Origin of the sequence: Crossiella cryophila, assembly GCF_014204915.1 — a bacterium.
Lineage (GTDB): Bacteria > Actinomycetota > Actinomycetes > Mycobacteriales > Pseudonocardiaceae > Crossiella > Crossiella cryophila.
This window is the reverse complement of record NZ_JACHMH010000001.1, coordinates 1363334-1476115: the sequence shown is the minus strand read 5'-3', so window position 1 is coordinate 1476115 and position 112782 is coordinate 1363334. Positions and strand designations below refer to the sequence as shown.

The 112782-nt window shown below is 70.9% G+C and carries 107 protein-coding genes, 5 tRNA genes and 1 other RNA gene (2 of these 113 only partly in view); 49 read left to right on the top strand and 64 right to left on the bottom strand.

All coding sequences use genetic code 11. The features are described from left to right. The 3 genes in view from HNR67_RS06995 to topA are tightly spaced (at most 55 nt apart) and all read right to left on the bottom strand, a layout consistent with a single transcriptional unit that may run on beyond the window. Positions 1–1049, bottom strand: partial view of a bifunctional MFS transporter/dTMP kinase gene (locus tag HNR67_RS06995; protein ID WP_312986650.1) — the 5' portion only. It extends 952 nt beyond the left edge of the window; 1049 of the gene's 2001 nt are visible here — the first part of the coding sequence; it begins with the start codon at positions 1047–1049; the stop codon falls past the left edge of the window. A 52-nt stretch (positions 1050–1101) separates the two neighbouring features. After that, on the bottom strand, positions 1102–1542 hold the full coding sequence (locus HNR67_RS06990) for a hypothetical protein (protein ID WP_185001265.1): 441 nt from the start codon (positions 1540–1542) through the stop codon (positions 1102–1104). A gap of 55 nt (positions 1543–1597) precedes the next feature. After that, entirely contained in the window at positions 1598–4471 is a 2874-nt protein-coding gene (topA, locus tag HNR67_RS06985; protein WP_185001264.1) for a type I DNA topoisomerase, read from the bottom strand. 278 nt (positions 4472–4749) lie between these two features. On the opposite strand from topA, the gene HNR67_RS06980 reads away from it, so the two are divergent. Beyond that, positions 4750–5577, top strand: a complete 828-nt coding sequence (locus HNR67_RS06980; RefSeq protein WP_185001263.1) for a S1 family peptidase — start codon at positions 4750–4752, stop codon at positions 5575–5577. An 81-nt stretch (positions 5578–5658) separates the two neighbouring features. Here HNR67_RS06980 and HNR67_RS06975 read toward each other — a convergent pair whose 3' ends face one another. The 4 genes from HNR67_RS06975 to HNR67_RS06960 form a co-directional block, all read right to left on the bottom strand. Next, complete coding sequence (locus tag HNR67_RS06975; protein ID WP_185001262.1) at positions 5659–6240, bottom strand: hypothetical protein; 582 nt, start codon at positions 6238–6240, stop codon at positions 5659–5661. Positions 6241–6314: 74 nt separating this feature from the next. Continuing rightward, positions 6315–6803, bottom strand: coding sequence for a hypothetical protein (locus HNR67_RS06970; protein ID WP_185001261.1), 489 nt, complete (start codon positions 6801–6803; stop codon positions 6315–6317). Positions 6804–6867: 64 nt separating this feature from the next. Further along, positions 6868–7575 carry a hypothetical protein gene (locus tag HNR67_RS06965; RefSeq protein ID WP_185001260.1) on the bottom strand — a complete coding sequence of 236 codons (708 nt, stop codon included), beginning with the start codon at positions 7573–7575 and terminating at the stop codon, positions 6868–6870. Positions 7576–7703: 128 nt separating this feature from the next. Then, the gene (locus HNR67_RS06960; protein WP_185001259.1) at positions 7704–10028 is read right to left on the bottom strand and encodes a sodium-translocating pyrophosphatase; all 2325 of its coding nucleotides are present in this window, start codon (positions 10026–10028) and stop codon (positions 7704–7706) included. A gap of 271 nt (positions 10029–10299) precedes the next feature. On the opposite strand from HNR67_RS06960, the gene HNR67_RS06955 reads away from it, so the two are divergent. After that, positions 10300–12840, top strand: a complete 2541-nt coding sequence (locus HNR67_RS06955; protein WP_312986647.1) for a DEAD/DEAH box helicase — start codon at positions 10300–10302, stop codon at positions 12838–12840. Here HNR67_RS06955 and HNR67_RS06950 read toward each other — a convergent pair. From HNR67_RS06950 to ssd, 7 genes are all read right to left on the bottom strand, one after another. Next, on the bottom strand, positions 12818–13444 hold the full coding sequence (locus tag HNR67_RS06950; RefSeq protein WP_185001258.1) for a bifunctional DNA primase/polymerase: 627 nt from the start codon (positions 13442–13444) through the stop codon (positions 12818–12820). The two genes, HNR67_RS06955 and HNR67_RS06950, sit on opposite strands and share 23 nt — an antisense overlap. A 224-nt stretch (positions 13445–13668) precedes the next feature. Then, complete coding sequence (locus HNR67_RS06945; RefSeq protein WP_221489795.1) at positions 13669–14967, bottom strand: Rv3654c family TadE-like protein; 1299 nt, start codon at positions 14965–14967, stop codon at positions 13669–13671. Further along, positions 14967–15167, bottom strand: coding sequence for a DUF4244 domain-containing protein (locus tag HNR67_RS06940; RefSeq protein WP_185001257.1), 201 nt, complete (start codon positions 15165–15167; stop codon positions 14967–14969). The genes HNR67_RS06945 and HNR67_RS06940 overlap by 1 nt, the downstream gene beginning before the upstream one ends. A gap of 607 nt (positions 15168–15774) precedes the next feature. Next, positions 15775–16479, bottom strand: coding sequence for a type II secretion system F family protein (locus tag HNR67_RS06935; RefSeq protein WP_185001256.1), 705 nt, complete (start codon positions 16477–16479; stop codon positions 15775–15777). Beyond that, positions 16446–17291: a type II secretion system F family protein gene (locus tag HNR67_RS06930; protein WP_185001255.1), complete on the bottom strand. Its 846-nt coding sequence runs from the start codon at positions 17289–17291 to the stop codon at positions 16446–16448. The genes HNR67_RS06935 and HNR67_RS06930 overlap by 34 nt, the downstream gene beginning before the upstream one ends. Further along, positions 17288–18439, bottom strand: a complete 1152-nt coding sequence (locus HNR67_RS06925; RefSeq protein ID WP_312989533.1) for a TadA family conjugal transfer-associated ATPase — start codon at positions 18437–18439, stop codon at positions 17288–17290. The genes HNR67_RS06930 and HNR67_RS06925 overlap by 4 nt, the downstream gene beginning before the upstream one ends. Before the next feature lies 1 nt (position 18440). Further along, on the bottom strand, positions 18441–19505 hold the full coding sequence (gene ssd, locus HNR67_RS06920; protein WP_185001254.1) for a septum site-determining protein Ssd: 1065 nt from the start codon (positions 19503–19505) through the stop codon (positions 18441–18443). A gap of 1222 nt (positions 19506–20727) precedes the next feature. Here ssd and HNR67_RS06915 point away from each other — a divergent pair. From HNR67_RS06915 to HNR67_RS06875, 9 genes are all read left to right on the top strand, one after another. Next, positions 20728–21579 carry an HAD-IB family hydrolase gene (locus tag HNR67_RS06915; RefSeq protein ID WP_312986641.1) on the top strand — a complete coding sequence of 284 codons (852 nt, stop codon included), beginning with the start codon at positions 20728–20730 and terminating at the stop codon, positions 21577–21579. 481 nt (positions 21580–22060) lie between these two features. Then, positions 22061–23359, top strand: a complete 1299-nt coding sequence (locus tag HNR67_RS06910) for an ABC transporter substrate-binding protein (RefSeq protein WP_185001253.1) — start codon at positions 22061–22063, stop codon at positions 23357–23359. Next, complete coding sequence (locus HNR67_RS06905; protein ID WP_312986639.1) at positions 23356–24240, top strand: carbohydrate ABC transporter permease; 885 nt, start codon at positions 23356–23358, stop codon at positions 24238–24240. Before HNR67_RS06910 ends, HNR67_RS06905 begins: the two co-directional genes overlap by 4 nt. Next, positions 24237–25091, top strand: a complete 855-nt coding sequence (locus tag HNR67_RS06900) for a carbohydrate ABC transporter permease (RefSeq protein ID WP_312986637.1) — start codon at positions 24237–24239, stop codon at positions 25089–25091. The genes HNR67_RS06905 and HNR67_RS06900 overlap by 4 nt, the downstream gene beginning before the upstream one ends. A gap of 167 nt (positions 25092–25258) precedes the next feature. Further along, positions 25259–26983 (top strand): glycoside hydrolase family 3 protein, encoded by a 1725-nt coding sequence (locus HNR67_RS06895; RefSeq protein WP_185010263.1) that lies wholly within the window; start codon positions 25259–25261, stop codon positions 26981–26983. 14 nt (positions 26984–26997) lie between these two features. Beyond that, positions 26998–28266, top strand: a complete 1269-nt coding sequence (locus HNR67_RS06890; protein ID WP_185001252.1) for an exo-beta-N-acetylmuramidase NamZ family protein — start codon at positions 26998–27000, stop codon at positions 28264–28266. A 9-nt stretch (positions 28267–28275) separates the two neighbouring features. After that, positions 28276–30015 carry a serine hydrolase gene (locus tag HNR67_RS06885; protein ID WP_185001251.1) on the top strand — a complete coding sequence of 580 codons (1740 nt, stop codon included), beginning with the start codon at positions 28276–28278 and terminating at the stop codon, positions 30013–30015. A gap of 444 nt (positions 30016–30459) precedes the next feature. Continuing rightward, complete coding sequence (locus HNR67_RS06880) at positions 30460–31395, top strand: MurR/RpiR family transcriptional regulator (RefSeq protein ID WP_185001250.1); 936 nt, start codon at positions 30460–30462, stop codon at positions 31393–31395. Beyond that, on the top strand, positions 31392–32324 hold the full coding sequence (locus tag HNR67_RS06875; protein WP_185001249.1) for an N-acetylmuramic acid 6-phosphate etherase: 933 nt from the start codon (positions 31392–31394) through the stop codon (positions 32322–32324). Before HNR67_RS06880 ends, HNR67_RS06875 begins: the two co-directional genes overlap by 4 nt. Positions 32325–32349: 25 nt before the next feature. On the opposite strand, the gene HNR67_RS06870 is transcribed toward HNR67_RS06875, so the two are convergent. Next, a complete protein-coding gene (locus tag HNR67_RS06870) occupies positions 32350–33105 on the bottom strand; it encodes an oxidoreductase (RefSeq protein ID WP_185001248.1) in 756 nt (251 codons plus the stop codon). Between the two features lie 113 nt (positions 33106–33218). On the opposite strand from HNR67_RS06870, the gene HNR67_RS06865 reads away from it, so the two are divergent. Together HNR67_RS06865 and acs are read left to right on the top strand one after the other, a co-directional pair. After that, entirely contained in the window at positions 33219–33824 is a 606-nt protein-coding gene (locus HNR67_RS06865) for a GNAT family N-acetyltransferase (RefSeq protein ID WP_185010261.1), read from the top strand. Positions 33825–33954: 130 nt separating this feature from the next. Beyond that, a complete protein-coding gene (gene acs, locus HNR67_RS06860) occupies positions 33955–35946 on the top strand; it encodes an acetate--CoA ligase (protein ID WP_185001247.1) in 1992 nt (663 codons plus the stop codon). Between the two features lie 56 nt (positions 35947–36002). On the opposite strand, the gene HNR67_RS06855 is transcribed toward acs, so the two are convergent. Together HNR67_RS06855 and HNR67_RS46125 are read right to left on the bottom strand one after the other, a co-directional pair. Further along, positions 36003–36695, bottom strand: coding sequence for a hypothetical protein (locus HNR67_RS06855; RefSeq protein WP_185001246.1), 693 nt, complete (start codon positions 36693–36695; stop codon positions 36003–36005). A gap of 92 nt (positions 36696–36787) precedes the next feature. After that, the gene (locus tag HNR67_RS46125; protein WP_185001245.1) at positions 36788–37591 is read right to left on the bottom strand and encodes a sulfite exporter TauE/SafE family protein; all 804 of its coding nucleotides are present in this window, start codon (positions 37589–37591) and stop codon (positions 36788–36790) included. A gap of 163 nt (positions 37592–37754) precedes the next feature. Between HNR67_RS46125 and nhaA the strand changes: the two genes are divergently transcribed. Together nhaA and HNR67_RS06840 are read left to right on the top strand one after the other, a co-directional pair. After that, the gene (nhaA, locus tag HNR67_RS06845; RefSeq protein WP_312986632.1) at positions 37755–38963 is read left to right on the top strand and encodes a Na+/H+ antiporter NhaA; all 1209 of its coding nucleotides are present in this window, start codon (positions 37755–37757) and stop codon (positions 38961–38963) included. Between the two features lie 16 nt (positions 38964–38979). Beyond that, positions 38980–39486: a phage holin family protein gene (locus HNR67_RS06840; protein WP_185001243.1), complete on the top strand. Its 507-nt coding sequence runs from the start codon at positions 38980–38982 to the stop codon at positions 39484–39486. Here HNR67_RS06840 and HNR67_RS06835 read toward each other — a convergent pair whose 3' ends face one another. Genes HNR67_RS06835 through nth form a run of 4 tightly spaced genes read right to left on the bottom strand, consistent with a single transcriptional unit; the run spans position 39487 to position 42678 of the window. Continuing rightward, a complete protein-coding gene (locus HNR67_RS06835) occupies positions 39487–40671 on the bottom strand; it encodes a MarP family serine protease (protein WP_185001242.1) in 1185 nt (394 codons plus the stop codon). It abuts the gene before it with no gap. Next, positions 40668–41369, bottom strand: coding sequence for an NUDIX hydrolase (locus tag HNR67_RS06830; RefSeq protein ID WP_185001241.1), 702 nt, complete (start codon positions 41367–41369; stop codon positions 40668–40670). Before HNR67_RS06830 ends, HNR67_RS06835 begins: the two co-directional genes overlap by 4 nt. After that, positions 41366–41983 carry a TlpA disulfide reductase family protein gene (locus HNR67_RS06825; RefSeq protein WP_312986629.1) on the bottom strand — a complete coding sequence of 206 codons (618 nt, stop codon included), beginning with the start codon at positions 41981–41983 and terminating at the stop codon, positions 41366–41368. The genes HNR67_RS06830 and HNR67_RS06825 overlap by 4 nt, the downstream gene beginning before the upstream one ends. A gap of 8 nt (positions 41984–41991) precedes the next feature. Then, positions 41992–42678, bottom strand: coding sequence for an endonuclease III (gene nth / locus HNR67_RS06820; protein ID WP_185010259.1), 687 nt, complete (start codon positions 42676–42678; stop codon positions 41992–41994). A gap of 139 nt (positions 42679–42817) precedes the next feature. Here nth and HNR67_RS06815 point away from each other — a divergent pair, with 139 nt between their 5' ends. From HNR67_RS06815 to HNR67_RS06805, 3 genes are all read left to right on the top strand, one after another. Next, a complete protein-coding gene (locus tag HNR67_RS06815; RefSeq protein ID WP_185010257.1) occupies positions 42818–43072 on the top strand; it encodes a hypothetical protein in 255 nt (84 codons plus the stop codon). 109 nt (positions 43073–43181) lie between these two features. After that, the gene (locus HNR67_RS06810; protein ID WP_185001239.1) at positions 43182–43856 is read left to right on the top strand and encodes a Crp/Fnr family transcriptional regulator; all 675 of its coding nucleotides are present in this window, start codon (positions 43182–43184) and stop codon (positions 43854–43856) included. A 397-nt stretch (positions 43857–44253) separates the two neighbouring features. Continuing rightward, positions 44254–45516 carry an MFS transporter gene (locus HNR67_RS06805; protein ID WP_185001238.1) on the top strand — a complete coding sequence of 421 codons (1263 nt, stop codon included), beginning with the start codon at positions 44254–44256 and terminating at the stop codon, positions 45514–45516. A gap of 56 nt (positions 45517–45572) precedes the next feature. Here HNR67_RS06805 and HNR67_RS06800 read toward each other — a convergent pair whose 3' ends face one another. After that, positions 45573–46247, bottom strand: a complete 675-nt coding sequence (locus tag HNR67_RS06800) for an NPCBM/NEW2 domain-containing protein (protein ID WP_185001237.1) — start codon at positions 46245–46247, stop codon at positions 45573–45575. 80 nt (positions 46248–46327) lie between these two features. Between HNR67_RS06800 and dnaN the strand changes: the two genes are divergently transcribed. Continuing rightward, positions 46328–47431: a DNA polymerase III subunit beta gene (gene dnaN / locus HNR67_RS06795; protein WP_185001236.1), complete on the top strand. Its 1104-nt coding sequence runs from the start codon at positions 46328–46330 to the stop codon at positions 47429–47431. Here the strand turns inward: dnaN and HNR67_RS06790 are convergent. Both HNR67_RS06790 and HNR67_RS06785 read right to left on the bottom strand, forming a co-directional pair. Further along, positions 47428–48207, bottom strand: coding sequence for an MBL fold metallo-hydrolase (locus HNR67_RS06790; protein WP_312986627.1), 780 nt, complete (start codon positions 48205–48207; stop codon positions 47428–47430). The two genes, dnaN and HNR67_RS06790, sit on opposite strands and share 4 nt — an antisense overlap. Continuing rightward, positions 48204–49034, bottom strand: coding sequence for an NUDIX hydrolase (locus tag HNR67_RS06785; RefSeq protein ID WP_185001235.1), 831 nt, complete (start codon positions 49032–49034; stop codon positions 48204–48206). The genes HNR67_RS06790 and HNR67_RS06785 overlap by 4 nt, the downstream gene beginning before the upstream one ends. A gap of 32 nt (positions 49035–49066) precedes the next feature. Between HNR67_RS06785 and HNR67_RS06780 the strand changes: the two genes are divergently transcribed. Genes HNR67_RS06780 through HNR67_RS06770 form a run of 3 tightly spaced genes read left to right on the top strand, consistent with a single transcriptional unit; the run spans position 49067 to position 51688 of the window. Next, complete coding sequence (locus HNR67_RS06780) at positions 49067–49522, top strand: hypothetical protein (RefSeq protein WP_185001234.1); 456 nt, start codon at positions 49067–49069, stop codon at positions 49520–49522. Positions 49523–49542: 20 nt separating this feature from the next. Further along, complete coding sequence (locus HNR67_RS06775) at positions 49543–50439, top strand: Gfo/Idh/MocA family protein (RefSeq protein ID WP_407645114.1); 897 nt, start codon at positions 49543–49545, stop codon at positions 50437–50439. A gap of 28 nt (positions 50440–50467) precedes the next feature. Continuing rightward, entirely contained in the window at positions 50468–51688 is a 1221-nt protein-coding gene (locus tag HNR67_RS06770) for a tetratricopeptide repeat protein (RefSeq protein WP_185001232.1), read from the top strand. 55 nt (positions 51689–51743) lie between these two features. Here HNR67_RS06770 and HNR67_RS06765 read toward each other — a convergent pair whose 3' ends face one another. Then, positions 51744–52202: a RidA family protein gene (locus tag HNR67_RS06765; protein ID WP_185001231.1), complete on the bottom strand. Its 459-nt coding sequence runs from the start codon at positions 52200–52202 to the stop codon at positions 51744–51746. 2 nt (positions 52203–52204) lie between these two features. Beyond that, the gene (locus HNR67_RS06760) at positions 52205–52369 is read right to left on the bottom strand and encodes a DUF4177 domain-containing protein (protein WP_221489793.1); all 165 of its coding nucleotides are present in this window, start codon (positions 52367–52369) and stop codon (positions 52205–52207) included. Positions 52370–52416: 47 nt separating this feature from the next. Here HNR67_RS06760 and HNR67_RS06755 point away from each other — a divergent pair, with 47 nt between their 5' ends. Genes HNR67_RS06755 through HNR67_RS06745 form a run of 3 tightly spaced genes read left to right on the top strand, consistent with a single transcriptional unit; the run spans position 52417 to position 54836 of the window. Continuing rightward, positions 52417–52668, top strand: coding sequence for a hypothetical protein (locus tag HNR67_RS06755; protein ID WP_185001229.1), 252 nt, complete (start codon positions 52417–52419; stop codon positions 52666–52668). A gap of 42 nt (positions 52669–52710) precedes the next feature. Beyond that, positions 52711–53700: an ArsA-related P-loop ATPase gene (locus HNR67_RS06750; RefSeq protein WP_185010253.1), complete on the top strand. Its 990-nt coding sequence runs from the start codon at positions 52711–52713 to the stop codon at positions 53698–53700. Continuing rightward, entirely contained in the window at positions 53697–54836 is a 1140-nt protein-coding gene (locus HNR67_RS06745) for an ArsA family ATPase (protein WP_312986624.1), read from the top strand. The genes HNR67_RS06750 and HNR67_RS06745 overlap by 4 nt, the downstream gene beginning before the upstream one ends. 4 nt (positions 54837–54840) lie before the next feature. Here the strand turns inward: HNR67_RS06745 and HNR67_RS06740 are convergent, their stop codons facing one another. Beyond that, positions 54841–55167 carry a WhiB family transcriptional regulator gene (locus HNR67_RS06740; RefSeq protein WP_185001228.1) on the bottom strand — a complete coding sequence of 109 codons (327 nt, stop codon included), beginning with the start codon at positions 55165–55167 and terminating at the stop codon, positions 54841–54843. A gap of 304 nt (positions 55168–55471) precedes the next feature. Here HNR67_RS06740 and HNR67_RS06735 point away from each other — a divergent pair, with 304 nt between their 5' ends. Continuing rightward, positions 55472–57826 carry a penicillin-binding protein gene (locus HNR67_RS06735; RefSeq protein ID WP_185001227.1) on the top strand — a complete coding sequence of 785 codons (2355 nt, stop codon included), beginning with the start codon at positions 55472–55474 and terminating at the stop codon, positions 57824–57826. Positions 57827–57890: 64 nt separating this feature from the next. On the opposite strand, the gene HNR67_RS06730 is transcribed toward HNR67_RS06735, so the two are convergent. Then, the gene (locus HNR67_RS06730) at positions 57891–58361 is read right to left on the bottom strand and encodes a GatB/YqeY domain-containing protein (RefSeq protein WP_185001226.1); all 471 of its coding nucleotides are present in this window, start codon (positions 58359–58361) and stop codon (positions 57891–57893) included. A gap of 68 nt (positions 58362–58429) precedes the next feature. Between HNR67_RS06730 and HNR67_RS06725 the strand changes: the two genes are divergently transcribed. The 4 genes from HNR67_RS06725 to HNR67_RS06710 all read left to right on the top strand — a co-directional run bounded on the left by HNR67_RS06725 (position 58430) and on the right by HNR67_RS06710 (position 63865). Continuing rightward, positions 58430–59383 carry a metallophosphoesterase gene (locus tag HNR67_RS06725; protein ID WP_185010249.1) on the top strand — a complete coding sequence of 318 codons (954 nt, stop codon included), beginning with the start codon at positions 58430–58432 and terminating at the stop codon, positions 59381–59383. Between the two features lie 22 nt (positions 59384–59405). Then, a tRNA-Pro gene (locus HNR67_RS06720) sits at positions 59406–59479 on the top strand. Between the two features lie 188 nt (positions 59480–59667). Then, a complete protein-coding gene (locus HNR67_RS06715) occupies positions 59668–62019 on the top strand; it encodes a penicillin acylase family protein (protein ID WP_185001225.1) in 2352 nt (783 codons plus the stop codon). 19 nt (positions 62020–62038) lie between these two features. Next, positions 62039–63865, top strand: a complete 1827-nt coding sequence (locus HNR67_RS06710) for a S9 family peptidase (RefSeq protein ID WP_185001224.1) — start codon at positions 62039–62041, stop codon at positions 63863–63865. A gap of 70 nt (positions 63866–63935) precedes the next feature. Here the strand turns inward: HNR67_RS06710 and HNR67_RS06705 are convergent, their stop codons facing one another. The 4 genes from HNR67_RS06705 to HNR67_RS06690 all read right to left on the bottom strand — a co-directional run bounded on the left by HNR67_RS06705 (position 63936) and on the right by HNR67_RS06690 (position 66268). Next, on the bottom strand, positions 63936–64472 hold the full coding sequence (locus HNR67_RS06705; RefSeq protein WP_185001223.1) for a LiaF domain-containing protein: 537 nt from the start codon (positions 64470–64472) through the stop codon (positions 63936–63938). A 25-nt stretch (positions 64473–64497) separates the two neighbouring features. Next, complete coding sequence (locus HNR67_RS06700; RefSeq protein WP_185001222.1) at positions 64498–65103, bottom strand: NADPH-dependent FMN reductase; 606 nt, start codon at positions 65101–65103, stop codon at positions 64498–64500. 73 nt (positions 65104–65176) lie between these two features. Continuing rightward, positions 65177–65764: a DUF1707 SHOCT-like domain-containing protein gene (locus tag HNR67_RS06695; protein WP_185001221.1), complete on the bottom strand. Its 588-nt coding sequence runs from the start codon at positions 65762–65764 to the stop codon at positions 65177–65179. A gap of 45 nt (positions 65765–65809) precedes the next feature. Further along, a complete protein-coding gene (locus tag HNR67_RS06690; RefSeq protein WP_185001220.1) occupies positions 65810–66268 on the bottom strand; it encodes a Fur family transcriptional regulator in 459 nt (152 codons plus the stop codon). A gap of 116 nt (positions 66269–66384) precedes the next feature. Here HNR67_RS06690 and HNR67_RS06685 point away from each other — a divergent pair, with 116 nt between their 5' ends. Further along, positions 66385–67581 (top strand): MFS transporter, encoded by a 1197-nt coding sequence (locus tag HNR67_RS06685; RefSeq protein ID WP_185001219.1) that lies wholly within the window; start codon positions 66385–66387, stop codon positions 67579–67581. Here HNR67_RS06685 and HNR67_RS06680 read toward each other — a convergent pair. Continuing rightward, positions 67578–68126, bottom strand: a complete 549-nt coding sequence (locus HNR67_RS06680) for a TetR/AcrR family transcriptional regulator (protein ID WP_185001218.1) — start codon at positions 68124–68126, stop codon at positions 67578–67580. The genes HNR67_RS06685 and HNR67_RS06680 overlap by 4 nt on opposite strands. Positions 68127–68240: 114 nt before the next feature. On the opposite strand from HNR67_RS06680, the gene HNR67_RS06675 reads away from it, so the two are divergent. Beyond that, positions 68241–69155: an SDR family NAD(P)-dependent oxidoreductase gene (locus tag HNR67_RS06675; protein WP_185001217.1), complete on the top strand. Its 915-nt coding sequence runs from the start codon at positions 68241–68243 to the stop codon at positions 69153–69155. Here HNR67_RS06675 and HNR67_RS06670 read toward each other — a convergent pair. From HNR67_RS06670 to HNR67_RS06660, 3 genes are read right to left on the bottom strand one after another with little or no spacing between them, the layout of a single operon-like run. After that, positions 69145–70608, bottom strand: coding sequence for a gluconokinase (locus tag HNR67_RS06670; RefSeq protein WP_246492471.1), 1464 nt, complete (start codon positions 70606–70608; stop codon positions 69145–69147). The two genes, HNR67_RS06675 and HNR67_RS06670, sit on opposite strands and share 11 nt — an antisense overlap. Positions 70609–70638: 30 nt before the next feature. Further along, positions 70639–71709, bottom strand: coding sequence for an aspartate-semialdehyde dehydrogenase (locus HNR67_RS06665; RefSeq protein WP_185001216.1), 1071 nt, complete (start codon positions 71707–71709; stop codon positions 70639–70641). A 2-nt stretch (positions 71710–71711) separates the two neighbouring features. Next, positions 71712–72977, bottom strand: coding sequence for an aspartate kinase (locus tag HNR67_RS06660; protein WP_185001215.1), 1266 nt, complete (start codon positions 72975–72977; stop codon positions 71712–71714). Positions 72978–73183: 206 nt separating this feature from the next. On the opposite strand from HNR67_RS06660, the gene HNR67_RS06655 reads away from it, so the two are divergent. From HNR67_RS06655 to HNR67_RS06635, 5 genes are all read left to right on the top strand, one after another. Beyond that, a complete protein-coding gene (locus HNR67_RS06655) occupies positions 73184–74368 on the top strand; it encodes a hypothetical protein (RefSeq protein WP_312986618.1) in 1185 nt (394 codons plus the stop codon). Between the two features lie 18 nt (positions 74369–74386). Next, positions 74387–74989: a nitroreductase family protein gene (locus HNR67_RS06650; RefSeq protein ID WP_185001214.1), complete on the top strand. Its 603-nt coding sequence runs from the start codon at positions 74387–74389 to the stop codon at positions 74987–74989. Between the two features lie 41 nt (positions 74990–75030). Further along, positions 75031–75309, top strand: coding sequence for a type II toxin-antitoxin system Phd/YefM family antitoxin (locus HNR67_RS06645; RefSeq protein WP_185001213.1), 279 nt, complete (start codon positions 75031–75033; stop codon positions 75307–75309). Further along, a complete protein-coding gene (locus tag HNR67_RS06640; RefSeq protein WP_185001212.1) occupies positions 75302–75706 on the top strand; it encodes a type II toxin-antitoxin system VapC family toxin in 405 nt (134 codons plus the stop codon). Before HNR67_RS06645 ends, HNR67_RS06640 begins: the two co-directional genes overlap by 8 nt. A gap of 84 nt (positions 75707–75790) precedes the next feature. Further along, positions 75791–77065 (top strand): epoxide hydrolase family protein, encoded by a 1275-nt coding sequence (locus HNR67_RS06635; protein ID WP_185001211.1) that lies wholly within the window; start codon positions 75791–75793, stop codon positions 77063–77065. A 9-nt stretch (positions 77066–77074) separates the two neighbouring features. Here HNR67_RS06635 and HNR67_RS06630 read toward each other — a convergent pair whose 3' ends face one another. Continuing rightward, complete coding sequence (locus tag HNR67_RS06630; RefSeq protein ID WP_185001210.1) at positions 77075–77410, bottom strand: hypothetical protein; 336 nt, start codon at positions 77408–77410, stop codon at positions 77075–77077. 239 nt (positions 77411–77649) lie between these two features. Here HNR67_RS06630 and leuA point away from each other — a divergent pair, with 239 nt between their 5' ends. Next, positions 77650–79443 carry a 2-isopropylmalate synthase gene (gene leuA, locus HNR67_RS06625; protein ID WP_185001209.1) on the top strand — a complete coding sequence of 598 codons (1794 nt, stop codon included), beginning with the start codon at positions 77650–77652 and terminating at the stop codon, positions 79441–79443. A gap of 221 nt (positions 79444–79664) precedes the next feature. After that, positions 79665–80264 (top strand): DedA family protein, encoded by a 600-nt coding sequence (locus HNR67_RS06620; RefSeq protein WP_185001208.1) that lies wholly within the window; start codon positions 79665–79667, stop codon positions 80262–80264. On the opposite strand, the gene HNR67_RS06615 is transcribed toward HNR67_RS06620, so the two are convergent. The 10 genes from HNR67_RS06615 to HNR67_RS06570 all read right to left on the bottom strand — a co-directional run bounded on the left by HNR67_RS06615 (position 80261) and on the right by HNR67_RS06570 (position 89286). Beyond that, positions 80261–81058, bottom strand: a complete 798-nt coding sequence (locus HNR67_RS06615; RefSeq protein WP_185001207.1) for a lysozyme — start codon at positions 81056–81058, stop codon at positions 80261–80263. The genes HNR67_RS06620 and HNR67_RS06615 overlap by 4 nt on opposite strands. Before the next feature lie 61 nt (positions 81059–81119). Next, positions 81120–81770: a class II aldolase/adducin family protein gene (locus tag HNR67_RS06610; protein WP_185001206.1), complete on the bottom strand. Its 651-nt coding sequence runs from the start codon at positions 81768–81770 to the stop codon at positions 81120–81122. Between the two features lie 27 nt (positions 81771–81797). Continuing rightward, positions 81798–82943 (bottom strand): ABC transporter ATP-binding protein, encoded by a 1146-nt coding sequence (locus tag HNR67_RS06605; RefSeq protein WP_185001205.1) that lies wholly within the window; start codon positions 82941–82943, stop codon positions 81798–81800. Beyond that, positions 82940–83920, bottom strand: a complete 981-nt coding sequence (locus HNR67_RS06600) for an ABC transporter ATP-binding protein (RefSeq protein ID WP_185001204.1) — start codon at positions 83918–83920, stop codon at positions 82940–82942. The genes HNR67_RS06605 and HNR67_RS06600 overlap by 4 nt, the downstream gene beginning before the upstream one ends. 6 nt (positions 83921–83926) lie before the next feature. Continuing rightward, entirely contained in the window at positions 83927–84859 is a 933-nt protein-coding gene (locus tag HNR67_RS06595; protein WP_185001203.1) for an ABC transporter permease, read from the bottom strand. 11 nt (positions 84860–84870) lie between these two features. Continuing rightward, positions 84871–85878 (bottom strand): ABC transporter permease, encoded by a 1008-nt coding sequence (locus HNR67_RS06590; protein ID WP_185001202.1) that lies wholly within the window; start codon positions 85876–85878, stop codon positions 84871–84873. 34 nt (positions 85879–85912) lie between these two features. After that, entirely contained in the window at positions 85913–87601 is a 1689-nt protein-coding gene (locus HNR67_RS06585; RefSeq protein WP_185001201.1) for an ABC transporter substrate-binding protein, read from the bottom strand. 146 nt (positions 87602–87747) lie between these two features. After that, positions 87748–88332, bottom strand: coding sequence for a uridine kinase family protein (locus tag HNR67_RS06580; protein WP_185001200.1), 585 nt, complete (start codon positions 88330–88332; stop codon positions 87748–87750). After that, positions 88332–88940, bottom strand: coding sequence for a recombination mediator RecR (gene recR, locus HNR67_RS06575; protein WP_185001199.1), 609 nt, complete (start codon positions 88938–88940; stop codon positions 88332–88334). Before recR ends, HNR67_RS06580 begins: the two co-directional genes overlap by 1 nt. A 16-nt stretch (positions 88941–88956) precedes the next feature. Continuing rightward, on the bottom strand, positions 88957–89286 hold the full coding sequence (locus HNR67_RS06570; protein ID WP_221490490.1) for a YbaB/EbfC family nucleoid-associated protein: 330 nt from the start codon (positions 89284–89286) through the stop codon (positions 88957–88959). Positions 89287–89415: 129 nt separating this feature from the next. Between HNR67_RS06570 and HNR67_RS06565 the strand changes: the two genes are divergently transcribed. Then, complete coding sequence (locus tag HNR67_RS06565; protein WP_185010242.1) at positions 89416–90261, top strand: N-acetylmuramoyl-L-alanine amidase; 846 nt, start codon at positions 89416–89418, stop codon at positions 90259–90261. Here HNR67_RS06565 and HNR67_RS06560 read toward each other — a convergent pair. From HNR67_RS06560 to HNR67_RS06550, 3 genes are all read right to left on the bottom strand, one after another. Continuing rightward, positions 90258–92396 carry a DNA polymerase III subunit gamma and tau gene (locus tag HNR67_RS06560; protein WP_185001197.1) on the bottom strand — a complete coding sequence of 713 codons (2139 nt, stop codon included), beginning with the start codon at positions 92394–92396 and terminating at the stop codon, positions 90258–90260. The two genes, HNR67_RS06565 and HNR67_RS06560, sit on opposite strands and share 4 nt — an antisense overlap. A 47-nt stretch (positions 92397–92443) precedes the next feature. Further along, positions 92444–92538: signal recognition particle sRNA small type (gene ffs, locus HNR67_RS06555), an RNA gene on the bottom strand. A 14-nt stretch (positions 92539–92552) separates the two neighbouring features. Then, complete coding sequence (locus HNR67_RS06550; RefSeq protein WP_185001196.1) at positions 92553–92813, bottom strand: Prokaryotic metallothionein; 261 nt, start codon at positions 92811–92813, stop codon at positions 92553–92555. 75 nt (positions 92814–92888) lie between these two features. On the opposite strand from HNR67_RS06550, the gene HNR67_RS06545 reads away from it, so the two are divergent. Next, positions 92889–93422 (top strand): hypothetical protein, encoded by a 534-nt coding sequence (locus HNR67_RS06545; RefSeq protein WP_185001195.1) that lies wholly within the window; start codon positions 92889–92891, stop codon positions 93420–93422. Here HNR67_RS06545 and HNR67_RS06540 read toward each other — a convergent pair. After that, positions 93394–94035: a cyclodeaminase/cyclohydrolase family protein gene (locus HNR67_RS06540; RefSeq protein ID WP_185001194.1), complete on the bottom strand. Its 642-nt coding sequence runs from the start codon at positions 94033–94035 to the stop codon at positions 93394–93396. The two genes, HNR67_RS06545 and HNR67_RS06540, sit on opposite strands and share 29 nt — an antisense overlap. Before the next feature lie 174 nt (positions 94036–94209). Next, positions 94210–94294 (bottom strand) — tRNA-Ser (locus tag HNR67_RS06535). Positions 94295–94378: 84 nt separating this feature from the next. Here HNR67_RS06535 and HNR67_RS06530 point away from each other — a divergent pair. Continuing rightward, positions 94379–94768, top strand: coding sequence for a nucleotide pyrophosphohydrolase (locus HNR67_RS06530; protein ID WP_312986610.1), 390 nt, complete (start codon positions 94379–94381; stop codon positions 94766–94768). Here the strand turns inward: HNR67_RS06530 and HNR67_RS06525 are convergent. The 6 genes from HNR67_RS06525 to HNR67_RS06500 form a co-directional block, all read right to left on the bottom strand. Continuing rightward, entirely contained in the window at positions 94740–95141 is a 402-nt protein-coding gene (locus tag HNR67_RS06525) for a hypothetical protein (protein WP_185001193.1), read from the bottom strand. The genes HNR67_RS06530 and HNR67_RS06525 overlap by 29 nt on opposite strands. 16 nt (positions 95142–95157) lie before the next feature. Then, a complete protein-coding gene (locus tag HNR67_RS06520) occupies positions 95158–97632 on the bottom strand; it encodes an endonuclease/exonuclease/phosphatase family protein (RefSeq protein WP_185001192.1) in 2475 nt (824 codons plus the stop codon). A 162-nt stretch (positions 97633–97794) separates the two neighbouring features. Continuing rightward, positions 97795–97881 (bottom strand) — tRNA-Ser (locus HNR67_RS06515). Between the two features lie 63 nt (positions 97882–97944). Continuing rightward, positions 97945–98151, bottom strand: a complete 207-nt coding sequence (locus HNR67_RS06510) for a CsbD family protein (protein ID WP_185001191.1) — start codon at positions 98149–98151, stop codon at positions 97945–97947. Between the two features lie 101 nt (positions 98152–98252). After that, positions 98253–98693, bottom strand: a complete 441-nt coding sequence (locus HNR67_RS06505; RefSeq protein ID WP_185010238.1) for a nucleoside deaminase — start codon at positions 98691–98693, stop codon at positions 98253–98255. A gap of 32 nt (positions 98694–98725) precedes the next feature. Beyond that, positions 98726–99214, bottom strand: a complete 489-nt coding sequence (locus HNR67_RS06500; protein ID WP_185001190.1) for a tRNA adenosine deaminase-associated protein — start codon at positions 99212–99214, stop codon at positions 98726–98728. 112 nt (positions 99215–99326) lie between these two features. Here HNR67_RS06500 and HNR67_RS06495 point away from each other — a divergent pair, with 112 nt between their 5' ends. The 6 genes from HNR67_RS06495 to HNR67_RS06470 all read left to right on the top strand — a co-directional run bounded on the left by HNR67_RS06495 (position 99327) and on the right by HNR67_RS06470 (position 106268). Continuing rightward, positions 99327–100547 (top strand): M20 metallopeptidase family protein, encoded by a 1221-nt coding sequence (locus HNR67_RS06495; protein WP_185001189.1) that lies wholly within the window; start codon positions 99327–99329, stop codon positions 100545–100547. Further along, complete coding sequence (locus HNR67_RS06490) at positions 100544–101032, top strand: hypothetical protein (protein WP_185001188.1); 489 nt, start codon at positions 100544–100546, stop codon at positions 101030–101032. Before HNR67_RS06495 ends, HNR67_RS06490 begins: the two co-directional genes overlap by 4 nt. Before the next feature lie 38 nt (positions 101033–101070). Further along, positions 101071–102048, top strand: a complete 978-nt coding sequence (locus HNR67_RS06485; protein WP_185001187.1) for a prephenate dehydrogenase — start codon at positions 101071–101073, stop codon at positions 102046–102048. Next, positions 102045–103166, top strand: coding sequence for a class I SAM-dependent methyltransferase (locus HNR67_RS06480; RefSeq protein WP_185001186.1), 1122 nt, complete (start codon positions 102045–102047; stop codon positions 103164–103166). Before HNR67_RS06485 ends, HNR67_RS06480 begins: the two co-directional genes overlap by 4 nt. Before the next feature lie 27 nt (positions 103167–103193). Then, the gene (locus HNR67_RS06475) at positions 103194–104993 is read left to right on the top strand and encodes a fibronectin type III domain-containing protein (protein WP_185001185.1); all 1800 of its coding nucleotides are present in this window, start codon (positions 103194–103196) and stop codon (positions 104991–104993) included. A 66-nt stretch (positions 104994–105059) separates the two neighbouring features. Next, complete coding sequence (locus tag HNR67_RS06470) at positions 105060–106268, top strand: thiolase family protein (RefSeq protein WP_185001184.1); 1209 nt, start codon at positions 105060–105062, stop codon at positions 106266–106268. Positions 106269–106275: 7 nt separating this feature from the next. Here HNR67_RS06470 and HNR67_RS06465 read toward each other — a convergent pair whose 3' ends face one another. Beyond that, positions 106276–106887 (bottom strand): putative glycolipid-binding domain-containing protein, encoded by a 612-nt coding sequence (locus HNR67_RS06465; protein WP_185001183.1) that lies wholly within the window; start codon positions 106885–106887, stop codon positions 106276–106278. A gap of 94 nt (positions 106888–106981) precedes the next feature. Here HNR67_RS06465 and HNR67_RS06460 point away from each other — a divergent pair, with 94 nt between their 5' ends. Then, positions 106982–108385 carry a BNR-4 repeat-containing protein gene (locus HNR67_RS06460; protein ID WP_185001182.1) on the top strand — a complete coding sequence of 468 codons (1404 nt, stop codon included), beginning with the start codon at positions 106982–106984 and terminating at the stop codon, positions 108383–108385. Positions 108386–108472: 87 nt separating this feature from the next. Here HNR67_RS06460 and HNR67_RS06455 read toward each other — a convergent pair whose 3' ends face one another. The 5 genes from HNR67_RS06455 to HNR67_RS06435 all read right to left on the bottom strand — a co-directional run. Then, positions 108473–109630, bottom strand: coding sequence for a thioester domain-containing protein (locus HNR67_RS06455; protein ID WP_185001181.1), 1158 nt, complete (start codon positions 109628–109630; stop codon positions 108473–108475). Positions 109631–110108: 478 nt separating this feature from the next. Beyond that, positions 110109–110312, bottom strand: coding sequence for a cold-shock protein (locus tag HNR67_RS06450; protein ID WP_185001180.1), 204 nt, complete (start codon positions 110310–110312; stop codon positions 110109–110111). Between the two features lie 226 nt (positions 110313–110538). Continuing rightward, positions 110539–110614, bottom strand: a tRNA-Arg gene (locus HNR67_RS06445). 38 nt (positions 110615–110652) lie between these two features. Beyond that, positions 110653–110743 (bottom strand) — tRNA-Ser (locus HNR67_RS06440). Between the two features lie 283 nt (positions 110744–111026). Further along, a protein-coding gene (locus tag HNR67_RS06435) for an acetoacetate--CoA ligase (RefSeq protein WP_185001179.1) crosses the window boundary here: on the bottom strand, positions 111027–112782 show its 3' portion. It continues 254 nt past the right edge of the window; only the last 1756 of its 2010 coding nucleotides appear in the window; the start codon falls outside the window, past its right edge; its stop codon occupies positions 111027–111029.

Sequence of the window (112782 nt, the reverse complement as noted above, 5' to 3'; positions counted from 1 at the left end):
ACGCCGATCACGGCGAGCAGCGCCAGCCACAGGTGCGGGGCCATCGCGACCAGCAGCAGCACCGCCCCCGCGCCGACGATGGCCGCGCCGAAGAGCCGGTTGTGCGGGATGCGCTGGGACAGCTTGGGCGCGACGACCATGCCGCTGCCCAGGCCGAGGAAGATCGAGACGAACAGCAGGCCGTAGCTGGCGTCGCCGCCCTTGAGGCTGACCGCGTACAGCTTGGCGCAGGCGATCACCGCGCCACCGGCGGTGAACGCGCCGGCGATGCCGATCACCAGGCCGCGGATCAGCGGAGTGGTGCCGACGAACCGCAGCCCGTCCCTGATCAGCGCGAGCAGGCTGGCACTGCGTACCTGCTCGGCCCTTTCCCCGGCCCGGCCGGAGATCTCCGGGATGCGGGTGGCCAGGGTGATCGAGCTGGTCAGGTAGATCAGCCCGTTGAGCACCAGCGCGAAGTAGACGATCTGGGTCGGGGTCAGCGGCAGGAACAGGGTGGGGCCGAGCACGGTGAGCGCGGTGAACAGCCCGGAGGCGGTCACCACGGAGACCCCGTAGGTCATCACCATGGACAGCTGGTTGGCCGTCTCCACCTGGGCCGGTCTGCGCAGCAGGTTGGGGATGGAGGCGTCCTTGGCAGGCACCCAGAACAGGGTGCACAGCTCCAGCAGGAAGGTGGCCACGAACAGCCACCACAGCGAGCCGGCCAGCGGGATGCTCAGCAGCACCAGGCAGCGCAGCACGTCGCAGACCACCATCAGCCTGCGCCGGTCGAACTTGTCGGCCAGCGCCCCGGCCAGCGGGGCCAGCAGCAGCGCGGGCAGCAGTTTGATCGCGACCACGCCGCCGAAGGCGAAGCTCTGCGCCTGGTAGCCGGTGGTGAGGTTGGTGGCCAGCGCGGTGGTGGCCAGCAGGGCGAGCCAGTCGCCGACGCTGCACAGCGAGTTGACCGCCCAGAGCCTGCGGAACGGGCCGATGGCCAGCACACTGCGCACCCGGTGCACGGTGGAGGCCGACGACTCGGCTGGTTCCTGCCGGATCCTGCTCACCTCGCTCGCGCTGACGTGCACGTCCCCGAACGCGCCCCAGGGTAGCCGGGCGCTAGCCGAGCAGGCCGGAGAACCAGCTGATGAAGCTGGAGAGGAAGGCGAGCACGAGCACCACGGTGAGGATGATCAGCGCCAGGAAGCCGAGGGTGGCCCCGCTGATCCCACCCGCCGGCAGCGCGCGGCGCAGTTCGGGCAGCCGGGGTCGCGGGATGCGGGCCTTGGGCACGAACCGGCGCCGGGGCAGGGGTTCGACCTGCTGGTGGAACGGGGTGGCCTGGGCGTAGCCGGGCAGTGGCTGGTCGGCCTCTGCGCTGAGCGCGGCCTCGATGGCGGCACGTAGCCGGTCCGGGTCGCCGGTGGCGTCCGGGGTGTCGATCCGTCGCGGTGTTTCCTCGCCCGCCGGGTTGCGGGGCGGGAGCAGCGCGTCGGGCATCGGGGCCGGGGGTGACGGCGACTGGGTGCCGTCCCCACCGGAGAGCGCGTCCTTGGCCACGGAAGCCACCTCCCGGAACCAGGTTAACGCCGGTTCCGGGAGGTAGCCGGGTGAATCAGGACTTGCTGGCCGCCTTGGACTTGCTCGCGGCCGGCTTGGCCGCGGTCTTGGTGGCCGTCGTCTTGGTGGTGCTCTTGGCCGCCGTGGTCTTCGCGGTGGCCGTCTTGGTGGTCTTGGCCGCGGTGGTCTTCTTCGCCGCGGTCGTCTTGGCGGCCGCCTTCTTCGGCGCGGCCTTCTTCTTCGGCGCCGGGCCCTTGGCGCGCTTCTCCGCGAGCAGTTCGGCCGCGCGCTCGTCGGTGAGGGTCTCCACGCTGTCGCTCTTGCGCAGCGAGGCGTTGTACTCCCCGTCGGTGACGTACGGACCGAACCGGCCGTCCTTGACCACCATCGGCTTGCCGGAGACCGGGTCGTTGCCCATCTCCTTGAGCGGCGGGGCCGAGGCTGCGGCCTGGCGGCCACGCTTCTTCGGCTCGGCGTAGATCGCCAGCGCCTCTTCCAGGGTCACCGTGAACAGCTGTTCCTCGGTGACCAGGGAGCGGGAGTCGGTGCCCTTCTTCAGGTACGGCCCGTAGCGCCCGTTCTGCGCGGTGATCTCCTCGTTGGAGGCCGGGTCGACGCCGACCACCCTGGGCAGGGACAGCAGCCGCAGCGCGTCCTCCAGGGTGATCGAGGCCAGCTCCATGTCCTTGAACAGCGAGCCGGTGCGCGGCTTGTTCTTGCTGCCCTCGGGCAGGACCTCGGTGACGTAGGCGCCGTAGCGGCCGTCCTTGGCCACGATGTCGTGCCCGGAGACCGGGTCGGTGCCGAGGGTGCGGCCCTCCATCGGGGTGGAGAACAGGGTCTCGGCGATCTCGGCGGACAGCTCGTCCGGCGGCAGTTCGTCTGGCAGGTTGGCCCGCTGCGACTCACCGGTGGCGTTGCCGCTCTCGTCCAGTTCCGGCCGCTCCAGGTAGGGGCCGTAGCGGCCGACCCGGACCACCACGGTGCGCCCGGCCTCGTCGGAGAACAGCGGGATGGAGTTCACCTCGCGGGCGTCGATGTGCTCGACGCTGGAGCCGACCAGCTTCTTCAGCCCGCCTGCCCGGCCGATCGAGCCCTCAGGGCCGATCTCGCCGCCGAAGTAGAACCCGGCCAGCCAGGCGGTGCGCTCCTGGCGGCCGCCGGCGATGCCGTCGAGTTCGTCCTCCAGCGCGGCGGTGAAGTCGTAGTCCACGAGCCGGCCGAAGTGCTGTTCGAGCAGGCCGACCACTGCGAAGGCGACCCAGGAGGGCACCAGCGCGGAGCCCTTCTTCCACACGTAGCCGCGGTTCTGGATGGTGCTGATGGTCGGCGAGTAGGTGGACGGGCGGCCGATGCCCAGCTCCTCCATCGCCTTGATCAGGCTGGCCTCGCTGTAGCGCGGCGGCGGGCTGGTGGTGTGGCCGTCCGGGGACAGCTCGTTGGCCAGGATCGCCTGTCCCTTGGCCAGGTTGGGCAGCCTGCGCTCGGCGTCGTCGCTCTCGCCACCGGCCTCGGAGTCCACCGCTTCGACGTAGGCCTTGAGGAACCCGGCGAAGGTGATGGTGCGGCCGGAGGCGGCGAAGACGCACTCCTCGCCGCTGGTGGCGGTGCCGGTGATGCGCACGCTCAGGGTGGTGCCGCGGGCGTCGGCCATCTGGGAGGCGATGGTGCGCTGCCAGATCAGCTCGTAGAGGCGGAACTCGTCGGACTCGAGTTCGTTGGCGACCTCGCCGGGGGTGCGGAAGGACTCACCGGCCGGCCGGATCGCCTCGTGCGCCTCCTGGGCGTTCTTGACCTTGCGGGTGTACTGGCGCGGGGTCTTGCTGACGTACTCCGCGCCGTAGAGGTGGGTGGCCTGCCTGCGTGCCGCGGTGAGCGCGGTCTCCGACAACGTGGTGGAGTCGGTACGCATGTAGGTGATGTAGCCGTTCTCGTACAACCGCTGCGCAACGCGCATGGTGCGCTCGGCGGAGAAGCGCAGCTTGCGGCCGGCCTCCTGCTGCAGGGTCGAGGTCATGAACGGCGCGTAGGGCTTGCGGGTGTAGGGCTTCTCCTCCACCGAGGTGACCGCGTAGGGCGCGCCCTCCAGCGCGGCGGCCAGTGCGCGGGCCTCGGTCTCGACCAGCACCCGCACGTCGGAGGCCTGCTTGAGCCTGCCGTCCGGGCCGAAGTCGCGGCCGGTGGCCAGGCGGGCGCCGTCCACGGTGTGCAGCCGGGCGCCGAAGGTGCGCGGGTCGGCCTGGGCGCCCGCGTCGAGCACGGCGGCGATGTCCCAGTACCCGGCGGAGCGGAAGCGCATCCGCTCGCGTTCGCGTTGGACCACGATCCGGGTGGCCACCGACTGGACCCGGCCCGCCGAGAGCTTCGGCATGACCTTCTTCCACAGCACGGGGCTGACCTCGTAGCCGTAGAGCCGGTCCAGGATGCGGCGGGTCTCCTGGGCGTCGACCAGGTCCTGGTCCAGGTCGCGCGGGCTGGCCGCGGCGGCCCGGATGGCGGACTCGGTGATCTCGTGGAAGACCATCCGGCGCACCGGGACCTTGGGCTTGAGCGTCTCCAGCAGGTGCCAGGCGATGGCCTCGCCCTCGCGGTCACCGTCTGTGGCCAGGTAAAGCTCGTCGACGCCCTTGAGCGCCTGCTTCAGTTCGTTGACGGTGGTCTTCTTGTCCACCGAGACGACGTAGAGCGGTTCGAAGTCGTTGTCCACGTCCACGCCCAGCCGGGCCCAGGACTCGCTCTTGTACTTCTCCGGCACGTCCGCGGCGTTCTTGGGCAGGTCGCGGATGTGTCCCTTGGAGGACTCCACGACGAAGTTGCGCCCGAGGTACGAGGCGATCTTACGGGCTTTCGCGGGCGACTCGACGATCACCAGTCGTCGGTTAGCTGAGCCACCGCCCGCCCCGTTTTCGCTGCTCTTCGTCCGTGCCACGCGCGCCTGCTTCCTTGTCTGACCGATCTGCCCGTCCACCCGGCCGGGCCCCCCAGCTTGCCGTGATGACCCCCGTGCAATGACCCATCATGACAGCCGCTGTGCGCGGTCACCCACGCCGATGTGGTCACAGGCCCCCGGGGGCACCCGTTTCAACAGCCGGTAAGACCGTTGACTTCCAGTGTTTCGCCGCCGACTTCCGGGGGTGGCGGCCATTCGGCCGACAGGATGTGCTGAACCACCCCAGTCCTCTTCGCCCTGCTCGAAGGAGATCCCGGATGACCAGGCGTTTTGTCGGTTTTGTGGCGGCTGCGGCTGCCGCGATGACGATCACGGGCACGCTCGCGGCTGCCCCGGCGACGGCCGCGCCGAACGCGGTGGACTACACCGCGATCGTGGCGCTGAACAATTGTTCCGGTTCGGTGGTCCGGCCCTCCGGCGCGGCGAACACGGACAAGGCGCTGGTGCTCACCAACGGTCACTGCGTGAAGTTCATGGCCGCGGGCGAGGTGATCCTGAACCAGCCCAGCGCGCGCACCTTCACCCTGCTGAACTCCACCGCGCAGACCCTGGGCACGCTGACCGCGACCAAGCTGGCCTACGCGACCATGACCGACACCGACCTGGCGCTCTACCAGCTGCGGGAGAGCTACGCCGACATCGAGAGCCGGTACCGGACCAAGGCGCTGACCCTCAACTCCGTGCACCCGAAGCAGGGCGCGGACATCCGGGTGGTCTCCGGTTACTGGAAGCGGATCTACTCCTGCAAGGTCGACGCCTTCGTGCACCAGCTCAAGGAGGCGAACTGGACCTGGAAGGACTCGCTTCGCTACACCTCCAGCTGCAACACCATCGGCGGCACCTCGGGCTCGCCGATCATCGACACCGCGGACAACACCGTGGTCGGGGTGAACAACACCGGTAACGAGAACGGCGGCCGGTGCACCCAGAACAACCCGTGTGAGGTGGACCCGGCCGGGAACGTGACGGTGCGCCGCGGCATCAACTACGGGCAGCAGACCTTCCAGGTCAACGCCTGCATGAGCACCGGCAACAACGTGGATCCGAACAAGGCGGGCTGCACGCTGCCCAAGCCGAGGGTCTGAGCCAGGAAAAGTGCCCGAAGGGGCCGTTCCGCACGGTGGGAGTGCCCGGAACGGCCCCTTCGGCTTCGCGCTGACCGGCACTCAGGCGGCCGGCCAGAAGCTCTGCGCGGCCGCCACCGGGGTGGGGCCGACGAGTTCGGCGAGGCGGGCCAGCCGCCGTCGCCCGGTGAAACGCAGTGCGGGACCACCCGCCTTGACGCCGAGCAGGTGCCCGGCCAGGCCCAGCCGGAGCAGGGCCGCGGCCAGCAGCGGGTGGGTTTCCGGCGCGAGCGGGTCGAGGCCGAGCAGGTAGCCGCTGGTCTCCAGCGCGCCCGCGGTCAGCGCCCAGATCCGCAGGGCAGGGCCGTCCAGTTCCAGGTCCTCCGGGACGGCCTTCTCGGTGCCGCGCAGCCAGGCGGTGGCCAGTGGCGCGAGGTCGCAGCGGAAGGCGGTGCGCAGCAGCCTGCGGCCGTCCTCGGTGGGGCTGACCTCGGCCTGCACCCCGCGCTCGGCGCAGGCCAGCGCCACGGCGTGCGCCCGCCACGGTTCGGCCAGTTCGACCGAGACCTTGGCCGCGGTGCCCCGGCCGAAGCCGACCGCCTGACCAGGGCCGCACAACAGCCCGGCCAGGTCGGCAACCCTCGGTTGCCTGGCCTCCGCGGAGTAGAAGGACAGTTGTCCCACGGGTGCAGCGTAGAACACATGTTCGACTCAGGCGACGGCCAGATCCACCCGATGGAGTGAATTTCTGGGGTGCTTCAGTGGTTCTTCCGCCCGACGCTCAGTGCTCTCGCCTGCTCGCCCCCACTGTCCGGATGGAGGCGATCGGCCAGGCAGGTGCGGTGCGCGAGGACCGTGTGGCTGCCAGGGCCGTCGTGGCTGCGCACGTCGAGGACCAGGCCGTCGCCGCCGGCGCTGAGCACGGTGTCCTGGCCGCAGAAGTCACAGGACCTGCGGAAGGTCTCCAGGTCGGCCGGCCGGAGGCTGAGTCGCACCCACGCGGGGTCGGACCATCGCCGGACGGCGTCGACGACCGCGTCGATCTCGGCGCCGACCGGCGGGAACAGCGCGTACACCGCATCGCCGGGGGTCTCCTGGCCGAACTGCGCGAGCATGTCCACCGACGCGCCGACCTGCTCGTGGCCGACGATCTGCACGCCCACACCCCAGGGGGCGTGGCTCAGCACGATGGCCCGGACTCGTTGACCGGGCAGGAAAACCAGACTCTCCGTCTCGAAACGTTCCATGATCGCGCGATCATCGCGAACGAACCCGGAGGCTGTCCAGGCAGTTCCACGCGATCCGGGCGGGTCAGCCGCCGAAGGCGCCCTCGGTGTCCTTGACCATCCGCTGGCACTCGGGGGCCTTGCGGTAGGCCTCCTCCATCCCGGGCGCGGTGCGGACCTCCTCGAACTTGGCCAGAAGCCGGGCCGGGTCGAGTTCCTCGGCGGCGAAGGGCTGCAGCTTCTCCTCGAAGCGGGGGTCCTTGACGTCCAGTCCGGCCACCTCGGGCTGCTTGCGCTTGATCGTCTCGACCGCGGTGCCGAGGTAGCCGATCAGCTCGTTGTGGGTGTCCTGGCGCAGTGCGGCCGGGCGGCCAAGGCTGGTCAGCTCGGTCCTGGCGGTGCCGAGGGCGCCTTCGGTCGCGCCGAGGTAGGCGACGGTGGCGGCCTTGCGGTCCTCCGGCTTGTGGTCGGGGGAGTTGGCCTTGAGCGCGGTGAGCATGGCCCGCATGGAGCCGCCGAGGCCCTTGCAGACCGCGTCGTTCCAGCGCACCGGGTCGGCGTTGGTCCCGCCGGGGGCCGGCTGGCCGCCACTGGGCGCGGGCGGCTGCCCGCCGGGACCGCGGTCCACGCTGCCGCTGGCGCTGGTTTCCGGGGCTGAGGTGGCGCTGGAGCCACTGGACGGCGTGTCGGCACCCTGGGGGGCGGGCGTGTCGCCACCGGAGCCACAGGCGGCCAGGACCAGGGTGAGACCGGCGGCCGCGGCCAGGACGCCGGCGGGGGTACGGCGGGCCATGAAAGCTCTCCTCTTCGCTGGGGGCGCTCGCCGACGCTAGGCGACGCCCCGTGAGAACGAGGTGCGGCCCGTCCCCTGAGCCGGGGACGGGCCGCATCTGTCTAGCTATCCGCCATCAGGTGCTGCCATCAGGCAGCGCCGTTGGCGACCTTCTCGCCCTCGGACGGGCTGTCCTCGGCGATGGCGGTGCCGCGCCGCTTGGACACGATCACCGCGCCGATGATGACCAGCACCGAGAAGATGGCGATGGCCGCCCGGATCGCCGGGGAGGCGTCCGCGCCGACGGACAGGGTGACGATCGCGGGCGCGATGAGCACCGCGACCAGGTTCATCACCTTGATCAGCGGGTTGATCGCCGGGCCAGCGGTGTCCTTGAACGGGTCGCCGACGGTGTCGCCGATGATCGTCGCGGCGTGCGCGTCGGAGCCCTTGCCGCCGTGGTGGCCGTCCTCGACCAGCTTCTTCGCGTTGTCCCACGCGCCACCGGAGTTGGCCAGGAACACCGCCATCAGCGTGCCGGAGGCGATGGCGCCTGCCAGGTAACCGGCCAGCGGGCCCACGCCGAGGCCGAAGCCGACCGCGATCGGGGCCAGCACCGCGAGCAGGCCGGGGGTGGCCAGCTCACGCAGCGAGTCCTTGGTGCAGATGTCCACGACCCGGCCGTATTCCGGCTTGGTGGTGCCGTCCATGATCCCGGGGTTCTCCCGGAACTGGCGGCGCACCTCGAACACGATCGCGCCCGCGGCCCTGGTGACCGCGTTGACGGCCAGGCCGGAGAACATGAACACCACGGCCGCGCCGATGATCAGGCCGACCAGGATGCCGGGGCCGTAGACGACGAAGTCGGCATCGGCGAAGGCCTGGCCCGCGCCGAGCAGCGCCTGCTTGATCGCGTCGGTGTAGGAGCCGAACAACGCGGTCGCGGCCAGTACCGCGGTCGCGATCGCGATGCCCTTGGTGATCGCCTTGGTGGTGTTGCCCACCGCGTCCAGCTCGGTGAGGATCTGCGCGCCCTCGCCGTGCACGTCACCGGACATCTCGGCGATGCCCTGGGCGTTGTCCGAGACCGGGCCGAAGGTGTCCATCGCGACGATGACGCCGACGGTGGTCAGCAGACCGCAACCGGCCAGCGCGATCGCGAACAGCGCGACCGTGATGGAGCCGGAGAGCAGGAACGCGCCGTAGACCGCGCCGCCGATGACGATGGCGGTGTAGACCGCGGACTCGAAACCGACCGAGATACCGGCCAGCACGACGGTGGCCGCGCCGGTGAGCGAGGTCTTGCCGACGTCCTTGACCGGGCGGTAGTCGGTGCCGGTGAAGTAGCCGGTCAGCCACAGGATGATGCCGGCCAGCACGATACCGATGATCACCGCGATGGCCGCGACCATGGCCGGGTTGCCCTCGGTGGCCCCGATCTCCGGGCTGACGCTGGTCAGGCCGGAGAAGGTGTTGGGCAGGAAGGCGAAGGCCGCGATCGTGCACAGCACCGCGGAGATGATCGCGGAGATGTAGAAGGAGCGGTTGATCGCGGTCAGGCCGCTCTCCCCGACCCTGGCCTTGGTGATGTAGACGCCGAGCACCGCGGTGAGCACACCGATGGCAGGCACGATCAGCGGGAACATCAGGCCCTGCGTGCCGAAGGCCGCGGTGCCCAGGATCAGCGCGGCGACCAGGGTCACCGCGTAGGACTCGAACAGGTCGGCGGCCATACCGGCGCAGTCACCGACGTTGTCGCCCACGTTGTCCGCGATGGTCGCGGCGTTGCGCGGGTCGTCCTCGGGGATGTTCTTCTCCACCTTGCCGACCAGGTCGGCGCCGACGTCAGCGGCCTTGGTGAAGATGCCGCCGCCGACTCGCATGAACATCGCGAGCAGCGCGGCGCCGAAGCCGAAGCCCTCCAGCACCTTCGGGGCCTGGCCCGCGTACACCAGCACGACCAGCGCGGCGCCGAACAGGCCGAGGCCGACGGTCATCATGCCGACCACGCCACCGGTGCGGAAGGCGATCCGGGTGGCCTTCTCGCGGCCACCGGTCTCGTTGGCCGCCGCCGCGACCCGCACGTTCGCGCGGGTCGAGAGCCACATGCCGAGATAACCGATCGCCGCGGAGAAAACCGCGCCGACGATGAAGAACAGGGAACGGCCGAGCCGTTCCATCCAGTCCTCCGCGGGCAGTGCGAACAGCAGCAGGAACACCAGGGCGACGAAAATGCCGAGGGTCCGGAACTGCCGGTTCAGGTAGGCCGCTGCTCCTTCCTGCACCGCGGTGGCGATCTCCTGCATCTTCGCGGTGCCCTGGCCTGCGGCCAGCACCTCGCGGAGCAGGATGTACCCAATGACTAGGGCGGCGAGGGCGACTACGGCGACGACCGCGACAATTCCGCGGTCACCCCCGGTGAGCACCAGTTGCTCCGCCGCCCAGTTGCCCTGGGCGAGGCTTTGGGGGGACATCCGTCCTCCTGCTTCTCCGTGGTCCGTGCGCCAGGAGCCGGGCTCTTGCGTCCGCTCTGACGCGTGGTGAGTCACGCGCGCCGCCATCTCGGCGGCGCGACGGAGGCGGAGTCTATTGGCAAGGTCACAGGGCCTTGCGGGGCGTCCCTTGTCAAATACCTAGAGTGACTTCGGGGCAGGTGCGCTAGACCGTTCAAGTGGTCTGAGCTGTGGATCTTGGTCCGTTCGGGCGTGGGCGCGAACCGACGGTGTGCTGTGTCAGGCTGCCGTGGTGGGCGCACGAGCGGAGCGGACGGAGCGGACCGGTCGGCGGCCGGGCCGGGGCGGTGGGCTGCTGGACCGGGTGGTCGCCGGCATCCCGTTGGAGTCCTCCCCGTTGACCCATGTGGCCGAACTACCCGAACGCGTTGCCGCGCATACGGACTGGCCCGCCTGGGCGGCCCCGCCCTTGATCGAGAAGTTGACCGACTCCGGGGTGCCGCGGCCGTGGGCGCACCAGGCGGAGGCGGCCGGGTTGGCGTGGTCGGGTGCGCATGTGGTGATCGCCACCGGCACCGCCTCCGGCAAGTCCCTCGCCTACCAGTTGCCGGTGCTGTCCCGACTGCTCGAAGACCCGAAGGCGACCGCGCTGTACCTGTCCCCGACCAAGGCGCTGGGCGCGGATCAGTTACGTGCGGTGAAGGAGTTGGACCTGCCGGGGGTGCGCCCGGCCGCCTTCGACGGCGACACCCCGCTGGTGGAGCGGGACTGGGTCCGCGCGCACGCCAGGTGGATCTTCACCAACCCGGACATGATCCACCGCGGCATCCTGCCGGGGCACCAGCGCTGGGGCGCGTTCTTCCGCAGGCTGAGTTATGTGGTGATCGACGAATGCCACAGTTATCGCGGCCTGTTCGGCTCGCACGTGGCCCTGCTGCTGCGCAGGTTGCGCCGGATCGCGGCCCGCTACGGCGCGAACCCGACCTTCGTGCTGGCCTCGGCCACGGTGGCCGACCCGGCCGCCTCGGCCACCCGCCTCACCGGCCTGCCCTGCACCGGCGTCACCGAGGACGCCTCCCCGGCGGGCCCGCGCACCATCGCGTTGTGGGAGCCGCCGCTGCTGGATTCCCTCGCCGGGGAGAACGGCGCCCCGGTCCGCCGCTCGGCCGGCGCCGAATCGGCCCGCATCATGGCCGACCTGGTCCTGGCAGGCGCCAGGACACTGGCCTTCGTCCGCTCCCGCCGCGGCGCCGAACTGACCGCGATGGCCGCCCGCCGCCACCTGGCCGACGTGGACCCGGACTCCGCGGCCCGCGTCGCCGCCTACCGCGGCGGCTACCTCCCGGAGGAACGCCGGGCCCTGGAAACCGCGCTGAGCACCGGCGACCTGCTCGCGGTGGCCACCACCAACGCCCTGGAACTCGGCGTGGACATCACCGGCCTGGACGCGGTCCTGATCGCCGGCTATCCCGGCACCCTGGCCTCCTTCTGGCAACAGGCGGGCCGCGCGGGCCGTGACGGTCAGGGCGCCCTGGTCGTCTTCGTCGCCAACGACGACCCGCTGGACACCTACCTGGTGCACCACCCCGAGGCCATGCTGTCCCGCCCGGTCGAGGCCACCGTGCTGGACCCGGCCAACCCGTACGTGCTGGCCCCACAACTGGCCTGCGCCGCCGCCGAACAACCGCTCACCGAGGACTGCCTGCCCGCCTTCGGCGGCGAGGCGGCCCGCCAGGTGATCGACCAGCTCGTCGCCGAGGGACATCTGCGCCGCCGCCCGGCCGGCTGGTACTGGTCGGATGTCCGCCCACCGCACGGCGGAGTGGACATCCGCGGCAGCGGCGGCGACAAGATCTCGGTGGTGGAAGCCGATTCCGGCCGCCTGCTCGGCACCGTCGACCCCGACTCGGCCTGCGCCGTGGTCCACCCCGGCGCCCTGTACCTGCACCAGGGCCAGTCCTACGTGGTGGACGAGCTGGACCTGGACAACCACCTGGCCCTGGTGCACGCCGAGACCCCGGACTGGTCCACGATGGCCAGCACCACGGTCGAGATCAGCGTGCTCCGCACTCTGGCCGAACGCCGTTTCCCAGCAGCGGCAAGCAAACCCGGCACCACCGAGCCCGCCACCGCCCAGCCCAGCGCTGCCCAGCCCGACGCCGCCACGAGTACTACTGCCCCCGGCGCCGGTGGCGCCGCCTCCGGCGCGGCCAGCGTGACCGCCGCGGCGGGCGTGACCGTCTGTCTCGGCGAGGTGGAGGTCACCGCCCAGGTCGTCGGCTACCTGCGTCGCCGACCCTCCGGCGAGGTGATCGACCGGGTGCCCCTCGACCTGCCCGCGCAGTCCCTGCCCACCAGGGCGGTCTGGTACACGATCTCCGCCGAGTTGCTACGGAGCAGCGCACCGGGTGGCGCCGGTCTCGATCCGGCGCGCATCCCCGGTGCGCTGCATGCAGCCGAGCACGCTGCGATCGGCCTGCTACCGCTGTTCGCGACCTGTGACCGTTGGGACATCGGCGGTGTGTCCACCGCACTGCACGCTGACACCGGGGAGGCGACGGTGTTCGTGCACGATGGGCATCCCGGCGGAGCCGGTTTCGCCGATCGCGGCTATGCCGCGGTCGTCCCTTGGTTGGCCGCTACGCGGGAGGCGATCGCCGCCTGCGAGTGCCCGGCTGGTTGCCCATCCTGTGTCCAGTCGCCGAAGTGCGGCAACGGTAACGAACCGCTGGACAAGGCGGGCGCGGTGGCCGTGCTGGACGCCGTACTGGGAGTGCTGCCCCACGACGTCCCCGCTCCGGCCACCCCAATCAGTGGGATCGTTCCGAGCTGACCAGCTCGACGACCCCGGCAAGCATGTCGTCCCGAAGGGCTTCGGTGATGGCGTCCTGCACCACGTGGGACTCGGGCAGGTTCCAGTTGCAGATCTGCGGCTTGACCCGCCAGTGCACCACGCCGTGCTGGAACGGCGAGGGCGGCAGCGGGATCCAGCTGCCCTTGCCGAGCAGCGCGATGTCGGACCGCTCGGCCAGCGCGTCCCGCAGCGGCTCACCCGCGGTGGTCAGGAACAGCCACTTGCCGGTCGGCGTCGCCGCGATCGGCACCGGCCCACCGGCGACCCGCAGTGCGGTGGCCACCCGGCGGCCCAGTTCGGCGTCGATCTCGATGGCGTCCAGCACAACGCCGGTGGCCAGCAGCAGCGAGTAGGGACGCCCGGTCCACCAGGAGGCGACCTGCTCGGCCTGGGTGCCGATCCGCTCCTGCCAGTCACGGTGCACCGGCACCGGGCCCTCGGCCTGCACACCGTCCCGGCCCGCCCACTGCGAGCCCGCCGGATAGGTGCCGGGCAGCACCGGCCAGCCACGGAACGCGAGACCGATGGCCTCCGCCCGCAACTCGATCCGGAATGCCCCGCGCCAACTATCCGACCAGTCCATGTCGCCTCCTACGCAACCAAAGCCTTCACCTACAAGAAACGGCACAGCCCCCAACGGACGTAACCGGTAAGTCGACCACCGGTCGGAACGGCACGGCGAGTAACGCAGACCACAAGCAGGGCGGAACACAGGTTTCACCGTTGACCGCAACCCTCAAACCCGTGTAATGACGCCATTTGCCCGCTCACCGCCGCTCGATGACCGCTCATCGCACCCGGCGCCGCTCAAAGTTCTGCCGGACCGGCCCGCGCCCGCGCGCTCGTCGCGCCGAACACCGCCAACACCCCCGGCAACCCCACCCCCACCCGCACCGTCACCACCCACCCATCCACCAGGCACTCCTCCAACCGCCCACCCATCTCCCCCGCCACCCGCCCCGCCGCCGCACACCCCTGCCCCGCATCCACCAGCCGCCCAGCGGCGGCCAGTGCGGCCAGATCAGCGGCCGCCGCCGCCCGCCGGCCAGCGGCCACGACCGCGCCGAGGTGGGCGACGGCCATCGTGGCGGCGAGCATTCCCGCGATCACCAGCACCGCGAGCCCGGTCGCGAATCCGCGGTCGTCGGCGAGGGTGGGTCGTGGGCGTGGGTCGGTGGTCGCCGCCTGCCGTTCGGGGTTTGACTTGGGCTTGGCGGCGGCGATGAGCGTGGTGTTGGAGGTGGGCGCGGAGGTGGGGGTAGGCGTAGCGGAGGTGAAGTGGCGCGCAGCGGAGTTGGGGAGCGCGGTGGCGGGGAGCGCACCAGTGGTGGCGGATTCGGAAGTAGTGGCGGGCGGAGTTCTCTGCGTGTGAGTGGGCAGGCATCCCTGCGGGTGCGCGCGGGCGTGGGCGCGCGAGCGGGCAGACACGCGCCCTCGCGCGGGTGCGTGCGGGGGCACAGGTGAGTGAGCGGGCGTCGACACCAGCTCTGGCGTCGGTTCGTGCTCAGCCGCTGGCTCGGACGTGCACTCCACGTGCGAATCACCGGTGATGTCTCGCGTACTGGTGCCGGCGCGACGAGTCCGGAGTCCGGCCTGCCGACGCGGACCAGCCTGTCGACGAGCGCGGCCCTGCGCACTGAACCGCCCAGTTCCTTGCGCGCCAGCGGGTTCAGCCTGATGCGACCGCGGCGACGGCATCGGAGTGTCCCGCCCCGACCCGCCCGCGGCGACGGGTAATCGCCCCTGCGGTGCCTCGCCCACAATTGGTTCCGCCTGCTGCTCCAGCAAAGCGAACGCCTTCTCCCGCAACGGAAAAACCCCGCCGAGCGGCCGCGCCACAACCTCCACCCGAACCGCATCCGCCTCAACCCGACTGGACAGCTGCACCGGCCCCGGCACCATCTCCCGCACCACAACCGCGGCGCGATCCGGTTCACCACGAGCGATCAGCCGAGCCGCCTCCCGCGCCGCGTCCACACACCGCAACTGAGTCACCGCCAGCCGGAATCCGGCAAGGGCTAGCGCCAGCACCACGGCGATGGACGCGATGCCGATCGCCGCCTCAACGGTGACCGACCCACGATCGCCCGCCAGAGGTCTTCGCATCACCTCTTCACCTCCAACGAATCCCGGAACATGTCGGCGATCCATTCGGAGAGCCACCCACCAGTGACAAAGGCGAGCAGGACTCCGGCGATCGCGGCACAGGTGCTGATCAAGATCGCGTACTCGACCGTGATGGTTCCGTCGTCGGAGTGCCGGAACCGCGCGAACGCGTTGGGTGGCAGCAGGAACTCGGATCGCATGACTCTCCTTCAGACGGATTTTGTCCACTGTGGACCGGGTGTTGCCACGGGTGCGGCAGGTCCCACTTTGCTCGCTCTCGGACGCTTTGCCGGCCAGCTCAGCGGATCTGTGGATAGCTGGGGGCTATGTGGATAACTCGCGATCACTGGGCGGCTGAGCGGCGGAAATGACTGTGTTGCCTGGAAGAATGGAATTCGGGGGGACCCCCAGTCGCGCGCGCGGGAGTGGGGGAGGGGGTGGCATGGGGTCGGCAAGGCGCGGCGGGGAACTGGCGGGGCGGATGTGCGGGATGGGCGTGCGGTGGGGAGCGGGTCGAGCAGGCAAGGGCAGCACGGGGGTGGGGTGGGTGCAGGGTGGGGAGTCGGTGGGAGCGGGGCGGGGTGCAGGTAGGCGCTGAGCTGGGCATGGGCTGGCAGGTGAGTGTGGGCTGGGTGCCCGCGCGGTGGTGGTGTCGGTGCCGCGGGTGGCCGCGGCGGGTGGGCGGGTGGATTTTTTGGGGTGTGTCTGGGTTTGGGCGCGTTGAGTAAGCGCTCCGTTGAGTGGATGCCGCACTAAGCGATCAGTGAATCCGGTGAGCAACGGGCGGAAGGCCTTGAGGTTGGGCTTTTAGTGGGAGAACAGGGTTTGGGCTAGGCCGATGATGGTGGGGGCTACGCCGAGGCAGATGAAGGCTGGGAGGAAGCACAGGCCCAGTGGGGCGGTGATGAGGACTGTGGCGCGTTGGGCTCGGGCTTCGGCTTGTTGTTCGGTTTCGGTGCGGAGTTGGGTGGCCAGGTCGGTTGCGGTGTCGGCCAGGGCGGCGCCGGAGCGGGCGGTGTGGCGGGCGGCGCGGGCCAGGCGAGTCAGGGCTGGGAGTTGGGTGGCGGGGGTCCAGGCTTCGGTTGGGGTGGCGCCCAGGGTGAGGAGGGCGGCTACGTCGTGCAGGGCGGTGGCTGGGGGGCCGGTCAGTTCGGCTGCGGACAGGCGTAGGGCTTGGGGGATGGGGAGGCCGGCGCGTAGGCAGGCGGCGAGGAGGTCGCAGGCGGTGGCCAGGGCCAGGGGGTCAGGGGGTGGGGGTTGGGGCGTGCGGGACAGGAGGGCGTGGCTTGTTGCGGTGGCTGCTACTGCCAGGGGGAGGCTGATGGCGGGGTGTAGGCCGTTGAGGAGGGTTGCGGCGGCGATGGATATGCCCAGGAGGGTTGGCAGGACTGGGATTGTGCGGGTGGGGCGAGGGTTGGGTGGGAGGTTCAGGCGGGTGCGGTGGTTGGGGCGGGTGGGGTAGGCGAGGAGGGCCAGGGCTAGGAGGAGGGCGGCTGTGGCCTGGGTGGGCATGGTGGGGTCCGGGGTGGGGGTTGGGGCGGGGAGACTTGTTGTCTTGCTTGGGCTTTGGGGTTTGTTGTGTTGGTGGTCAGGTGGGCGCTCCACTCGAGGCCTAGGCAGATGAGCAGGGCGCCCAGGGGGAGCAGGAATTGGCCTGCTGTGGTTGTGGTGAGGACGTGCAGGGGGTGGGCGTTCATGGCTTCGCCCAACAGGATTGGCAGGACTGGCAGGGCGGCCAGGATGGTGGCGGTGGCGCGGGCGCCGGCCAGGCGGGCCTCGACCTGAGTTGCGAAGCGGGTTCGTTCGGCCAGGTCTCGGCGTTCGGCGTCCAGCAGGTCGGCGAGTGGGATGCCGTGGTTGTGGGCGGTGTGCCAGGCGCGGAGCAGGCGGTTGCCGGTGTCGTCCGCGTGGCTGCCGAGGCGGATGGCGGTGGCCAGGGCGGTCACGGTGGGAGCGACGGCGGGGTCGACTTCCTTGGCCACGGCTTCGGCGGCCAGTGCCGGGTGGGTTCCGGTGCGGAGTTGGGTGACCAGCAGGTTGAGGGCGTCGGCGCGGGCGATGTCGGCGTGCCGGGACCTGCGGATGGCGTTGGTGCGGGTGCGCTGTCGGTACAGGGTCCAGGTCAGGGCGGTTGCGGCGAGCAGCCCGCCGAGACCGGCGAGCAGGGCGGCGGCGATCGGTGGGATCAGCAGCAGGACTCGGGTGGGGTGGGTTCGGCGTGGGCGGGGCGGAGGTGGACGGAGTTGGGACAGGCGGTGGTGGCCGGTTCTGGGTGGCCAGAGCAGTAGGGCCAGGGCCAGTGCGAAGGCGGCTGCTGGGGTCATGTGGGTGCGGGTTCCCGGGTGCGGAGCAGGGTGGTGAGGCGGGTTTTGGCGGTGGTCCAGCCGTGGTTTTGTTGCCAGACGGGCACTACGCGGATGTAGTCGTCGGTGCGGTCCAGGACGCCGACGGCGCTGAGGGCGCGGTTGCCGTGCTCGTCCCGGCGTAGGTGCAGGACCACCTGGAGTGCCGCGCTGAGCTGGCTGTGCAGGGCAGGACGGGACAGGCCGCCGAGGGCCGCCAGGGCTTCCAGGCGGGCGGGGACCTCGGTTGGGGAATTGGCGTGCAGAGTGCCCGCGCAGCCTTCGTGGCCGGTGTTCATGGCCGCGAGCAGGTCGGCGATCTCGGCTCCGCGGGCCTCGCCGAGCACCAGGCGATCCGGGCGCATGCGCAGGGCCTGGCGGACCAGCTCGCGCAGGGTGATCTCGCCGGCGCCCTCGATGTTCGGTGGGCGGGCGACCAGGCGGACCACGTGCGGGTGGGCGGGGTGGAGTTCTTCGGCCTCCTCGATGGTGACTATTCGTTCCGCGGGGTCCGCGCAGCCGAGCAGGGCGTTGAGCAGGGTGCTCTTGCCGGAGCCGGTGCCGCCGACGACCAGGAAGCTCAGCCGGGCTTTCATCATGCGACGCAACAGGTTCTCGGTGGACTCGGTGAAGGTGCCCAGGTCGCGCAGGGTGGCTAGGTCGTGGGTGGCGGGTTTCAGTGCGCGCAGTGAGATGCACGTTCCACCCGCCGCGATCGGGGCCAGCACGGCGTGCAGGCGGACGCCACCGGGGAGCCAGCCGTCGACGAAGGGCTGGGCGTCGTCGAGTCGCCGGCCCGCGGCCAGCGCCAGGCGCTGGGCCAGGCGGCGGACGGCCTCCTCGTCGGGGAGGGTGACCGCGGTGCGGGTCAGGCCGTGGCCGCGGTCGACCCACACCCGGCCGGGGCCGGTCACCAGGACATCGGTGACACCGTCCATGCGCAGCAACGGTTCCAGCGGGCCGGCGCCGATGAATTCGCGATCGAGCAGGCGCAGGGTGTCCAGCAGGTCCGCGTTGGTGAGCAGGCCGCCGGTTTCGGCGCGGATGGCATCGGCCAGGTTGGCCGGGGTGGGTCTGCTGCCGAGCTGGGCGAGTCTGCCGCGCACACGGTCGATCAGTCCCTTGTCCACGTCAGCCGCGGCCGTCATCGGCACGGTCGAGCACCCGGCGGGCGGCGCGGGCCAGTGGGCCGCGGGGCCGGTTGGGCAGGCCGCCGGTGTCCAGCGCGGCTTCCAGGCCGCTGAACGGGCGCATGGTGACCAGGGCCGGGATCCGGACGGCGGCTTCGACATCGCGGACGGACAGGCCGGTGGGGGCTGGGCCGCGGACGACCATGGCCAGCGGGGTGCCGCGTTGCTTGGTGCGCTCGGCGATGCGGGCGGCCGCGGTGCAGGCGCGGACCTCGGCCGGGACGACCAGCACGGCCAGGTCGGCGGCGTCCAGCACGGTGCGGGACGGCTGGTCGAAGTGGCGGGGCAGATCGCAGACGACGGTGCCGCCGCCGCGGCGCCCGGCGTCGAGGACCTGGTCCACCGCCTGGGGTTCGAGTTCGGTGGTGTCGTCGTCGCAGGAGAGCACGGTGAGCTGGTTGCGGCCGAAGCTGGGCAGGGCGTTGCGCAGGGTGGCGCTGCCGAGGTTGCCGCGGTTCACCGTGATGCCGGACCAGCGGACGCCTTCGCGTTTCTCGCCGCCGAGGACGAGTTCGAGCCCGCCACCCAGCGGGTCGCAGTCGAGCAGCATGGCCGGGGAGCCGCGGTCGGCTGCGGTGAGGGCCAGGGCGGTGGCGAACACTGACGCGCCCGCGCCGCCGCGCCCGCCGAGCACCGCGATGACCCGGCCGTCTGGTTCGTCCTCGACCTCCTCGGCCTTGGCCAGCGCCGCGGAGAGCCAGGGCTCGGCCTCGGCGAGGCAACTCACCTGTTCGGCGCCGACGGCCAGGGCGCTGGCCCAGATCTCCGGCGGTGGGTCGGTGCGGCAGAGGACGTAGATGCCGTTGCGGCGGGGCATGCCCGCGTTCGCGCACTGGGCGAGGCCGTCGTCATCGAGCACGACCAGCGGGGCACGGGCCCAGCGCTGGCGGGCGGCGGTGAGGTCGGGGACGCACTCGACGTCGCGGCCGGTGGCCGCGGCCACGCGGAGGACCTCGTCGAGCAGGGTGTCCTCGTTGACCATGACTAGTGGGCGGGTCTCGGGCATGCGTCCCCCTGTGGTGGTGCGGTGGTTGCGGGTGTGTGTCCACCGTGGCGGGGTTGGGGGCGTGGGGCCAGGGGGTGGATTGGTTCTGTGGATAAGTGGGGGTGATGTGGATAAGTCGGGATCTTGGAGGGGGTTTTGGGGTGGGGTGCGGGGTGGGTGGGGCAGGCTGGAAATGGGGGATCCCCTCGCGCGCGGGCGGGCAGTAAGAGGGGTGGATGGGCGGCGGGATTCGGGCGGAGGTTGGGGGATGGCGGGCGTTGGGAGGTATGGGGAACAGGAGGAAGAGGGATGAGCGGAAGGGAAAGGGGCGGGGTGGGCGGGAGGCGGAGTTGAGGTGAGGGGAGACGGAGTTGAGGTGAGGGTTGGGCGGGGCTGAGTTGAGGCGGAGGTGGGGCCGGGGGTAGGGCGAGGTTGCGGAGTGGGTGCGCGGGCGCGGGTGGGAGCGCGAGGCGCATTGGTTTGGTGGTTGGCTGCGGTGGGAGGCGGGGGCTGCGGTGCGGTGGCTGGGTGGGCTGGGAGGAGAGAGGCGGTGCGGTGGCTCGGCCGGGCGAGGTCGGGCGGGCGGGCCGGGGCCGGGGCTGGGACAGGCGGCTCTGGGCCGGACCTGAGGCCGGCGGACCTGAGGGGGCCGGGGGTGAGGCGGGCTTGGGTGAGCGGGATGGGGCTGAGGCGGGTGCGGCCGGGCTGGGCGGGCAGGGTCTGGGCAGGTGATGGGGTGGTTGGTTGCTGAGGCGAGGGTGTGCGGAGTGGACGGGCCGGGGCCTCGGTTGGAGGCGCGGCGGAGGTTGGCTGGGGTGGGGCGTTGGCCGGGAGTGGGTGGCGGCGTGGGGCACGGCGGGGTGCGGCCGCGCGCGGGAGCCGGGAGCCGGGAGCCGGGAGCCGGGAGCCGGGAGCCGGGAGCCGGGAGCCGGGAGCCGGGAGCCGGGAGCCGGGAGCCGGGAGCCGGGAGCCGGGAGGAGTGTGCGGTTGGGGCCGGGTTCTGGCAACTTGGGAAGTGACGGGTTGTCACTGTGCGGAACCGGGGTCCGGATATGGGACGACCCCCGCCAGGGGGGAGGGACGGGGGTCGTCAGGAGTTCAGCCCCGGGGGGTCGGACTGAACTCATCCGGCTCAGCCGGACGCTTCTACTGTATCCCCCCGCGGGTGGGTGACGCTTCTCGTCCGTTCGAGCGACACGGCTCGCAACCTCATCGCTATCTGGCCGACACCTATGCTGGTCGGGTGACCGAACCTCGTGGCGATGGCATCAGTGCTGGCAAGCGGGTTGCCGCGTTCTTCGACCTGGACAAGACGGTGATCGCGAAGTCCAGCACGCTCGCGTTCAGCCGGCCGTTCTTCCAGGAGGGGTTGATCAATCGGCGGGCGGTACTCAAGAGTGCCTATGCCCAGTTCGTGTTCATGCTCGCGGGGGCGGACGCGGATCAGATGGATCGGATGCGGTCGCACATCACCGCGCTGTGTACCGGGTGGGATGTCGAGCAGGTTCGCTCGATCGTGGATGAGACCCTGCATGACATCGTTGATCCGCTGGTCTACGCCGAGGCGACCCAGCTGATCGGGGAGCACAAGCAGGAGGGGCACGACGTGGTCGTGGTGTCCGCTTCGGGGGCGGAAATAGTGGCTCCGATCGCGAAAATGGTGGGGGCGACGCACTCGGTCGGCACCCGGATGGTGGTTACCGAGGGTCGCTACTCTGGAGATGTCGATTTCTACTGCTACGGCGAGAACAAGGCCGTCGCGGTGCGCGGGCTGGCCGAGGAGCACGGGTACGACCTGAGTGCCTCGCACGCCTACTCCGACTCCATCACCGATCTTCCGCTGCTGGAGGCCGTCGGCCATCCGACCGTGGTGAACCCGGACCGTGCGCTGCGGAAACTCGCCGCGCAGCGGGGCTGGCCGGTGCTGACCTTCTCCGATCCGGTGTCGTTGCGGGCCCGGATCCCCACCCCGTCGGGGGCGACCGTGGCGGCGGCCGCGGTGGGGCTCGGGGTGGTCGCGGCGGCGGGCGCTGCCTGGTACGGACTGCGGCGGCATCGGCGTGGACGCACCGGTAATAGTGAGTCCGGCGACTGATCCGCCTCGGGGATTGACCGGGAGTGGTTGTGCCGCAACCACGGCGTGTCCGACACCTTCCGTTTATCCCTGCCTCTGAAACGGTGCACCCGTCTGAGCCCTTGCTGTGACCGCCCTCACGGACTACACATGGAGGTGCGGACCTCAACTGGCCAGGGATGATGCGAAGAGAAGCACCATCCACCCCACTGGGCTCCGTGCGTGAACAGCGGGCACCCACGCGCAGCACGCCGCGGGAGGCATGTCGTCTAGGGGCTACGTACCGGGACGCTGGACGTCGAGCTCAGATTTGTACGACACGAGATGCACGCTTGGTAACCTGACTGTTCACGCTGTTGGTGGCGCCCTCGGTGAAAGCCGGTGGGCGCCACCATCGCGTTCGAAGGCAAAACGTGGCGGACACCGCTCGGATGGGCGTAGCCACGACCACCGCGGCTTCTCTAGCGTCCGCCACGACAGGCGGGACGTGGGGGGAGGCGGGATGCGGGCGGTGCGCGGAGTCGGCGGCTTGCTCGCGTTGCTGCTTGTGCTGGGCGCGTGCGCGCCCGGTGTGCCGGAGGCTGCCGCGCCCGGTGACGCCCGCCCGGCCGGGCCGGATCAGTTGCGCGGGGTGGAGCTGGAGTACCTGTACTTCACCGATGGCCCGGATGAGATCGCGACTCGGCAAACGATTGAGAAGTTCGAGGTCGCCACCGGCGCGCGGGTGAACCTGCAGCTGGTGGCCTACTCGGACCTGGAGCGGACGTTGCAGGCGCGGATCGCGGCCGGCAAGGCCCCGGACGTCGCGCGGACCCAGGACCTCAATCCCTATCGCGCGGACCTGCTCGACCTGCGCCCGTACCTGTCCGATCAGACTTTCCCGGACGCCTTCCTGCCGGATGCGGCCAGGGCGGTGCGTGGTCCGGCCGGGGAGTTCCTGGGTGTGCCCAGCGATCTGACCCTCAACGGCCCGTTCGTCAACCTGGACCTGTTCGCCAAGGCCGGGGTGCCGGTGCCGGAGCGGTGGAGCTGGGACGAGCTGGTCGAGGCCGCGGAGAAGGTCCGGCGGGTCACCGGCAAGCCGTACGCGATCGCGATGGACAAGTCGGGGCACCGGCTGGCCACCATGCTCAGTCAGTACGGCACCACCTTCTTCGACCTGGACGGCCGCCCGGCGCTGGATGTCGGCAAGGCCACCGAGGCGCTCAAGCGCTTCGCCGGGCTGCACGCTTCCGGGGCGATGCCGACCGACTTCTGGCTGGAGTCCGGTTCGCGCTACAAGGGCGCCAACGAGATCTTCCTTGCCCAGGACGCCGCGGTGTACCTGTCGGGGAACTGGCAGGTCAGCCAGTTGGCCAAGGCCAGTCAGTTCCGGTTCGCGGCGGCGCCGAACCCGTGTGCGGCGCGCTGTGGCGGCTTTCCCGGCGGCAAGTACATGGTCTCGTTCAAGCAGTCCAAGCACCCGGCGGCGGCCGCGGCGTTCATCGAGTGGATGAACGGCGCGCAGCGGCAGCGGGAGCTGGTGGCCAAGGCCCAGTTCCTGCCCACTCGCAAGGACCTGGTCGATCCGGGGATCAGCTATCCGCAGCGTCTGGAGGACATGCGGATCTTCCTGGCCGAGGCGAAACTGGTGCCCGCGGAGGCATACACCTCCAACTCCTCCCCCGCGTTCGCGCGCACCGCCAACGCGTTGCGGGATGAGATCGCCAGGGTGCTCGGCGGGCAGAGCACGCCGGAGGAGGCGGCGCGGACCGTGCGGCAGGTGAGTGAGCGGGCGTATGCGGAGGTCAGCGGGCGGTGACCGGGCGGCGGATCGGCTGGGGTCAGCGGCTCGCGCCCTACCTCTTCCTCCTGCCGAACCTGCTGATCTTCGGGGTTTTCACCATCTACCCGGCGCTGAACAGCGTCAACATCAGCTTCTACGAGAGCAGCAACGGCCGTACCTTCCGCCCGGTCGGCCTGGACAACTACCGGCGGATCCTCTCCGACGAGCAGTTCTGGTCCGCCGCGGCCAACACGCTGGTGTTCGTGCTGGCCTACGTGCTGATCTCGGTGCTGGTGGCGCTGGGAGTGGCGGTGCTGCTCAACCGGCGGCTGCGCGGGCGCGGGTTCTTCCGGGCCACCTTCTTCCTGCCGATGGTGCTCTCCCCCGTGGTGGTCGGCCTGGTGTGGGGCTGGTTGTTGCAGGGCCGCGGCGGGTTGATCAACACCGTGCTCGGCGGGCTGGGGCTGCCGACGCCGGGCTGGCTGGTCGACCCGGCGCTGGCGATGGTGGCCGCGGTGGGGGTCGGGGTGTGGATCCACCTGGGTTTCTACGCGTTGATCCTGCTCGCCGGGTTGCAGGCGATCGATCCGCACCTGCATGAGGCGGCCGCGCTGGACGGGGCCGGGCCGTGGCAGCGGTTCCGGCTGATCACGGTGCCGTTGTTGCGGCCCACCACGCTGGTGGTGCTGGTGCTGGCCACCATCGCCGGGTTCCAGTCCTTCGACTTCCTCTACAGCCTCACCGGCGGTGGTCCGCTGGGCGCGACCACGTTGCTGGTGCAGTACATCTACCAGCGCGGGTTCGAATCGCCCATCAGCTACGGGCTGGCCTCGGCGGGGTCGGTGCTGTTGTTCGTGGTGATCCTGCTGGTCACGCTGGTGCAGTTCGGGCTGGCCCGGCGGCGGGAGGCGGTGTGAGTCCGCCGCGGTGGACCGGGATCGGCGGCAGGCCGATGCCGCCTGCCGGGAAGGTGCTGGCCTACACGGGACTGGTGGCGCTGGCGTTGCTGGTGCTGGCCCCGGTGCTGTGGACGGTGTTGTCCTCGTTCAAGTCCAGCACCGAGTTGTCGTTGCGGCCGCCGCGGTTGCTGCCGGAGAGTTTCCGGCCGGACAACTACGTGGACGCGCTGGGGCGCTTCAATTTCGCGGTGTATCTGCGCAACAGCGTGCTGGTCACGGTGGCCGCGACGGTGCTGACGCTGGTGGTCAACACGATGGCGGCCTACGCGCTGGCCAAGTACAACTTCCGCGGCCGGACCACGCTGTTCCTCATCATCCTCGGCACGATCATGGTGCCGTTGCAGGTCATCTTCATCCCGGTCTACCAGGTGGTGGCCGATCTGGGACTGGTGAACTCGTTGTGGGGCCTCATCATCCCGGCCGCGGCCACGCCGACCGGGGTGTTCCTGTTGCGCCAGTACATGTTGACCATCCCGGATGAGCTGATCGAGGCGGCCCGGATCGACGGCGCCGGCGAGCCGCGGATCTTCCTGCGGGTGGTGCTGCCGTTGTGCAAGCCCGCACTGGCGGTGGTGGCGATCTTCTCGGTGGTGTGGCGGTGGAACGATTTCCTGTGGCCGCTGGTGGTGGCCCAGGACGAGCACACCTACACCCTGCAGGTGGCGCTGGCCCGCTTCGCCGCGGAGGAGGTGGTTCCGTTCAACCTGATCCTGGCGATGAGCGTGGTGACGATGGCGCCGGTGGTCGTGGTGTTCCTGTTCATGCAGCGTCAGATCGTGCAGGGGATCGCGCAGACCGGGTTCAAATGACGCCGTACGGCCGTTGACCCGTCCAGATCACGTCAGTAACTTGCAGGCAACCTAGTCCTTTTTGTGAAGAGTTACCCGAACTAGTCCTGACCAGCAGGGAGGCATCGGTGCACCAGGTTGGCCGGCCACTCGCGGCGGCGCTCTCGGCGCTGACCGCGGTCACCGTCATGGGGGTTTTCCCCGCGAGCGCGACACCGGAGACGGCAGCGGAGGCGCTGACCGGGGAGCAGGCCGCGGCGACGCGGATGCGCGGGATGTCCCTGGAGCAGAAGGTCGGGCAGCTCTTCGTCACCTACGCCTACGGGCCCGCCGCGGACTCGGCGCACCCGAAGAACCTGGCCGAGTACGGGGTGGCCACCCCGGCGGAGGTGGTGCGCAAGTACCACCTGGGCGGGGTCATCTACTTCAACTGGACGGACAGCTTCGCCAACCCCAAGCAGGTCGCCGCGCTGTCCAACGGGTTGCAGCGGGCGGCGATGAGCAGCGGGGCACGGTTGCCGCTGCTGATCTCCACCGACCAGGAGCAGGGCGTGGTCACCCGGTTCAGCTCGCCGGCGACGCTGTTCCCTGGCAGCATGGCGCTGGGGGCGGCCAGGGACGCCGGACTGGCCAGGCAGGCCGCGGAGATCACCGGGCGGGAACTGCGCGCGGTGGGCATCAACCAGAACTTCGCGCCGGATGCCGACGTCAACGTCAACCCGGCCAACCCGGTGATCGGCGTGCGCAGCTTCTCCAGCGATCCGAAGCTGGTCGCGCAGCAGGTGACCGCGCAGGTCAAGGGCTATCAGCAGGGCCGGTTCGGGCAGAGCGTGTCGGCAACGGTCAAGCACTTCCCCGGGCACGGGGACACCAACCAGGACAGCCACTACACGCTGCCGGTGATCAACCACACCCCGGAGCAGTGGCGGCAGCTGGACGCGCCGCCGTTCCAGGCCGCGATCAAGGCGGGCGTGGACTCGATCATGAGTGCGCACATCGTGACGCCCAAGCTGGACGACTCGGGTGAGCCCGCCACGCTCTCGCCGAAGATGCTGACCGGTCTGTTGCGTGGCCAGCTCGGCTACCGCGGGGTGATCATCACCGACTCGCTGCAGATGGAGGCGGTGCGGATCAAGCACCCGGACGCGGAGATCCCGGTGCTGGCACTCAAGGCTGGCGCGGACATGCTGCTGATGCCGAAGAACCTGGACGTGGCGATCAAGGCCGTGCTGGACGCGGTGCGCAGTGGCGAGATCAGTGAGCGGCGGATCGACGAGAGCCTGCTCCGGGTGCTGTTGCTCAAGATCAAGCGCGGTGCGCTGACCCATCCGCTGGTCGATGAAGCCGCGGTGGACAAGGTCGTGGGCATCCCCGCGCACCTGGCCACCGCGCAGCAGGTCACCGACCGCACGGTCACCGCGGTCCGCAACGACGCCGGACTGCTTCCGTTGCGCGCCAAGCCCGGCAAGGTGCTGGTGGCCGGGTCGAGCAGTGCCACCGCGCTGGGGCAGAAGCTCACCGCACGCGGGGTGACGCCGACCGTGCAGGTCACCGGGGACAAGCCGACCGAGGCGGTGATCGCCAAGGCGGTCGCGGCGGCCGAGGGACAGGACCTGGTGTTGGTGCTGACGAACCGGGCCACCACGGACGCACAACAGCGTGAGCTGGTCAAACGGCTGGTGGCGACCGGGAAACCGGTGGTCGGGGTGGCCGTGCGGGATCCGTACGACGTGGCCATCGAGGATGCGAAGACCTGGCTGACCACCTATTCGGCCACCGCGGTGTCGATGGAATCGCTGACCAAGGTGCTCTTCGGCGAGGCCAAACCCAGCGGCAAGCTGCCGGTGGGCGTGCCCGTGCTGGGCGACCCGGCGCAGATCCGGTACCCGTTCGGCTTCGGCCTCACCTGGTGACGGGAGATCCAGCCATGGATGGTGTGAGCAGGCGCGGTTTCCTGGCCGCCTCGGCGTTGTCAGTGCCGTTGCTGACCGCGGGTACGGCGCTGGCCGAACCCGAGGGCGGCGACCGGCGAAGGGTGCGCACCGGCGCGGACCGGTTGGCGGACAACGGGTTCGCCCAGCTCAAGGGCCGCAGGGTCGGGGTGGTGACGAATCCGACCGGGGTGCTCTCCGACGGGCTTGGGCACCTGGTGGACACCATGGTCGCCTCCGGGGCGGTCAACCTGGTCGGGGTGTTCGGTCCGGAGCACGGTTTCCGCGGCACCGCGCAGGCCGGTGGTTCCGAGGGCGAGTACGACGATCCGCGCACCAAGGTCCGGGTCTATGACGCCTACGGCGCGACCGCGGTGAAGCTGGCCGAGATGTACCGCAAGGCCAACGTCGAGGTGGTGGTCTTCGACATCGCCGATGTGGGCGTGCGGTTCTACACCTACATCTGGATGCTCTACACCGCGATGCAGGCCGCCGTGCTCACCGGCGCGGCCGTGCTGGTGCTGGACCGGCCCAACCCGATCGGCGGGCAGGCGCACGGTCCGCAGCTGGACCCGAAACACGCCTCCGGGGTCGGCCGCAAGGCGATCGCGCTGCGGCACGGCATGACCATGGGCGAGCTGGCCCGGCTCTACAACGACACCTTCCTGCCAGCCGAGACCGGCAAGCGGGTCGAGCAGCTCGACGTGGTGCCGGTGCGGAACTGGCGGCGGGACATGCTCTTCGCGAGCACCGGCCTGCACTGGGTGCCGCCGAGCCCGAACATGCCCACGCCGGAGACCGCGCTGGTATACCCGGGCACCTGCCTGTTCGAGGGCACCCTGCTGTCGGAGGGCAGGGGCACCACCCGGCCGTTCGAGACGGTCGGCCTGCCCAAGATCGACTGGCGCTGGGCGGAGGCGCTCAACGCGCTGGGGCTCAAGGGTGTGCTGTTCCGGGAGAACTACTTCGTGCCCACCTTCAACAAGCACGTCAACGTCAACTGCGGTGGCGTGCAGCTGGTGCTCACCGATCCGCGCGCCTTCGACCCGATCCAGGCCGGGGTGGCCATGATCGTGTTGGCGAAACGGCTGTACCCGGAGCTGTTCGGCTGGCGGCCGGACAACTTCATCCACAAGCTGTGGGGCACCGAGCGCCTCAAGGACATGGTCGACCGCGGTGCGAGCACCGAGGAGATCGTCGGCTCCTACCGCCAGGAGCAGACCGATTTCCGCCGTCATCGCGCCCAGTACCTGCTGTACCGCTGAGGGGGATCCATGCGTCGCCGGATGATCGTGCCCGTGCTGCTGCTCGCACTGCTCACCGCGGGTCTACCGGCCGCGGCGGCGGAAACAGGTGACAGTGGCGGGGTGTCCGGCCGCTTCGACCGCCCGCATCCGGGCTTCGCCCCCTTCTGGACCACCCTGCGCGCTTCGACCCCGGAGCGCGCGGGGCTGGATCCGGCGCCGATCAACGCCGCGCTGGAGAAGATCAGGAACTGGACGCAGCCGCAGGGCACGGCGAAACCGCTGTTCGCGGGCGCGGTGACGCTGCTGGCGCACGACGGCAGGGTGGTCACCAGGACCGCGACCGGCCAGGCCCTGCGCTACGCCGACGGCATCGGCACCGAGCTGCCGCCGGAGCAGCAGGCGCCGATGCGCACGGACACGATCTTCGACCTGGCCTCGATCTCCAAGCTGTTCACCTCGATCGCGGTCATGCAGCAGGTCGAGGCGGGCCGGGTGGACCTGGCCCGCACGGTGGCCAGTTACCTGCCGGAGTTCGCGGCCAACGGCAAGGACGCCATCACCGTCGAACAGCTGCTCACCCACACCTCGGGGCTGCCGCCGTTCCTGCCGCTGTGGCGGGACCACCCGGACAAGCCCAGCCGGATCCTGGGCGCGCTCACCGCCAAACTCCAGCAGCCGCCCGGCAAGGCCTACATCTACTCCGACCTCAACCTGATCGCACTCGGCGTGCTGGTGGAGAAGGTCACCGGCGATCCCCTCGATGTGCTGGTGCGCAAGGGGATCACCGAGCCGCTGGGCATGCGGGACACCGGCTACAACCCGGCCGACAAGGCGCGGACCGCGGCCACCGAGTTCATGACCACGCCGGCCCGCGGCATGGTGCGCGGCGAGGTGCACGACGAGAACGCCTGGTCACTCGGTGGCGTGGCCGGGCACGCCGGGGTGTTCGGCACCGCCGACGACCTGGCCGTGCTCGGGCAGACCATCCTCAACGGCGGCACCTACCGCGGCCACCGGATCCTGCGCGAGCGCACGCTGCGGCAGATGATGACCAACCACAACACCGGCTTCCCGGACAACGCGCACGGCCTGGGCTTCGAGCTGGACCAGCGCTGGTACATGGAGGGCCTGTCCAGCCCGCGCACCGCGGGGCACACCGGGTTCACCGGCACCTCGCTGGTCATCGACCCGGTGTCCCGCTCGGTCGCGGTGCTGCTGTCCAACCGGGTGCACCCGTCCCGGGCCTGGGGCTCCAACAACCCGGCCCGGCGTGCCCTGGCCCAGGGCTTCGCCCAGTCCCTCGCGGTGCAGCCGCGGCACGGCAAGGACGCCTGGCACTCCGCGGCCAACGAGGAGCAGGCCGCCACGCTGCGCACCGGCGCGCTCTACCAGCGCGGACCGGCCCGGCTGAACTTCGCCGCCTTCGTCGACACCGAGAGCACCGACAAGGTGACCGTGGAGGCCAGCGTGGACGGCGGGGTGAACTGGCAGCCGCTGACCCTGACCGCCACCGGAGCGGGCGCGCCCGCGGACGCGGTGACCGCGCTGACCGGAGCCGGGCACCGGGCCTGGTGGCGGGTTTCCGCCGAGCTGCCAGTGGCCGCCTCGGTCACCCTGCGCTGGCGCTACGCCAGCGACAAGCAGTACACCGGCCGCGGGGTCTTCCTCGACGGCATCCGGATCAGCGACCGCCGGGGCGTGCTGCTGGACGCCGAGAAGCACCCGGAAGCACTCACCGCGCAGGGCTGGACCACGGTCAGCAGATGACGATGTGGTGAAGGACTCACCACTGCCGCGAACCCGGCTTACCGGGCACAACACGTACCGGTGTCGGTACGGGTTCGAGCACGTCAACCCCCGGTTCCAGGGGCGACACCGGGGCGTAACGATTCGGAGACACGAACGGGCTAATCGACCCCGCTGACTAAGCCGAACGGAGTCCGGCGGGGGACTGTGTGCACAGATCCGATGATCTTGGCAGACTTAAGACGGCGGTGACATTCGAACGCCCCGCTCACGGCCCTGACCTGCGGCAGAACATGAATCCCCGGTGTCGTTCGATTGAAGGACAACGGTGACCATTTGCCCGTTATCAGCCGCCGAAAGTTCTTCCTCAACACCGCGCGGTAACGGGGTTACAGTGGGCTGAGGCAGCACAAAGACGCCAGATGACCTGTTGATTCTCTGCCTAACTGTTAGTAAGTTTCCGACATGGCCTCTTCCCTTGGCTCGGCCCCGGACATCGCTGACACGAGTCCGTTGGTACGGATCCGCTCCCTGTTCCCGGGACTCGCACGGGCCGAGCAGCGAGTGGCCCAGGTGGTGCTCAGCGATCCGGCCGTGGTCGCGCACCGCTCCATCACCGAGGTCGCCGAGGCCGCCGGCACCAGCGAGACCACGGTGACCCGCTTCTGCAAGGCCATCGGCGTCGGCGGCTACCCGGACCTGCGCATCGCGCTGGCCGCGGACACCGCGCGCACCGCGGCCCGCGCCGACCGCGATCTCGGCAGTGACATCGGCCAGGGCGACGACCTGCGCCAGGTGGTCAGCAAGGTCTCCTTCGCCGATGCCCGCGCGGTCGAGGAGACCGCCGACCAGCTCGACGTGGTGGAGCTGGAGAAGGTCGTCGAGGCCATGTCCGCGGCGGGCCGGGTGGACGTCTACGGCGTGGGCGCCAGCGCCTTCGTGGCCATGGACCTGCAGCAGAAACTGCACCGCATCGGGCGGATCAGCTTCGCCTGGAGCGACACCCACATCGCGCTGACCTCCGCCGCGGTGCTGTCCAAGGGCGATGTGGCGGTGGGCATCTCGCACACCGGCGCCACCGCGGACACCGTGGAGGCGCTGCGGGTGGCCCGCAGCCGGGGCGCGACCACGGTCGCCCTCACCAACTTCCCGCGCTCCCCCATCGCCGAGGTCGCCGACTACGTGCTGACCACCGCGGCCAGGGAGACCACCTTCCGCTCCGGTGCGACCGCGAGCCGGATCGCCCAGCTCACCGTGATCGACTGCCTGTTCGTCGGGGTGGCCCAGCGCCACCACGGCTCCGCGACGGCGGCCCTGGAGGCCACCTTCGAGGCGGTCAGCGGGCACCGGCTCGGGCCGCGCCCGGACGGCAGGCGCCGCCAGCGGGAGACCGGCAAATGAGCTTCCCCACGCCGCGTCCCTCGGTCCGGGTGGACTCGCCGACGGAACGCCGCAACCCACGCACGCTCGAACTCGACCAGCTGCCAACCGAGGACATGCTGCGCATGATCAACGCCGAGGACCAGCTGGTCCCCGGCGCGGTCGCGCTGGTGCTGCCGGAGCTGGCCAGGGCGGTGGACTTCGCGGTGGAGTCGCTGCGTTCCGGCGGCCGGGTGCACTACGTCGGAGCGGGCACCTCCGGTCGGCTGGCCACGCTGGACGCGGCCGAGCTGGTGCCGACCTTCAGCGCGCCGACGGACTGGTTCCTGGCCCACCACGCCGGCGGTGCGGCCGCGCTGCGGCAGGCCGTCGAGGACGCCGAGGACAGCCTGGAGGCCGGGGCCGCGGTGATCGCCGAACACGCCTCCCCCAAGGACTTCGTGCTCGGCCTCGCCGCGTCAGGGCGCACCCCGTTCGTGCTCTCCGCGCTGGCCGCGGCCCGGCGGCTGGGCGCGCGCACCGGGCTGGTCTCGGCCAACCCGGCCGCGATCGCCGGGGTGGACGTGGACGTGCGGCTGGCCGTGGACACCGGTCCGGAGGCCATCGCCGGCTCCACCAGGATGAAGGCGGGCACCGCGCAGAAGCTGGTGCTGACCTCCTTCTCCACCGCGGTGATGGTCCGGCTGGGCCGCACCTACTCCAACCTGATGGTCAGCATGAAGGCCACCAACGCCAAGCTGCGCGGGCGGTCGCTGGTCATCCTGGGCGAGGCCACCGGGCTGGATGAGAAGACCTGTTCGGCGGCGCTGCTGGCCGCCGAGGGCGATGTGAAGACCGCGCTGGTGTGCCTGCTCTCCGGAGTGGACACCGAGACCGCCACCAGGGCGCTGGAGGCCAGCAGCGGCCATGTCCGGCACGCCATGGACAGCCTGCGGGCCGCGACCGGCTGAGCCACCGTGGAGGCTGCGGCGGACCTCAGTTCGCCGCGGCCGCCTCGGCGATCGAGACCGCCTCCTTGGCGCCCGCCTCCAGGGACTGGCAGTAGTGCACGATCCAGTTCGCCACGCCGTCGGGCTCGCCGGAGGCGAAGCCGCGGGCCGCGCTCAGGTATGCCTCGGGGTGCCGCATCCAGGACACCTCCGGCACGCCGAGCCCCTTGAGGTCCAGGCCGGTGGCGATGCAGGTGAGCCGGGCCGCCGCGCGTGCGATCACGCCGTTGGCCTGGGCGAAGGGCACCAGGGTGAGCAGTTCGCCGTGCACAACGGCGGCGACCACCGGGCCGGGCACCTTGCTGCCCCCTGCCACCAGCTGGGCCAGCAGGTCCAGCCGGGCGGCCACGGCCGGATCGGCGGTGGGGCGGCCGAGTAGTTCCGGATCCGCGCCGGGCACCAGGTCGGCCGCGGCCAGCACGTGCATCCGGGCCAGCGCCTGCAACGGGGCCCGCTGCCAGGTGGTCAGCAGCAGGCCGACGGATTCGGCCACCCGCAGCGCGCCGGCCAGCACCGGGTCGCTCACCTCGCCTGCGGCCGGGATCTCGGCGCTGCCGCCGTCGAGCACGGCAGAGGCCCTGGCCGCGCGCACGGATGCCTCGGCGGCCGTGGTCGGCCAGCCGCGCCGGTTGGTCGGATGCCGGTGCACCTCGGCGATGGCGAATCGCGCTGTCTCCACCGCCTCGGCCACACCGGGCAGTTCGAGCAACGGACGCAACGGATCGGTGGCGAGCGGACTCACGACGGCGGAGCGTACCCGGCTGAGCCGACAGTCAGGATTGGCCTGCTGGATTCGCTCCCCGGTGGCCGTTTAACAGGCCATTGCGGGCTTCTACCGTCGGTTGCGTGGACAACATCGACTGGTGGCGCCAACCGACCCTGACCGGCGAGCACGTGCGCCTGGAACCCCTGACCCCCGGCCATGTGGCCGGCCTGCACGCCGCGGGCCGGGACCCCTCGGTGTGGACGCACCTGTCCGCGCACTGGCCCAGCGACCTGGCGGGCACCAGTACTTTCGTCCAGGACCACCTGGCCGCACAGGCCGACGGCGACCGGCTGGTCTACGCCCAGATCGAGGTGGCCACCGGCGCGGTCGCCGGGGTGACCTCCTTCTACGAGATCGTGCCCGCGCAGCGGGCGCTGGCCATCGGGCACACCTGGATCGGCACGCCCTGGCAGCGCACCGCGCTCAACACCGAGTCCAAGCTGCTGTTGCTGGGCCGGGCCTTCGAGCAGCTGGCGGCGCTGCGGGTGGTGTGGCACACCGACATCCGCAACGAACGCTCCCAGCGGGCGATCGAGCGGCTTGGCGCGCAGCGGGAGGGAATCCTTAGGCACCACCGGATCCGGCCGGACGGGACCTTGCGCGACACGGTGCTGTACTCGATGCTCGCCGATGAGTGGCCTGCCGTCCGCACGGCGTTGCGCACGCGGCTGGCGAACTCCCCCGCACCCGTCTGACAAGCCACTCTATCGGGTGAGCATGGCTGAAGTGGTCTATACCTTTGTGGGGGGAGGTCTACTCGCGGGTGACGGATCGCACTACCGTTGCCCCGCAGCCACCACCGACGATGCAGGGAGGGCGCACGCGATGACCCCGCCTAGTGGCGACGCCGGATCGAGCAACACCTTGGACAACCTGCTCACCGAGAGCAGGACGTTCCCGCCCAGCGCGGAGTTCGCCGCCGAGGCCAACGCCAAGCCCGCCCTGTACGAGCAGGCGGCGGCGGACCGGGAGGCGTTCTGGGCCGAACAGGCCGAACAGCTCCACTGGCACACGCCGTTCACCAAGGTCCTGGACTGGACCGACGCCCCGTTCGCGAAGTGGTTCCTCGGCGGCCGGATCAACGTCGCCTACAACTGCGTCGACCGGCACGTGGCCTCCGGGCACGGTGAGCAGGTCGCCATCCACTGGGAGGGCGAGCCCGGCGACACCCGCACCATCACCTACGCCAACCTCAAGGACGAGGTCAGCAAGGCGGCCAACGCGCTGGCCTCGCTCGGCCTGGTCGCGGGCGACCGGGTGGCCATCTACATGCCGATGGTGCCCGAGGCGATCTTCGCCATGCTCGCCTGCGCGCGGCTCGGGCTGCCGCACAGTGTGGTCTTCGCCGGTTTCTCCGCCGAGGCGCTGCGCTCCCGGATCGAGGACGCCTCGGCCCGCCTGGTGATCACCACCGACGGCCAGTACCGGCGGGGCAAGCCTGCCGCGCTCAAGCCAGCGGTGGACGAGGCCGTGGCCAGCAACCCCAGCGTGGAGCACGTGCTGGTGGTGCGCCGGACCGAGTCCGAGGTCGACTGGACCGACGGCAGGGACCTGTGGTGGCACGACCTGGTGGAGGCCCAGTCCACCGAGCACACCGCCGAGGCATTCGACGCCGAGCACCCGCTCTACATCCTCTACACCTCGGGCACCACCGGTAAGCCCAAGGGCATCCTGCACACCTCCGGCGGCTACCTCACCCAGGCCGCCTACACCCACCGCAACGTCTTCGACCTCAAGCCGGAGACCGACGTCTACTGGTGCACCGCGGACATCGGCTGGGTGACCGGGCACTCCTACATCGTCTACGGGCCGCTGGCCAACCGGGCGACCCAGGTGGTCTACGAGGGCACGCCGAACACCCCGCACGAGGGCAGGCACTGGGAGATCGTGCAGAAGTACGGGGTGTCGATCTACTACACCGCGCCCACCCTGATCCGCACCTTCATGAAGTGGGGCGCGGACATCCCGGCCAAGTACGACCTGTCCTCGCTGCGGGTGCTGGGCAGCGTGGGCGAGCCGATCAACCCCGAGGCCTGGATGTGGTACCGGGAGCACGTCGGCGCCAACCGGACGCCGATCGTGGACACCTGGTGGCAGACCGAGACCGGCGCGATCATGATCTCCCCGCTGCCCGGGGTGACCAGCACCAAGCCGGGTTCGGCGATGGGCCCGCTGCCCGGCATCGGCGCCAAGGTGGTGGACGAGGCCGGTAACGAGGTCGGCAAGGGTGGCGGCGGCTACCTGGTGCTGGACCAGCCGTGGCCGTCCATGCTGCGCGGGATCTGGGGCGATGAGGCCCGTTTCCGGGAGACCTACTGGTCGCGCTTTGAGTCCCAGGGCTTCTACTTCGCCGGGGACGGCGCCAAGTACGACACTGACGGCGCGATCTGGCTGCTCGGCCGGGTGGACGACGTCATGAACGTCTCCGGCCACCGGATCTCCACCACCGAGGTGGAGTCGGCGCTGGTCTCGCACCCGACCGTGGCCGAGGCCGCGGTGGTGGGCGCGGCCGACCCGACCACCGGCCAGGGCATCGTGGCCTTCGTGATCCTGCGCGGGGACGCGGTGGACGGCGGCGACGCCGCGGTGCAGGCGCTGCGCAACCACGTGGCCAAGGAGATCGGCCCGATCGCCAAGCCGCGGCAGATCATGGTCGTGCCCGAGCTGCCCAAGACCCGCTCCGGCAAGATCATGCGCCGCCTGCTGCGTGATGTCGCGGAGAACCGGCAGGTCGGCGACGTCACCACGCTCGCCGACTCCACGGTGATGAACCTGATCAGCGCGGGCCTGCAGAAGGGCTCCGCCAGCGAGGACTGAGCCACCAACGCGAAGGCGCCGTTCCCCTGGCTGGGGAACGGCGCCTTCGCGTTTGTTCAGGACGACTGGTACGGCGCGGGCGGCTGGTAGCCGGGCGGGTACTGGCCGGGCTGCGGCTGCTGGTAGGCGGGCGGCGCCTGCGGGCCGGGCGCCGGGTACTGGCCGGGCTGCTGGTGACCGGGCTGCGGCTGGCCCCACTGCGGCTGCTGCTGCGGGTAACCGGGCTGGCCCTGCGGTCCGGTGGGCTGGTAGCCCGGCTGCGGCTGCGGCCCGGTCTGCGGGTAGCCGGGCGGGAAGCCCTGCTGGGGCTGCGGGCCGGTCTGCGGGAAGCCCTGCTGCGGCTGGCCGGGGTACTGCTGCTGGCCCTGCTGCGGGTAGCCCTGCGCGGCCTGGTCGGGCTGCGGGTAGCCGCCCTGGCCCGGCTGCGGGTAACCGCCACCGGCGGCCGCGGCGGCCTTGATCCGCTTGTTCTTGTTGACCGTGAGCACCGTCATCAGACCGCCGCCGAGGATGAGGATCGGCCCGATGATGGTCATGACCAGGCCGAAGGTCCGGTCGGAGTCCCGCTGCTCGGCGTAGGTCCTGGTGGTCGTGGTGCGGCTGCGCCGGGCCGTGCTGGTGCAGGTGTCACCCGGCTTCATCACCTGGCTGCCGCAGGTGACCTCGGTGGCGTTCATGTTGCTGATGCCCACGATCAGCATCACCAGACCGATCCCGGTCACGACCACCCAACGGACAATGCTCTTCATCTCGGTCTTCCCCAGTCGCTCGCTCGCCCGGTCGATGGAGTTGACGCACCGGACCGCCCATCCGTTCCACCGACTCCCACCAGCCGCGCAGGCTAGCCCGAACGAGTGCCTCTTCGCCGGAGATCCGGCCAAACTGTCCGAATTGAGATCAGCACCAGCAGTCCGCCGAAGAGCAAATCGGACAGCCGGGGGTCCAGCGACACCGACAGGAAGCTGGTGCCGATCGCGGTGAACGCGCCCGCGCCGCCGATCCAGGCCGCGTCCCGGAGCGAGCCGTTGCCGTTGCGCGCGTTGCGCCAGGCGCCCAGCACCGAGGAGGGCAGCACCACCAGCAGCGAGGTGCCCTTGGCCATGGCCGCGCCGACGCCGTAGCCCAGCTGCATGACCGGGACCATCGCGGTGCTGCCGCCGATGCCGGTCAGCCCGGCCAGCACGCCGATGGGCACGCCGACCGGGATCAGCAGGGAGAGCGCGAGCAGGTCGTGCTCGACCGGGCCGCTGGTCACGCCGGGCACGGTCAGGAAGCGGATCGCGGTGGCCAGCGCCAGCGCCGCGTACAGCCAGCGCAGCAGGGCCAGCGGCACCCGGTCCAGCAGGGCCGCGCCCAGCCAGGCGCCGATCATGGTGCCAAGGGCCAGCGGGACCGCGATGTAGACGTCGACCTCGCCGGCGTAGAGGTAGCCGACCGTGCCGGAGATGGCCAGCGGGCCGATCGCCATCACCGAGGTGCCCACCGCCTGCCGCTGGTCCCGGCCGCACAACGCGGTCAGCGCGGGCACGATCACGATGCCGCCGCCCACCCCGAACAGTCCGGCCAGCACACCCGCGGCCAGTCCGATGAGCATCAGCCGCACCGCGTGCGGCCGCGGTGACTCGGTCGGCGCGTCAGCGGGCACGATTCGAACCTAGGCAGCCCGTACCGGCCCTGTCCTGGTGCTTTACGTCACTTGGTTGTGCTAAGCACCTATATTTCGCCCAGTCGAGGCGTTAAGGTCGCATCAGGGTGTGCCGGGAAGTCTGGTCGGCGACTGTTACAGCCGACCCTTCATGGAGCCGCCCGTGCACGCTCGCCTCCGCCGCCCCAAGGCCGCCGCCGCCGAGTTCGCCCGCTACCTGCGCACCGAGACCGTCGGTGGTGTCGTGCTGCTGGTCGCCACCGCCATCGCCCTGCTCTGGGCCAACTCGCCGTGGGGCGAGTCCTTCCGCCTCCTGCGCGATTTCCCGATCGGCCTGGATGCCCTGCATCTGAAGCTGACCGTGGGCGAGTGGGCCAAGGACGGGCTGCTCGCGCTGTTCTTCTTCGTGGTCGGCCTTGAGCTGAAACGCGAACTGGTCATCGGCGAGCTGGCCGAGGTGCGCTCGGCGCTGCTGCCGGTGATCGCCGCGATGGGCGGCATGATGGTGCCTGCCATGGTGGCGCTGGCGGTCTCGGCCGGTTCGCCCGGGGCGCAGGGCGCCTGGGCGATCCCGGTGGCCACCGACATCGCCTTCGCCCTTGGTGTGCTCGCGCTGACCGGTTCCGGCATGCCGAGCAGTGCGCGGATCTTCCTGCTCAGCCTGGCCGTGGTGGACGACCTGGGCGCCATCGCGGTGATCGCGATCGCCTTCACCGCCAAGTTCGATCTGCTGGCCTTCGGTGCGGCCATCCTGTTGTGCGCGCTGTACTGGTACCTGCAGCACAAGCGGATCCGCAGCTCCTGGCTGTACGTGCCGATCGGGCTGCTGACCTGGTACGCGGTGCACGCCTCCGGCATCCACGCCACCATCGCCGGGGTGGCGCTGGGCCTGCTGACCAGGGTCCGCCCCGACCCGTACGAGCGGGAGGCGCCCGCGCTGCGGCTGGAGCACCGGTTGCAGCCCTATTCGGCCGGGTTCGCGGTGCCGGTGTTCGCGCTGTTCGCCGCCGGGGTGCCGATCGGCGCGGACGCGTTGCGGATGCTCACCCAGGACCCGATCGCGCTGGCGGTGATCGCCGGGCTGCTGGCCGGGAAGCTGCTGGGCATCTTCGGTTTCTCCTTCGTCGCGGTGAAGCTGGGACTGGCCGAGAAACCGGCGGAACTGAGCTGGCGGGACATGGCCGCGGTGGCCATGCTCGGCGGCGTCGGGTTCACCGTCAGCCTGCTCATCGCCGAACTGGCGCTGCCCGCCGGTGAGGCCGAGGTGGCCAAGGCGGCGGTGCTGGTGGCCTCGGCGGTGGCCGCGCTGCTGGCCGCGTTGATGTTGCTGCGCCGAAGCAGGGCGCACCGGGGCACGGAAACTGTGGACTGATCCGCTGCATGGCACGATGTCGGGCGTGACCCGCGCCCAGCACAACGCCAGCGGCAGCCCCGACGGCGCCGGGCTGCCGCCCGTCCCGTCCATCCCGCTGTCGGACTTCGAGGCCGCGCCAGGTGAGCAGTCGATCGGCGGCCTGGTCCGCGAGGCGACCACCCACCTGTCCACGCTGCTCCGCAGTGAACTGGAACTAGCCAAGGCCGAGCTGGGTGCGGAGGTGAAGAAGGGCGTCAAGGGCAGTGTCTACTTCATCCTCGCCCTGGCCGTGCTCGCCTTCAGCATGTTCTTCCTGTTCTTCACCCTCGGCGAGCTGCTCTCGGTGTGGCTGCCACGGTGGGGCGGTTTCGGCATCGTGTTCGTGCTGATGCTGGTCTCGGCCGGGCTGCTCGGGTTCCTCGGTTACCGCAGGGTGCGCACCATCCGCGGCCCGAAGCGGACCATCGAGACGCTCAAGGACACCGGCAAGGTGCTGCCCCGCCGCCACACCGCCGAGGCGGAGCAGCAGCAGTCCGCCTGATCAGCGCGCGCAGGCCCCGGTGGAGACCCGCCGGGTGAGCTTCGGCGCGTCCTTGACCTCGGCGGCGACCTCGGCCGCGGTGAGCACGAACCCGGTCTCCTGGTCGTCCACCGCGGCGCCGAAGACCACGCCGATGACCCGGCCCTGCGGGTCGACCAGCGGGCCGCCGGAGTTGCCGCTGCGCACTGTGCCGCGCACGGTGTAGACGTCCCTGGTGACGGTGCGGGACTCGTAGATGTCCGGGCCGCGCAGCTGGATGCGGTCCCTGATCCGGGCCGCGGTTGCGGTGTAGGGGCCGTCGAGCGGGTAGCCGAGCACGATGCCGTCCTGGCCGGACTTGGCGTCGGCCGGGGCGAAGGGCAGTGCGGCGGCGGTCAGGTCGGGCACGTCGAGCACGGCCACGTCGGTCTGCGGGTCGTAGAGCACCACGGTCGCGTCGAACTGCCCTCGGCCGACCTCCACGGCCACCGTGTCCGCGCCCGCCACCACGTGCGCGTTGGTCATCACCCGGCCGCGGGAGATGACGAACCCGGTGCCCTCCAGCGCGCGGGAGCAGGAGGAGGCCTGGGCCCGCACCTTGAGCACGCTGGCCTGGAGTTCCTTGGCGATCGGGCTGTTGCCCAGGGCGGCGTCGGCCGGGCCGACGTCGGTGCGCGGGGTGGAGCTGAACGGGTCGAGCAGGGTCGGGAAGCCGGAGACGTTGAGCAGCCTGCGCAGTTCGCCGGAGAGGTCCTTGCCTGCCTGCGGCATGACCTCGTCCACGGTGCCCAGCACGGCAGAGCCCTTGACCGCCCCGGACAGCCCTGGCAGGCCTGCCACCGAGGTCAGCGGCACCGCGAGCAGCCAGGCCACCACGAAGACCACCGCGCCCTGCACGATCGCGCCCAGGGTGTTGTCCAGCCAGACGATCCGGGAGCGGTGGATCTTCTCCCGCAGCGGGCGGCCGATCAGCACGCCCAGGGTCTCGCCGAGCACCGCGAGCAGCACGATCACCGCGACCAGCACCACCACCCGCACGGTGACGTTGGTGAACTGGGCGACCACGATCGGCGCCAGCACCAGGCCGAGCAGCGCGCCGCCGAGCGCGCCCAGGATCGCGGGTGCGGCGATGACCACGCCCTGCCTGGCCCCGGACAGTGCCGCCACGATCGCCAGCAGCACCACCAGGAGGTCGACCCAGTTCACGCGCTCTCCTCGCCTGGTAGCTCTTCGACGGCCCGCCAGGAGGCCTCAAGATCTCGGACGTCCGTCTCGTCCCAGGGTTGCTCCCAGCCGGCCAGCCGGATCACGCCTGCGAGCAGTCCGGCGGTGAAACCCCAGACCAGCATGCCCGGCACGGCGAAGGCAGGGCCGAGCCAGCCGGAGGAGTGCCGGACCCGGAACCGGTTGGCCGGATCGGCCAGGTAGGCGATGGGCACCCTGGCCACCGCGGCGGTCTCGCCGAAGTCGACCGGGGCGACCGGGCCGGGTTTCTCCCAGTGCCCGAGCACCGAGGTGACCATGAACTCGCTGGGGGTGATGTACAGCTCGGGCAGCAGGGCGACCGGGCGCACGCTCTCCGGCAGCACCCCGGCCTCCTCGTGCGCCTCCCGCAGCGCCGCCTCGACCACGCCGGAGTCGGTCGGGTCGACCGCGCCGCCGGGGAAGCTGACCTGGCCGGGGTGGGAGTTGAGGCCGTCGGCGCGGCGCAGCAGCAGCACGTCCGGCCCTGAGCCGGGGTGTTGTTCGCCGAGCAGGATGAGCACCGCGGCCTGGCGCACGCCGGCGGTGGCCTTCGGGTTGTACTTGGTGAACGCGGAGTGGTCGATCTCCGCGGTGGTCTTGACCAGGGGTGCGAGCCAGTCGGGCAGCTCGGCCGGGTCGACCAGTGGACCGTGCGTCATCGGGCGCCCCCCAGGTTGTCGGCGACCGCCCTGCGGACCTGTTCGACCGAGGTGAACAGCAGCGGCTGGGTGATTCTGCGGACCTCGCCGTCCGGGCGGACGAGGTAGGAGGCGGGCAGGGCGGGCGGCACCTTGAGCGCGGCCTGCGCGGCGCCGTCGGCATCGGCCACCGAGGGCAGTTTGACGTTGAGCGCGGCCAGCAGTTCCAGTCCGGCGGAGCGGCTGTCGTTGCGGACCTGGAGGCCGAGCACCGGCACCGCGCCCTCGCCCGCGGCGTATTCGGCCAGGATGGGCAGTTCGGCGCGGCAGGGCTGGCACCAGGTGGCCCACACGTTGATCAGGGTGGCTTTGGCCGCCAGTGCCGAGCCGAGGTCGGTGAGGCCCTCCTGGCCGAGGCAGGGCACCCGGACGCCGGACAGCTGGCCGACCACGCTGTCGGTGGGGCCGGGCTGCGGGCAGGGCGCGAGCTGGGCCTTGGCCCGCAGCGGGGCCAGGTCGGGTTCGGCCGCCGGGGCCGGCCCAGGTGATCCGCTGGGGGTGACCTCGCCGCCGCGCGGCCACAGCGCGATGACCGCGGCCAGGGCCAGCACCACGATCAGCACGAACCATCGCACCCTGGGGATCACCGCCGGGTCTCCGCCAGTGCCAGCAGGTGCGGTGCCTCCGGCCCCTTGACCAGCTCGGCGGCCTTGACCGGGTCGAGTTCGCCCTCGCCGAAGGACGGGCATTCCCTGGCCAGGAAGCAGGCCCCGCAGGCGGGTTTGCGGGCGTGGCAGACGCGGCGGCCGTGGAAGATGATCCAGTGCGAGAGCATGGTCCACTCCTTGCGCGGGACCAGCTCGCCGATGATCTTCTCCACCTTCACCGGGTCGGTTTCGGCGGTCCAGCCCCAGCGGCGCACCAGGCGGCCGAAGTGGGTGTCCACGGTGATCCCCGGCACGCCGAAGGCATTGCCGAGGATGACGTTGGCCGTCTTGCGCCCGACCCCGGGCAGTTCGACGAGGTCGACCAGGCGTTTGGGCACCTGACCAGCGTGTTTCTCCACCAGCGCGGCGCCGAGGCCCATGATCGAGGTGGTCTTGTTGCGGAAGAAGCCGGTGGAGCGGATGTACTCCTCCAGCTCGGCGCGGTCCGCGCCCGCGTAGTCGGCCGCGGTCTTGTACCTGGCGAACAGCGCCGGGGTGACCTCGTTGACCCGCTTGTCGGTGCACTGGGCGGACAGGATGGTCGCCACGGCCAGCTCTAGGGGGTTGGTGAAGTCGAGTTCGCAGTGCGCGTCGGGGTAACCCTCGGCGAGCGCCCGCACCATGCGCCGCACCCGTCGCACCAACGCCAGCCGGGTTTGCTCTGCCACCCCTTCAGCCTACGGACTGGACACGATGGTGTTTACGTCTGTGGGGGACCCCGGTTGCGCTCACGGAGGGTGTATGGGCCACTATCGAATCATCATGGCTGCCTGGTTTGTACTCGTCGTACCGCTCATCGTGATGTTCTTCGCGCTGTTCATGGAGCGCGTGGAAGACCGGCTTCGGCACGTCGCCGTGCAGGAGGACGAGGTCGAGGAGTTCCTGGAGAAGGCCCGCCCCGACGAGGTGCGCGCGCTCTACGGACACGGCATCGGTCGCGCACTCGAACTTTTCCGGCTCAGAAGGCTCGGTGGACGGGCCCAGCGACGACCTCGTCGTGTCCGAAGCCGTCCTTAGCCGGGTGAAGTCCTAGACTGCTCGGAGTGATCGGCGGCACGTCGTCGTGGCCCGCTCCAGTGGCTTCGACGAGAACACGTGACTGCCGCGTCTCGACAGGAGGGACGAGGTGGACGAGACCCTGGCCCGCGCGGGCATCTTCCAGGGCGTGGATCCGGCTGCCGCTGAGGCGCTGGCCAGTTCTTTGGAGGCTGTGGACTTCCCGCGCAGCCATGTGATCTTCGCGGAAGGAGAGCCCGGCGACCGGCTGTACATCCTGCAGTCGGGAAAGGTGAAGCTCGGGCGCAAATCGCCGGACGGCAGGGAGAACCTGCTGGCCATCATGGGACCTTCCGACATGTTCGGCGAGATGTCCATCTTCGATCCGGGCCCGAGGACCTCCACGGCCACCACGGTGACCGAGGTGCGTGCGCTGACCATGGACCGGCCGGCGCTCCGCGAGTGGATCAACAAGCGACCAGAGATCGCGGAGCAACTGCTCCGGGTGCTGGCGAGAAGGCTGCGCCGGACGAACAACATGCTGGCGGACCTGATCTTCACCGATGTGCCCGGTCGGGTTGCCAAGGCGTTGTTGCAGTTCGCGCAGCGTTTCGGCAGCCAGGAGGGTGGCCTGTTGCGGGTCACCCACGACCTGACACAGGAGGAGATCGCGCAGTTCGTCGGCGCCTCACGGGAGACCGTGAACAAGGCGCTGGCCGACTTCGCCCACCGTGGCTGGCTGCGGTTGGAGGGCAAGAGCGTGCTGATCCTGGACCCGGAGCGGATGGCTCGCCGGGCGCGGTAGCGCACCAGAGAACTGGAAAACAAGAGGAGGCTGGACGCCGCCCCCGACGCGGCGCGCCAGCCTCCTTTTGGTGCGTGGCCAATCCCCCGACCAGCCACGCGTCCCCCGGCCCGGCCCCGACCCGGATCTCCGAGGGAAATTTTCAAGTTCGATTGTGAAGCATGTGTCTCTTAGACGCCTGACCAGCCCTGTCGTGACGGGCACAGCGCCAACACTGCGTCTTCCAGCACTTTTGTACAAGCGCTGTCACCCTCAAGGACGGCGTTCTTCGCGCCGAAGTTGCGTGGATTCACCCAGAAACCGCATTTTCGTTACAGCATCGTGACCCTGCGTGTGGTGACCAAGGGCACCGGGAAATAACTGGTACCCGCGTACCAGATCAGGCAGACTGGTACACATGTCCCAGTCTGTGTCTTTCGCGTCCTACCGCGCGGCCCTGAGCACCCCGGCAGCGCGCCTCCCGGTGCTGGCCGCGCTGCTCGGGCGCCTCCCGGTCGCGATGGTCGGGCTGGCGCTCATGCTCTACGTCCGGCACGCCACCGGCTCCTTCGCCTCGGCCGGCCTGGTCTCCGCCGGCGCCCTGACCGGCGCCGCGATCGGTTCGGTGCTGCAGGGCCGCCTGGTCGACCGGTTCGGCCCGACCCGCCCGCTGCTCACCGCCGCCGCGCTGCTCACCCTGTTCACCACGCTCGGGGTGACCGCGGTGGAGTCCGGCGCGCCGGTGTGGCTGCTGATGGTGATCGCGCTCGCGCTCGGCGTCAGCCAGCCCTCGGTCAGCTCCTCCTCCCGGAGCCTGTGGAGCAGGCTGCTGCCGCCGGGCCCGGCCCGGCAGGCCGCCTACTCCTACGAGGCGATCAGCATGGAGGTCTTCTTCATCCTGGGCCCGGCCATCGCCGGTCTGCTGATGGCGCTGCCCTGGCCGGGCACCGGCGTGGTGATCGGCGCGGGCTCGATGGTGATCGGCGCGGTCGGTTTCGCGCTGACCCCGGCCGTGCGGGCCTGGCGCGAGCGCACCGAGCCCAGGGCGGGGCAGGGCCTGCTGGCCGTGCTCACCCCGGCCATGCGCACGGTCGCGCTGGCCGCCTTCGGTTTCGGCGTGACCATCGGCTTCGTCGAGATCGCGGTCCCGGCGGCGGCCACCATGGCCGGTTACCCCAGCTCGGTCGGCGGTCTGCTGCTGAGCCTGTGGTCGGTCAGCTCGGTGGTCGCGGGCCTGCTCTACGGCCTGCGCCCGGTGCCGCGCCCGATGTACCTGCGGCTGCCGGTGCTGCTGGCCGCGTTCTCGCTGCTGCTCCTGCTGCTGGTCTGGCAGACCAGCCTGGCCGGCCTGGCCATCGCGCTGCTGGTGGTCGGCACCCTGATCACCCCGCAGGCCACCGCGCACTCCATCGCGGTGGACGAGGTCGCCCCGGCTGGCAGCTCCACCGAGGCCTTCGGCTGGGTGATCACCTCGGTGACCCTTGGCCTGGCCGCGGGCCAGTCGGTCAGCGGTCAGCTGATCGAGCTGTCCGGGCCGCCGCTGGCCTTCGCCGCCGCGACCGTGGCCGGTCTGCTGATCGCCGGTGGCGTGTGGCTGCGCAGGCGGACCGTGCGGGACGCGCTCCCGGCGGTCTCGCCCGCGGACTGCGCGGTCGCTGACCTCGCCCCCGCCCGCGGCTGACCAGGTCCGTGCTCTGCCGACCGGCGCAGGTTGCCGGCCGGCAGAGCACGTCTTGGCTACTTCACCAGCACGGGTTCGATCCACACCGCGGTGGGCTGGGCTGTCTGACTGCTGGCAATGAGCTTGAAGGTCTTCCCTGAGCCGACTTGCGCCTCTAGTAGTGCGGTCTTGCCCGCGAGCACGATCACGCTCCTGACAGTGCTGCCGTCGACCTCCACCTCAAACGTGCAGGTCGAGTCGACTGGAGCGCCGTCGGCGAGCCCGACTGTCGCCCGGAACGTGCCATAGCCGTCCGGCATCTGGTACTTGTCGGACACCGAGATCCCGAACTGCTCCACCTTCCCCGCCATCGCTGGTTCCTTCGCCTGCCCTGCGACGGAGTACCGACCGTATTTGAACACCCGGCTGCCCAGTGGTGGCACCTCGCGCAGGCTCAGCGTGTCTCCAGGTGCGGCCGCCTTCTGGCTGGTGGGCCCGCCATTGGCCGGCGGCGATGTGGACAGCGAGCTGGCGGTGACATAGACCGTCTGTGTGGAGGTCTCGACCTTCGTCACAGTCGTGGTCTTCGCCTGGATGATCCCGCTGAGCAGACCGCTGCCCGCGGTCATGATCCCCACGACGAACGCGCCGACCGCTGAGATGATCGCCGCGACAACCGCGGGTTCCCACTTCTTCTTGCCTGGCTCTGCGGTCGGTTCCGTGGGCTTTTCGGGGCCAGTCGGCACCGTCATCGAACGCCTCCCTCGTACTTCGATGCGGGCGCATCGTAGCCAGCGCGGAACTGTCGGTGGGCGGCGCTAGCGTGCGCGGCATGTCCCTGGACCTGACCGCGACCACCACCGCGCTGGCCACCGCCGCCGCCGACCTGTCCCGGCTGCTGCCCGGCCGCACCCTTGATCCGGTGCTGGCCGGGCTGCTGCTGTCCGCGGACGCGGGCGGGGTGACCCTGGCGGCCACCGACCGGGAACGCGGGGTGCGGTTGCACACCGCGGCCGTCACGCACACCGACGGCCAGGTCCTGGTCCCGGCCAGGCCGCTGGCCGAGACGCTGGCCGCACTGGACTCCCCCGATGTGCGGCTGGTGGTGGAGGGCTCGCGGCTGGCGGTCCGGACGCCCAGTGCGCGGTTCGCGTTGCCGCTGCTGGCCGCGGAGGACCACCCTGGGGTGCCCGCACCGCCCGCGGTGGCGGGCAGTGTCCGGGGCGCTGATCTGCACGCGGCGGTGCTGCCGGTGGCCTCGGCGGCCAGCCGGGACGACGCGCTGCCGGTGTTCACCGGGGTGCGGTTGCGGGCCAAGGGCGGGCGGCTGGTGGCGGTGGCCACCGACCGGTACCGGATGGCCGCGGCTGACCTGCCGTGGGTTTCCGCCGACGACGGGCTGGACGTGCTGATCCCGGCCACGCTGTTCACCGAGGTGGCCAAGCAGGCGCGGGGCGCGGACCGGGTGAGCATCCATGCCGACGAGGACCGGGCCGCGCTGGCTTGGGGTTCCTCGACAGTCACCACCTCGGTGCTGGTCAGCGGGCTGCCGGAGGAGGACAAGCTGTTCCCGAGCACCATCGACTGCTCGCTCACCCTGGACGGCGCCGCGCTGGCCGGGGCGGTGCGCCGGGTCGCGCCGTATGCCGGGCCGCGCGGCACGGTGACCCTGGAGACCGGGGACGGCGAGCTGCGGGTGCGCGGCAGCGATCCGCAGGCCGGGGAGGCCGAGGAGACGGTCAAGGCCGGCGTGCACGGGAACCGGGTGAGCCGCGGTTACCAGGCGAAATACCTGTTGGAGACGTTGCGCTGGTTTGGCGAGCACGAGGTCAGGGTGGACATCCAGCCGGGCATCCGGGGCACCATGTTCAGCCACGTCACCCCGCCCGGCGCGGTGCGGCTGCGCTACCTGGTGGTGCCGCTGCGCCAGCCCTAGCCGCGCAGGTAGGCGAGCTGGGCCTGCACCGACCACTCGGCGGCTGGCCACAGCGTCTGGTCCACATCGGCGTAGACCAGCTCGACCACGGCGCGCGCGGTGGCGTCCTGGCCCAGGGTTTCCAGGGCCTGGCGGACCTGGTCCAGCCGCTGCTCGCGGTGGGTCAGGTAGGCGGTGGCCACCGCGGCCACGTCGGGCAGCTCGGGGCCGTGGCCGGGCAGCACGGTGGTGCCCGGTGGCAGCTCCATCAGGCGGCGCAACGTGGTCAGGTACGGGCCGAGCCTGCCGTCGGGGTGCGCCACGATGGTGGTGCCCCGGCCCAGGATGGTGTCGCCGGTGAGCAGCGAGCCGTCACCCTCGATCTGCACGCAGAGCGAGTCGGCGGTGTGCCCCGGCGTGACCCAGATCCGCAGCCGCAGCCCCGCGGCCTCGATGACCTGGCCCTCGTGCAGGTCGCCGCCGCCGTTGTGCCGGTGCTCGGGCTCGATGGCGTGCGTTGGCGCGCCGGTCAGCTCGGCGAAGCGGGCCGCGCCGCCGGTGTGGTCGCCGTGGTGGTGGGTGATCAGCACCGCCGCGACCGGGCCGTGCGCGGCCACCCTGGCCAGGTGTTCCTCATCGTCCGGGCCCGGGTCGACCACCACGCACTCCGGGTGGCCGGGGGCGCGCAGCAGCCAGGTGTTGGTGCCGTCCAGGGTCATCATGTTCGGGTTGTCCGCCAGCAGCACCGCCGCGTTGGCGGTGACCTGGCGGAGCGTGCCGTAGGCCGGGTGGGTCACGATGCCTCCGGGTAGTCGGCGTCGCCGGGCAGGGCCACGTGCAGGTTGCCGTTGCGGCGCACCACCCTCGGCGTGATCTTGGTGATCGGGCGGTCCACGGCCAGCAGTTCGCGCACCGTGCGGTGCTGATCGAGCTGGGACAGGGTCACCCAGGTCGGCGGCATCAGGCCGCTGCGCCCGGCCGCCCAGTCCGCGAGGGCGTCCGCGGGACGCTGCCAGGCGGCGTGGTCGGCCTCGGTGGTGGTGCCGTCGGCGCGCTGACCGGCCGGCAGTGCGGCCAGGAAGAACCGGGTGTCGTAGCGGCGCGGCTCCTCCGGCGGGGTCACCCAGTTGGCCATCGGGCGCAGCAGGTCCGCGCGCAGCACCAGGCCGGTCTCGGTGAGGAACTCCGCCAGCGACAGCTTCCGGTCCACCAGGTCCTGCCGGGCGTCGGCGTACGGCGCGGTGTCCGCCACGATGCTGTCCGCGTCAGGCCCGGCCAGCAGCACCCCGGCCTCCTCGAAGGTCTCCCGGACCGCCGCGCACACCAGTGCCCTGGCCAGCTCCGGTTGGCAGCCGAACCGCTGGGCCCACCAGGCCGGGGTCGGTCCGGCCCAGGCGACCGAGGTGTCCGCGTCCCGCCGGTCCACCCCGCCGCCGGGGAAGACGGTCATGCCGCCGGCGAAGGCCATGCCGGTCACCCGGCGCAGCAGGAACACCTCGGGTCCGGTCGCGGTGTCCCTGACCAGGGCCACGGTGGCCGAATCCCGGGGCTCGGCAGGCGGCTGCGGGGCCTGCGCAGGCACGAATCCCTCGGGCAGGACCATCTCCTCGGGTAGCTGCGGCATGCGATCCAGACTAGGGCGGGAAGATGTGCGGCGTGAGTGTGCCGAACGTCCCATCCCAGCAGCCGGACGTCAGCCTGCCGCGGCCGCGGTTCGCGGGCTGTCTGCTGAAGCTGAGCCTGGTGCTGGCGGGTGCGGTGCTGGGCACCGTGCTGACCGTGGCGATCACCGTCGCGCTGCTGCTGCCGGTGCGCAGCACGGTGCAGGTGCAGTCCCCGCCGACCGCGGTGGCCACCGCAGGGGACTACCAGGGCTACGCGCTGGCGGTGAAACGCGTCGGCACCATGATGTCCAGCGGCAACTCCTTCGAGGTGTGGCTGGGCCGCCACGACGGCGGCGAGGTCTCGCGTGGGCACGTGCTCCAGGTGCCCACGGGCTGGCGTACCGACAACGGGCTGACCGTGCGCTGGAGCCCGGAGACCGTGCGGCTGGACTTCGCCGGTGGTGGCCGGATAGAAGTTCCGGTGCGGGTGTTCCGCGACGCACGTTGAAACCCGGCAGGATGTTCCCCGTGGACGAACAGCTCAAGATCGGCTTGGTCGGTGCGGGTCCATGGGCCAGGGCGGTGCACGCCCCCGGCATCGCGGATCACCCCGGCACCCGGCTGGCCGCGGTGTGGGCCCGGCGGCGGGACGCGGCCAAGGACCTCGCCGAGCCGCACGGCGCGCTGACCGCGGACTCCTTCGACGAACTCCTGTCCACTGTGGACGCGGTCGCGTTCGCGGTGCCACCGGCGATCCAGGGCGATCTCGCGCTCCAGGCGGCCAGGGCAGGCAAGCACCTGGTGCTGGAGAAGCCGTTGGCCGCCAATGTGGAACAGGCCCAGCGGCTGGTCGAGGAGGTGACCGAACGCGGACTGGCCTCGCTGCTGCTGCTCACCCGGCGCTACTCCCCCGAGGTCCGCGACTGGCTGGCCGGGCTGCACAAACTGGGCGGCTGGACCGGCGGTTCGGTGCGCTGGCTGACCGGCGCGGTGCTCGGCGGCCCGTACTCGGCCTCGCCGTGGCGGCAGACCGACGGCGCGGTGCTGGACATCGGTCCGCACGCCATCGACCTGCTCGACGCCGCACTCGGCCCGGTCGAACAGGTCATCGCCGCGCATCGCGGCCCGGACGACCTGTGCCACCTGGTGCTCGGCCACGAGGGCGGGGCCAGCAGCACGCTCACCCTGTCCCTGCGGTTGCCGATCCAGCCCAGCGTGGTGGACATCGCGGTGTACGGGCAGCACGGGCACCGGGCGCTGGGCAGCGGCGAGTTCAGCGCGCAGGACTGCTTCACCGCGTTGCTGGACGAGTTCCTGGCGCTGATCGACTGCGGCCGCACCGAGCATCCCTGCGATGTGCGCCGCGGACTGCACCTGCAACGGGTGCTCGACGAGATCACCCACCGCGCCGGGTGGGTCGCCTGAGACCGTGACCGCACAACCGACTGACCCGATGGCGAGTCCGCTGTTCGCCTACCACATCGACCCGGAAACCCTGTGGGAGTGCTCGGACGATCCGGCCACGCTGACCGCCTGGCTGGACCGGGCCGCCGCGCAGCCGGTGCCGGGCAACCCGGCGGTGGCCAGGCAGCACCACACCATGATCGGCGTGGCCGCTCGCATCCTGCGGCGGCTGGACCTGGCGCAGCGGCATCTGTGCACCGCGTTGCGGCTGGCCGAGGAGCACGGCCCGGCCGCCTCCGAGGTGCTGGCCCGCAGCAGGCTGGCGCACGTGCTGCAGTGGCAGGGCCGCTACGCCGAGGCGATGGCCGAGTTCGACCGCTGCCTGGTCGACGGCAGCCGCACGCCCGAGCTGGGCACGCACTTCCACTTCATCTTCCAGCACGCAGGCCAGTGCTACTACGACGCCGGCGAGTGGGCCGCGGCCCGGCACTGCTTCGCCACCGCGCTGCGGATGCGCGGCGGCGGGGCCGAGCCGGGTGATCCACAGCTGTGGGCCTGGGAGGCCACCGACGCGGTGCTCACCGCACGGGCGGTGCAGCAGCAGCTCAACCGGCTGCTGACCGCGATCTACCAGGCCGCGGCCGAACGCGGCGGGGCGGCGGTGACCGGCGAGCACGGCCTGCCAGAGGGCGGCGAGCTGTTGCTGGAACTGCGCACCCTGCTGCTGTCCGGGCCGGTGCTGCTGCCGGTGGTGCACGCGATCCACCCGCAGACGCCGGACCTGGACGCGGTGCTGGACGAGCTGGCCGCGGCGGGCTGGCTGAGCCGTCAGGGCCGGGCCGTGCTGGCCACGCCGCGGTGCGTGGCGATGCTGCGCGCGGTGGTGGCGGTGGTGGATGAGACCGCGGCCGAGCTGTGGCCGGCGCCGGAGATCGCGTTGTCCTTCGTGGACCTGGCGGTGGGTGGCGCGGTCGGCACTTCCGAGGGCGCGGCCTTCGACGCCTGGGTGGGCGCCCGGTCGGCCCGCACCGCGCCTGCCCGGCTGGTCGACGGCCTGTGCGCGCTGCGCTACCACCGGGTGGACACCCAGACCGCCGCGGCGGGCGCGGAAGGGCTCTCCCCGGCCGAGGCGACCGCGCTGAGCAGCGAGGATCCGCTGCGGCAGCGGATGGAGACGCAGACCGACCGGATGGCCGCCCGGCCGTACCGGCTGCTGGCAAGGGAACAGCGCTCGGCCCTGGTGGCCGCGCTCGCCGCCCTGCCCGTCTGACAAGAAAGAACCGCCGCCGCCCCAGGGTCACCCGGGGTGGCGGCGGTTCACTGGCTCAGGCGACCTCGACGATCAGTTCCACCTCGACCGGCGCCCCGAGCGGCAGCTCGGCCACCCCGACCGCGGCCCTGGCGTGCACCCCGGCCGCGCCGAAGACCTCGCCGAGCAGTTCGGAGGCCCCGTTGATCACCGCGGGCTGGCCGGTGAAGCCGTCCGCGGAGGCCACGTAGCCGACCACCTTGACCACCTGGGTGATCGAGTCCAGTCCGACCAGCGCGTCAATGGCGGCCAGTCCGTTCAGCACGCAGGTGCGCGCGTGCTGCTTGGCCTCCTCCGGGCTGATCGCCGCGCCGACCTTGCCGGTCGCGGCCAGCGCGCCTGCCACGATCGGCAGCTGGCCGGAGGTGTAGACGTGCGCGCCGCTGCGCACGGCAGGCACGTAGGCGGCCACCGGCGCGGCCACCGCAGGCAGTTCGATGCCCAGCTCGACCAGGCGCTGCTTCCACTCGCCCATGCTCAGTTGCCCTTCGGGCGCTTCAGGAAGGCGATCAGCTGCTCACCGGTGGGTCCCGGCTGCACCGACACCAGCTCCCAGCCATCCTCGCCCCACTGGTCGAGGATCTGCTTGGTCGCGTGGGTCAGCAGCGGAACCGTGGCGTACTCCCACTTCGTCATGCCCATGAGACTAGTGCGGCCGAAATGGTTGCCGGAGGGGATACCGTGATCACGTGGAGACTTGGCGCATCACCGCGACCGTCCTGTTCATCGTGGGCGGTCTGATCCTCACCCTGGTCGCCATGGCGCAGGTCAGGGACCGGAAGCGGACCACGCACGCGGCCGTGGTGCAGGCCGGGCTGATCTCGGTGGCCGTGGTGGCGGCACTCGCGCTGCTGGTGGCCTTCGTGCTGCCCTCCACCTGGGCCTGGGCGCTGGTGGCCGCCGAGGCCATCGCAGTGCTTTTCCTCATGCTGGCGGGCTAAGCGCCGCACGCTCGGGCGAGTCGACCTAGGCTGATCACTGTGATGGCCTGGACCGAGGAGCTGAGCCGCGCCCGGTTGCACATAGTCACCGGCAAGGGCGGCACCGGCAAGACCACGATCGCCGCCGCGCTGGCGCTCGCGCTGGCCACCGGCGGGCGGCGGGTGCTGCTGGTGGAGGTCGAGGGCAGGCAGGGCATCGCCCAGGTCTTCGACCACGCGCCGCTGCCCTACTCCGAGGAGCGGATCGCGGCCGCGCCCGGCGGCGGCGAGGTGCGCGCGCTGGCGGTGGACGCCGAGGCGGCGCTGCTGGAGTACCTGTCGATGTTCTACAACCTGGGCTTCGCCGGGCGCACGCTGCGCCGGATGGGCGCGGTGGAGTTCGCCACCACGCTCGCGCCCGGCCTGCGGGACGTGCTGCTCACCGGCAAGATCAAGGAGTGCGTCGGCCGCACCGGCGAGGGCGGTCGGCACGAATATGACGCGGTGGTGGTGGACGCGCCGCCGACCGGCCGGGTGGTCAAGTTCCTCGACGTGACCAGGGCGATGGCCGATCTGGCCAAGGTCGGGCCGATCCGCAACCAGAGCGATGGCGTGATCCGGCTGCTGCACTCCGGGGACACCGCGGTGCACCTGGTGACCCTGCTGGAGGAGATGCCGGTGCGGGAGACCATGGACGCCGTGGGCGAGCTGGACGCCGCCGACCTGCGGCCCGGCGCGGTGATCATGAACCGGGTGCGGCCGCCCCGGCTGCCGGCGCGCTCGGTGGGCGCGGCGGCCGGTGGCCGGGTGGACGCGGCCCGGATCAAGGCCGGGCTGCTGGCCGCCGGGCTGAACCTGGACGAGGCCATTGTGGACGGACTGGTGGACGAGACGGTGGAGCACGCGATCCGGGTGCAGGCCGAGCTGACCGCGCGCGATCAGCTGGCCGAGGTGGACCTGCCCGTGGTGGAGCTGCCCGATCTCACCGACGGGGTGGACACCGCCGGGCTGTACGAGCTGAGCGAGCTGCTGATCGAGCAGGGGGTCCGGTGAACGCCCGCCCGCCGCTGCTGGACATCGACGACCTGCTGGATGACGCGCAGACCAAGGTGGTGGTGTGCTGCGGCTCCGGCGGGGTCGGCAAGACCACCACCGCGGCGGCGCTGGCGTTGCGCGCGGCCGAACGCGGCAGGCGCACCGTGGTGCTCACCATCGACCCGGCGCGCAGGCTGGCCCAGTCCCTCGGCCTGACCGAGCTGGGCAACCACCCGCGCGAGGTGACCGTGGTGGACGCGCCGGAAGGCACGGACGGCGCGCTGCACGCGATGATGCTGGACATGCGGCGCACCTTCGATGAGATGGTGCTCGCCCACGCCGGACCGGACCGGGCCGAGCAGATCCTGCGGAATCCCTTCTACCAGACCATTTCCTCGTCCTTCTCCGGCACCCAGGAGTACATGGCGATGGAGAAGCTGGGGCAGCTGGTGCACTCCGGCGAGTGGGACCTGGTGGTGGTGGACACCCCGCCGAGCCGGTCCGCGCTGGACTTCCTGGACGCGCCGCAGCGGCTGTCCACGGTGCTCGACGGCAAGATCATCCGCATGCTGTCCGCGCCGGCACGGGCAGGCGGGCGGGGCATCCGGCGACTGGTCGGCGCGGGTTTCGGCCTGTTCACCAAGGTGATCTCGACGATCGTCGGCGGCCAGCTGCTCAACGACGCCTCGGCCTTCGTGCAGGCATTCGACAGCATGTTCGGCGGGTTCCGGCAGCGCGCGCAGGCCACCTACGAGCTGTTGCGCTCACCTGGCACCGCGTTCCTGGTGGTGGCCGCGGCCGAACCGGACGCGCTGCGCGAGGCCTCCTACTTCGTGGACCGGCTGGCCGGTGAGGGCATGCCGCTGGCCGGGCTGGTCGCCAATCGGACCCACCCGGTGTTCGCGGACCTGCCAAGCGCACGCGCGCTCGCCGCGGCCGAGGACCTCGAACGCGGTGGATCGGCGCCACTGGCCGCGGCCGTGCTGCGACTGCACGCGGACCGGGTGGCCGTGGCGGAGCGTGAGCGACGATTGCTCGCGCGGTTCACCAAGGCGCACCCGGGCGTGGCGATGATCGGCGTGCCCGCGCTGCCCGCTGATGTGCACGACATCGACGGGCTGCGCGAGATCGGCGCCAGGCTGGCCGGTCAGTGACCGGTCAGCTCAGCAGGCCCACGCGGTAGTCGGCTTCCTCGACCTCATCGAAGTCCAGGTGTTTGCGGCGGGCGGACTCGAGCAGTTCCGCCCAGGACACGACGTCCGGACGGCGGCGGAGCAGAGCGCGACGCTCCCGCTCGGTCATGCCACCCCAGACACCGAACTCGATTCGACTGTCCAGCGCCTCAGCCAGGCATTCCGTCCGCACGGGGCACCCCATGCAGACGAGCTTGGCCTTGCGCTGCTCTGCACCTCGGACGAATAGCTGGTCCGGGTCCTCATCCCTGCACGAGGCCCTTACCCGCCAGTCCCCCTGGTTGAACTCCATGTTCCCCCAGCTCCTACGCGTCGTCGCGACTACGCTCGGTGCTCCCCAGCTCCGAGGTCCGCATGAGGTGCGCCACGGGGAGTGGCACACCCGCCGGTGTGCTGTCGTTCGACGTTGACGGACTGTAGAGGGTTCTGGTTCCAGGTCCAAGACGGGTTTGCCTACCCGTTACATCCCCGCACCCGAAAGTGTGTGAATCCCGTCACCAAAATGGGTGAAGCGTACGCTGTCCCGCGTGGGCGTGCGGGCGGCTTTGATCAAGTTGTTGGGGCTATGTGTGCTGGCTGGAGTGCTACTCGCCGGCATGTTGTTTCCTGCGGTTGGCGCGCTGGGGGTGGTCTCCAACCGCGCTAGTGACACAGTCGACAGCATCTCCTCGGATCTGGTCCAGAAGGACCCGCCGTTGCTGACCACGGTGCTGGACGCGCAGGGCAGCCAGATCGCCTACCTCTTCGACCAGTACCGGGTGCTGGCCGGTCCGGAGAAGATCGCGGACACCATGAAGGCCGCCATCGTGTCCATTGAGGACCAGCGCTTCTACGACCACCAGGGCGTGGACTGGCGCGGCGCGATGCGCGCGCTGGTGACCAACACGGTGGAGGGCAAGGTCGCCCAGGGCGGATCCACCCTGACCCAGCAGTACGTGAAGAACTACCTGATGCACGTGGTGGCCACGAACAAGGTCGAGCAGGCCAAGGCGCAGGAGCAGACCCCGGCCCGCAAGCTGCGCGAGATGCGGATCGCGCTGCAGCTGGAGCGCAAGCTCACCAAGGACGAGATCCTCACCCGCTACCTCAACATCGTGCCCTTCGGCGCGAGCACCTACGGGGTGGCCGCGGCGGCCAAGACCTACTTCGACACCAGCCCGGACAAGCTCACCATCGCCCAGGCCGCACTGCTGGCCGGCATGGTCAACGAGCCCAGCGGGCTCAACCCCAAGCGCAACCCGGAAGCCGCGCTCACCCGGCGCAACCTGGTGATCAGCGAGATGGGCAGGCAGGGCCGGATCCCGGTGGAGGTGGCCGAGGCGGCCAAGAAGGAGGCGCTGGGCACCGCGCCGGACTTCCGCAACCCGCCCTACGGCTGCATCGGCGCCGGGCCGGACAACGGGTTCTTCTGCAAGTACGTCATCGACTACCTGAGCAAGATCGGGTACTCCGAGGACACGTTGAAGCGCGGTGGTTTCACCATCAAGACCACCCTGGACCCTCGGATCACCCAGGCGGCCAAGAAGGCGGCGCAGGGCCGGGTGCCCAAGGACGCCAACGGGGTGGCCAACACCATGGCCGTGGTGCAGCCGGGCAAGGAGCGGCACAAGGTGCTCGCGCTGGTGGCCAACCGGGACTACGGCCTGGACTCGGACAAGGGCCAGACCACCTACGCGCTGCCCAGCGCGGCGGCGAACAAGTTCGGCGCGGGCTCGATCTTCAAGATCTTCACCGCGGCCGCGGCGCTGGAACGCGGCATGGGCATCAACAACGTGATCGACACCCCGACCTCCTACACCTCCAAGGTCTTCAAGGGCGGCGCCACCCGCTGCCCGCCGGCCGGTGGCGGGGAACGCTGGTACTGCCTGAGCAACGCGGGCGACAACTACCCGCAGCAGATGACCCTGCAGAGCGCGCTGGCCACCTCGCCGAACACCGGGTTCGTCATCCTGGAGGAGCGGGTCGGCATGGGCCCGGTGGTCGACATGGCCAGCAGGCTGGGGCTGCGGGAGACCATGCAGCTCAACGTGGCCGGGGTGAAGCCGGATCCGAAGTCCAAAAGGGACGATCTGAACCGGTCGCAGTCGGACTACTGGCGCAACAACAAGGGCGCGTTCACCCTCGGCCCGGCCGCGGTGAGCACGCTGGAACTGGCCAACGTGTCCGCGACGATCATGAGTGGCGGCACCTGGTGCCCGCCCAGCCCGATCGAGCAGATCCTGGACCGCAACGGCAAGCCGATCCAGCTCAACGAGGCCCCGTGCGAGCAGGCGGTGCCCGAGGGCCTGGCCAACGGGCTGGCGCAGGGGCTGAGCAAGGACGACCTGCCCGGCGGCACCGCGGCGGGTGCGCGGCCGAAGGACTGGAGCCGGCCGATGCTGGGCAAGACCGGCACCACCCAGGACCACAAGTCGGCCGGGTTCGTCGGCGCGACCCCGCAGTACGCGGGCGCGGTGCTGACCTTCAACGACGGCAACCGGCCGCAGGTGATCTGCAAGGGCAACCCGCCCCGGCTGTGCGGCGGCAACACCGGCGGCGGCATCTACGGCTCCTCGGTGTCCGCGCCGACCTGGTTCGACGCGATGAGCGCGATCCACGGCAACCAGCCCGCGCAGGGGCTGCCGGGTGCGGACGGGCGCTACCTCAACGGCGGCGATGAGGCCAAGGTGCCCAACGTGGTCGGCATGATGGTCAACGAGGCCACCTCGAAGTTGCAGGCCGCCGGGTACAAGGTCAGCACGCAGAACCGGAACGCGGCCCAGCCCAAGGGCACCGTGGTCGGGCAGAACCCGCGCGGCGCGGCACTGCCCGGCGAGACGATCACGTTGTGGGTCAGCACCGGTTACGTGCCGCCGCCCACCGGCACCACCGAACCGCCGCCCGGCGAGGTGAACCCGCCGACCGGTGGCGTCACCATCGACCCGATCGAACCGACCAGCGGACCGGGTTAACCAAGGCGCACAAGCGAAACGGGGTCTGTCCACAGTGGACAGACCCCGTTCTCGTAGATGGGACTCAGCCGAGCAGGGTGGCCTTCACCAGCGCGGCGACCCGGCCACCGTCGGCGCGTCCGGCCACCTTCGCGTTGGCCGCCTTCATGACCTGGCCCAGCTGCTTCGGGCCGGGCTTCTCGCCGAGCTGCGTGGTCAGTTCGGCCACCGCCTGGCCGACCAGATCGGCCAGCTCCGCATCGGCGAGCTGCGCGGGCAGGTAGGCGGAGAGCACCTCGCCCTCGGCCAGCTCCGCGGCGGCCTGCTCGGCCCGGCCGGCGCCGGCGAATGCCTCGGCGGCCTCCTTGCGCTTCTTCAGCTCGCGGGCGAGCACCCGTCGCACCTCGTCGTCGGTCAGCTCCTTGGCGGTCTTGCCCGCCACCTCCTCGGTGCTGATCGCCGCGAGCGCCATCCGCAACGAGGCCACCGTCACGGTCTCCTTCTGCTTCATCGCCGCGGCCAGATCGGCCTGCAGTTTCGCCTTCAACTCCGCCATGACCAGGCAGGTTACTCCTGCGAAAAAGGCACCACGGCGCATTACGTACCCTGGTAAGGGTGAACAACCTGGGTCGGATCCTGCTCGGCACGGCGGCACTCGGCGGCGCGGCGCTCGGCTACGCCACCGCGATCGAACGACGGATGTGGACGCTACGGCACGCGACACTGCCGGTGCTCTCCGACAACGCCCGCCCGCTGCGCCTGCTGCACGTCTCCGACCTGCACATGCTGCCCGGCCAGCAGTCCAAGCAGCGCTGGGTGGCCGCGCTGGCGGAGCTGGAGCCGGACCTGGTGATCAACACCGGGGACAACCTGGCGCATCCCAAGGCGGTGCCCGCGGTGCTGCGCGCGCTGGGCCCGCTGCTGGACCTGCCCGGCCTGTTCGTCTGGGGCAGCAACGACTACTACGGGCCGAAGCCGAAGAACCCGGCCCGCTACCTGCTGCCCTCCAGCAAGACCAAGCGCGTGCACGGCGCCCCGCTGCCCTGGCGCGACCTGCGTGCCGCGCTGACCGAGCGCGGCTGGCAGGACCTCACCCACGTGCGCCGCAACCTGACCATCGCCGGCCTGACCATCCAGGCCGCAGGCGTGGACGACCCGCACCTGCACCGCGACCAGTACAGCGACATCGCCGGCAGGCCGGACCACCACACCGACCTGCGCCTGGGCCTGACCCACTCGCCCGAACCACACGTGCTGGACGCCTTCGCCGAGGACGGCTACGACCTGGTCCTGGCCGGTCACACGCACGGCGGGCAGCTGTGCGTGCCCGGCTACGGCGCCCTGGTCACCAACTGCGGCCTGGACCGTTCCAGGGTCAAGGGCGCCTCCCGCTGGGGCAGGCACACCTGGCTGCACGTCTCGGCAGGCCTTGGCACCTCGCCGTACGCGCCGGTGCGCTTCGCCTGCCCGCCGGAGGCGAGCCTGTTGACCCTGGTCCCACGCTCGGCCGAACTCGACCCGAGCCTGCTCAGGGCTGGTGGCAACCCCCGATTCGGTGTCCAGGCGAACGTCCGCTAGTATTTGTCTCGTTCCGCTTAACCGGGGTGTGGCGCAGCTTGGTAGCGCGCTTCGTTCGGGACGAAGAGGTCGCAGGTTCAAATCCTGTCACCCCGACAAACTCAGGGCCTGTCCGCTTGTGCGGGCAGGCCCTGAGTCATTCCCGGGGTACCCGTGGGCCCACTTAGGTGGTTGTCGGTGCCCAAAGGGCACATCTTGTCCGGGTTTCTCCGGAGGTGTCGCAGGATCGGGTCGGTTTGACTACTCGATGTTCCGACTCTTCTAGGCGTGGGGGAATTCACCAGATGGTGCGAAGTCTTGTGGTGGGCGCGGTGGTGACCGCGTTGGCCGGGAGTGTGCTGGCGGCGCCCGCGTCGGCGGCGCCGGGGGTGGCGCTGGCGGACGGGAAGACCTATTCGGCGGTGATCCAGCGGACCGAGTACGGGGTGCCGCACATCACCGGGGCGACCATGGGCTCGGCCGGGTATGGGTTCGGGTACGCCTACGCGCAGGACAACCTGTGCCAGATGGCCGAGCACGTGACCACGCTGGCCGGGCAGCGATCCGCGCATTTCGGGCCGGAGGGGCGGTTCAACAACGGGCCGGGCACCTTCACCAACCTGGAGAGCGACCTGTACTTCCGGGCGTTCAACGACTCCGGGCGGCTGGAGAACCTGCTGGCGGACAAGTCGGGGCCCTCGCTGGAGGTCAGGGAGACCATGCGCGGGTACGTGGCCGGGTTCAACCGGTACCTGCGGACCACCGGGGTGGACCGGCTGCCGGATCCGACCTGCCGGGGCAGGGCGTGGGTGCGGCCGCTGACCGAGCTGGACCTGTGGCGCAACCTGCACGACTCCAGCCAGCTCACCGGGCTGTCCTCGTTCACCTCGCTGATCGCCAACGCGAAACCGCCGGCAGGCAAGGGCACGCCGGCGATCCCGGCGGCGGCGGAGATGATGTCGGTGGGCAGCAACGCCTGGGGGCTGGGCAAGGAGGCGACCAGGGACGGCAGCGGCATGGTGCTGGGCAACCCGCACTTCCCGTGGGCTGGGCCGAATCGGCTCTACCAGGCGCAGCTGACCGTGCCGGGCAAGCTCAACGTGCTGGGCGCCGCGCTGGCCGGGCTGCCGACGATCGCGATCGGGCACAACGAGTCGATGGCCTGGACGCACACCGTCTCCAGCGCGAGCCGGTTCACCATGTTCGAGCTGAAGCTGGCCCCCGGTGACCCGACCTCCTATGTGGTGGACGGGAAAACCGAGCCGATGAGCAAGCAGACCGTGCGGGTCCAGGTGCGCGGCGCGGACGGCGCACTGTCCACTATGGAGCGTGTGCTGTACCGGTCCCGCTACGGGCCGGTGCTGGCCGATGGCTGGACCAGCACGATGGCCTTCGCCGTCCGTGGGTCCAATGAGGACAGCCTGCGGGCGATCGACCAGGAACTGGCGCTGGCCAAGGCCAAGGACGTCACCGAGGTCAAGGAGGCGCTCAACCGGGTGCAGGGCTCGGCCTTCACCAACACCGTGGCCGCCGACGCCAAGGGGCAGAGCTTCTACGCCGACGCCTCGGTGGTGCCGCACGTGACCGACGCGCACGCGCAGCGCTGCGTGGACACCCCGGCCGGCCGGGCCTCCTACCCGGCCAGGGTGATCCTCAACGGCTCGCGGCAGGAATGCGGCTGGGGCAGCGATCCGGACGCGGTGGTGGCCGGGATCTTCGGGCCGAAGAGCCAGCCGGCCCAGCAGCGCGCGGACTACGTGCAGAACGCCAACGAGTCGGCCTGGCTGACCAACGCCTTCGCCCCGCTGACCGGCTACCCGCGGATGTACGGCCCGCAGGCCGACACCCGCTCGCCGCGGGACCGGCTGTCCCACCTGATGGTGGACCAGCGCCGCGCGGGCAGCGACGGGCTGGGCGCGCCCGGCTTCGACCTGCCGAACCTGCAGCAGGCCATGCTGGGCAACCGCACGCTGACCGGTGAGCTGTTCCGGGACGCGGTGACCGGCCTGATCGAGGCCAACCCGACGATGACCGCCACCGACGGCGCCAAGATCGATGTGCGTGCCGCGGGCGCGGTGCTGACCAAGTGGGACGGTCGGATGGACACCGACAGCCCCGGCGCGGTGCTGTGGCGTGAGGTCTACGGCGGGATCCGGCCGCTGCCGAACAAGTTCGTGGTGCCCTTCGACCCGAAGGACCCGGTGCGCACCCCGCACACGCTCAACACCGCCGAGCCCAAGGTCAAGACGGCCATCGCGGACGGGGTGCAGCGGCTGCTGCGCAACAACCTGCCGCTGGAGCTGGAACTCGGCAAGGCCCAGCGGGACGTCCCCTCCCGCAAGCTGCTGCCGATCCAGGGCTGCACCGGCGGTGAGGGCTGTTTCAACGTGACCGAGCCGAGCACGACCAAGATCCAGGCGGACGGCAGCTACGGCAAGGTCGAGATGGGCTCCAGCTTCATCATGGCCGCCCAGCTCACCGGCAACGGGCCGCGCTCGCAGTCCGTGCTGACCTACTCGCAGTCGGCCAACCCGGCCTCCCCGCACCACTACGACCAGACCGAGCTGTACGTGCGCAAGGGCTGGGTGCCGGGCCGGTACACGCAGATGGAGATCCTCAAGGCCCCCGGGCTGACGACGGAGGTCGTCTCCGAGTAGCGGACTCTAGGATCGGGGTGTGAGCCAGCATCCGACCGCACAGGTTCCCGACCAGCTCTTCGCCGATCCGGCCGCCGAGGCGAGGTGGCGGGCCCGGTTCGCGGCACCCAGGGTGTCGCGACCGGGCTGGGCCGAGGACGCGCCGCAGCGCAGCCTCTACATCTCCAACCTCGGCGGGGTCTGGGAGGTCTACACCTGGGACCGGGAGACCGACGCGCACCGGCAGGTGACCGATCGCAAGAACGGCACCACGCACGCCACGCTCACCCCCGACGGCGAGCACATCTGGTGGTTCGCCGACACCGACGGCGACGAGTTCGGGCACTGGGTCAGCGAGCCCTACGCGGGCGGCGCCGACCCGGTGCCCGCACTGCCGGGCACGCCGGACGCCTACCCGGCCGGGCTGGCCCTTGGCAGCAAGGTGGTCGTGCTGGGCACCGCCACCGACGACGGCACCACGATCTGGATCGCCAGGGACGGCGCGCCCTCGGAGATCGTCTACCAGAGCGAGCACGACGGCGGGGTGGGCTCGCTGGCCAAGGACGAGACGTTCCTGGTCATCTCGCACTCCGAGCACGGCGACTCCCGGCACCCGGCACTGCGGGTGCTGCGTGCCGACGACGGCAGCGCGGTGGCGGAGAAGTGGGACGGCAAGGGCAAGGGCCTGGACGCGCTGGCCTTCAGCCCGGTGCCCGGCGATCAGCGGGTGCTGATCCTGCACGAGCGCCGTGGCAAGGAGGAGCTGCTGCTCTGGGACGTGGCGGCCGACACCGAGGTCGAGCTGACCGTTGACCTGCCGGGTGAGATCGTCGGCGACTGGTACCCCGACGGCAGCGCGCTGCTGATCTCGCACACCCACCAGGCCCGCAACACCCTGCACCGCTACGACCTCGCCACCGGCGAACTGTCCACTGTGGACACCGCGCGGGGCGTGGTCAGCTCGGCCGAGGTCCGCCCGGACGGCACCGTGGAGTACTCCTGGTCCTACTCCGGCCAGCCGCCCGCGGTGCGCGCGATCGGCCCGGACGGGGTGGACCGGGTGCTGCTGGAGCCGCAGGGCGAGCGGGCCCCGGAGAGCGTGCCACTGGAGGACGCGTTCGTGACCGGCCCCGGCGGCCCGGTGCACGCGCTGGTCACCCGGCCCGCCGGCGAGGGCCCGTTCCCGACCGTGTTCGAGCTGCACGGCGGACCGCACTCGGCCGATGAGGACCGCTTCTCCGCCTACCGCGCGGCCTGGGTGGACGCCGGGTTCGCGGTGGTGCACGTCAACTACCGCGGTTCCACCGGCTACGGCTCGGTGTGGCGGGATGCCATCGAGGGCCGTCCCGGCCTGATCGAGCTGGAGGACGTGGCCGCGGTGCACGCCTGGGCGGTCGGCTCGGGCCTGGCCGACCCGGCCAAGTGCGTGGTCGCGGGCGGTTCCTGGGGTGGGTTCCTGACCCTGCTGGCCGTGGGCACCCAGCCCGAGCTGTGGGCGGCCGGGGTGGCCAGCGTGCCGGTGGCCGACTACGTGGCGGCCTACGAGGACGAGATGGAGCCGCTGCGGGCCTACGACCGGGCGCTGTTCGGCGGGTCGCCGGAGGAGCTGCCGGAGCGCTACGAGGCGTCCTCGCCGATCACCTACGTGGACAAGGTGACCACGCCGGTGCTGGTGCTGGCAGGCGAGAACGACCCGCGCTGCCCGATCCGGCAGATCGAGAACTACCTGGACCGGCTGGCCGAGCGCGGCGCCGCGTACGAGGTCTACCGGTACAACGCGGGCCACGGCTCGCTGGTGGTGGCCGAGACGATGCGCCAGACCGCGGCCGAGATCGATTTCGCCCGGCGGATCCTCGCCACCGGGTGAAGCTGATCTGAGTCATCAGCAGGCCTGCTCGGGTCACCGGTCCCACGAGACCCGGGCAGGCCTGCCCCGATCAGGCCGCGGACACCACTCGGACGTCGCCGAAGGTGGTCCAGGCCTTGATCCGGATCTTGGGTGCGCCGGGCACCGGTGGCACGTCGGCCAGTTCGACCACCTCGTCGCCGAAGACCAGGCCGCTCTTCACCTCGACCTCGACCCCTTCCGGCACGGTGACCTCGATGTCGCCGAACCAGGTCCAGGTGTGCACCTCGACCAGTGGGTCGGTGATCACGGCCTGGCGCAGGTCGAGTTCGACGTCGCCGAAGAAGGAGGACACGGTGGCGCCGGTGGGCAGCGCGAAGCGGCCGCTCCTGGCCACGTCATCGAAGATCGACTGTCGGCTGACCACGGTGCTGACCGGGGTGAGCGGGGCGGGCAGGGTGTCCACCACCGCGCGCACCCCGGCCTCGTCGGGCGCCTGGAAGACCAGGTCGACCTTTGCGGTGAACTCGTCCAGGGTGAGCCTGCCCTCGCCGACCGCGCGTTCCAGCGTGGTCTGCGCCCGGGTCTTGACCAGGTCGAGGGCCGACTCCAAGGGTGGCTGCGTCACCAGGCCACGGTAGCCACCGGTTTCGTCAGCGTTCGTCGTCGCGAAGTAGCACCCCTGGTCGGCCTTCAGGCTGATGCCGCCCGCGCAGCGCGAACTCGGCCACCTGCTGGCCGATGGTCCGCAGGGTCGCGCTGACCTGGGTGTCCGTGCAGCCGCCGCCGAGGTCGAAGCTGACCTCGCGGGAGTTGAGCGCCGCGCCCAGCGGGGTCGGCCAGCCGCGCAGGGCGTGCACGATGGAGCGCAGCGCGGTGAGCGTGGTGACCGCGGCCTGCCAGCCCATCGCGGTGGCCACGCAGCCGACCGCGCGGCCGTCCAGGTACGGGCGCTCGTCGGTGCGCAGGTCCTCGATGTAGTCCAGGGTGTTCTTGACCAGGCCGGAGACCGTGCCGTGGTAGCCGGGCGAGACCAGCACCACGCCGTCGGCGGTGCGCAGCGCCTCGACCATCCGGATCGCGTTCTCCGGACGGTCCGGCACGGCCGGGTCGTAGAAGGGCAGCACCAGGTCGGGCCCGGTGAAGGCGACCGTCTTGGCGCCCGCCTCGCGGGCCCCGGCCAGCACCAGGTCGAGCGCGCGCTGGGACTGGGAGTCCGCGCGCAGCGATCCGCCGATGCCCACCACGGTGACCGTCATTCGAGTAGTTCCTTCCTTCGGCCGACCCGTCCAGCACGGTACGACCTCCAGCCAGCTGGAGGTCAACTGGCCTTTAGGACAGCCGGTCCAGCCAGTTCCTGACCCGCTCGCTCAGACTCCGGTCGCGCACCTTGACGTCGCCGAAGATCGAGCGCGCGTTGATCCGGAGCAGCGGACTGCCCGGCAGCGCCGGGTCCCCGGACAGCTCCACCCGCTCCGAGCCGAACACCACCGACCCGTTGACCTCGGCGTTGACCCCCTTGGGCAGGGTGATCACCACATCGCCGAAGCAGCTGAACACGGTCAGCTCCACCACCGGCTCGCTGATCACCGCCTGCCGCAGGTCCACCTTGGCATCGCCGAAGATCGCGCTGATGGTGGTGCCCGAACGCAGGGTGAACCGACCACTGCGGCGGACGTCGTCGAAGATCGATTTGGTGCTGACCCTGGCCACGGCTGCCGCGGGCGCGGGTGGCACCACCGGTGCAGGCAGGTCCTGCACCGCGCGGGCGATCTCGGCCGGGTCCTGGGCCCGCCACACCGTGTCGGCGCGGGCGGTGAACTCCTCCAGGGTGAGCCTGCCCTCGCCGACCGCGCGTTCCAGCGCGGTCTGGGTCGCGCGTTTGGTGTCCTCCAACGGGTCCTGCCCTGGCAGTGTCACCGGACCGAGGGTAGTAGAACCCCCGATCCGGTGAGGCCGGATTGCTCAGCCGGTGAACTGTCCGGCGCTCGCGGCCAGGCAGTCCGGGCACCGGCCCCAGAACACGACCTCGGCCTCGTCCACCGCGAAGCCCGCGGTGTCGGCGGGGTCCAGACAGGGCCGCTGGCCGCGGACGCAGTCGACGTCCTGGGTGTGCCCGCAGATCCGGCACACCAGGTGGTGGTGGTTGTCCCCGGTCCGGGTCTCGAACCGGGCCGGGTGGCCTGCCGGTTCGATCCGGCGCAGCAACCCGGCCGAGGTGCAGGCGGCCAGCACGTCGTAGACGGCCTGGGTGGACACCGTGCCCAGCCGGGCGCGGGTGGCCGTGGCGACCTGGTCGGCGGTCGAATGCGGGTGGCCGGAGAGCCACTCGAGCACCGCGATCCTCGGCTGGGTGACCCGCAGTCCCGCCGACCTGAGCTGGTCACGGGCATCGGGTGCGCGCGGGGTGGTCTCGGTGTTCATGACGGCATCACTCCACCACTTGTTCTGGAATGAGTCGAGAAAAGGCCCGGGGCAGGTCGGCCGAGGGGTGGGAAACCTCTTGGACGGCTGTCGGTGCCAACAGCCACCATGCACAGGTGCCGATCGAGCCCTACCGCCGCCTGTTCGCGCTGCCCGGCGTCCGTCCCCTGGTCGTTGTCACCCTGCTGGCCAGGACCCCGATCGCGGCAGGGCCAATGGTGTTGAACCTGCACGTGCTGCAGGACCTTGGGCAGAGCTACACCTGGGCGGCGGTGGTCTCGGTGGCGGTGACCATCGGGCTCGCGGTCGGCTCGCCGCTGCTGGGCAGGCTGGTGGACTCGGTCGGCCTGCGCCCGGTGATCCTGGTGACCACGGTGATCGAGGGCGTGTTCTGGTTCACCAGCCCCTGGCTCGGCCTGACCGGGCTGTTGGCCACCGCGGTCTTCGGCGGGCTGTTCGCGCTGCCGGTGCACTCGATCTCCCGGCAGGCGATGGCCGCGCTGGTGCCCGAGGCGCAGCGGCGGACCGCGTTCTCGCTGGACTCGATGGTGGTCGAGGCCGCGTTCATGGTCGGGCCCGCACTGGGCGTGGTGGTGGTGACCAGCCTGTCCGGACACGTGGCGATGATCGGCGTCGGTAGCTGCATCGTGCTCGCGGGCATCGGGTTGTACCTGCTCAACCCGGCCATCCGGAGCAAAACCAGCGAGGTGGCCACCGGCCCGCGTCCGCCGCGGTCGAGCTGGCTGACCACCCGGATGGTGGCGGTGCTGGCCGCCTCCAGCGGCGCGGTGCTGGTGCTCTCCGGCAGCGACCTGGCCATCGTGGGCGTGCTGCGCGAGGCCGGTCAGCTGCCCTGGACCAGCGCGGTGATCCCGATCTGGTGCCTGGCCTCGCTGGTCGGCGGTTTCCTCTACGGCGCGATGCGCCGCTCCTACCCCTCGCTGGTGCTGATGGGCCTGCTCGGCCTGTGCACCATCCCGGTGGCCTTCGCCAGCCAGTGGTGGCTGCTCGCGCTGATGCTGATCCCGGCTGGCCTGCTCTGCGCGCCGACCATCGCGGCCACCTCCGAGGAGGTCAGCAAACTGACCCCGGAGTCGGTGCGTGGCGAGGCACTGGGCCTGCACGGTTCCGCGCTGACCGCGGGCAGCGCGCTGGGCGCGCCGCTGGCCGGACTGGCCATCGACCTGGCCGGGCCGCCCTGGGGCTTCGTCGCGGTGGGCGGGGCCGGGCTGCTGTCGGCGATCGTGGCCTGGACGTTGTTCCGGGCCTCGGCCAACCGGGCGGCGGCCAAGGCAGAGGCAGCGGCGGCCTAAGGCCGGTAGCGCAGGCCGTCCATGATCAGGTCGAGCTGGCGGCCGGCCAGCTCTCGACCGCCCATCGCGGCCGCGACCAGTGCCACCCCGCTGATGGCCACCAGCACCTCCTCGGAGGTCACGTCGGTGCGCAGCGCGCCCGATTCGGCGGCCGGGGTCAGCAGCAGCCGGATGGCCGAGTCCAGCAGGTCCCGGCTCTGCTCGTACGGGTTGGCGCCGGTGGCGATCACCGCGTTGAGCGCGGCGGACATGCCCGACTTGGTGGTCCAGTACGCCAGGAAGCGGTCCATCCAGGCACGCAGGGCCTGATCAGCCGGCAGCTCGGCGAGCAGCTCCTGCGCCGCCTCGCACACCTCGGCCAGCTCGTTGCGGTAGGCCGCCTCGATCAACGCCTCGCGGGTCGGGAAGTGCCGGTAGAGCGTGCCGATGCCGACCCCGGCCTCCTTGGCCACGGCGTCCAGGGCCACCTCGGGTCCGCGTTCGGAGAACAGCCGGACCGCGCACTTCAGCAGCTTCTCCCGGTTGCGCTGGGCGTCCGCGCGCATGCCTTTCTCCACTCCTGTGACCCAGATCACCTGTTAAACGGAGGATACTCCGGTTAGCTTGGAGTCACCGGAGGGTCCTCCGGTTAGAGCTTAGACGCAGAACAGGACGCTGTCATGGCCACTCGCTTCACCACCCCGTTCAACCGGGAGTCCACCGCCGCCGAGGTCATCTCCGGGGTGGACCTGACCGGTAAGCGCGCCATCGTCACCGGCGGCGCCTCCGGCATCGGCGTGGAGACCGCCCGCGCACTGGCGAAGGCAGGCGCCGAGGTCACCATCGCCGCGCGCAACCTGGAGGCGGCCGAGAAGGTCGGCGCCGAGGTCGGCGCGCGGGCCGCACACCTTGACCTGGCCGACCGGGCCTCGGTGGCGAGGTTCGCCGCCGACTGGCAGGGCCCGCTGCACATCCTGGTCAACAACGCCGGGGTGATGGCCTCGCCGCTGACCCGCACCCCGGAGGGCTGGGAACTCCAGTTCGGCACCAACCACCTCGGCCACTTCGGCCTCACCCTCGGCCTGCACCGCGCGCTGGCCGCGGCCGGTGGCGCCAGGGTGGTCTCGGTCAGCTCCTCCGCGCACCTGATGGGCGAGGTGGACTTCGAGGACCTGCACTTCGAGCGCCGCCCGTACGACCCGTGGGTGGCCTACGGCCAGAGCAAGACGGCCAACATCCTGTTCGCCGTCGAGGCCGCGCAGCGCTGGGCCGCGGACGGCATCGAGGTCAACGCGCTGATGCCGGGCGGCATCCGCACCGGACTGCAGCGGCACGTCGAGAGCGACCCGGGCTTCCAGCAGATGGTGGCCAGCTCGGGCATGCAGTGGAAGACCACCGAGCAGGGCGCGGCGACCTCGGTGCTGCTGGCCGCCTCGCCGCTGGTGGCCGGGCTCAGCGGCCGCTACTTCGAGGACGTCAACGAGGCGGTGCCGAACATCTCGGGTGAGCTGCGGGCCGGCGTGGCCCCGTACGCCCTGGACACCGAGGCCGCCAAGCGCCTCTGGGACGTCTCGGTCGCGCTGCTCAACTCATGAGTTCGCGCAACGCCAGGTAGGTCCGCTCTACCCGGGGCCGGGCGGTGGCGAAGTGCTCGGCCAGCTCCGGGTCCGGGTGCACGGTCTCGCTGGGCGTGATCAGCTCGGCGGCGGCCTCCAGGGACGGCAGCACGTCCAGCGCCCGCCAGCCGAGCAGGCAGGCGCCGAGGCCGGAGCCCTCGCTGTCCTCGGTGATCTCCAGGTCGGTGTCCAGTGCGGCCGCGATCAGCTGGCCCCACAGCGGCGAGCGGAACGCGCCGCCGGTGGCGCGCACCGGGTTGACCGCGGCCCCGGTGTCCCGCACCGCGTCCCTGACCAGGGCCAGCTGCTGGGCAACGCCCTCGACCAGGGCCCTGGTCAGCTCGGCCCGGCCGTGGTCGCGGCGCAGGCCGAGCAGCAGGCCACGCGGGTCCGGGTCCCACCAGGGCGCGCGTTCACCGAGCAGGTAGGGCAGCGCGAAGAGGCCATTCGCGCCGGGTGGCACCGTGGCGGCCTCGGCCAGCAGGTCGCCCATGTCCTCCTCACCGACCAGGTCGGCGGCCCACTGGCTGACCACGCCGCCGTTGCTGACCGCGCCGCCGAGCACCCAGTAGCCCTCGGCGATGCCGTAGCAGAAGGTGCGGCCGCGTTCGTCCACACCGGGTTCGGTGCGCACCACCCGCAGCGCGCCGCTGGTGCCCAGGGACAGCGCGGCCATGCCGGGGCGGACCGCGCCGACACCCAGGTTGGCCAGCGGTCCGTCACCGCCACCGGCGACCACCGGCAGGCCCGGCGGCAGGCCGGTGGCCTCGGCGATCTGGGCGCGCAGCGGCAGGGTGTCGGTCGGCGCGAGCAGTTCGGGCAGCCGGTCCGCGGTGATGCCGGCGAGGTCGAGCGAGGGCTGGTGCCAGGCCAGCCGATGGATGTTCATCAGGCCGCTGCCGGAGGCGTAGGAGTGCTCGGTGGCCAGCCTGCCGGTGAAGTGGTGCAGCACGAAGTCCTTGAGCGAGCACCAGAACGCGGGCTGGGTGTCCGGGTCCTGCTCGGCGAACCAGATGAGCTTTGCCAGTGGCGCGAACGGGTGCACCGGGGTGCCGGTGGCGCGGTGCAGCTCGGTGGCGGCCGGATCGCGGCGCAGCCGGGCGGCCTGGTCGATGGCCCGGTTGTCCGCCCAGCTCAGCGACGGGGTGATCGGGCGGTACCCGGCGTCCAGGCCGATCAGGGTGTGCATGGCCCCGGTGAAGACCAGCGCCTGCACCGGGGCGGCACAGGTCTGCGCGCATTCACGCACCGCGTCCAGCGCCGCCTGCAGCACCCGGTCCGGGTCGTGCACGGCCAGGCCGGGTTGATCGGTGCGCATGGGGTAGCCGCGTTCGGCGAGGGCGGCAACCCGCCCTCGCCGGTCCGCGGCCACCACCTTGGTCGCGGTGGTGCCGAGATCGATGCCGAGCACCACGCCGTCGCCCATGGTCATATTCCGAAACTACCCGGGCGGCGAAAGGGCTCACGCCTGGGTGACGATGACCTCGGCGATCTCGTAGGTGTTCAGCGCCGCGCCCTTGCGCAGGTTGTCCCCGCACACGAACAGCTCCAGCGTGTTCGGGAAGTCCAGCGCCTGGCGGATCCGGCCGATGTAGGTCGGGTCGCCGCCCACCACCTCGGCCGGGGTGGGGTACTCGCCGTTGGCCGGGTCGTCCACCAGCACGATCGAGGGCTGCGCGCCGAGCAGCTTGCGCGCCTGCTCCACGGTGACCTCGCGGGCGAAGGTGGCGTGCACGGCCATCGAGTGCGTGGTGACCACCGGGACCCGCACGCAGGTCGCGGAGACCTTGAGGTCCGGGATGCCCAGGATCTTGCGGGACTCGTTGCGGACCTTCAGCTCCTCCGAGGACCAGCCGTCCTCCTTGAGCGAACCAGCCCACGGCACCACGTTGAAGGCCATCGGCGCCGGGAACGGCGATTCGGACTGCACCAGCCCGGCCGCTTCCAGCGCGGCGCGCACGTCGCCCGCCTTCTCCCCGACCGCCTTGCCGGCCACCGCGGCGATCTCGGCGTAGAGCCGGTCAACACCGGACTGGCCCGCGCCGGAGACGGCCTGGTAGCTGGCCACCACCAGTTCGGTGAGCTGGTACTCCCGGTGCAGCGCACCCAGTCCGGCCATCATGGACAGGGTGGTGCAGTTCGGGTTGGAGATGATGCCGCGCGGCCGGTTGTGCACGGCCTCGGCGTTGACCTCGGGCACCACCAGCGGCACCTCGGGGTCCATCCGGAACGCGCCGGAGTTGTCCACCGCGACCGCGCCGCGCTCGGCCGCGATCGGCGCCCACTCCGCGGAGACCTCGTCCGGCACGTCGAACATGGCGACGTCCACGCCGTCGAAGGCTTCCGGGGACAGCGCGATGACGGTGAGGTCTTCGCCCCGCACGGTGATCTTCTTGCCCGCCGAGCGGGCCGAGGCGATCAGCCGGATCTCGCCCCACGGCACGGATTCCCGGCCGTTGATGATGTCGATCATGACGGTGCCGACCGCGCCGGTCGCGCCGACCAGGGCGAGCACAGGTCCGTTGTCTGCCATGTTCAGCGCCCCGTTCCGGCGTAGACCACGGCCTCCTCGTCGCCACCGAGGTCGAATGCCTCGTGCAGCGCGCGGACCGCGTCATCGAGCTGGGTGTCCCGGCAGATCACCGAGATCCGGATCTCCGAGGTGGAGATGATCTCGATGTTGACCCCGACCTTGGCCAGCGCCTCGCAGAAGGTGGCGGTCACGCCGGGGTGCGAGCGCATGCCCGCGCCGATCAGGCTGACCTTGCCGACGTGCTCGTCGTAGGCCACCGACTCGAAGCCGATCTCCGGCTTGGCCTTGTCCAGCGCGGCGACCGCGACCGGGCCACCGGTGCGCGGCAGGGTGAAGGTGATGTCGGTGCGGCCGCTGACCGCACGGGAGACGTTCTGCACCACCATGTCGATGTCCAGCTCGGCGTCGGCGACCACCCGGAAGATCCGGGCGGCGACGCCGGGGTGGTCGGGCACACCGGTCACGGTGATCTTGGCTTCAGACCGGTCGTGCGCGACGCCGGTGATCAACGCCTGCTCCACGGCAAGATCCTCCATCGACCCGGTCACCAGGGTGCCGGGCTTGTTGTTGAACGAAGAGCGAACTCGGATCGGCATCCCGTTGCGCCGCGCGTACTCCACCGAGCGCAGGTGCAGCACCTTGGCGCCACAGGCGGCCATCTCGAGCATCTCCTCGTAGGTGATCTGCTCGAGGTGCTTGGCATCCGGCACGATCCGCGGGTCAGCGCTGAACACGCCGTCGACGTCGGTGTAGATCTCGCACACATCGGCGTTGAGCGCGGCGGCCAGCGCCACCGCGGTGGTGTCGGTGCCGCCCCGGCCGAGGGTGGTGATCTCCTTGCTGTCCTGGCTCACGCCCTGGAACCCGGCGACGATCGCGATCGCGCCCTGGTCCAGCGCCTCCCGGATCCGGCCCGGCGTGACGTCGATGATCCGCGCCTTGCCGTGCGCCGAGGTGGTGATCACCCCGGCCTGGGAACCGGTGTAGGAGCGGGCCTCCGCGCCGAGGGCGTGGATGGCCATCGCGAGCAGCGACATCGAGATCCGCTCACCCGAGGTGAGCAGCATGTCCATCTCGCGGGCCGGCGGCACCGGCGCGACCTGGCTGGCCAGGTCGAGCAGGTCGTCGGTGGTGTCTCCCATCGCGGAGACGGCCACGACCACGTCGTTGCCCGCTTTTCGGGTCTCGACGATGCGCTCGGCCACCCGTTTGATCCGCTCAGCAGTCTCCACCGAGGATCCGCCGTACTTCTGGACGACGAGCGCCACCGAACCGCACCTCCCACGAAGCCACACGCACCGGCACTAACCTGCGAGGACGCAGGTCCACACTCGCGAGCAGCCTACCCGCGCGCGGGATGGGGTCCGGTAGTCAGATAAGGGCAAAAATGTCGTCAGGAAGTTGCCCGGAACCGCTGGGGCGGAGGGATTCTGTGTCGGCTGCGCAGGTGGGAACCGAGCCGGAGGCGTCTCCGGTGGGATCGGTCACATCTGGCCGGGTACGCCGCCCGCTGTGGCGTGATCCCGCCCGCTGGGAGCGCAGCAGGCTGATCCGGCTGCTCGCGCCCGCCGTGCTCTACCTGGCCATCCGCGAGGTCGGGCTGCTGGTGGTGCAGTGGATGGCCGGGCGCAACCGGATCAGCGTGACCGGCGCGCTCACCGCCTGGGACGGGCAGTGGTACCTCTCGATCAGCGCCAGCGGCTACGACAAGGTGCCGTTCTCGCTGGTGGACGCGTTCGGGCGGCGCAGCGAGGAGACCCCGCTGGCCTTCTTCCCCGGCTACCCGATGCTGGTCCGCGCGGTGGGCGAGCTGCCGGGCGTCGGCCTGGTCGCGGCGGCCTTCGCGGTGAACGTGGTCGCCGGGCTGGTGTGCGCCTACGGCCTGGTCCGGCTGGGTGAGCGGATCGGCGGCAGCTGGCGGTGCGGCCTGGTGCTGCTGGTGCTGTTCGCGGCCTCGCCGATGTCGGTGGTGCTGTCCATGACCTACTCCGAGGCGCTGTTCTCCGCGCTGGCGGTGTGGACGCTGTTGTGGCTGGTGGACCGGGAGTGGCTGCTGGCCGCGCTGGGCTGCGCCACCGCCGGGCTGGTCCGCCCGACCAGTGCCGCGCTGGTCGCCGCGGTGATGCTGGCCGCGCTGGTGGCGGTGATCCGCCGCCGGGACGGCTGGCGGCCCTGGGTGACCCTGGCGCTGGCCCCTGCCGGGCTGCTCGGCTACCTGACCTGGGTGGGCGCCCGCACCGGCCGCTGGGACGGCTGGCTGGCGTTGCAGGCGCGTGGCTGGGACTCGCAGTTCGACGGCGGCCTGGCCACCCTGCGGTTCAGCCTGGACGTGCTCTCCTCGGCCCGTTCGGTGCTGGAGGTGGCCACGGTGTGGATCCTGCTGCTCACCCTGGTGCTGTTCGCACTGGGTTTCCACCAGCGGCTGCCCTGGCCGCTGATGGTGTACTCGGCCGGGGTGATGTTCCTCAGCATCGGCTCCAACGGCCTGATGAACTCCAAGGCCAGGCTGCTGGTGCCGGCGGTGGCCCTGCTGATCCCGGCCGCGGTGCTGCTGGCCCGCAGGCGGCCGGGCACCATGGTCATCGCACTGGGCCTGCTGCTGTTGTTCGGCTCCTGGTTCGGCGCCTACTCGATCACCGCCTGGCCGTACGCGATCTGACCTCCGGAGGTCCCTGCCTTGACCGAGACCGCGGCCCACCCCAACGCCGCCACCAGCGTCCCGGTGCACGAGCTGATCTCCACCCGGTGGAGCCCCCGTGCCCTTGACCCGGCAGCCGAGGTCACCGACGCCCAGCTGCGGGCCCTGTTCGAGGCCGCCCGCTGGGCCCCCTCCTGGGGCAACACCCAGCCCGCCCGGTTCCTGCTCGGCCGCCGCGGCGACGAGACCTTCGCCAAGATCACCGACACCCTGACCGAGGGCAACAAGCGCTGGGCCAGTGCGTCGGCCGCGCTGATCCTGGGCATCGCGGTGACCGAACTGGAGGAGGGCAAGCCAATGCCGTACGCGGAGTACGGACTCGGTCTGGCCGCGCAGAACCTGGTGCTGCAGGCGGTGTCGGAGGGCCTGGTCGCGCACCAGATGGCCGGGTTCAGCCGCCCTGGCGCGAAGGCGGTGTTCTCGCTGCCGGAGACGCTGGATCCGGTGGTGGTGATCTCGGTGGGCAGGCTGGCCGACCCGGCCGCCGCAGACCCGGGGCTGCTGGAGCGGGATGCCCGGCCGCGGACCCGCAAGGCACTGGACGAGCTGGTGTTCACCGAGTGGGGCGAGCCCGCGTTCTGACCATGTAGCCCCGTGCGCTACGCGTTGCTACACTGGCCCTCATGAAGGTCCTCACCCAGCGGGAATTCCGCAACAACTCCGCCTCCGTCATGGACGCGGTGGAGGCGGGCGAGACCTACCACATCACCCGCAACGGCGTGCCGGTGGCGGAACTGCGCCCGCTGTCCCGTCGGCGCAGGCTCAGCGCCGAGGAACTGGTGGAGCGGCACCGGAAGCTGCCCAGGGTGGACTCCCGGCAACTGCGGCAGGAGGCCGACGAGTTCTTCGGCACCGAGGGCCGGATCGACGACGATGACCCGTGGACGCGTGCCGGTGGCTGACCGTCCCGAGGCAGGGGTCCTGGACACCTGCGCGTTCATCGACCTCGATCAACTCGACCTGGCCGTGCTGCCCTCGTTCCCGGAGATCACCTCGATCACCCTGGCGGAGTTGCACCAGGGCGTGGCCATGGCCAAGAACGCGGCCACCAGGGCGGCACGGGCCGAGAAGCTCGGCGCCGCCATCGTGGAATTCGAGCCGCTGCCCTTCGACCGCGAGGCGGCCGCCCGCTACGGCACGCTGGTCGCGCTGACCCTGGAGGCCAACCGGAGCCCCAGGCCGCGCAGGCTGGACCTGATGATCGCCGCCATCGCCTCCGCCAGGGACCTGCCGCTCTACACCCGCAACGTGGCCGACTTCGCCGGGTTGGACGACATGGTCACCGTGGTCGAGGTCTGACGTAGACCGGACGTGCACGAGTTGTTCGCAGGCCGGTGATTCGTTGGGGACACGGAGTTCTTCGCAGGCGAAGGAGCCACCCCCATGTCCGCACTGCCACGACGCACCTTCCTCGGCACCACGGCCGCGCTGACCGTCGGCGCGGCCGCCGCAGGCCCGCTCAACCTGCTCACCGCCCCCGCCGCCGAGGCGGCCGGGGCGATCCGCCCGTTCCAGGTGCGCATCCCACAGCGCCAGCTCGTCGACCTGCGGCGCAGGCTGCAGGACACCCGCTGGCCAGCCAGGGAGACCGTCGCCGACCAGTCCCAGGGCGTGCAGACCGCGACCCTGCGCAAGCTGGTCGACTACTGGCGCACCGGCTACGACTGGCGCAAGGTCGAGGCGCGGCTGAACGCGCTGCCGCAGTTCCTGACCGAGATCGACGGTCTGGACATCCACTTCCTGCACATCCGCTCCCGCCACCCGGACGCGCTGCCGCTGATCATCACGCACGGCTGGCCCGGCTCGGTGCTGGAGCTGCTCAAGGTCATCGGCCCGCTCACCGACCCGACCAGGCACGGCGGCCGGGCCGAGGACGCCTTCCACCTGGTGCTGCCCTCGATGCCCGGTTACGGCTTCTCCGCCCAGCCAACCGGCACCGGCTGGGGCCCCGACCGGATCGCCAGGGCCTGGCACGTGCTGATGCGCCGCCTTGGCTACCAGCGCTACGTCTCCCAGGGCGGCGACTGGGGTGCGGTGATCTCGGACAAGCTCGCCGCGCAGGCCCCGCCCGGACTGCTCGGCATCCACGTCAACATGCCGGCCACGGTGCCCCCGGAGATCGCCCGCGTCCTCAACAACGGCGAACCCGCGCCAGCCGGCCTCTCCCCAGCCGAACGACGGGCCTTCGATCAGCTGGATGTCTTCTACCGCAAGAACACCGGCTACTCCGCGATGATGGTCACCCGGCCGCAGACGGTGGGCTTCGGGCTGTCGGACTCCCCGGTCGGCCTGGCCGCCTGGATGTATGACAAGTTCGCCCAGTGGACGCACAGCGGCGGGGTGCCCGAACGCGCGCTGACCAGGGACGAGATGCTCGATGACATCACGCTCTACTGGCTGACCAACACCGCGATCTCCTCCGCCCAGCTCTACTGGGAGAACAACGCGAACAACTTCAACGCGGTGGACATCGCCATCCCGGCCGCGATCACGGTCTTCCCCGGCGAGATCTACCAGGCTCCGCGCAGCTGGGCCGAACGCGCCTACCGCAAGCTGATCCACTTCGCCGAGGTGGACAAGGGCGGCCACTTCGCCGCCTGGGAGCAGCCGGAGCTGTTCAGCCGGGAGATCCGGGCGGCCTTCCGCTCGCTGCGCTGATCCCTGGGGTCAGCCGAGCCGACGGATGATCTTGACCACCAGTGAGGTGACGATCAGCCAGAACACCGCGGCCAGCCCGTAGTTCACCAGGATCCGGGCCTTGGGGTCCTCGGGCATGAACAGGTCGCGGAAGCCCAGTGCCAGTGGGTCTGCCCAGCTCGCCACGAAGCGGGTGATGGCGTTGGCCGGGTTGGCGCCGCCCACCGTGAGCACCACGTGCGCGACCAGCACCACCGCGGCGATCGTGCCGATCCAGCGCAGTGTCGCCGCCACCGCGGTGACGATCCTGGCCCTGGTCAGGGCCGAGTTCCCGCGGTGGCGGCGACGCTCGGAGTGTTCGGCCATGCGCCGCAGTCTCGCATGCCGCGCCGGGTCGGGCTACCCGCGAGTAGGGTGCCCGACACTCCCACGATCCGGGACAGTTTTCTCATCGGACCTGATGGCGGGCTAGGCTCCTCCGGTGGCACGCGGTCTGCTCCTTCGCTGCCGCGACGGGGTCTGACCAGACCGGCACCTCGTCGCGGAGTTCTGGCTGCGTTGTTCGCGCCGGTCTCTCCCCCGGTTAGCAGGAGCCACCACATCCCATGAGCACCAACTCCGACGCGTTCATCTCCGCCGCCAGCCGGATCCGGCCGCCCGCGCGGCCCGCGCCCACCGGTCAGCCCTCGTGGAACTCCCAGCTCGGCAGCTCGATGCCGATCCACCGGTACAAGCCCTTCCACGAGTTCGTCGAGCCGGTCACGCTGCCCGATCGCACCTGGCCGGACCAGCGCATCGAGACCGCCCCGCTGTGGTGCGCGGTCGACCTGCGCGACGGCAACCAGGCGCTGATCGACCCGATGTCCCCCGCACGCAAGCGGCGGATGTTCGACCTGCTGGTGCGCATGGGTTACAAGGAGATCGAGGTCGGTTTCCCTGCCGCCAGCCAGACCGACTTCGACTTCGTGCGGGAGATCATCGAGGACGGGGCGATCCCGGCCGATGTCTCCATCCAGGTGCTGACCCAGTGCCGCCCCGAGCTGATCGAGCGCACCTTCGCCAGCCTGGAGGGCGCGCCAAAGGCGATCGTGCACATCTACAACTCGACCTCGGTGCTGCAGCGCCGGGTGGTGTTCCGGCAGGAGCGGGCCGGGATCAAGAAGATCGCCACCGACGGCGCCGAGCTGGTGCTGGCCTACGCGGAGAAGAACACCGACACCGAGTTCCGGTTCGAGTACTCCCCCGAGTCCTACACCGGCACCGAGCTGGCCTACGCGGTCGAGGTCTGCAACGCGGTCACCGACATCTGGCAGCCCACCCCGGACCGCCCGGCGATCATCAACCTGCCCGCCACGGTCGAGATGGCCACGCCCAACGTCTACGCCGACTCGATCGAGTGGATGCACCGCAACCTGACCCGCCGGGACTCGGTGCTGCTGTCCCTGCACCCGCACAACGACCGGGGCACCGCGGTGGCCGCCGCCGAACTGGGCTACCAGGCAGGCGCGGACCGGATCGAGGGCTGCCTGTTCGGCAACGGCGAGCGCACCGGCAACGTGTGCCTGGTGACGCTGGGCATGAACCTGTTCGGCCAGGGCATCGACCCGCAGATCGACTTCTCCGACATCGACGAGATCCGGCGCACGGTCGAGTACTGCAACCAGCTGCCGGTGCCCGAGCGGCACCCCTACGGCGGCGACCTGGTCTACACCGCCTTCTCCGGCAGCCACCAGGACGCGATCAAGAAGGGCTTCGAGGCGATGGAGGTCGACGCCGCGGCCGCCGGCGTCGAGGTGGACCAGTTCCGCTGGGAGGTCCCCTACCTGCCGATCGACCCCAAGGACGTCGGCCGCAGCTACGAGGCGGTCATCCGGGTCAACTCGCAGTCCGGCAAGGGCGGCGTGGCCTACGTGATGAAGTCCGAGCACCACCTGGACCTGCCGCGCAGGCTGCAGATCGAGTTCTCCCGGATCGTGCAGGAGGTCACCGACACCGAGGGCGGCGAGGTCTCGCCCAAGGAGATCTGGGACGTCTTCACCACCGAGTACCTGGACAAGAAGGCCCCGCTGGCGCTGCTGCGGCACCGGCTCACCGACGACGGCACCGGCAACGAGGACATCGAGGCCACCGTCATCGTCGACGGCGACACCCAGGTGATCAGCGGCCGCGGCAACGGCCCGATCGCGGCCTTCGTGGACGCGCTGACCACCATCGGCTACGACGTGCGGGTGCTGGACTACGCCGAGCACGCGCTCTCCGCCGGTGACGACGCCCGCGCCGCCTCCTACCTGGAATGCGCCGTGGGCGGCCGGGTGCTCTGGGGCGTCGGGGTGGACGGCTCGACCGTGGTCGCCTCGCTCAAGGCCATCGTCTCCGCGATCAACCGCGCCTACCGCTGACCCGCACGCCACCGCCGCCGGGTACCCCCTGTTCACCGGGGTGCCCGGCGGTTGCGCGCGGGTGGCCAGGGTCTCACCGATTTGACCCGGCGGGGCGGGGCGCGACACCATCGAACGCTCAGTGCCACGGCTGGTGCCAGCTGAAGAGTCACTGAAGGACCGGCCGCGGCCGGAGCCACGACCGTGTTCCCTACGTTGGGCGAGATGTGAACCTCACCGCTGTGCCTGAGCTGCTGCTGCTGGCGACCTTCCTGGTCGCGGTCGTTCCGCTGGCGCCCACCGAGGCGTTCGTCATCAGCGCCGGACTGCTCGCCGCAAACGGTCAGCTCTCGCTGCCGGTGGTCATCCTGGTCACCGCGGTCGGCTGTCTCATCTCGGACCTGATCAACTTCCGGATCGGCTACCGGTTCGGCCCGCCAGCGCTGGACCGCTTCGAGCGGCGCAAGGGCGGCACGCCGCTGGCGGTGCGCTGGGTACGCGCCCGGCTGGAGCAGCACGGCGAGCCGGTGCTGGTCGCGGCCAGGTTCGTGCCCGGCGGCGGCATCGCGGGCGCCATGCTGGCCGGCACCTTCCGGATGGGTCCGCGCCGGTTCACCGTGGCCGCGGTGATCGGCTCCACGCTGTGGGCCACCTACGCCTCGCTGCTGGGCTACACCGGCGGCAAGCTGACCGCCGACCCGGTGCTCGGGCTGCTGTTGTCCATCGCGCTGGCCGCCATGCTCAGCCTGATGGTGGCGCTGCTGGTCCGCCGGGCCCAGCGCCGCGCGGACGAGACCGAACGGCTCGAACGCGAGGCGCTGGAAGCCCTGCTCGCCTCCTAGTCGCGGTTGGTCGCCAGCACCTTGAGCCGGTCATAGGTGCCGTTGAACAGGTCCTGGTCGCCGGGGAAGACGCCGGAATCGGCGTGCTGCCAGATCGTGTGGTAGAGCCAGCGCTGCGGCAACGGGCCGGGTGAGCCGCTGTAGTTGGCGATGAACAGCGGGCTGACCTGGCTGTAGTCGGCCAGGTTGCCGGTGCACTGGTTCCACCAGTTGGTGGCCGTGTAGATCACCGGCCAGCGCCCGGTCCGCGACCGGTAGGTATTCACGAAATCGCTGATCCAGGTGACCATCGCGCGCTGGCCGATGCCGTAGCAGGTGTCCCCGCCGTAGGGGTTGTACTCGATGTCCAGCAGGCCGGGCAGGGTCTTGCCATCCGGCGACCAGCCGCCGCCGTTGTCCACGAAGTAGTTCGCCTGGGTGGCGCCGCTGGTCAGGTTGGGCGCGGCGAAGTGGTACGCGCCGCGGATCATGCCCACGTTGTACGAGCCGCCGTACTGCTGGTTGAAGTACGGGTTGCGGTAGGTGGTGCTCTCGGTGGCCTTGACGTAGGCGAAGCGGGCGCCGTTGGCCCAGGCCCTCGCCCAGTCCACGTTGCCCTGCCAGCTGCTGACGTCCATGCCGGGCACCGAGGCCGCGGCGTCGAAGGTGGCGGGCCGGGCGGAGCGGCCCTCGTGTTTGGCGATCTGCGAACCCATGGCGTGGTTGCCGGGTTCGGCGTGCGCTGGCAGGCCGGAGGCCAGGGCGGCGGCGGTCGCGAGCAGGGCGACCAAGGTGGTGCGCAGGGGTTTGGTCATGTCCGGAGTGTGGGAGCGGCTCGCACCGCCCGGACATGCTTTTCAGCCTGGCCCGAAAGACTCAGATCTCATCGCCGGGGTGCTGCCCGTACTGCTGGATCCGCGGGGTGACCTCGGCCAGCTCGGCGGCGAAGAGGGTGCGCGCGGTGACCCCGGTGCCCAGCACCCGCAGCGCGACCTCGCACAGCCACTCCAGGTAGGCGGCCCGGCGGAAGGCGTGCGCCAGGGTGCCTGCCACCGTCACCGCGCCGTGGTTGCCCAGCAGGCAGGCCGAGGAATCACCGAGCGCGGTCACCGTGGCCGCGGCCAGTTCCGGGCTGCCGTAGGGCGCGTACGGCGCCACCCGCACCGCGCCGCCGAAGATGCCCAGGTAGTAGTGGATCGGCGGGATCTCCTCGACCAGGCAGCTCAGCGCGGTCGCGGCCACCGAGTGGGTGTGCACGATCGCCCGCGCGGCATTGGCCGCGTAGATGGCCTGGTGCATGGGGAGTTCGCTGGTCGGGGCAAGTTCCGCCTCGACCGCCCTGCCGTCCAGCCGGTGCAGGCCGACCTGTTCAGGGGTGAGCTGGTCGTAGTCGACCCCGCTGGGGGTCACCAGGAGAAGATCGTCCACGCGCAGGCTGACGTTGCCTGCCGTGCCGACGACCAGTCGCTGTTCGACCAGTCGCCGGCACGTCGTCACGACTGCCTCGCGCTGCGCCTGATATCGCACGGAACCAGGGTGACAGAAGCTCGGCGGCTAGGGCCCGAGCACTTCGGTGACCGAGGCGGGCCCGGTCAGCGCGGTGTCCGGCGAGATGCCGTCATCGGCCTGCACCAGGATCGGCTCGACCTCGTGCGCCCGGATCCGCCCCGCCTTGATGTCCTCGGCGTAGTGGCAGGCCACCTTGTGTCCCGGCGCGATCTCGCGCAGGACCGGCCGTTCGGTGTCGCAGCGCTTGGCCTGCCGCCACGGGCACCGGGTGTGGAACCGGCAGCCGGTGGGCGGGTTGGCCGGTGAGGGCAGGTCGCCCGCCAGCAGGATGCGCTCGCGACGGTCCTCCAGCAGCGGGTCCGGCACCGGCACCGCGGACAGCAGCGCCCGGGTGTAGGGGTGCAGCGGATCCGCGTAGAGGGTGTCCGAACCGGCTTCCTCGACCAGTCCGCCCAGGTACATCACGCCGACCCGGTCGGAGATGTGCCGGACCACGGCCAGGTCGTGCGCGATCACCAGGTAGGTCAGGCCGAGCTGTTCCTGCAGGTCCTCCAGCAGGTTGACCACCTGGGCCTGCACCGAGACGTCCAGTGCGGACACCGGCTCGTCGGCCACGATCAGGTCCGGCTCCACGGTCAGCGCGCGGGCGATGCCGATGCGCTGCCGCTGGCCGCCGGAGAACTCGTGCGGGTACTTGCGCAGTGCCGTGCTGGGCAGGCCGACCGAGGTCAGCAGCTCCCGCAGGCGCTTGCTGGTCTCCGCCTTGCCCTTGTCCAGATCGTGCGCGCGCAGGCCCTCCACCAGGATGGACTCCACCGACTGGCGCGGGTCCAGCGAGGACAGCGGGTCCTGGAAGATCATCTGGATCCGGCGGCGCATCTTCCGCAGCGGCTCGCCCTTGAGCGAGGACAGGTCCACGCCGTCGAAGACCACCTTGCCCGCGGTGGGCGGGGTGAGCTTGAGCAGCGCCCGCCCGAAGGTGGACTTGCCGCAGCCGGATTCGCCGACCAGGCCGTAGGTCTCGCCGCGGCGCACCGACAGGTCGATGCCGTCCACCGCGTAGACGTAGCCGACCGTGCGGTCCAGGATGACCCCGCGCTTGATCGGGAAGTGGACCTTGAGTCCCTCCACCGTGACCAGAGCATCGTCCACAGTGGACACTCCGGTGGCAGTCTCGGCCGGGGCGGTCATGCCGATACCTCCTGCTGGACCGGGTTGTGGCAGCGCAGCAACCGATCCGCCTCGGACTCCATCGCCGGGGTCACCTCGACGCAGGTGTCCAGCGCGTTCGGGCAGCGCGGCGCGAAGGCGCACGCGTGCGTCCACGGGATGTTGTCGGCCACCGAACCGCGGATCGGCACCAGCTTCTCCCCGCGCGGGGCGTCCAGTCGCGGGATCGAGGCCAGCAGCCCGTGCGTGTAAGGGTGTTTGGGCGTGGCGAACAGCTCGTGCCGCCGCCCGCGCTCGACCACCCGGCCGCCGTAGAGCACGTTGACCTCATCGCACAGCCCGGCCACCACGCCGAGGTCGTGCGTGATCATGATCAGCGCGGTCTCGGTGTCCTGCACGAGTTCCTTGAGCAGGGCCAGGATCTGCGCCTGGATGGTGACATCCAGCGCGGTGGTCGGCTCGTCCGCGATCAGCAGCCGGGGACGGCAGGCCAGCGCCATCGCGATCAGCGCGCGCTGCCGCATGCCGCCGGAGAGCTGGTGCGGGTACTCGGTCAGCCGCCGGGTCGGGTCCGGGATGCCGACCTTGTCCAGCAGGTCCTTGGCCTCGCCCATGGCCTGCTTGCGCGGCATGCCGCGGTGCCGCTCCAGCACCTCGGTGACCTGGATGCCGATCGGGATCACCGGGTTCAGCGAGGACAGCGGGTCCTGGAAGACCATGCCCAGGTCCCGGCCGCGCCGGTCACGCATCTGCTTGTCCGACAACGACAACAGCTCGGTGTCCTCGAACTTCACCGAACCGCCGACCTTGGCCCCGCGCTTGGGCAGCAGGCCCATGATGGCCAGCGAGGTCACCGACTTGCCGCAGCCGGACTCACCGACCAGCCCGACCGTCTGGCCGGGAGCCACGTCGAAACTGACCCCGTCGACCGCGGCGAACGGCTCCTCGCCGTGTCGCTGGAAGACCACGCTGAGGTCACGAACCTCAAGCAGCGCCATGGGGATTCACCGCCTGTTCTTGGGATCGAGGGCATCGCGCAGCGACTCGCCCATCAGGGTGAAGCCGAGGGCGACCACGACGATGCAGCCTGCAGGCCAGAACGCCAGCCCCGGGTGACTGTCGATCACCGTCTGGGAGCCGCCGAGCATCTGGCCCCACTCCGGGATGTTGTCATCGGGGTTGCCGAGGCCGAGGAAGGACAGCGCCGCCGCGTCGATGATGGCCACCGCCAGCACCAGGGTGGACTGCACGATCACCGGGCCGAGCGAGTTGGGCAGCATGTGCCGGAACACGATCGCGGCCGGTTTCACGCCCAGCGCCCGCGCGGCCAGCACGTGGTCGCTGTGCCGTTGGGCCAGCATCGAGCCGCGCAGCAGCCGGGCGAAGATGGGGATCTGCACGATCGCCACCGCGAGGATCACGGTGAACTGGTTGGCCTGGGTGAACAACAGGCCGATGGAGACCGCCAGCAGCAGGCTGGGGATGGACAGCATGACGTCCACCGCGCGCATCACCAGCGAGTCCACCCAGCCGCCGAGCGCACCGGCCAGCGTGCCCATGATCAGGCCGCCGATCAGGCCGATCAGCGTGGCCAGCACGCCGACCAGCAGCGTCTGCTGGGATCCGACCAGCAACCGGGAGAAGAAGTCCCGGCCCTGCAGGTCACCGCCCAGGATGTGTCCGGGCTGGACCGCCGGGATCTCGTTGCGCGCCTTGATGACCTGGTCGGCCAGCAGCCGCGCGGCCGGGTCGTGCGGGGCGAGCAGCGGGGCCAGCAGCGCGATCAGCACGAACAGCAGGATGATCACCGCGCCGGTCAGGAAGACCGGATTGCGGCGCAGCCTGCGCCAGGCGCTGGCGGCCAGACTGACCCCGGTGTCCACCTGCGTCTCCGCGGTGGAGGACGCCAGATCGTCGATCTTGGTCTTGCTTGGCATGTCCCCTCCTCTCAGCGGGTCCGCACGCGCGGGTCGATCAGCGCGTACGAGAGGTCGACGAGCAGGTTGACGAACACGTAGACCATGGCGGCCACGATGATCAGCACCTGGAGCACCGGGTAGTCCCTGCGCTCGAAGCCCAGCGCCAGCGCCTCGCCGAGGCCGGGGAAGGAGAAGACCTTCTCGGTCAGCACCGCCCCCGCCAGCAACGCGCCGGTCTGCAGGCCGATCGTGGTGACCACCGGCAGCATCGCGTTGCGCAGCACGTGCCTGCGCCGCACCACCTGCGCGGTCAGGCCCTTGGACTCGGCGGTCCGCACGTAGTCCTCGTCCAGCACGTCCAGCACCGCGGCCCTGGTGATCCGGAAGATCACCGCGAACGGGATGGTGGCCAGCGCGATCGAGGGCAGGATGAGGTGCTCGAGGGAGTTCCAGACCGCGTCCCACTCACCGGTGATGATCCCGTCGAAGACGTAGAACCCGGTGACGCGGGTGGCACTGATGTCGTCCTGCCGTCCGGCAGAGGGCAGCCACTGCAGCTCGACCGCGAAGATGTGCTTGAGCACGAACGCGAGGAAGAAGACCGGCACGGCCACACCGATGAGCGAGCCGATGACGCCTGCGTTGTCGAACCAGCGGCCGCGCCTGCGGGCGGCCAGGTAACCGAGCGGGATGCCTGCCGCGATCGCGAGCACGATCGCGCAGAAGCTCAGCTCCAGCGTGGCCGGGAAGCGTTCCAGGAAGAGATCGACGGCCGTGGTGCCCGGCTGCACGCCGAGCGAGGTGCCGAAGTCACCCGAGAGGGCGCGACCGAGGAACTTGAAGTACTGCACGTAGATCGGCTGGTCCAGCCCCAGCAACGCGGTGAGCTCCCGCCGCGACTCCTCGGTGCCGCGCTCCCCCAGGAGGGCCGAGACCGGCCCTCCTGGAAGTGAACGCAGCCAGGCGAAGAGCAGCAGCGAGAGCACACCGACGACGAGGACGAGCTGGAGGAGCCGCCGCACGGTGTAGCGGAGCACCTGTCAGATCCTGTTTCGTGGTGGGAGTAGCAGCTCAGCCCTTGGTAACGGGGCTGAACTCCTCGGCGGTCAGCGGGCTGGGCGTCAGGTTCTTGACGTCCTTCTTGAGCACGAACGCGGGCGGGGAGTGCGAGAGCGGGACCGCGGGCAGGTACTCCTCCACGATCTGGCGGTTCAGCTCCTGGTAGAGCTTCTCGCGCTGTGCCTTGTCCGCGGTCACGTCCGCCGCGTCCAGCCGCTTGGCCAGGTCCTCGCCCCAGGGGGAGGACTTGGTGTAGAAGCGGTTCTCCGCGTTGCCGAAGAAGGTGCCGATCCAGTTCGCCGCGGCGCTCTGGTCGCCGGTCCAGCCGAGCAGGAACAGGTCGGCCTTGGCCTGGTCGATCTCGGTCAGGTAGCCGCCGTTCCACGGCTTGGTGACCACGTTCAGCTTGATGCCGACGTTGCGCAGGTCAGCCGCGATCGCGCCGAAGATGTCCTGCGGGTTCGGCATGTACGGCCGGGTGACCTCGCTGGGCCACCAGAAGTTGACCTCGAGGTTGCTCGCGCCTGCCTCGGCCAGCAGGGCCTTGGCCTTCTCCGGGCTGTACTCGATCGGCTTCACGTTCGGGTTGTAGCCCTGCACGATCTTGGGCATGAACTGGGTGGCGACCGTGGCGGTCTCCGGCAGCTGCGACTTGACCAGCTGCTCCCGGTTGATGGCCATCGAGATGGCCTTGCGCACCCGGAAGTCCTGCAGCTTCGCGTTGTTCTTCTGCGTGATGCCCAGGTACATGACGTTGAACGCGTCCCGCGGCACGACCTGGAAGCCGTCGGTCTTCAGCTTGGCCCAGTCAGCGGGCGCCGGGTAGTCGTAGCCGTCGATGTCGCCGCTCTGCAGTGCCTGCTTGCGCGCGGTCTCGTCGGCGATGACCTTGAAGTTCAGCTTGTCCAGCTTGGCCTTGTCACCGTGGTAGCCGTCGAAGCGGCCCAGCTCGATGAGGTTGTTCGTCGTGTCGTAGTTGACGAACTTGAACGGGCCGGTGCCGGTCGGCTGCTTCATCGCGTACTCGGGGAAGATGAAGCTCTCCCCCTGCGCGACCACGTTGTCCGCGTTGTACTTCTGCATCGCGGTCGGGCTCTGCATGGAGAAGGAGGGCAGGCCGAGCACGTCGGGGAACTTCGAGGACGCGCCGGTCAGCTCCACCACGATGTTCTGGGCGTCCTTGACGGTGCAGGACTTGAACAGCGAGGGCTTGGCGCCGTCGGCGAAGCCGCCGAAGTTGTCCACCCAGTACTCGGAGACCGAGCTGGACTGCCCGGCGCCCTTCTGGTTGTACCAGCGGTTGAAGTTGAAGCAGGCAGCCTCGGCGTTGAAGTCGGTGCCGTCGTGGAACTTCACGCCCTGCTTGAGGGTGAAGGTCCAGGACTTGCCGTCCGTGCTGGACTCCCACTTGGTGGCCAGCTCGGGTCCGGCCTCGGCCGAGCCCGGCTTGAAGCCGACCAGGCCTTCGAAGACCTGGCGGGAAATACGGAAAGTGGCACCGTCGGTGGCGTAGAACGGGTCGAACAGCTTCGGCTTGCCCTCGGCGCCGAAAGTCAGTGTCCCGCCGGTCTTGCCCCCCTGGTTGCCCGGGTCGCGCTGCGACTGCGCGCACGCAGCCAGGGACAGGGCGGTGATACTGGCGACGCCGACAATGGTCAGCTTGCGCAGCGTCGACCCCCGTGTCATGTCAATCTTGGGCATCTCGCGCACCTCATGGGTCCGATGTCACATGGTGTGGTCGCCGACACTAACCCGTCCATGTGGCCCTACCGACGATGCGAAGGTCACGATACGGCCACGTCAGCCGTCATCAGGTCGGGTGAATTCTACGGAGTTTTACGAGGGTTTCACCCGATCTTGCGGTGACCGTCCGCGTTCACCCGGAGATCCGCGCGTTCGCGCGTGTCGTCCACACCGAACCACCCCCGTTCGAAGCGCTGCCAGCGGAGCAGTGGGTTACGGCACATGTCGCCATCTCTGGTCACCGCGCGTTCCAGTCGGCGGCCGGGATCGGCCAGCTCGACCCACACCAGCGCGGACAGCAGCGGGGTGAGGCTGCGGCGGCCGGTGGAGACGCCCTCCAGCAGCAGGATCTCCGGCACCGGCAGGGTGATCCAGTCGCCGGGGTGCGGCAGGCCGCCGGTCCACGCGGTGCGCTGGTAGCGGCCGGATTCGGCGCGGCGCAACGGTTCCAGCACGCCCTCGGTCAGCCTTGGCCACCAGGAGACCGGATCGTCCCAGGTGGCGAATTCATCGGAGCGGACCAGCGCGGTGTGGTGGCCGCGGCCGCGCAACTCGGTGGCCAGCGCGTCGGCCAGGGTGGACTTGCCGGAGCCGGAGGGACCGTCGACGGCGAGCAGCCGGACCGCCCCCAGCCGCGGTGGCGCGGCCAGCAGCAGCCCGGCTGCCTGCTCGATCTCTGCCCCGTGCACTACATCGCGCGGCGGCCGGAGAGCGCGCGGCCCAGGGTCAGCTCGTCGGCGAACTCCAGGTCACCGCCCATCGGCAACCCGGAGGCGAGCCGGGTGACGGTGAGGCCGGGGAAATCACGCAACATCCGCACCAGGTAGGTGGCGGTGGCCTCGCCCTCGGTGTTCGGGTCGGTCGCGATGATCACCTCGGCGACCTGCACCCCGCCCTCGTCGCCGCCGATCCGGCGCAGCAGCTCGCGGATGCGCAGCTGGTCAGGGCCGATGCCGGACAACGGGTCCAGCGCGCCGCCGAGCACGTGGTAGCGGCCCTTGAACTCCCGGGTGCGCTCCACCGCGAGCACGTCCTTGGGCTCCTCGACCACGCACACCAGACTGATGTCGCGCCGGGTGTCCTTGCAGATGCGGCAGGTCGCCTCTTCGGAGACGTTGCCGCAGATCTCGCAGAACTGCACGCCCTCCTTGACCTTCTGCAGCACCTCCTGCAGCCGCGAGATGTCCGCGGGCTCGGCGGCGAGCAGGTGGAAGGCGATCCGCTGGGCGCTCTTGGGCCCGACCCCTGGCAGCCGCCCGAGTTCGTCGATCAGGTCCTGTACCGGTCCTTCGTACACAGCCGTCCTGTTCCGGCTACAGACCGCCGGGCAGGCCGAGGCCGCCCAGGTCCAGTCCGCCGCCGAGGCCACCGGCCAGCGGGCCCATCTTCTGCGCGGTCAGCTCGGCCACCGCGCGGTTGGCATCGCGCACCGCGGCCACCACCAGGTCGGCCAGGGTCTCGGTGTCCTCGGGGTCGACCACCTTCGGGTCGATCTCCAGCGCCTTCAGCTCGCCGGTGCCCGCGACGGTGGCGACCACCAGGCCGCCGCCGGCGGTGCCGGTCACCTCGGCCTCGGCAAGCTCCTGCTGGGCAGTCATGAGCTGCTCCTGCATGCGCTGCGCCTGCTCCATGATCTGCTGCATGTTCGGCTGGCCGGGTAGCACGGTGGCTCCTCTCGCTGCGCGGACCGTCGTCCGCGCCCTTTCTGGCGTGGTGACCAGGGTAGCCGCGCGGTGTCTGGCACCTTGGGGGGCGTGCACCGTGCCTCCCTGATGACTCCGCTGGCCCTGGCGCTGGCCGTGACCGCCCTGGTCGCCTGCGGCAACGGCGAACCAGCCGCCACCTCCGGCGCCACTCCGACCACGAGCACGGAGGCCACCACCCCACCGGAATCCAGCACCCCGGCCACCCAGCCGAGCAGCGCGCCGCCACCGCCGAGTTCCTCCGCCGGGCAGCCGCCGCCCCCGGCCAAGGGCAAGGTCGTGGTGCTCGACCCCGGTCACAACGGCGGCAACGGCAAGAACCCGGCCGTGATCAACAAGCCGGTGCCGGCCGGGCGGGGCAAGGGAAAGCCGTGCAACACCACCGGCACCCAGACCAACGCCGGCTACACCGAACACGCCTTCACCTGGGACGTGGCCAACCGGGTCAAGGCCGCGCTGACCGCCAAGGGCGTGCGGGTGGAACTGACCCGCCCCAACGACACCGGCGTCGGCCCGTGCGTGAACGAGCGGGCCGAGATCGGCAACCGGGCGAACGCGGACGCGGTGGTCTCCATCCACTCCGACGGCTCCACCACCGCGGGCCACCACGGCTTCCACATCATCTACTCGAACCCGCCGCTGAACCCGGCCCAGGGCGCGCCGTCGAACAAGCTGGCCGCCGCGGTCCGGGACGCCATGCGGGACGGCGGCATCCCGCTGTCCAACTACACCGGCAAGGCCGGGCTCAACGGCCGCGACGACATCGCGGGCCTGAACCTGTCCACCCGCCCGGCGATCATGGTCGAGTGCGCGAACATGCGCGATGCCACCGAGGCCGCACTGGCCGCCAGCCCCGAGGGCAGGCAGAAGTACGCCAGCGCCATCGCCGAGGGCCTCTTGCGGTACCTGGCCTAGCCCTTCTCGATCCGCCGGGCCCCGAGGTGCTGGGTGACCAGCGCGATGGTGCTCTCCTCGTGGTTGTTGCGGATCACCACGGACTCGTCCAGCGCGGTGGACTCGGCGATCATCGCCTCGGTGTCCTCCGGCTCGTCGGGCTCCGGCGGCAGCGGGATGTCCGGCTCCGGCAACGGGGCAGGCGTCGGCGCGGGCGCCGGTGCGGGTTCGGCCACCGGCCGGTTGCCCTGGCTGGGCCGGGTCAGCGGCTGCTTGGCCTGGGCCGGGCGGGCCCCGCCGTTGCCCCCGCTGGGCGCGGCCGGCGCGGCGTCGCCGTGCACGCAGGTGACCCGCCAGCGGCCGCCGACCACGCTGGTCAGCGCCTCGGCGATGACCTCGGCGTTGCGGCTGTCGGAGAGCCTGCGGGCCAGCGGTTCGGCGGTGTGGGTGAGCACCACGGTCTCACCGTCCACCGACTGCACGATGGCGTTGGTCAGCATCGCCTCGGTGCTGCGGCTCTTGCCGCGCACGGCGGCCAGCAGCTCGGACCAGACCCGCCGGAGCGCGGCGGCGTCCAGCCCACCAGCGGCCACCGTGGGCGCCGCGGCCGGCACCGCGGGCTGGGCGGCCGGACCGGGCTGGGCCGCGGGCGGGGCGCTGGCCTGCGCTTCCGCGGAATGCGTTGCGGGCCAAGCGGCGGCGGGCGGTTCGGCAGGCCGCTGCGCGGGCGCCTCGGCGGGCTGCGGTGCGGCGGCCGGCGGCTGAGCCGGACGCTGCGGGGCGGCCGGAGCCGGGGCTGGCGGCGCGGCGGCCGGGGCCTCCGGCTGCTGCGAACGCCGCTGGAAGGTCGGCCGGTCCCCAGCGGGAGCCTGCGCCCCTGAAGCCTGCGCCACCGGCGCCTGCACAGCCGGAGCCTGGGCCGCGGGAGCCTGCGCGGCCGGCGCCTGGGCGACCGCGGCCTGCAGTCCGGCCTCAGCCGCCGAGACCGGCGCGGCGACCGTGGCCCGGCGTTCCAGCCGCTCAAGTCGTTGCAGCAGGGCGGATTCGGCGTCGGAGACCGAGGGCAGCAGCATCCGCGCGCACAGCAGTTCCAGCACCAGCCGGGGCGCGGTGGCCCCACGCATCTCGGTCAGCCCGGTGTGCACGATCTCGGCGAACCGGGTCAACGTGCCCGGCCCGAGCCGCTCGACCTGCGCCGACATCCGGGTGAGTTGTTCTTCTGGCACGTCGATCAGCCCGCGCTGAATGGCCTCGGGCACCGCGGCCAGCAGCACCAGGTCCCGCAGCCGGTCCAGCAGGTCGGCGGCGAAGCGACGCGGATCGTGCCCGGCCTCGACCAGCCGGTCGACCACGCCGAACACCTCGGCCCCGTCCCCGGCGGCCAGCGCGTCCACCGCGTCGTCGATCAACGCCACGTCGGTGACCCCGAGCAGCGAGATCGCCCGGTCGTAGGTGACCCCACCCGGCCCTGCCCCGGCCAGCAGCTGGTCCAGCACCGACTGGGTGTCCCGCGCGGATCCGCCACCGGCCCGGATGACCAGCGGGAACACCGCGGGCTCCACCGCGACGCCCTCGTCGACGCAGTTGCGCTCGATCAGCGCGCGCATCGCCCCCGGCGGGATCAGCCGGAACGGGTAGTGGTGCGTGCGGGAGCGGATGGTGCCGAGCACCTTCTCCGGCTCGGTGGTGGCGAAGATGAAGATCAGGTGTTCCGGCGGCTCCTCCACGATCTTCAGCAGGGCGTTGAAGCCCTGCGTGGTGACCATGTGCGCCTCATCGATGATGAACACCCGGTAGCGCGATTCGGCGGGCGCGTAGAAGGCCCGGTCGCGCAGTTCACGGGTGTCGTCCACCCCACCGTGACTGGCCGCGTCCAGCTCGACCACGTCCACGCTGCCTGCGCCCTCCGGCGCGAGGTTCACGCAGGAGTTGCACACCCCGCACGGATCAGGTGTCGGCCCGCGCTCGCAGTTCAGCGAGCGGGCCATGATCCGGGCGGAGGAGGTCTTGCCACAGCCACGCGGGCCGGAGAACAGGTACGCGTGGTTGATCCGGCCGGCGGCCAGCGCGGTGCGCAGCGGCTCGGTGACATGCTCCTGCCCGACAACCTCGGCGAAGGTCGCCGGACGGTACTTGCGGTAAAGGGCGAGTGCCACGGATCGAGACCTTACCGGCCCCCACCGACAGCCCGGTTTTGGGCAAAAAAAGGGGACCTCACGCACCCGTCAGAGCCCGCTTATCCTTGCTGCCTTCCGGCCCTGGGGAGGTTCACAGGATGGACGCCGCATGAGGTCCACGGTCAGTGTAGCGGGTCATCCCGGGTGCGCGCCCACGGTGTCCCGAATCTGTTCGCCAAGGCCCGAAGCCCCACTTCGGGCGCAGTGCGCGCAGCAGAAGAACCGGCCCTCGACCTCCACCCCGTGCCCGATCACCCGGCAGCCGCAGTGCTCGCAGCTGGGGGCCAGGCGCTGGATGGCGCACTCGAACGAGTCGAAGGTGTGCACGCCGCCGCCGACCGTGCGGACCTCGAAGGACATCCAGTAGTCGTTGCCACACACGTCACAGGTCGCCATGCGCGCAGCTTCCCCCCGGGGCCGGGCACCGGCAATTGGAGTGCCCGAAGGAGTGAACGCGCGCAGACTGGCGGCGTGCTGCGACCGGTGATCGAACTCGACGACCTCAGCTTCCTGCCGCTCTCCGGCAGGCTGACCCCGGCCGAGCTGGACCAGGTGATGACCCGGATGGCCGGTTACCTCGACGACGAGGCCGACCCGCTGACCGCGCTGCTGGACTCCGACGGGATCGTGGTCGCCGGCGGCCTGCTGGTCAGCGACCCGGCCACCGGCGCGGTGATCGAGCCGAGCTGCTGCTGCGGACTGGAGGCGTGGACGGAGTGGGCCGCCGTGCTCACCGGCCACAAGGCCAACCTGGGCCACTCCCCCGATTCCTGGGCCGAACTGCGCGAGGGCGTGGTCCAGGTGCACGTGGACAGCGACCCCGCCCCGGTCCGCATCGACCTGCCGGCCGCGGAACTGCCCGCCCTGCTGCTGGCGGTGCAACGCGACCTGACCGACTTCCTCGGCCTGGTGCCGAACTGGACGCCGCCGGAGCGGGCCGAGGAAGTGGTCCGGTTGCTGGACCGGGAGCTGCGGATCACCGAGCCGCTGGGGTTGCCCGGCTGATCCGCACCCGCACGTCGGTGGAGATCCGGTGCGCGGACTCGATGGCCTTCTCGATCCTGGCCACCGCGTCCCCGAGCCGGTCGGCCACCTCGGGTGAGTTGATCGAGGCCCGGTTGACCTCAACGTGCACCGAGGCCGAGGCCAGCGCCGCCCCCGCCGAGGAGGCGGACACGGCCAGGTCGGAGAGCACCGAGGCGTTGGACCGCCCGATGATCCGCTCGACCAGCTCCAGCACCCTGGAGGCCACCTCCGCGGTACGCACCGGCACCGCCGCGGCCATCACCAGCGCGCCCTGGATGGCCGCGGCCCGCGCCATCCGGTCGTGCTCGGAGTCCTTGGACAGCTTGTACGCCTCGGTCACCGCGGTGAAGGCCCGCGCGTCCGCGTCGGCCAGCTCCACCGCCTGCCGCCGCAGCTCCGTCGCCTCCTCGCAGACCCGCCGGACCAGCGACTCGTGCTCGGCGTAGTTCGGCCGCCCCACGGTGAAGTTGCAGACCATCTCCACCAGCGCCGCCGCCATCGCCGCGTGCATCGCGGCCGCCGCACCCCCTCCGGGCGCGGGACCGGCCGAAGCCAGCCGGGACAACCAGTCCTCAACCTGTTCGGTGCGCAACCGGGCACTCCTCCTGCCTGACCCCAGTCATCCGGACGGGTGCAGTCGATCACCCCATCGGGCGTAGGGGCAATGGGGTGTTCTCCCCATGTCTGCGAGTGGCCACTGTCCTGCCCGTACCGGCCAACGGCAACGGCCCCGGACGTTCGTGACGTCCGGGGCCGCTGGCCTGAGCGGAGGATGGGGGATTTGAACCCCCGAGGGTTTTATCCCAACACGATTTCCAATCGTGCGCACTAGGCCACTATGCGAATCCTCCGTCGCGAACCTTACCGGAGTCAGGTTTGACCAGCCAAAACGGCAGGTCAGCGGGTCGCGGGCGGGCCGGTTCTAGACTTCGGCGGTGGAGATCAGCGAGTTGCAGGCGATGGTGGGCCGGTTTGTGGCCGAGCGGAACTGGGATCGGTTCCACACGCCGAAGAACCTGGCCATGGCGCTGGTCGGCGAGGTGGGGGAGCTGGCGGAGATCTTCCAGTGGCTCACCGATGACGAGGCGTGGCAGGTGATGAGCCGGCCGGAGCAGGCCGAGCGGGTCCGGCATGAGATGGCCGATGTGCTGGCCTACCTGCTGCGGCTGGCCACCGTGCTGGAGGTGGACCTGGTGGCGGCGATGCAGGAGAAGGGCGCGGTGAACGCGGCCCGGTACCCGGTGGAGCTGGTCAAGGGGCGTACTGAGCTGACCAAGTACACCCGGTTGCCCGGGGTCAGTCCGGGGCCCGCAGCGCAAGGCTGATCGAGAGCACCACCAGCACGGTGCCGACCAGGGCGCCGCCCACGATCCACCAGCCGGGCAGGCCGGCCGCGGTGGCGCACAGCAGCAGGCCGAAGCCGAAGCCCGCGACCAGGCCTGCGCTGAACACGGTGCGTTCGCCGAGGCAGCGGCGGATCGCGGGCAGGTAGCGGATCAGCAGCACCAGCAACCAGACCAGGCCCGCGGCGCACACCGCGAGCCCGGCCAGGTCGATCGTGGTCGGGATGGGGCGGTGCGGGCCGAACTCGATCAGCGTGCCCTCGACCACCATGGGTCCGTCCAGCGGGGCCGCGATGAGCAGCACCCCGAGCAGGACCAGCAGCCCGGCGACGCCGAGCTGAGCCCGCACCCGCATCCGATTCCCTCCCCGCTCACTTCTTCGGTTGCAGACAATCGATCAGGTCCTCCAGCGCGTCGACCAGTGGCAGGCCGGTGCGCGGGCGGAAGCGGACCAGCTGCGGATCGTGGTCGCTGGCCTGCTCGTGGAACTCGGCGTTGATGTGCACCACGTCGTAGTCCACCCGCCGGTCCAGCTTGCGGTTGACCAGGATGTGGTCCAGCGTCTGCGAGTTGCCGTCGAAGACGTAGCTGTAGCGCTCGCCGGGCGGCAGGTCGTTCATGGGCGCGTGCAGGGCGGGGCCGTTGAGCAGGGTGGTCAGCGTCGGGGAGAACAGGAAGTCGTTGAGGTCGCCGGCGACGACCAGGTTGGCGTCCTTCTCCACCGCGCGCAGCGAGTCGACGAAACCACGCAGCAGCACCGCCTGCTTGACCCGCTGGACCTCCGAGGTCCGGTTCGGCTCCTGGATCCGGCCGTGCAGCGGCTGGTCCCCGCCCTTGGAGGCGAAGTGGTTGGCCACCACGAACACGGTGCGCGCCAACGGTCCGCGGGCCGGGAAGCGGAACTCGCCGACCAGCGGCTTGCGGCTGTTCGCCCACGCCTCGTTGGCCGGTTCGATCCGGCCGGGCGAGACCGACAGCGCCGCCCTGCCGTGCTGCCTGACCACCTTGACCGGGGTGTTCGAGTCCCCACCCGGACGGTCCACAAAGGACACCCGGGCCGGGTTGAACAGGAAGCCGACCCGGATGTTGCCGCCGGGCTGGCCGCCGTCCTGGTCGTCGTTGGGGTTGATCTGCCGCCACTCGTACCTGGGCCCACCGGCCGCGGCGATCACCTCGGTGAACTTCTTCAGCGTGGCATCGGCGGTGACCACGGCGTCGTTGGCCGGGCCGTTGTCGTCCTGGATCTCTTCCAGCACAACGACATCCGGGCTGGCCAGGTGCCGGACGATGCCGTTGGCCAGTGCCTCGAACTTGGCCTGCGGGTCGACCGGCGAGAGGTTCTCCACGTTGTAGGTGGCCACCGCCAGCTCGTGGTCACGCTGCTTGCGGGTGACCTCGCGGGCCAGATTCCCGGCGAGGTGCTCGCCGAGCGCGCTGGCCTGCAGCACGTAACCGCCGAACCGGCTGTAGTCCAGCGGTCCCTCGGTGACGCCCTTGAGCTGATCGCCCACGTTGGCCTTGGGGAAGGGCCGCTGGGCGAAGGGCAGCAGCGACTCGACCTTGATCCGGCCGCTGTTGGCGTCGGTGTAGGAGGGGTACACGGTGCCGCCGCGCACGGTGGTGTTCTGCGCGGGCTTGCTGGTGATCCACAACGCGTTGAAGCCGTCGGTGGCGCCGACCACCCGCGCGTCCTCGACCCGCAGCCGCATGCCCTCGCGGGATTCCAGGAAGTCCAGCGCGTACCTGGCAGGCTCCAGCGGCAGGGCCTCGATGCTGCCGCCGGGGGTGGCGGTCAGCGCGGCAGGCACGGTGTCCGGCCGGAGGATCTCCGCCGCGGGCAACGGGTTCCCGCTGCCGCGCACGGTCCAGGTCGCCTTGGTGAGCTGGGTGACCGACTGGTTCGGCGTGGTCCGGGGGTCCTCGCCGCTGGCGGTCGGGTAGAACTCGGTGACCGTGCCGGTGACCAGCACGTCATCGCCAACGGCGACCACCGGGGTGATCGAGCCGTTGTGCACGAACAGGCCCTCGCTGGTGCGCGGATCACTGTCCGGGCTCGGGTCCTGCACCCAGAACCCGCGCGCGGAACCGAACGAGCGCACCGCGGTGACCACACCCGGCACCTGGACCAGCTTGTCCCGCAACGGGGACACCCTGGTGTTGCCCTGCACCTGGTGGATGCGCGCGGCCTGCGGCTGCGGACCGGGCTCACCACCGCCGGGGCCCTCGCCCTTGCTGTTGACCGGCGTCGGCTCGCCGACGGCGAAGTCCGCGGCGTTGTCGTCGGTGTCGGTCAGCGCGGTCCTGGCGGCCGAGGTGGCGTTCGCGGTGGCCGAGGTCGGGCTGTTCTCCCTGACCACGGCGTTGCCGTAGCCGACGAGGTCCCGGATCCGGGCGTCCGCGGCGCAGTCGGCCGCGCTCAGGCAGGTCAGCGCCTCGGTGCCGCGCACCAGCGCGACCGTGCCCGCGGCCCCGCCCAGCGCCAGGGTGCCGGTGGCATCGGCGGTGGGCAGCGCGGTGGTCCCGCCCGCGCCCTTGGCCTGGGCCACCAGGTACCGCTTGCCGGCGGCGATCGACCCGGTCAGCGGGGTCGCCTGCCAGCGGGAGGTGGGCGAGGGGGTGGCGGTCAGGTACTGCACGCTCCAGCCGGTCAGCTCGACCGGTGCGGCGGCGGGGTTGGCCAGCTCGATGAAGTCATGGGTGAGGACGGCCCCGGTGTTGCCACCCCCGCCGTAGACCTCGGCGATCAGCACATCGGGTGACGGGGCGGCAAGGGCGCCCACGGGCAGCGCCGCGGCCACGCACGAGGCGGCCAGCAGCGGAAATAAGACTCGGCGGCGGTAGCTCATCCGAAGCTCTTGTCCTCCCGGTCGGGGTCGGGAGGAGGAATCTTTCCCTGATCGGGTGAACTTTGGTAGGCGTTCGCCTAACGATTGCCGCAGGTCATCCCCATGAGGCAGCCCGGACATAAAGCGAGGGCCGGTCCCTCATGGGAACCGGCCCTCGCGGAGCGGTGGCGGTGGGATTTGAACCCACGGAGGGCTTGCACCCTCACACGCTTTCGAGGCGTGCTCCTTCGGCCGCTCGGACACGCCACCGCCGAGAACAATACCGAAGGTTCACCACGAACCCGAAATCGGGTTCTTCAAGGCGCTGACCTGCTACTTCTGGAACTTGTCCTTGACATCCTGGACTGCCTCGGCGGCCTTGTCCCGCACGTCGTGCGCGGTCTCCTTGACCTCACCGGTGAGCTGGTCGCGCTTGCCAGCGGCCTCCAGCTCCTCGTTGCCGGTGAGCTGGCCGATCTTCTCCTTGGCCTGGCCGACCAACTGCTCAGCCTTGTCCTTGGCCTTGTCGAACACGCTCATGGGGGCTCCCTTCGAGCTTCGGCGGATACCGGCTCCGAGCCGGTCGCTCACCCAGTACGGAGTGCCCGTTCTCCGCCGGTATCACGCCCTTGTGAGCCGACTCACCCGTCCCGGTGGTCCCGGAAGAACTCCGCGAGCAGCGCGGCGGACTCCGCGGCCAGCACGTCGCCGCGCACCTCGGGGCGGTGGTTGAGCCTGCGATCGCGCAGCACGTCCCACAGCGAACCGGCCGCGCCGGTCTTGGGCTCCCAGGCGCCGAAGACCACCCTGGCCACCCTGGCCAGCACGATCGCGCCCGCGCACATCGTGCACGGCTCCAGGGTCACCACCAGGGTGCAGCCGTCCAGGCGCCAGCCGTCGCCGTTGGCCCTGGCCGCGGCGCGCAGGGCCAGCACCTCGGCGTGCGCGGTGGGGTCGGCCGCCGCCTCGCGGGCGTTGTGCGCGCTGGCCAGTTCCCGGCCGTCAGGGGCCAGCACCACCGCGCCGATCGGCACGTCTCCGGTGGCCAGCGCACCGCGCGCCACCTCCAGCGCGGTGCGCATGGCCGCGAGGTCCGCCGCCGAGGGCGGTGCGGTCACTGCTGCAGCCGCTCGGTGACCTTGCTCAGCTCCTCGGCGAACCCGCAGCGCTGGGCGATCATCATCAGCTGCTCGTCCGGGTACAGGTCGATGTCGTCCACGATGAGCTGCAACTCGGGTTCCGGCAGGCCGAGGTCGGCCAGCATGGTGAAGTCACCGGCAGGCCAGATGTCCTCGTCGTCGGGGTCCGGCGGCTCGACCCTGAGCTGGTCCAGCACGTCGGCGGCCACGTCGTAGTCCAGTCCGGCGCCCGCGTCCGAGAGCAGCAGCGCCACCCCGGTGGGGGCCGGCCGGATGAGCACGAAGAACTCGTCGTCGACGGCCAGCATGCCGAACACCGCGCCCGTGGACCTTGCCTTGCGCAGTTCGGTGATCGCCGCGTCCAGGTCGGCCAGCGCCGAACTGTCCATCGGCGCACACCGCCAACGGCCTTCCTCACGAACCACCGCAACCGCGAAGCCGATTACCGGCTCCTGCACCGACATGGGGCACACGTTATGCGCATAACGCTTAACCCGAAAGCACTATCCCGCGTACGCGGCGTGGCGTGCCAACGGAAGGTGTCCCCGGGTCCGGCCCACAGGCGACACTGTCCCCATGAGCGCTCCCGTGCACCCCGCGGACGCCCGGCTCGCCGGCGTCCTGGACCAGGCTCGTGACCTCCAGCCGCGAACGGTCGCGCTACGCCGCCGGATCCACCGCCACCCCGAGCAGGGACTGCGGCTGCCGACCACCCAGGCCGCGGTGCTCGGCGAGCTGGCCGACCTGCCGCTGAGCACGCACACCGGCGAGTCCACCACCTCGGTGGTCGGTGTGCTGGAGGGTGCGAAGCCGGGCCGGACGGTGCTGCTGCGCGCGGACATGGACGCGCTGCCGCTGACCGAGGACACCGGACTGGAGTTCGCCTCGGCCACCCCCGGCACCATGCACGCCTGCGGGCACGACACGCACGTGGCGATGCTCGCCTCGGCCGCCCGGCTGCTCAGCGCGCGGCGGGAGGACCTGGCCGGGAAGGTGGTGTTCATGTTCCAGCCCGGCGAGGAGGGGCACCACGGGGCCAAGTTCATGCTGGACGAGGGGCTGCTGGACATCGCGGGCGCCCGGCCGGACCGGGCGCTGGCCATCCACATCACCTCGACCCTGGCCAGCGGCATGTTCCAGTCCCGGCCGGGGCCGATCATGGCCTCCTCGGACATCCTGAACGTGACCGTCACCGGCCGCGGCGGGCACGCCTCGGCCCCGCACGACGCGCTGGACCCGGTGCCTGCCGCCGCGGCCATGGTCGGCGCGCTGCAAACCATGATCACCCGCCGGATCAGCGTGTTCGACCCGGCCGTGGTCACCATCGCGCACATCAAGGCGGGCACCACCAGCAACATCATCCCCGAGGTGGCACACCTGCAGGGCACCATCCGGGCACTCTCGGAGAGCACCCGCGTGCTGGTGCACGAGGAGGCCCGCCGGGTGTGCGAGCACGTGGCCGCCGCGCACGGCTGCACCGCCGAGGTCGAGGTGATCCTGGGTTACGGGGTCACCGTCAACGACGAGGTGGTCGGCCCCGGCGTGGTCGACCTGGCCGCCGCGGTGCTCGGCCCGGCACACGCCGCACCCATGCAGGATCCGCTGATGGGCGCCGAGGACTGGTCCTACGTGCTGCAGGAGGTGCCGGGCGCGATGGCCTTCCTCGGCGCCTGCCCGCCGGGCACCCCGGTGCACGAGGCCGCGGCCAACCACTCCAACCGGGTGATCTTCGACGAGGCCGCGATGGCGCACGGGGTGGCCATGTACGCCGGTTTCGCACTGGACGCGCTGCGGTGAGCTTCGAGAAGGCCGATCCGGAGGAGCTGGGCAGGCGGGAGTTCCTGGCCGTCTGCGTGCGGGACGAACTGGCCGCGGCCGGACTGCCGGTGGTGCCCAAGACGCTGGCCAGCGACCTGCACCCGGGCGCGGAGGTCAGCGTCGACCCGGGGCAGGACGCGGCAGGCGGGGTGCACGTGGAGTGGACGGTCAGTCCACGGCTGGCCCACGTCGGCCGACGGGCGGTCACCAGCGGCAGGCTGGACGATCCGGTGGTCGGCTACGCGTACAAGATCGGCGAGGCGATGGCCACGGCGATGACCGCCATCCTGCGCAACGCCGGGTACACCGTGGCACCGAGCCGGGACGAGTACCGGATCAACGGGATCCAGGTCACCGCTGGTCCGCCGCTGGGCAGTGAACCGGTGTGGGCGCTGACCGAGGAAGAACTCCGGATAACCGCTTCTCCCGCGAACCAGGCAGACAACGCCGGGAACACGGGGTAGCAAACCCTGCGGGGTGAGGGCAGCGGAAGGATGGATGAATGCATTCGGTGTGTGTGCTCGGGCTCGGGCTGATCGGCGGCTCGGTGCTACGGGCGGTCCGGTCGGCCGGATATCCGGCGTGGGGCGCGACCAAGTCCGAGGGAGATCGAGACGCGGCGCTGGCCGACGGCTATGACGTCGAGGCGAGCGTGGAGGACGCGCTGCGCCGGGCCGCGGACGAGGACGCGCTGATCGTCCTGGCCGTGCCGCTGACCGCGCTGGAGGAGGTGCTCCGGCAGATCCGCGCGCTGGCCCCGTCCTGCCCGCTGACCGACGTGGTCAGCGTGAAGGGCCCGGTGGCCGAGGCGGTGGGCCGCATCCTGCCCTCGGTCCGCTACGTGGGCGGCCACCCGATGGCGGGCTCCACCGAGTCCGGCTGGGCCGCTGGTTCGGCCGAGCTGTTCCGCGGCGCGCCCTGGGTGGTCACCGCCGAGGAGGAGACCGACCTGACCCGCTGGGCCCAGGTCGCCCGGCTGGCCATCGCCTGCGGCGCGCACGTCATCCCGGCCACGCCGGAACAGCACGACGCCACCGTCGCCCGCATCTCGCACCTGCCGCACCTGTTCGCCGCGGTGCTGGCCGCGGTCGGCGCCGAGGGCGGCCCACTGGCCTGGTCGCTGGCCGCCGGCTCCTTCACCGACGGCACCAGGGTCGCGGGCACCCGCCCGGAACTGGTCAGGGCCATGTGCGAGGGCAACCGGTCGGCACTGCTGGAGGCGCTGGACGAGGCCCTGGGCCGGCTGGGCGCGGCCCGCGGCTCACTGGCCTCCACCGGCGGCCTGGCGGTCACCGTGGACGCCGGGCACGAGGCCCGCCGTGGCTTCACCGCCACCCCGCAGGCAGGCCCGGCCGAGATCCGGATCGACCTGAAGGACCCCAACGCCCTGGACGAACTGCTCGACCTGGGCACACTGGGTGGGCGGATCACCTCGATCGAGGACGATCTGGCCGTCGGAGAGGAACTGGGCAACCCGTGAACGATGTGCGCGGCCTGCAGGCCACCTGGGACAACCTGGGCAAACAGGATCCGTACTGGGCGGTGCTGTCCGATCCGGACCGCAGGCACAACCGGTGGGACCACGACGAGTTCATGGCCACCGGCCACCGGCACGTCCAGCACGTCGCGGGCAGGCTGGCCGAACTGGATCTCAAGTTCACCGGCCGGGTGCTCGACTTCGGCTGCGGGCTCGGCAGGCTGAGCAACGCGCTGGCCGAGACCGGGCTGGACGTGGTGGGGGTGGACATCGCGCCCTCCATGGTCGAGCAGGCCAGGACGATGGCGCGGTTCCCCGAACGCACCGAGTTCGTCGCCTACGACGGTCGCGCGCTGCCCTTCGAGGACGCCAGTTTCGACGGGGCGCTGAGCCTGATCGTGCTCCAGCACATCCCGCCGCTGCCCAAGGTGGCCAGCCTGCTGGAACTTGTCCGGGTGGTCCGGCCGGGCGGGTTGCTGGTGCTCCAGCTGCCCAGCCACCGCAAGAACCCGATGCCGGTGCCCGCGGGATGCCGGGCCGCGGTGGAGGTGGTGGCCGCGCCGGCGAGCCTGACGCCAGGCCAGCAGAGCGCGGTGCGGGTGCAGGTGACCAACCTGAGCGAGCACCACTGGCACTTCTCCCCCTTCCTCCAGCTCGGCAACCACTGGCTGCGCGAGGGCGCGGTGGTCATCGGCGACGACGGCCGGGCCCAGCTGCCGTTGAGCGGCCTGGCCGCCGGCGCCTCGGCCACCCTGGTGCTGGAGATCAACGCGCCCGTCGAGCCCGGCCGGTACGAGCTGGAGCTGGACATGGTGCTGGAGGGGGTCACCTGGTTCCAGGGCGTCGGCTCGGCGACCACCCGGATCCCGGTCGAGATCACCCCGCACTCGGTGGCCGCACCGGTGGCCGAGCCCGTTGTGGTGGCCACGGAACCCTCGGCCGAGGCGGAGGAGGCGCCGGTGACCGAGGACGCGGGCGGCATCGAGATGTTCCCGCTGCCACCAGCGCTGTTCCGCTCGTTGCTGGAGCACGTGGGTTGCCGGGTGCTCCACTTGGTCGAGGATGAGCTGGGCGGTCCGGAGTGGGGTAGTTACACCGCTGTGGTGCAACGCCTGTACTGAGTCTGCTCGCCCGCCTAACGTGGGCGGATGGAACCTCGGCTGCGGCTGGCGGCGGTGTTGGGCGCCGCGGTGCTGCTGGTCGGGACGGTGGTGGTGCTGCGCGGGTCCGGTGAGGAGCAACCCGCGCAGCCCGAGTTGCCGCCGTACCGGACCATGACCGAGTTCCGGGCCGATGGCGTGCTGCTGCCGGTGCCCGGCGCCAAACCTGCCGCGCCCACCGGACTGGACGTCCGGCCAGGGTCGCGGCGGTTGGTGCTGAGCTGGTTGGGCGAGGCCGCCGGGTATGAGGTGACCTGGGGCAATGACCGGCGGACCCGGTTGGTGGCCGAGCGCAGCGCGCAGCTGGACGGGCTCACCGACGGGCTGGCCTATCCGGTCGAGGTGCGGGCGGTGGATGCCTTCGGGCAGCGTTCCGATCCGCTCGGCGGGTCGGGCACGCCGCGCACACCGGACGGGGACTGGGGTTTCCTCGATCTCTTCGACGGCACCGAGGACGAGGTGGGCTCGCGCTGGCAGCTGGTGCAGCGGCCGGGGTGTGCCTGGACCGGGGTGGCCGGTGGGCGGCTGGTGGTCAGCGCGAACTGCGGGGACCGGCCGACCGGGTTGCGGGCGCGCACGCCGTTCCGGTTGCACGACAACGGCGGGCGGCTGGTGCTGGAGACCGACGCGCCGGAGCACCGGGACCGGCTGACCGTGGACTTCGTGCCGGGGCCGGTGGATATCGTCGGTGATCGGGCACTGCCGCCGGGGACGATCCGGGTGGACCTGAGCACCGAGGGCGTGCTGGTGCGCCACCCCGGCGGGGAGGCGCGGCTGCCGGGGCTGGCCGCGCCGCCGGTGGGGCGTTCGCAGCGGTGGGAGATCGTCTTCGCCGGTGGTGAGTTGCGGGTGTCGCGGGACGGCCAGGTGCTGGGCGCGACGCCGGTGGCGCGGACCTGGCGGCAGGCCACCGTGTTACTCGGCTTCGGCGGGCGGGGCAGCGGGGTCACCGATGTGCTGCTGGACCTGGTCGCCTTCGACAGCGAGCCGGTGCCGGCGCCGCCGCTGCGGGTGACGCCACGGGTGCTGGTGGACCTCCCCCGTTCGGCCGCGCCCAAGGCGCCGGAGGACACCCGGATGCTGCGCGGGGCCGAGGGCGCGTTGTTGCGGATGGCGGTGCGCTCGCCGCTGGACGCGCGGGAGCCGAAGCTCACCGCGTTCGTCAACGGCGTCGGGTACCCGGTGCGGCCGGTGTTCCCCGGCCTGGGGCTGACCGCGGGCAGCTGGTTCCCGGTGGTCGCGGAGCTGCCCGCGGCCGCGCTCGCGGTGGACACCCAGCGCTACCTGCTGGATGTGCAGCTCCGGCAGGAGAACCCGATGGTCCAGCTGGACTACGGCCCTGCCTCGCTGGACCTGCGCCCGGCCCCCGGCCAGGCCGCGGACGAGCCGCCTGCCAACCGGGCCGACCGCAGGCTGCCCCGGCCGGGGCCCGCGCTGGCCGAGCCGGGTGCGACGCTGCTGGACGCGGCCGGGCGGCCGGTGCCCGGCGGGGAGCCGGTGGCCAAGGGGCGGGCGGTGATCGAGATCCGGCTGGACGGCAGGGCCGGGCAGCTCGCGGCAGGCGAACTGGCCGGGCTCGCCGGGCTGGAGGTGCGGCTGGACGGGGACCGGCTGGCGGTGCTGCCCACCGCCAAGGACGGCCCCGGCGCGGCTGGCAGCTGGCGGATCGCGCTGAACCTGAGCAGCACCTCGGCCGGTCCGCACACCGTGGAGGTGCGTGCGGTTGGCACCAGCTGGGACACCCCGACCGCCTACGCCTTCCTGCCGATCATGGTGGCCCGCCAGTGACATCTACTCGTCACTGATCTCACAGCGGCGACGCGCGAACCGGTCGCATGGTCCAGCATGGTCGGTATGCCCGCACTGATCCTGGATGCCGCTCGCACCCCGTTCGGCCGCTACCGCGGTGGCCTGTCCGAGGTCCGGGTGGACGACCTGGCGACGTTGCCGATCACCGAGCTGCTCCGGCGGCACGGACCCGACGGCAGCGGGCAGCTCGATCCGGCGCGCATCGACGACGTGATCTACGGCGACGCCAACGGCGCCGGCGAGGACAACCGGAACGTGGCCAGGATGGCCGCGCTGCTGGCCGGGCTGCCGGTGACCGTGCCGGGGGTGACCCTCAACCGGCTGTGCGCCTCGGGTGGCGAGACCTTCGTGCAGGCCAGGCGGGCCATCGTGGCCGGGGACGCGGATCTGGTGGTGGTCGGCGGGGTCGAGGGCATGAGCCGCGCCCCGTTCGTCATGCCGCGGCCGGACAAGGGCCTGCCGGACAAGATGGAGGTCGTCTCCACCGCGCTGGGCTGGCGGCTGGTCAACCCGCGGATGCGCCCGGAGTGGACGGTGCCGCTCGGCCTGGCCGCCGAGCAGGTGGCCACCGGGCTGGGGATCACCCGCGCGGAGATGGACCTGTTCGCGCTGCGTTCGCACCGGCGCGCCGCGGCCGCCTGGGACGCCGGTGTGCACGACGGGTTCGTCTTCCCGGTGCTGGCCCCGGACGGCCCGCGCTCCACCCAGATCGTGCGCCGGGACGAGTCGGTCCGCTCGGACACCTCGGACAAGAAGCTCGCCCAGCTCAAGTCGGCCTTCTCCGCCGACGGCCCGGTGACCGCGGGCAACTCCTCGCCGTTGAGCGACGGCGCGGTGGCCGCGCTGATCGGCACCGAGGCCGCCGCCACCGAACTGGGTGTGCAGCCGCTGGGCGAGATCGTGGCCGGCACGGTGGCCGCGGACGAGCCGCACCAGTTCACCCTGGCCCCGGTGCCCGCGATCCGGCGGCTGCTGCTGCGGCTGGGGGTGCGCGCGGAGAACGTGGACCTGTGGGAGATCAACGAGGCATTCGCCGCGATGGCGCTGTCCGTGCTGCACCACCTGCCCGAGGTGGACCGGGACCGGGTCAACGTGCACGGTGGCGCGATCGCCTACGGCCACCCGCTGGGCGCCTCGATGCCCCGGGTGATCATCGACCTGTGCCGGCACCTGCGGCAGCGCGGCGGCGGTCTGGGGATCGCGGCGGCCTGCGTCGGCGTCGGCCAGGGGGTGGCGATCGCGGTCCGGGTCTAGCTGCCGGCTAGATGCGGGCGGAGATGCCCGGGTAGTCCAGCACCACGGCGTCCTCGCACACGGTGATGTCCGCGGTGAAACCGGGCCAGGAGAAGTTGACCACCGACTCGCGCTCGCCCGTGCTCACCGTGCGGTAGGTCTGGTGCACCACGTTCAGCTCCAGCTCGGGCAGGGACACCCAGAGCACCGGCATGGTGGCCTCGCCCGCCTCCCGGTGCAGCTGGTGGCGGCGGATCGGCAGGGTGTTGAACAGCACGCAGAACTGCACGTCGACCTCTGCCGCGCCCTGGAACTCATCCCGCTGCGGGCCCTGGCCGCGGTCGTAGAGCCAGAAGCCGTCGTGCGAGCGGCTGAAGGAGATCTGCCGCTCGTGCTCGGCGGTGGTGCTGCGCACGAGTAGCCGCTTCACCTCGCCGGACTCGTTCACGCCGACCTCGTAGGAGGCGCTGAACGCCTCGGTCTCGGCGTTGGCGGCGACGACCAGACGGCCGAGGCCGCGGAAGCGCAGGCCTTCGGCCAGCACCAGCCTCGCGGACTCCAGGCTCGGCAGGTCATGACCCCGCCAGGTGACCATCTTCTGCCGCCGGGCGGTAGCTGTGGAGTTCACCTGTTCCTGCACCCGACCGAGCGTACTCGACCTTGAACGCCCCTCCTATGGTTAAGTAGTCGCTGCCGCCGCCTGGATACCGCTGGTAACCAGGAGGTCCCCGCCAATGACGCGAACACTTCGCGCCCTGTTGCCATTGCCGCTGGTCGCAGCGGTGCTGGCCACCGCCCCCGTGGCATCCGCCGCCCCGGAGGCAACACCGAGCAAGGCCGCGCCGCAGTTCAGCGTGATGACACCGGCGAGCACGGTGGCATCACGGACCGACCGCCGCCCGATGGCGGGCGCGGTCTATGACAAGGTCAGCGACCAGACCATCGCCACCTGGTCCGGCCAGCACGCGCACAACTACGTGCAGGCCTACGACCACCGGAAGAAGACCTGGACCGCGCCCCGGCAGATCGCCGACGGCGAGTCCGACCCGCACAACTACCCGACCATCGTGCAGGCCGACGACGGGTACCTGCTGGTCTTCCAGGGCATGCACAACAAGTCCCTGCGGGTGACCCGCTCCCCCAAGCCGCGCTCGGTCGAGGGCGCCTGGACCCAGGCCACCATCGCCGAGGGCGCGGCGGCCAGCTACCCGATGCCGTTCAAGACCGCGAACGGCACGATCTACGTCTTCTTCCGCGAGACCTCGCAGGAACTGGACCCGAGCAAGCCGACCGACTTCCGCCCGATGCGCTACGTCGTCTCCACCGACAACGGCCGCAGCTGGCGCAACTCCGAGCAGCTCACCGGGCAGCGCTTCGCGATCGGCTCCACCGATCGCGCGGACAACATGGACGAGATCTACATCGGCCAGATGCGCTACGAGCCTGCCTCGCTCACCAGCCGCGAGCGGGTGCACATCGTCTACACGCTGGCAGGCGGCGGTCCCGAGGGCAACAAGCACGATCGCTACCACCGCAACATCTACTACGCCTGGTTCGACCCGGCGAACCGGCACTTCTACTCCGCGGCCGGACGTGATCTGGGCACCCAGATCGACGACGCGGACCAGGAGCAGCGGCTCAAGATCGTGGAGACGCCGGTGGCGCTGCCCGGTGGGATCAAGTCGCCGGACTACATCCAGCAGGTCGGCGTGGCCAACGGGAAACCGTTCACGCTGTGGTTCGAGACCGACAACGCGGGGCTGTGGCACAACAAGGCCGCGGTGTTCGAGAACGGCAAGTGGACGGTGACCGAGGTGGCCACCGGCTACCGCACCAGGGAGGTGGAACGCCTGGACGGCAACACCTGGCGGGTCTACGCCACCAAGGACGGCAAGCCGAACATCGAGACCTTCCTGCTGCGCGGCGGAAAGCAGTGGAGCCCGGAGACGGTGATCAGCACGCCGAAGCCGGTGCAGCGGGTCGAGGTGGTGATCGGGTTCCGCGATCCGGCCCGGATCATCGCCACCGGCTCCTCCAGCGACCGCGATGTGAAGGTGGCCGACGGCGACATCTACGTGGCCGGCCTGCCCCAGGCGCGCTGCCGCCTGGAGCTGCCGATCATCGGTTGCCTGTTCTGATCCCTTTGCCCAGCAATGAAAAAAGCTGCGCCGGGCTCCCCCGTTGGGAGCCCGGCGCAGCCGGTCTAGTCAGCTAGCCGAAGCAGCTCAGGCGCGCTTGCGGCGACGCTGGAGCACCAGGGCGAGCGCACCGCCGCCGAGGAGCACCACGCCGACCAGCGACAGGGTGATCACCGAGGCGCCGGTGTTGGCCAGGCCGCCGGTGTTCTTCACCGGGGGAACCGGGCTGGTGGTGGTCGCCGGGACCTCGGTCTTGGAGGTCGTGGTGGTCGGCGCCGGGGTGGTGGTGCTGGTGGTCGGCTTGGTGGTGACCGGAGCCGCCTTCCAGTCGACCTTGGCCTGTGCGGCCAGCTTGGCGTTGGTGGCCTGGGCCAGGATCAGGGTCTGCGAGGGCTTGCCGTCGTTGGCGACGAACAACCGACCCTTGTCGATCTTGGTGGTGGCTTCCAGTTTGAAGCCGGCCTTGCCTGCCGGGGCGTCCGCGGGGACGTCGACGAAGATCTCCTGGCCGTTGGTGGCCTCGGTCAGCTCCTTGCCCGACTTGTCGACCACCTTCACGCCCTTGGGCGCGTCCGCGGTGAGCTTGATCTTGTCCGAGGTGGACTTGACCGTGAACGGGCCGATCTTGGTGCCGGCGTTGCCAGCCAGCTGCTCGGGCGTCAGCTCCAGCGAGGGCGCGGGCTGGTTCTTCATGCCCACGTTCTTCTCGCCGGTCAGGTACTTGTAGACGGCCTTGACGTCCGGCGTGTTGTTGTCGTGCAGGGAGACCTTGTTGCTGTAGTGCCAGATCGCGGCCTGGGTGCCCGCGATGGCCTCGTTGTTGTCGAGGTCGGCGCCAACGGTCTTGCCCAGCTCGGCAACGTCGATGGTCGGGTAGGAGTGGTGCAGGATCCAGTTGACCTTGTCCGGGCTGGACTTGAAGTCGGACTGGTTGTCGTGACCCTTGCTGTCGGCACCCGGGTACTTGCTCCACGGGGACTCGATCATCTGCGCGTTGTCGCGCACGCCGACGGTCAGCTCGACGCAGTACGTCTTGAGCGCGGTGCCGTCGGGCAGACGCAGGCCGATGAGCAGGGTCGGGACGGACTTGCCGTCGTTGAGGCGAACGTGGAAGTTCCCCTCGTTGGCGGTCTTGTCGACCTTGGCCTTGGTCTGGGCCATGGCCGGGGCGGCGGAAACCAGCGAAATCGCGGTCGCAGTGAGGAGCACCGCGCCTAGGCGCGCGGCGCGCAACCGGGATGCCATAACTCTCCTTCCCGCCGGAAGTGTGAGGACTTCCAGAACGGGCATGTGGGGATACGAGGTGTCAGCGCTGGTACTCACCCGGACGAGGCCAAATCAAGGGGCATGATCGGGGCGAGAACGCGACGGACAGTACCGCCGGGGTCCAATGGGCTGCCCCCAGGGGTGGGTACACAATCCCTTACCGAGAGCTATCGATCACTAGGCCGTTCGGCCTAATTCATTCGTCTTGCCGGTGGCGGTAGCACACCCTTTTGACCTCGCATTATGAGGTGGCGTTACTTCTGAACAGAAGAAAGTCGGCTACACTGCGAAACTAATGTGGCAGTCATGCGCAAAACTCTGCCGCGAGGGTAGTTGTCATTTCGGGATCTCCCCGATATCAATCCGTTAGCAAACCCGGCCGTTACCTACCGGGAATGCAACGAAGCCCACACCGGCGAGCGGTGTGGGCTTCGGTAGAGCCGTGTGGTGGTACGCCTCAGACGGCGCGCACCTGCTCCGCCTGCGGGCCCTTGGGGCCCTGGCTGATCTCGAACTCGACCGGCTGGTTCTCTTCCAGGGTGCGGTAACCGTTGCCCTGGATAGCACTGAAGTGGACGAAGACGTCCGGACCGCCGTCAGCCTGGGCGATGAAGCCGAAGCCCTTCTCGCCGTTGAACCACTTCACAGTGCCCTTAGCCATCTGATTCTCCCTGGTTGCACTCTTCGCGACCTGCACCTCGCAGGCCACCAGCTGCCGCAGGCAGGCCGGTGCGATGAAGGGAGATGTCCTCCCGAACGCGCGAGCCCGCCGGTCAAAATTCCTGCGGGCGCTTCACAACGTTCGAGGAAAAGATGACTGCATCCAACTGATGGGACCAGTCTAGCACAGAAAGCAAAGAACTGCCGACAAGCGGCAGTTCTTTGGGTGGCGCGCTCGGCAGGATTCGAACCTGCAACCTCTTGATCCGTAGTCAAGTGCTCTATCCGTTGAGCTACGAGCGCATCATCTTCAGTTGTGGCCTGGCCGAGGCCAGACACTGCGGAGGCTCCGGGATTTGAACCCGGGAGGGGGTTGAAGCCCCCAACCGCATTAGCAGTGCGGCGCCATAGACCAGACTAGGCGAAGCCTCCCGGGGCCTTGTGGGGCCGCCGGATCAGTACTTTACACATCCCCGGAGGATCCGCCAAAACGGGGGGTCATCAGGGGCCGGAGCAGGGCGTTTACCGCCCTGCCCCGACTGTCCATCACGGTTTCCCATGATCGCGAACGACCCGTCCGTCCGGATCATCCCCTGCGTCCACTCAGTCCCACGTCCGGTGGACACGGGCAGACGGTTTCACCCGTCGCACAAGCTTGGCAACACTCGATCGGATGACACTTCGGTAATTCCCTTACCGAAAACGTCTCCGCACGTCACGGCCTGGTTCCGGCGGCCCTCGCGGCCAGCTCCTCGAACGGCCGCAGGGCCTCCGGGTTGGTCAGCGCGTCCCGGCTGACCGCCCGCTCCGGCGGCATGCCGGCCAGGATCTTCTTCACCGGCACCTCGCACTTCTTCCCGTTGAGCGTGCGCGGCACGTCGGTGATGGCCAGGAACCGGTTCGGCACGTGCCGCGGCGAGAGCGCCCCGCGCAGCTCGGTGCGCAGCCGCGGCTCCACCTCGGCCAGCTCGATCCCCGGCGCCAGCACCAGGAAACAGAGCAGCTCACCGTCGCTCTGGCCGGCCCCCGAGGTGTCGATGACCAGCGAGTCCAGCACCTCCTCGAAGCCCTCCACCACCCGGTAGAACTCGCTGGTGCCCATCCGCACGCCACCGCGATTGAGAGTGGAATCACTCCGGCCGTAGATCACGCAGGACCCGCGCGGGGTGATCCGGATCCAGTCGCCGTGCCGCCAGATACCCGGGTAGGTCTCGAAATATGCCTCCCGCAGCCTGCTGCCGTCGGCGTCCCGCCAGAAGAACACCGGCATGGACGGCATCGGTGCGGTGATCACCAGTTCGCCGACCTCGTCGGCCACCGGGTTGCCTGCCTCGTCGTAGGCGGCCACCGCCGCGCCGAGCATCCGGCAGGAGATCTCGCCCAGCCACACCGGCACGTCAGGGGCCGCGCCGACGAAGGCGGTGCACAGGTCGGTGCCGCCGGAGACGCTGGCGATCTGGATGTGCTCGCCAACGTGCTCGGCCAGCCAGCCGAAGCCCTCCGGGCTCAGCGGGGCGCCGGTGGAGCCGATCACCCGCAGCGCGGACAGGTCGTACTGCTCGGCCGGGCGCAGGCCGCGCTTGAGGCAGGACTGCACGTACGGCGCGGAGGTGCCGAAGTAGGTGACCTTGAGCCGCTCCACCACCCGCCACAGCGCGCCCAGGTCGGGATAGGCGGGGCTGCCGTCGAAGAGCACCACGGTGCAGCCCACCAGCAGGCCGGAGACGAGGTAGTTCCACATCATCCAGCCGGTGGTGGTGAACCACAGGAAGCGATCACCCGGGCCCAGATCCGCGTGCAGGGCAAGGGATTTGAGGTGCTCCAGCACGATGCCGCCGTGGCCGTGCACGATGCCCTTCGGCAGGCCGGTGGTGCCGGAGGAGTAGAGGATCCACAGCGGGTGGTCGAAGGGCACCGGGTCGAAGCCCGGCTGCGCGTCCCGGTGCTTCTCGAGCAGTTCGGTCCAGTCCTGGGTGCCCGGCTGGGTGGCGCCGTTGCCCAGGTAGTCCACCAGCACGGTGGCGCGCAGCCCAGGGATCTCCCCGCGCAGCCGCTCCACGGTGGGCCTGGTGTCGAAGGACCGTCCGTTGTAGACGTAGCCGTTGACCGCGATCAGCACGGTCGGCTCGATCTGGGTGAACCGGTCGGAGATGGCCCGCGCGCCGAAGTCCGGCGAGCAGGAGGACCACACCGCGCCCAGGCTGGCCGCGGCCAGGAAGGCGATCAGGGTGTCCGGCGAGTTGGGCACCAGCGCGGCCACCCGGTCGCCCTGGCGCACGCCAAGCTCACGCAGGCCTGCCCTGGCCGCGGCCACCCTGGCCCGCAGTTCGCCGTAGGTCAGCCGGGCGCTGAGGCCGTCCTCGCGGACGAACTCCACCGCCGGGTCCGCCTCGCCCTTGCCGGGGCCGGGGCGCAGCGCGTGCTCGGCGTAGTTGAGGGTGCTGCCGGGGAACCATTCGGCGCCGGGCATC

What these genes read in the sequence shown, in the direction of transcription:
- HNR67_RS06980 (WP_185001263.1), top strand. Translation starts at nt 4,750, where the DNA reads ATGACCAGGCGTTTTGTCGGTTTTGTGGCGGCTGCGGCTGCCGCGATG.
- HNR67_RS06970 (WP_185001261.1), bottom strand. Translation starts at nt 6,803, where the DNA reads ATGGAACGTTTCGAGACGGAGAGTCTGGTTTTCCTGCCCGGTCAACGA.
- HNR67_RS06965 (WP_185001260.1), bottom strand. Translation starts at nt 7,575, where the DNA reads ATGGCCCGCCGTACCCCCGCCGGCGTCCTGGCCGCGGCCGCCGGTCTC.
- HNR67_RS06960 (WP_185001259.1), bottom strand. Translation starts at nt 10,028, where the DNA reads ATGTCCCCCCAAAGCCTCGCCCAGGGCAACTGGGCGGCGGAGCAACTG.
- HNR67_RS06950 (WP_185001258.1), bottom strand. Translation starts at nt 13,444, where the DNA reads ATGGACTGGTCGGATAGTTGGCGCGGGGCATTCCGGATCGAGTTGCGG.
- HNR67_RS06945 (WP_221489795.1), bottom strand. Translation starts at nt 14,967, where the DNA reads ATGCGAAGACCTCTGGCGGGCGATCGTGGGTCGGTCACCGTTGAGGCG.
- HNR67_RS06940 (WP_185001257.1), bottom strand. Translation starts at nt 15,167, where the DNA reads ATGCGATCCGAGTTCCTGCTGCCACCCAACGCGTTCGCGCGGTTCCGG.
- HNR67_RS06935 (WP_185001256.1), bottom strand. Translation starts at nt 16,479, where the DNA reads ATGCCCACCCAGGCCACAGCCGCCCTCCTCCTAGCCCTGGCCCTCCTC.
- HNR67_RS06930 (WP_185001255.1), bottom strand. Translation starts at nt 17,291, where the DNA reads ATGACCCCAGCAGCCGCCTTCGCACTGGCCCTGGCCCTACTGCTCTGG.
- ssd (WP_185001254.1), bottom strand. Translation starts at nt 19,505, where the DNA reads ATGCCCGAGACCCGCCCACTAGTCATGGTCAACGAGGACACCCTGCTC.
- HNR67_RS06910 (WP_185001253.1), top strand. Translation starts at nt 22,061, where the DNA reads ATGCGGGCGGTGCGCGGAGTCGGCGGCTTGCTCGCGTTGCTGCTTGTG.
- HNR67_RS06895 (WP_185010263.1), top strand. Translation starts at nt 25,259, where the DNA reads ATGGGGGTTTTCCCCGCGAGCGCGACACCGGAGACGGCAGCGGAGGCG.
- HNR67_RS06890 (WP_185001252.1), top strand. Translation starts at nt 26,998, where the DNA reads ATGGATGGTGTGAGCAGGCGCGGTTTCCTGGCCGCCTCGGCGTTGTCA.
- HNR67_RS06885 (WP_185001251.1), top strand. Translation starts at nt 28,276, where the DNA reads ATGCGTCGCCGGATGATCGTGCCCGTGCTGCTGCTCGCACTGCTCACC.
- HNR67_RS06880 (WP_185001250.1), top strand. Translation starts at nt 30,460, where the DNA reads ATGGCCTCTTCCCTTGGCTCGGCCCCGGACATCGCTGACACGAGTCCG.
- HNR67_RS06875 (WP_185001249.1), top strand. Translation starts at nt 31,392, where the DNA reads ATGAGCTTCCCCACGCCGCGTCCCTCGGTCCGGGTGGACTCGCCGACG.
- acs (WP_185001247.1), top strand. Translation starts at nt 33,955, where the DNA reads ATGACCCCGCCTAGTGGCGACGCCGGATCGAGCAACACCTTGGACAAC.
- HNR67_RS06855 (WP_185001246.1), bottom strand. Translation starts at nt 36,695, where the DNA reads ATGAAGAGCATTGTCCGTTGGGTGGTCGTGACCGGGATCGGTCTGGTG.
- HNR67_RS06840 (WP_185001243.1), top strand. Translation starts at nt 38,980, where the DNA reads ATGTCGGGCGTGACCCGCGCCCAGCACAACGCCAGCGGCAGCCCCGAC.
- HNR67_RS06830 (WP_185001241.1), bottom strand. Translation starts at nt 41,369, where the DNA reads ATGACGCACGGTCCACTGGTCGACCCGGCCGAGCTGCCCGACTGGCTC.
- nth (WP_185010259.1), bottom strand. Translation starts at nt 42,678, where the DNA reads ATGGTGCGGGCGCTCGCCGAGGGTTACCCCGACGCGCACTGCGAACTC.
- HNR67_RS06815 (WP_185010257.1), top strand. Translation starts at nt 42,818, where the DNA reads ATGGCTGCCTGGTTTGTACTCGTCGTACCGCTCATCGTGATGTTCTTC.
- HNR67_RS06805 (WP_185001238.1), top strand. Translation starts at nt 44,254, where the DNA reads ATGTCCCAGTCTGTGTCTTTCGCGTCCTACCGCGCGGCCCTGAGCACC.
- HNR67_RS06800 (WP_185001237.1), bottom strand. Translation starts at nt 46,247, where the DNA reads ATGACGGTGCCGACTGGCCCCGAAAAGCCCACGGAACCGACCGCAGAG.
- dnaN (WP_185001236.1), top strand. Translation starts at nt 46,328, where the DNA reads ATGTCCCTGGACCTGACCGCGACCACCACCGCGCTGGCCACCGCCGCC.
- HNR67_RS06785 (WP_185001235.1), bottom strand. Translation starts at nt 49,034, where the DNA reads ATGCCGCAGCTACCCGAGGAGATGGTCCTGCCCGAGGGATTCGTGCCT.
- HNR67_RS06770 (WP_185001232.1), top strand. Translation starts at nt 50,468, where the DNA reads ATGGCGAGTCCGCTGTTCGCCTACCACATCGACCCGGAAACCCTGTGG.
- HNR67_RS06765 (WP_185001231.1), bottom strand. Translation starts at nt 52,202, where the DNA reads ATGGGCGAGTGGAAGCAGCGCCTGGTCGAGCTGGGCATCGAACTGCCT.
- HNR67_RS06760 (WP_221489793.1), bottom strand. Translation starts at nt 52,369, where the DNA reads ATGGGCATGACGAAGTGGGAGTACGCCACGGTTCCGCTGCTGACCCAC.
- HNR67_RS06750 (WP_185010253.1), top strand. Translation starts at nt 52,711, where the DNA reads ATGGCCTGGACCGAGGAGCTGAGCCGCGCCCGGTTGCACATAGTCACC.
- HNR67_RS06740 (WP_185001228.1), bottom strand. Translation starts at nt 55,167, where the DNA reads ATGGAGTTCAACCAGGGGGACTGGCGGGTAAGGGCCTCGTGCAGGGAT.
- HNR67_RS06735 (WP_185001227.1), top strand. Translation starts at nt 55,472, where the DNA reads ATGTTGTTTCCTGCGGTTGGCGCGCTGGGGGTGGTCTCCAACCGCGCT.
- HNR67_RS06730 (WP_185001226.1), bottom strand. Translation starts at nt 58,361, where the DNA reads ATGGCGGAGTTGAAGGCGAAACTGCAGGCCGATCTGGCCGCGGCGATG.
- HNR67_RS06715 (WP_185001225.1), top strand. Translation starts at nt 59,668, where the DNA reads ATGGTGCGAAGTCTTGTGGTGGGCGCGGTGGTGACCGCGTTGGCCGGG.
- HNR67_RS06700 (WP_185001222.1), bottom strand. Translation starts at nt 65,103, where the DNA reads ATGACGGTCACCGTGGTGGGCATCGGCGGATCGCTGCGCGCGGACTCC.
- HNR67_RS06690 (WP_185001220.1), bottom strand. Translation starts at nt 66,268, where the DNA reads ATGAACACCGAGACCACCCCGCGCGCACCCGATGCCCGTGACCAGCTC.
- HNR67_RS06680 (WP_185001218.1), bottom strand. Translation starts at nt 68,126, where the DNA reads ATGCGCGCGGACGCCCAGCGCAACCGGGAGAAGCTGCTGAAGTGCGCG.
- HNR67_RS06675 (WP_185001217.1), top strand. Translation starts at nt 68,241, where the DNA reads ATGGCCACTCGCTTCACCACCCCGTTCAACCGGGAGTCCACCGCCGCC.
- HNR67_RS06670 (WP_246492471.1), bottom strand. Translation starts at nt 70,608, where the DNA reads ATGACCATGGGCGACGGCGTGGTGCTCGGCATCGATCTCGGCACCACC.
- HNR67_RS06665 (WP_185001216.1), bottom strand. Translation starts at nt 71,709, where the DNA reads ATGGCAGACAACGGACCTGTGCTCGCCCTGGTCGGCGCGACCGGCGCG.
- HNR67_RS06645 (WP_185001213.1), top strand. Translation starts at nt 75,031, where the DNA reads ATGAAGGTCCTCACCCAGCGGGAATTCCGCAACAACTCCGCCTCCGTC.
- HNR67_RS06635 (WP_185001211.1), top strand. Translation starts at nt 75,791, where the DNA reads ATGTCCGCACTGCCACGACGCACCTTCCTCGGCACCACGGCCGCGCTG.
- HNR67_RS06630 (WP_185001210.1), bottom strand. Translation starts at nt 77,410, where the DNA reads ATGGCCGAACACTCCGAGCGTCGCCGCCACCGCGGGAACTCGGCCCTG.
- leuA (WP_185001209.1), top strand. Translation starts at nt 77,650, where the DNA reads ATGAGCACCAACTCCGACGCGTTCATCTCCGCCGCCAGCCGGATCCGG.
- HNR67_RS06615 (WP_185001207.1), bottom strand. Translation starts at nt 81,058, where the DNA reads ATGACCAAACCCCTGCGCACCACCTTGGTCGCCCTGCTCGCGACCGCC.
- HNR67_RS06605 (WP_185001205.1), bottom strand. Translation starts at nt 82,943, where the DNA reads ATGACCGCCCCGGCCGAGACTGCCACCGGAGTGTCCACTGTGGACGAT.
- HNR67_RS06600 (WP_185001204.1), bottom strand. Translation starts at nt 83,920, where the DNA reads ATGGCGCTGCTTGAGGTTCGTGACCTCAGCGTGGTCTTCCAGCGACAC.
- HNR67_RS06595 (WP_185001203.1), bottom strand. Translation starts at nt 84,859, where the DNA reads ATGCCAAGCAAGACCAAGATCGACGATCTGGCGTCCTCCACCGCGGAG.
- HNR67_RS06585 (WP_185001201.1), bottom strand. Translation starts at nt 87,601, where the DNA reads ATGCCCAAGATTGACATGACACGGGGGTCGACGCTGCGCAAGCTGACC.
- HNR67_RS06570 (WP_221490490.1), bottom strand. Translation starts at nt 89,286, where the DNA reads ATGCAGCAGATCATGGAGCAGGCGCAGCGCATGCAGGAGCAGCTCATG.
- HNR67_RS06565 (WP_185010242.1), top strand. Translation starts at nt 89,416, where the DNA reads ATGACTCCGCTGGCCCTGGCGCTGGCCGTGACCGCCCTGGTCGCCTGC.
- HNR67_RS06550 (WP_185001196.1), bottom strand. Translation starts at nt 92,813, where the DNA reads ATGGCGACCTGTGACGTGTGTGGCAACGACTACTGGATGTCCTTCGAG.
- HNR67_RS06525 (WP_185001193.1), bottom strand. Translation starts at nt 95,141, where the DNA reads ATGCGGGTGCGGGCTCAGCTCGGCGTCGCCGGGCTGCTGGTCCTGCTC.
- HNR67_RS06520 (WP_185001192.1), bottom strand. Translation starts at nt 97,632, where the DNA reads ATGAGCTACCGCCGCCGAGTCTTATTTCCGCTGCTGGCCGCCTCGTGC.
- HNR67_RS06510 (WP_185001191.1), bottom strand. Translation starts at nt 98,151, where the DNA reads ATGAGCGTGTTCGACAAGGCCAAGGACAAGGCTGAGCAGTTGGTCGGC.
- HNR67_RS06505 (WP_185010238.1), bottom strand. Translation starts at nt 98,693, where the DNA reads ATGCGCACCGCGCTGGAGGTGGCGCGCGGTGCGCTGGCCACCGGAGAC.
- HNR67_RS06500 (WP_185001190.1), bottom strand. Translation starts at nt 99,214, where the DNA reads ATGTCGGTGCAGGAGCCGGTAATCGGCTTCGCGGTTGCGGTGGTTCGT.
- HNR67_RS06495 (WP_185001189.1), top strand. Translation starts at nt 99,327, where the DNA reads ATGAGCGCTCCCGTGCACCCCGCGGACGCCCGGCTCGCCGGCGTCCTG.
- HNR67_RS06485 (WP_185001187.1), top strand. Translation starts at nt 101,071, where the DNA reads ATGCATTCGGTGTGTGTGCTCGGGCTCGGGCTGATCGGCGGCTCGGTG.
- HNR67_RS06475 (WP_185001185.1), top strand. Translation starts at nt 103,194, where the DNA reads ATGGAACCTCGGCTGCGGCTGGCGGCGGTGTTGGGCGCCGCGGTGCTG.
- HNR67_RS06470 (WP_185001184.1), top strand. Translation starts at nt 105,060, where the DNA reads ATGCCCGCACTGATCCTGGATGCCGCTCGCACCCCGTTCGGCCGCTAC.
- HNR67_RS06460 (WP_185001182.1), top strand. Translation starts at nt 106,982, where the DNA reads ATGACGCGAACACTTCGCGCCCTGTTGCCATTGCCGCTGGTCGCAGCG.
- HNR67_RS06455 (WP_185001181.1), bottom strand. Translation starts at nt 109,630, where the DNA reads ATGGCATCCCGGTTGCGCGCCGCGCGCCTAGGCGCGGTGCTCCTCACT.
- HNR67_RS06450 (WP_185001180.1), bottom strand. Translation starts at nt 110,312, where the DNA reads ATGGCTAAGGGCACTGTGAAGTGGTTCAACGGCGAGAAGGGCTTCGGC.